This is a genomic window from Gelatiniphilus marinus (genome assembly GCF_042684345.1).
GTDB classification, from domain to species: Bacteria; Bacteroidota; Bacteroidia; order Flavobacteriales; family Flavobacteriaceae; genus Gelatiniphilus; species Gelatiniphilus marinus.
Genome location: NZ_JBHULK010000005.1, coordinates 1 through 115,343 on the forward strand (window position 1 = coordinate 1; position 115,343 = coordinate 115,343).

Here is a 115,343-nt window from a genome sequence, read left to right on the forward strand (position 1 = left end):
TAATGTTAGAAATAAACTAATAGCAAGAGCATTTGCAGTAGTTAAAAGAGGAACGCCATATGTTGTTCTCCAACAACATGCCGCATAAAAAAACTATATTTCGTTAGGATTTGACCTTGGAATACGTATATGGTTTGTTGCGTGGTTTAAGTACGTAATTTAGCAAATAAAAACCGAATAGAAAATCCGCAAGGATTTTCGTAAGTAGGCTAGAACCAGCAATAAATTATATACGGTGTTGTAGCCAGTGTTTTATTCAGTCGTTTTTTTCTTTTTATTTGCGTTAATCAAAAAATAAATCATTGGAATAAAAATCATTGCCATAGTTAAAGGTAAAAACCAAATTCCAAGTCCATCTGCATTTCCGTTTACATTTTGAATTGTTCTATAAACTATTAATCCGAAAATTAATACAATAACTAATTTTAAAACTCTTATCATACGAGTTGCATTTGTATATTGATGTAAAGCGTTTTCCTCTGTTATTTCACTCGGATAATTAAATACGTGTGGATTTTTATTCAGAATTGTTAAACCAATAAATAAGATTGTCGAAATTATCGGTAATGCAAATATATTTGTCTTATTACCAAATCCATCAGCTTCTCCAATTCCATTGTAATGTGTTGGGATTATTTCGGGTAATTCAAAATAGTTTGTTAATGTCAAAGTCCATATTCCAAAAATCGCAATCCAACCAAATATCTCAAGAATCTTGTCGGTTTGAGTTAATTTTAATTCTATTCTCGGTCTTTTATTCATATTTTATTCTTTTCCGAAATGTTGCTCTCACATTGGCTACAATGGCTTTTGGATATCGATTGTTATAAATTATCGATATCCAATCGTTAAACGAAGTTATCTTTTTTTTCTCACAAAGTCAAGCCATAGGCTTAACTAATATTTCAATTTGTATTAAAAAAATAAAATGAACAATGGGTTAATACCTAAATAAATTCAACACAGGTAATTTATTTTAAAGCTACATCGTTTTCGTAAAAAAACACATTTTAATTGGCTGTATAATTAGTTACATTTGTGTTTCAAATAACTAAAAAACAAAACCATATATACAATGAAAACGCTTAACGATTTTAATTTTGAAAACAAAAAAGCATTAATTCGAGTAGATTTTAACGTACCGCTAAACGATAATTTCGAGGTTACCGATGCTACAAGAATTGTATCTGCAAAACCAACCATCATTAAAATTTTAGAAGATGGCGGAAGCTGTATATTAATGTCGCATTTAGGGCGCCCAAAAGGGTTTCAAGATAAATTTTCATTAAAGCACATAGCGGCAAAAGTTGAAGATATTTTAGGTGTCGATGTTAAATTTGTAGCAGATTGCATCGGAGCAGACGTAGAAGCTGCAGCAGCAAAATTAGAGCCAGGACAAATTTTATTATTAGAAAACCTACGGTATTACAAAGAAGAAACCACTGGCGATGTAGAGTTTGCCGAAAAACTATCAAAATTAGGCGATATTTATGTAAACGATGCCTTTGGTACGGCACACAGAGCGCACGCATCAACAACCATTATAGCACAGTTTTTTGAAGGAAAAAAATGCTTCGGCAATTTATTAGCCCAAGAAATAGAGAGCATTAAAAAAGTAATGGAAACTGGCGAAAAACCGGTTTTGGCAATTCTTGGCGGAGCAAAAGTATCTTCAAAAATTACCATTATCGAGAATATTCTTGATAAAGTAGATCACTTAATTATTGGTGGCGGTATGGCGTTTACCTTTGTAAAAGCACAAGGTGGAAACATTGGAAATTCAATTTGCGAAGACGATAAAATGCCTTTGGCTTTAGATATTTTAAAACAGGCCAAAGCCAAAAATGTTCAAATTCATATTCCTGTAGATACTATTGCCGCAGACGATTTTAGTAACCATGCCAACACACAAATTGTAGACATTAATGCCATTCCCGATGGATGGGAAGGCGTAGATGCCGGACCAAAATCCAGAGCACTGTTCCATAAGGTTGTAATGGACTCTAAAACCATACTTTGGAACGGGCCTTTGGGTGTTTTCGAAATGGAAAGCTTTGCAAACGGCACGATTGAATTAGGAAACTCGATTGCAGAAGCCACTAAAAACGGTGCGTTTTCGTTAGTTGGTGGTGGCGACTCGGTAGCCGCAGTAAAACAATTTGGTTTTCAAGATAAAGTAAGTTACGTAAGTACTGGCGGTGGTGCTATGCTTGAAAGTTTAGAAGGTAAAACGCTTCCTGGAATTGCTGCTATTTTAGAATAAACTAAATTAAGTTTTCAAATTACAGCAAAAAATACGAATTTAGCCATAACATCGTTCAATAAAAAAAGAACAGATTTTATGGCTTTTCGATTGTTTATTCTATGCTTGCTTTTTAACCTTGGTGTTTGTTTCTCGCAAACACAAGACTCTATTATACCTAAAAAAGAAATCATCAAAGATTCTATAATTGATGGAAAAGATCTTACTGAAAAAAAGATTGAAGCTGAAAAAGATAGTGCTTCAATTAAAAAATTAGAAGATTTAGAACTTGCCGCAAAATTTGACGAAAAATGGTTTGAAGAATTGTACAACAACAATCTGTTCGATACCATTTACAAATCGGTAACAGAGCTTACTTACCAACCTGTTGATTACCCAGAATTACCAACAGATACCCTAAAAAAACGTTTAAAAGAACTCGATGCCAGAACCCCTTTTAATGTGGAGTACAATCCGTCGTTGGAAAGTGTTATAAAATCATATTTAAAGCATCGTAGAAAACATTTGCAAAAGTTAATCACTTTAAGTTCGTTTTATTTCCCGATGTTCGAAGAAGAGCTAGATAGGCATAACATCCCGTTAGAAATAAAATATTTAGCCATTGTAGAGTCGGCTTTAAAACCACGAGCCAAATCTAGAGTGGGTGCAACAGGTTTGTGGCAGTTTATGTTTGGCACCGGAAAAGAGCACGGATTGGATGTAAGCAGTTATGTAGATGAGCGCAGCGATCCCATAAAATCTACCAAAGCCGCTGCAGAATACTTAACCCGATTATATAAAATTTTTGGCGACTGGGATCTTGCTTTGGCCGCTTACAACTCTGGCCCAGGCAACGTTAGCAAAGCCATTAGGCGTTCTGGCGGTTATAAAAACTATTGGAACATTAGGCACAATTTACCACGCGAAACCGCAGGCTATTTACCAGCATTTTTAGCCAATATGTATATTTTTGAATATGCCGAAGCGCACGGATTTAAAAAACTTAAACCCCAATTGGCTTTATTTGAAACCGATACTGTAAGAGTAAAACAGATGATAACCCTCGATCAGGTTTCAGAAGTTACGGGCACACCCATTGAGCAACTTCAGTTTTTAAATCCTTCATATAAATTAGATATTATTCCTTTTATTGAAAAAGAAAATTATGTACTGCGTTTACCACGCGATGTGGTGGGCACTTTTGTAAATAACGAAGAAAAAATATACGCCTTTGCCAAAGCAGAGCTCGATAAACGCGAAAAACCATTGCCACAGTTTTTTAATGCAAACGATAAAATACGTTATCGTGTTAGGTCTGGAGATTATTTGGGAAAGATAGCTAGAAAATATGGCGTTCGAGTAAGCCAAATAAAACAATGGAACGGACTGAGGAGCAACAATTTAAAAATAGGGCAGCGCTTAACAATTTACCCCAGAAAACCTAATGTATCGGGCACTTCTTCAGCTAAAAAAAACACCAAAACAAAGCCTGTTTCTGGCAATGTAACAACTTATATCGTTAAAAGTGGCGACTCGCTTTGGAGCATCTCACAAAAATTTCCTGGAGTTTCTGTTCAAAATATTAAAGATTGGAACGGTATTAGTGGTAGTAAATTAAAACCAGGAATGAAACTTAAAATAGCAAAAGGATAAGTTCCTAAAAAAAACCATAACTTAAATGATGCGTAATTTTATTTTAAAAACATTAACCATTGTGCTAATAGCCTTCGCTACGGTCTCTTGCGAAGACAAAAAATCTTCGAACGACAGAATACTTTTCGATTCGTCTGGTAACGTTAATCACATATCGGTCGTAGTAAGCAACGAACTCTGGAAAGGTAGTGTTGGCGAAGCTATTAGAGACGTACTTGCAGCCCCAATTTACGGTTTGCCACAAGATAACGAGCCCACCTTTAATATAAACCAAATACCAACCAAGGTGTTTTCAGATTTTATTACTAGAAACCGGTCTATTTTAATAATAGAAATGGGCAAAACCCCAGGATTTAAAATAGCCAGAAACGTATATGCAAAACCTCAAAAGGTAATTGTAGTCTCAGGAAAAACAAAAACCGAAGTTATTGGATTGCTTAAAGAAAATTCTGAAAAAATAATAGAGGAATTTAAAAAAGAAGAACTAAAAGAGCAACAACGCCGCATAGCAAAATCGCTTCATCGTACCAAAAACATTGAAGAAAAACTAGGTTTAAGCATACAGTTTCAAACCGCGTACCGTATTGCAAAAGAAACCGATGATTTCTTTTGGATTAGAAAAGATATTTCAACCGGAACCACCAATTTATTAATTTACGAGTTGCCCACAGATGCTATTAAAAGAAATGATAGTGTGGTAAACCAAATTATTAAAATAAGAGATTCCATAGGAAAAACCTATATTCCGGGACCTGTTGAAGGCTCTTTTATGGTAACCGAAAACGCCTACACGCCTTTTCATTCTGAAACTATTTTAGATAATAAACCAACCTTGGAAACTAAAGGCCTTTGGGATTTAAAAGGGGCTTTTATGTCTGGACCTTATATTAATTATGCTATTGAAGATAAAATTAATAACCGTTGGGTCGTGGTTGAAGGATTTGCCTTTGCGCCATCGGTAAAGAAAAGAGACCACATGTTCGATTTAGAGGCTATTATAAAATCCATTAAAATAAATTAATAAGATTTTATAATTTCCGCTCAAACAAAAAAACCAGCATTTACGCTGGTTTTTCTGTTTAATTTAAAATAAGAAAAAATGATGTTATTCTGGTTTCTCTTCTTTTTTTGGACTTTCTTCTTTACTAGCGTCTTTAAATTCTTTAATCCCACTACCAAGACCACGCATTAATTCAGGTATTTTTTTTCCACCAAACAACAACAAAACAACCACAACAATTAATGCTATCTGCCAAGGGCCAATAGCTAATATATATAAACTCATAACTTATAATTTTAAACACAAAGTTAATAATTAAAGTTTAATAATAACGTTTAAAAACTAACTTTAGCACAAACAGAAACGCCATGTGCCGTAATTTTATATATTTTTGCCTATACGATGAAAGACAAAAAAAAGAAAACCAAAAAAATAAAACGCAAGCTGCTCGACAAGTACCGCTTGGTTATTTTAAACGAAAACACATTCGAGGAGCGTTTATCTTTTAAACTAACACGTTTAAACGTTTTTGTTTTGGCATCTGTAACTGCAATTGCCCTAATAAGTGCCACCTACGCATTAATAGCATTTACGCCGCTAAGAGAATACATTCCGGGTTACTCCTCAACAGCGCTAAAAAAGAAAGCAATAGAACTAAATTATAAAACCGATTCGTTACAGCAAGCACTTGCCATGAACGAAAGGTATTTTGCATCTATAAAAAAAGTGCTTCGAGGCGATGTAAGTGCCATAGATTTTAACAAAGACTCTATAATTGAAGCGGTAAAACTTGAAAACGGCGAAATAGACCTAAGCCCAAGTATTGAAGATTCGCTATTGCGCGAAAAAGTGGCTAAAGAAGATAAATACAACCTGTTTGAATCGGCAACATCGGCTTCAAATTTTGTATTGTTCCCTCCGGTAAACGGTACCATAAGCGAACCCTACAACCTAAAGGAAAAACATTATGCGGTAGATATTGTGGTGGCTAAAGATGCACCCATTAAAGCCACTGCCGACGGCATTGTTATTTTTGCAGAATGGACACCAACCACAGGCCATGTAATAATTATTGAGCATAGTTATGGTTTAATTTCTGTTTATAAACACAACGGGTCTTTAACAAAAGCGCAAGGCGATTTGGTAAAAGCCGGCGAAGTTATAGCCACAGCTGGAGATTCTGGAGAGTTTTCTACTGGGCCTCATTTGCATTTCGAACTCTGGAACGATGGTTACTCCATCAATCCTTCTAACTTTATAGATTTTCAATAAATGTTTTCAATAAAATCGGCTTTAGCAAAACCCTTTGCAAAACGCGTGTTTAAGCGTGTACAAAAATGGGCGAATAATCCTGTAAAAACACAGGAAAAAGTGTTTCAAGATTTAATAAGTACAGCTGCCCAAACCCAGTTTGGCAGAGACCACGACTTTATAAGCATAAACAACTACCACGACTTTGTAAAACGCGTTCCTGTTAGAGATTACGAAGCACTTAAACCCTATGTTGAAAAAGTAGTTGCTGGCGAAGAAAATATACTATGGAAAGGCAAACCCATTTATTTTGCCAAAACCTCGGGCACCACCTCGGGCTCTAAATACATTCCTATTACAAAAGAAAGTATGCCCACGCATGTTGAAGCGGCACGAAATGCCATTTTAATGTACATTCACGAAACCGGAAATGCTAAATTTGTTGATGGAAAAATGATTTTTCTTCAAGGAAGCCCCATTTTAGAAGAGCAAAATGGTATTCAATTAGGAAGGCTCTCGGGCATTGTAGCCCACTATGTGCCTAAATATCTTCAAAAAAACAGATTGCCATCTTGGGAAACCAATTGCATTGAAGATTGGGAAACCAAAGTAGATGCTATTGTTGAAGAAACCTTGCCTGAAAACATGACTGTTATTTCTGGCATACCCTCGTGGGTACAAATGTATTTTGAAAAACTACAGGAAAAAACAGGCAAAAAAATAGGCGATATTTTTAAAAATTTCAACCTCTTTATTTTTGGAGGTGTTAATTACGAACCTTATCGCGCAAAGTTTGAAAACCTTATTGGCCGAAAAGTAGATAGTATAGAATTGTACCCAGCTAGTGAGGGCTTTTTTGCGTATCAAGACAAACAGAACCAAAAAGGCATGCTTTTGCAATTAAACTCCGGTATTTTTTATGAGTTTATTAAAGCCGACGAGTTTTTTAACGATAACCCCAAACGAATACCAATAGCCGAGGTAGAAATAGGTGTAAATTATGTTATGATAATTTCTACCAATGCCGGACTTTGGGCTTATAATATTGGCGACACGGTCGAGTTTACATCAACAAAACCGTACCGTGTAATAGTTTCGGGCAGGATAAAACATTTTATTTCGGCTTTTGGAGAGCACGTAATTGGAAAAGAAGTTGAACAAGCCATGCAGGAAGCCACTTTAAATACAGTGGTTAGGGTTTCAGAATTTACGGTAGCCCCACAAATTAACCCAACTAAGGGTTTGCCCTACCATGAATGGTTTATAGAGTTTGAAAACGAACCGGAAAACCTTTCCGCGTTAGCGCAAAAAATAGATCAATCGCTACAAAAGCAAAACAGTTATTATTTTGATTTGATAGCGGGTAAAGTGCTGCAGCCACTTAAAATAACCACAGTTAAAAAAGGTGGTTTTCAAGACTATATGAAATCTGTTGGGAAATTGGGCGGCCAAAATAAAATACCACGTTTAGCAAACGATAGGATAATTGCTGAGCATCTTTCAGCAGAATAAAAAAATAAAATGCTGTTTTTTTAGCCGATAGATACCATTGCAGCATTCATGGTTAAAGTAATACAAATAATATTATCTTTGCACGAATTAACAATAGTATGGGTAAAAACAAACATCAGGGAAGAACGCGGGCACAAGAAAGCTCGAATGCCATAGAAAAGATGTACATTACCATGCGCCACTTGTTTAACCGTGGTTTTTATAAGCCCATGGGCGTATCTGGAGAAACATTAAGGCAATCCTTATTGCTTTTGCGGCCAGAAATATACGGCTCCATTGGTGATGAAAAAGCAGAATTAGAAGGCCTTCTTTATGTAATTGATAGGTTGCCCATTGGTATTGAAGAGTGCACCTTTATAAATTTAACAAGCGATGAGGGCTATGCCAATTCGCATTTTAAGCCCATAATCCCACCAAAAAGACGAAGAAATTGTTACAGGATTGATGCCGAACAAATGAATATTGAGATTACCAGAGGACGCTCTGAAATTTACGATATTTTAACCCATTTAACCTTTCTTTTTGTTGAGTCTCATAAAATAAGTAATCGTGTACTAATAGACGAGGCAGGAAACACCACCAGAGATTGGATAAAACTTGAAAAAGCGGTGTTATCCTCCAAAAAACTAACCCAACAAGAACGCGAAATTGCCATTACCCACACTGCTAACATTTTAGGGCGTACCTTTAAAGAGCTAACCAACGTATATTCTAAATTTGCAACGTCCAAACAACCCGAGCGCCTGCTGCATATTGTATATTGGTTGGGTAAATTGGCCATAGAAGAGCAAATAAACAACAACAAACGCACGGTTACTTTTAGTCCGGTGCTTAGAGAGCGCCTGGGGCACCATATACACGGTGAGGTTTGGGCAAATACCATAAAGGAAACCTTGCACAAAAACGATTTGTTAGGTCGGCCTATTCATATTATCAGTGCCAATATGCATAGCGTAATGAATACGCTTTTTGCGCCAAATGCCTTGAAATCTAAAAAAGATATATTTGAGGTTTACGAGTCTTTAAGCGAAAAAGAAAGTGAACCCCTTAGAAATAAAGTTACCAAAGAAGCCTTGCTTAATGGCATGATTTATATTAAGGACAGCTCTGGCACCAATATAGACGTCCAGATTTTCGATACCGAAAAAATAGATGTTTCTAAAATAGATATTAAAACCAACGAAAAGGTTTTAAAAACTGAAAAACCGGTGGTGTTGGTAATGGATTATGCCTTTGGCGAGCAAGCCTACGAAACTATTGATGAATTATTGAAACCTTGTAAAGTTAAAAATAAGGAAGTACATTTAAATGTAGAATCGATTTCCATAATGGGAAAAGCAGGTATTTTAGAGGGCGGAAAAGGCGACATAATGATTCCTACAGCACATATTTTTGAAGGTACCGCAGATAATTATCCGTTTACAAACGAACTGAAAAAAGAGCATTTTAAAGGCCATGGCATAAATGTCTGTGAAGGCTCCATGGTTACGGTTTTGGGTACCTCGCTGCAAAACAAAGATATTTTAAGGTTTTTCCACGATTCCACATGGCGTGTTATAGGTCTGGAAATGGAAGGTGCCCATTATCAAAAAGCCATTCAAGCAGCATCAAAAGTAAGAAACAGTATAAATCCAAATGTAAAAGTGCGTTATGCCTATTATGCCAGCGATAACCCTTTAGAGACAGGAAGCACATTGGCATCTGGCGGATTGGGCACATCGGGCGTTAAGCCTACCTATTTAATTACAAGAAAAATATTAGAACAATTATTTAACTAACACATAACATTAATTATGAGTAAAGATTTACCACAACCAAAACAGTCAGACGAAGTCGATTTAGGCCAACTCTTCAAGCTTATTGGAAACGCTTTCGAGCGCTTTTTTAAGTTTATAGGTAGCATATTAAACAGTCTTTTTTTAGCTTTTGTTTGGATTGTGTTTTTCTTAAAAAAACACTTTATAAAATTTGTAATTGCAGGAATTGTTGGGGTTGCTTTGGGTATATTATTGGAAAAAACCTCCGAACCCATTTATAAATCCTATATAACGGTTAAGCAAAATTACAATACCGGGGAAAACTTGTACAATGCCATTAGTTATTATAACGACTTGGTTGAACAGCACGATATTAGTACTTTAGAAAGTGTATTGGGCATAAAGCAAGAAGAACTGTCTTCAATTATAGATTTTGAAATAGAATCAATAATAAGCGAAAACCAAAAAATCAAAGAATATGATGCTTATCTAAAAACCCTCGATTCTACCGTTGCTGCAACAGTTGACTACGAATCGTTTTTAAACAACGATAAAGATTACAACCATCAATATCAGCAAATAACCATAAAGGCAAAAGAAAGAAATAGCTTTAGCCCCGTTTTTAATAAAATTATTGAAAATATAAACTCTAACCCCTATTTTAAAAGAGAGCAAGATAAAGACATAAATGAATTAAAAGCCCAAGCATTAGCCATAAATACCTCATTGATTAAATCTGATACCTTACTTACGGTTTACCAAAAAGCGATTATAAAAGCCGCCGAAAACAACAACAACTCACAAGCCAGAATTACAATTGACAATCAAGATACCGGAAGTTCTACAAAAGAGTTCGAGTTGTATTCAAAAGATTTGGGACTAAGAGAAAAACTAGTAGAAATAGAAAGGCAAATTGCCGATAAACAAAATATTATCGAAATTACATCGAGCAAACAAGATAGCGGTTCTATTGATAACAGAAAGGAAATTTTAGGACAGCTTGTAGGCTTAAAAACGTATTATGCACTTATTTTGTTAATTGTTACTTTTTTAATATTGATAAGCTTTGATTTTATTAAATTTTTAGGACGATATAAAGATAAAATATAGGGTATGACTATTTTAATAACAGGCGGTGCTGGATTTATAGGGTCTAATTTTATTCCCTATTACTTAAAAAGCCATCGGCATGTTAAAATAGTAAATGTAGATAAGCTAACTTATGCTGCAAACATATCTAATCTGGCAGAAGTAGAAAACAACTCTAGATACACTTTTGTTAAAGGCGATATTTGTGATAGGACCCTGGTAGAAAGCTTATTTACTAAATACAATTTTGATGGTGTCATCCATTTTGCAGCAGAATCTCATGTCGATAATTCCATCAATAGCCCAACAGCTTTTATTAACACCAATATTTTAGGGACATTTAATTTAATTAATGTAGCCAAAAACCATTGGATGGAAGCTCCAAATTTACCAAAAGAGCAACATAAAAACTCAAGATTTCACCACATTTCAACCGATGAGGTTTATGGAAGCTTGGGAGCACAAGGCTTGTTTACTGAACAAACGCCATACGCGCCAAACAGCCCATATAGTGCATCAAAAGCATCATCTGATTTTATAGTTCGAAGCTATTTCCATACTTATGGCTTAAATGTGGTTACTACCAATTGCTCAAACAATTACGGCCCCAATCAGCACGACGAAAAACTGATTCCAACCATAATTAGAAAAGCACTTTTAGGAGAAAACATACCAATTTATGGCGACGGAAAAAACATTCGTGATTGGTTATATGTAAAAGACCATTGTATGGGCATAGAATTGGTTTTTAATAAAGGCATATCTGGAGAAACTTATAATATTGGAGGCAAAAACGAACGCAATAATTTATATATTGCAAAAAGAATTTGTGAAATTTTAGACGATATAAAACCAAAAAACGAATCCTACAAAAAACAAATTAACTTTGTGGCAGACAGACCGGGGCATGACTACAGATATGCCATTGATGCCACAAAAATTAAAACCAAACTTGGTTGGCAAGCACAAGAGAGTTTTGAAACAGGCATACTTAAAACCGTAGATTGGTACGTTAAGAAATATAACGTTTAATTTAAAGAGATTTCCATTGGAGTTTATCTTGAGCGAAAACAAAAGGTGGAAATGAAAAAAATAATTGATGAAGGGTATCATTTTAGCAGGAGGCTCGGGCACGCGTTTGCACCCACTAACCAAAGTGGTTAGCAAACAACTTATGCCCATTTACGATAAACCCATGATTTATTATCCGCTTACCACCTTAATGTCTGCGGGAATACAAGAAATATTAATCATTTCCACCTCAAAAGACACCCCAAAATTTAAAGAACTTTTAGGTGATGGAATCGATTACGGATGCCATTTTACATACGCCATTCAAGAGCAACCAAACGGATTAGCCGAAGCTTTTATTATTGGAGAAGATTTTATTGGAAACGATAGCGTAGCACTTATTTTAGGCGACAACATTTTTTATGGGTCGGGTTTAAACGAAACCTTACAAGCTAATATTAACCCTAAAGGAGGTGTTATTTTTGCATACCATGTTAACGACCCACAACGTTATGGCGTGGTAGAATTTGATGCCCAAAACAAAGCCATTTCTATTGAAGAAAAGCCAAAACAGCCAAAATCTAATTTCGCGGTTCCGGGCATATATTTTTATGACAACAATGTTGTTGAAATTGCAAAAAACATAAAACCGAGCCCCAGAGGCGAATTGGAAATAACAGACATAAACAAAGCTTATTTAAACAAAGGCGCACTCAAGGTACAAATATTAGATAAAGGCACCGCTTGGTTAGACACCGGTACATTTGCATCGCTCATGCAAGCCTCTCAATTTGTACAAGTAATTGAAGAACGGCAAGGACAAAAAATAGGATGTATTGAAGAAGTAGCTTATAAAATGGGATATATTGACAGCGTTCAACTAAATAAACTAGCACAGCCATTGCTTAAAAGCGGCTACGGCGAATACCTTCAACAATTAATAGAAAAAAAATGACAGTTGAAGAAACCTACCTAAAAGGATGTTTTACAATTACACCAAAAGTAATTAAAGACGAAAGAGGCTATTTTTTTGAAAGCTTTAACAAAGCCCAATTTGAAGCCCAAACAGGCATTTTTGCTAACTTTGTTCAAGACAATCAATCGCAATCCTCAAAAGGAGTATTAAGAGGATTACATTTTCAAACAGGTAAGTATTCTCAAGCAAAATTAGTTCGGGTTATTACGGGAAGTGTACTAGATGTTTGTGTAGATTTAAGACAAGAATCACTTACATTCGGCAAACATTTTTCAATAGTATTAGACGCTAAAGTGAACAAACAACTTTATATTCCTAAAGGATTCGCCCACGGGTTTTTAGTTTTAGAAGACCACACTATTTTTTCTTATAAATGCGATAATTATTACAACAAAGCTTCAGAAAAAGGCATCATTTATAACGATAAAACATTAAATATTGATTGGAATTTTCCAACGGAAAATCTAATACTTTCAAAAAAAGACAAAGCACTACCAACTTTGGAAACGTATTTAAATGAATAAACAAGTTTTAGTAACAGGAGCGAATGGGCAATTAGGAAAAACCATTAACGAGTTATTCGCTAAAAACGAAGACAAGCTAGAATTTACCTTTATTTCTAAAGCCGGATTAGATATTACCAAAGCATCAGATTTAAAACTGTTTTTTAAAAACAACAATTTTGATTATTGTATAAATTGTGCCGCTTACACCAATGTTGAGCAAGCTGAAAAAACACCAGAAATAGCCTATAAAGTAAATGCCGAAGGGGTAAAGTATTTAGCTGAGGCTTGCAAAGAAACCGATACAGTATTAATACATATTTCAACCGATTATGTTTTTGATGGCGAGAAAACTGAGCCTTATACAACTGAAGATAAACCAAACCCCATTAACGAATACGGCAAATCCAAACTATTGGGCGAGCAACATGTTCAAGATATTTTAGAGCGATATTTTATAATAAGAACCTCGTGGTTGTATAGCAAAAAACACGGGCACAACTTTTATAAAACCATTTTAAAAAAGGCTAAATTGGGCGAAGACCTCTATATTACCGACACACAAAAGGGATGCCCCACAAATACCGAAAATTTAGCAAAATACATACTTAGGTTAATTGTATCTAAATCAAAAGATTACGGGATGAAGCATTTTTGTGATGAAAAAGCAATGACTTGGTATGATTTTGCCAACAATATACTTAAAGAACATTTATATGAGCACATAAAACTTGTTAAGGCAAAGAATTATCGTACTTTTGCACAGCGACCAAAACAAACAATTTTAAAAATATAAAAATAATAGAAATGCAAAAAAAAGTAGCATTAATAACTGGCGTTACAGGACAAGATGGCGCTTATTTAAGTGAGTTTCTACTTAAAAAAGGCTATGAAGTCCATGGGCTTAAAAGACGTTCTTCATTATTTAATACTGATAGAATAGACCATCTTTATCAAGATCCCCATGTTGAAAATAGAAACTTCTTTTTGCACTATGGTGATTTGACCGATAGCACGAATTTAACTCGTATTATTCAGGAGGTTCAACCCGATGAAATCTATAATTTGGCAGCAATGAGCCATGTACACGTATCTTTTGAAATGCCAGAATACACTGGAAATGCTGATGGTTTAGGAACATTAAGATTGTTAGAAGCTATTCGCTTATTGGGCATGGAAAAAAAGACTAGAATTTATCAAGCTTCTACTTCAGAGCTATATGGTAAAGTACAAGAGGTTCCTCAAACTGAGAAAACGCCTTTTTACCCAAGAAGCCCTTACGCTGTTGCTAAAATGTATGCCTACTGGATTACGGTAAATTATCGTGAGGCTTATGGTATTTATGCCTGTAATGGTGTTTTATTTAACCATGAATCTCCTATAAGAGGAGAAACCTTTGTAACAAGAAAAATAACCAGAGCAACATCTAGAATAGCTTTAGGGTTACAAGATAAATTTTATTTAGGTAATTTAGATGCACAACGCGACTGGGGCCATGCAAAAGATTATGTGCGCATGATGTGGATGATACTTCAAGCCGATGAAGCTGAAGATTGGGTAATTGCAACCAATAAAACAACCACAGTTCGTGATTTTGTGAGAATGAGTTTTGCAGAAGCAGGAATAGAGTTAGAATTTAAAGGCGAAGGCGTAGGCGAGAGAGCTTTTGTAAAAGCCTGTACTAATCCAGAATATCAGTTGCCAATAGGTAAAGAAGTGTTATCAGTAGATCCTAAATACTTTAGACCAACAGAAGTAGATTTGTTAATTGGAGATGCAACAAAGGCTAAAGAAAAATTAGGTTGGATTCCAGAATATGATTTACCAGCCTTAGTTAATGATATGATGCAGAGCGATTTGAAATTAATGAAAAAAGAGCAATATCTCAAGGATGGTGGATATTCAATCATGAACTACTTTGAATAAATTTAATGAATACAGACGCTAAAATATATATAGCAGGTCATCGTGGATTAGTTGGCAGTGCTATTTTAAAAAATCTTAAAGAAAAAGGATATACTAATCTAGTTACACGAACACACAAAGAATTAGATTTAACAAACCAGGTAGCCGTAAAAGATTTTTTTAAACAAGAAAAACCCGAGTATGTATTTTTGGCAGCGGCTAAAGTTGGCGGTATAGTAGCTAATAATACATATCGTGCGGACTTTATTTATGAGAACATAATGATTCAAAATAATGCGATTCATCAAAGTTATGTTCATGGTGTAAAAAAATTATTGTTTTTAGGAAGTACTTGTATTTATCCTAAAAATGCGCCACAACCCATGAAAGAAGAGTATCTATTAACAGATACTTTAGAATATACCAATGAGCCTTACGCTATAGCTAAAATAGCAGGGATCAAAATGTGCGAAAGTTATAATTTGCAATTTGGCACGAATTTTATATCGGTAATGCCAACCAATTTATATGGGCCAAATGATAATTTCGATTTAGAAAAATCACATGTTCTTCCAGCTTTAATCAGGAAAATCCATTTAGCAAAACTATTATCAGAAGGAAAGGATAGTGAGGTTATTAAGGATTTAGGTGTAAGCACTATTGAAGAGGCTAAAACCTATTTAAACAATTTTGGAGTAAATTCAAACAGTGTAGAAATTTGGGGTTCAGGTAAACCAAAACGAGAATTTTTATGGAGCGAAGATATGGCAGATGCATGCGTCTTTTTAATGGAAAACAGAGACTTTAAGGACACTTACAATAAAGAAGATAAAGAAATAAGAAATACACATATTAATATTGGCACAGGAAAAGATGTTTCTATAAAAGAGTTAGCCGAAACTATTAAAAACACAATCGGATTTAATGGAAATTTAATTTTTAACACCGATAAGCCAGACGGAACCATGCGAAAGCTAACCGATGTTTCTAAACTAACCGGTTTGGGATGGAAACACAAAGTAGAATTGGAAATGGGTATTAAGAAAATGTATAAATGGTATTTAAATCATTGATTAATAAATTTAAAGAACTCAGAAAAAACGAAGGGTTTAACAAATACTTAAAGAATACTTTTTGGCTTTTCTTAGAAAAATTCTTAAAATTTTTTTCAACAATAATTATTGGAGGTTTCGTGGCGAGGTATTTAGGTCCCGCAGACTTTGGGGCTCTAAATTATTGTATAAGTTTTGTTTTAATTTTCGCGCCCTTTTCTGTTTTAGGTCTTGATGGCATAATAGTAAAGGCTCTTGTTGATGATAGATATGAATCAAAAATAATATTAGGAACTGCTTTTAGACTTAAACTTGCAGGCGCACTGATTTTAATATCAATTATATTATTAATTTCACTTTGTTTTTTTGATAATGATGCTCTGGGATTATATATAATTATAATATCACTTACTTCGATTTTTCAAAGCTTTAACGTTATAGATTTTTTCTTTCAAAGCAAAGTTAAAAGCAAATATGTTGTTTATTCTAACATAATAATGTTAATTATTAGTACTATAATTAAACTTTATTTAATATATAGCAAAGGCTCACTCCTTAGCTTTGTTTTGCTAATTCTGTTCGATTCTTTTTTGTTAGCTTCTTCGCTTTTATATTTTTATTATAATGAAGGTAAAACCCTATCAAACTGGAGGTTTGATTTCAAAATTGCAAAGCGGCTACTATCCAGCAGTTGGCCACTTATGTTTAGTGGGATATTTATAATGCTCTACATGCGCATAGACCAGATAATGATTCAATATTTAATTGGAAACCAAGCCGTGGGTAAATATGCAGCGGCTGTTAGGTTGGGTGAAGCTTCTTATTTTATCCCCATGGTTTTGTCTAGCTCTTTATTTCCCGCAATTATAAATTCCAGGAAAAAGGATATTAATTTATATTATGACCGGATTCAAAAGTTTTTTAATTTAGTCTCTAAGATTTCAATAATTAGCGCAGTATGTATTACAATACTAGCAGATTGGTTAATTGAGATACTATATGGAATTGAATATACAGAGTCCAGCCAAGTATTAAAAATACATATATGGGCAAGTGTTTTTGTTTTTTTAGGAGTAGCAAGTAGCAAATGGTTTATAACAGAAGGATTGCAGAGAATTTCCTTCTGGCGCACCTTAGCAGGTCTTGTAATAAATATAGTAGGTAATTTACTGTTTATTGAGAGGTATGGGATTATTGGAGCAGCAGTTTCCACATTGCTTAGTCAAATAATGGCTACATTTCTTTTCGATTTTTTTCATCCAAAGACAAAGAGAATTTTTTTTATGAAGTTAAAGTCTCTTCTAATATATAAATTATGATTTTTTTTCTCAAGATATTTAGTACACAATGAATTTAGCTCCAATAACAATTTTTGTTTATAATCGTTTAAAAAACACTAAAGCTACAATAGAGGCCCTTCAAAGAAATCCATTATCTAAAAGCAGTATCTTATACATATATAGTGATGGCCCAAAAAACGAGTCAGACCAAGTAAAAGTTTCTGAGGTAAGGAATTATATAAAAAAAACAACAGGTTTTAAGACAATAAATATATACAACCGAAACGAAAACTATGGTTTAAAGAGAAATATAATTGAAGGCGTTAGCCATGTTATTAGCATGCATGGAAAAGTAATAGTTTTAGAAGACGACTTGGTTACATCTCCATATTTTTTAGACTTTATGAACCAAGGTTTAATTTACTACAATAAAAATGAACGAATTCAGTCCATTTCAGGATATACAATGCCTCTTAAGGTATTAGAAAACACAAATAAAGATTTCTATTTGGGTTTAAGAGCGTCAAGCTGGGGCTGGGCAACATGGGACCATGTATGGAATGGTATAGATTGGGAAGTTAAAGATTTCGATTCCTTCTATTCTAACGCTAAACTTAGAAACAGTTTTAATGCTGGAGGCTCAGACATGAGCTCAATGTTAAAAAATAACATGTCCAAGAAAATTAGCTCTTGGGCCATAGTGTTTTGCTACGATCAATGGAAAAAAAACAGATTAACAGTTTTTCCCACAAAATCAAAAATTATAAATTTTGGTTTTGCCAAAGAAGCCTCTAATACAAAACATATAATACCAGAGTATCAAACAAATTTAGACAATTCAAATAAAAAAAAATTTCAGTTTGACGATAATCTCATAGTTGACCCTCAAATTACAAAATCCTTTGCCTATAATTTTTCGTACTATGTGCGTATTAAAAACAAACTTTTAAACATATTTAGAAATTAAAAATGAAAATATTGATAATTCACAATAAATATGGAAAGCATAGTGGCGAAGAAACCGTTGTTTATTTTCAAATTAAATTGTTAGAGGAGGCTGGGCATAAAGTTGTTACTTATTTTAGAAGTAGTGAGGAGTTGGAAACCATGTTTTTAGGAAAATTAAAAGCACTAATATTTTCGATATTTAACCCTAAGTCATTTCGTGATTTAAAAAAAATCATAAAGGCAGAGCAACCCGATTTGATCCATATTCACAACCTATATCCGCTAATATCCCCAAGTGTGCTACCTTATTTAAAAACTTTTAAGCTTCCAATAATAATGACTGTTCACAATTATAGGTTGCTTTGTCCAAACGGTCTTTTTTTTACAAAAAATAAAATTTGTGAAAAATGTACTGGCAAGGGAAAAGAGTTGAATGCCATTATTAATAATTGTGAAAAATCCATATTTAAAAGTTTTGGCTATGCAGCAAGAAATTTTACTGCTCGCCTATTTAAGTTTTACACAAAAAATGTAGATTATTTTCTATGTTTAACCGAATTTCAAAAAATAAAGTTAATAAAAAACGGTTTTGATGAAAGTAAAGTATTGGTTATTAATAATGTTTGCGAACAAGTTGAAGTTACTGCAAACACACAGATAGGCAATCAGTATATAGGTTATGTTGGCCGCATTTCAGAAGAAAAAGGGATTTCAACTATTTTAAGTGTGGCAAAACAAATGCCAAACGTTAATTTTAAATTAGCAGGATCGGTACATCCAAAATATAAGCACATAAAAGATAAATATAAAAATGTTCAATTGCTTGGGTTTTTAAGCAATGATGAATTGTTGAGTTTTTATAAAAACTCTAAATTTATCATTTTCCCTAGCATTTGTTATGAAACATTTGGCTTATCGTTAGTTGAAGCGATGTCTCAAAAATGTGCTATTATTGCATCAGATATCGCAGGGGTTCCTGAAATAGTAGAACATGATAAAACAGGTTTATTGTTCAAACCGGGCAATACAGAGGACCTGCGAAAAAAAATACTATACCTACTGGAACATCCTCAAATAGCCGATAAGATGGGAAAAAAAGGTTACAAAAAACTAAATGATAAATTTAGAAGCCAACATTATTATAAAAATTTAATAGAGGCTTACAATAAAGCAATGTTATGAAAAGATCAGTACTAGATTATAATATTTTCGAGGATAACATAAATACTATTTCAATAAAAGGAAAAAGCATAATTAACACGATTAACCCACACAGTTATGTAATTGCCAAGCAGGATAGGGTTTTTAACGAAGCATTATTGAAATCTGATGTTTTGTTACCCGATGGTATAGGCATTGTTTATGCTTTAAAACTTTTGAAATCAAAAAAAATAAAAAAAATTGCCGGACACGATATATTTTTATACCTATTAAACAAGTTGAATAGTGAAGGAGGAACATGCTTTTTTTTGGGCTCAACAAATACAACGCTATCAAGAATAGAGAAAAAAATTAAAGAGGAGTACCCCAAAATTACGGTTGGTACTTACTCACCGCCTTTTAAAGCTGAATTTACAAAAGAAGACAATTCTGATATGATTAGTAAAATAAATGCGGTTAATCCAGATATCTTATTTGTTGGAATGACAGCGCCAAAACAGGAGAAGTGGTCTTTTCAAAACAAGGGCTTTATCAATGCTTCTGTAATATGCTCTATTGGTGCCGTGTTCGATTTTTATGCAGAGACCGTAAAGAGACCAAGTGGTTTTTGGGTATATTTAGGGTTAGAATGGTTGGTTAGGCTAGTAAAAAACCCAAGTAGGCTCTGGAGAAGAACCTTTGTTTCTACGCCAATTTTCATTAAAGACGTACTTGTATTATATTTTAAAAAAGGTTTTTAATGCAGTATAAAAAGATTTCTGAAACTACAAATGTTATTTACCAGACTAAATTATTTTTATATGTTGGTTTTTTTCTTTTTTTACCTATTAGCCAGAAAATTTCAACCATAATTATTCTTTTATTAACCTTGGCAACATTGCTAAGTTATAATAAAACAAGAGTTTACCTAAAAAAAGAACTGTTACTTTTAATTTTATTTTATTCCATTTACTCAGTTTCATTACTATATTCTTCAAATTTTCAAATATCTGTTCTTGAAAAAAAAGCCTCTTTTTTAGCATTTCCACTTATTTTCATTTTAGATAAAGATTTAAAGTTTTATACCCATTATGTTTTAAGATATTATATATATGGATGTTTGGTAGCCATACTTTTATGCGAATTTAATTCAATATTTAACTCATTCAATTTTGTTGGTTTTTCATTTGATTCCCGAGCAAATTTGAATTTCACTTTTTTTGATTCAATCAAGAATAACGAAAATTATTTATTTTCAGAACACTTTTCATTTTTACACCAAACAGTATATTTTTCAATGTACTTAACATTGGGGATAGTAATAATGTCTTGGTTTAAAGTTTTTAAAAAAAAAACCCAGTATCTTGTAATTTTTCTGTTTGCAATAGTAATTGTACAAATCTTGAATAAAGCAGGTATAATAGTTTTGTTTCTTGTGTTTGGTTTAAAACTATACTATGCCATAAATGGCATTAAAAATAAAGTTATTTCCTTATTAGCTCTTTTATCTATTGCAATAGCTGTTTTTTTATTAAACCCGAGAATAAAAGCTTTCAATACCATCTTTAACTACGAAAAGCCAGAAATGGTAGTAAGGGATTTGAATGCAATGCCGAATACAGAAAGATCAGGTACAAATACAAGAATTATAATTTGGCTTTCAGCTTTAGAATTGATAAAAGAGAACACAATGCTTGGCATTGGCGCTGGAGGTTCACATAAAAAATTATACGAAAGAGTAGCTTTAAACCAACAGCATTACGACAAGAGGCACCAATTACATGCACACAACCAATATTTACAAGTACTACTAGATATTGGAATAGTTGGTTTTTTAATCTTTATAATGATTTTTGCATCTCTTGTGGGCATTGTACTGAAAAAAATAGAATGTAATAATGAAAAATTATTTGTTCTTGGTTTTTTGCTAATTGTTGCAGTTAATTCTTTATTTGAATCTATATTTGAAAGGTATTCAGGAATATCTTTATTTTGTGGTTTTTATTGTTTAATAATTTGTCTATTTAATTCAAGAGCACCTTCATGCCAAAAATCATGAGAGTTTTAGGTATAAAAAATAGGATTGGGGTTTTTGTTATACTTGGTTTGCTATTTGTAATTTCACCAATTACAGGAGCTATACTAAGTTTTTTGGCGTTGTTCTATTTTAGTAACAATAAAGGATTAACTAGGATATGTTTTTTCTATATAGCCCTTTTTTTAGCAATTATTAATACACTAAAGGTTCCAGAAAATGATTTAAAAATGTACCTATGGCAGTACAATTTAGTAGAAACGAATACCTTTTTTGATTATATTTTCCTTTTTAAAAAGGAGCAGTTTTTTTACTTTTTCAATTATGTTACATACAAATTAACTTCTGGATCGTTTATATGGTATGTTGCTATATTTACAGTAATTTCTTATTACCTGATTTTTACATCTATATGGAAAGTCCATAAAAGCCTTAAGGGTAGTGTGTACTCTTTTTTGCTTTGTATTGGCATATCAGTTCTTTTTCCAATGCTATTTTCTTTATCTGCTCATTTAATGAGGCAATTTTTGGCATCTAGCTTAATTATGTACGTATTAGTTAGCAAAATATTTTATAAAGAGAACAAGTATTTATATTATATTTTGGCTGTTTTAACACATAGCACGTCGTTAATATTCTTAATGATTTTTTTACCGATAAACAAAAAAGTTAAATTATTAAGAATTTTTGTAATTTCTATATTGTTTCTAGCTATTGTTTTTTCTTTATTTTACTATGCAGAAACATTACATTCAATTTTTGATTCTGTGCCCGTTGTATCCTATGTTTTAGAAAGATTATCTAATCCTGACGGAATTTTTAAAACCGATAATTTAGGATTGGTTAATTATGCATTACAACTTTTTGTAGTTGTTCTTTTTTACCTACAGAGCATATCTGATAATTTTAAAAATATTGTATACGAAAGATATAAATTATTTTTTATCAGCTTACTGTTGTTCTTATTTATAATTTCAAATTACTATAATACCGAAATTGCATTGCGCTTTTCTTTCTACATATATTTTCTTTTTCCGTTGAGTTTCTATTTTTACGGAGAGCTCTTTAGCTCCAGATTTTCTAAAGCAATAAACCAAATTTCTTTTGTGCCAATTATATTAGTATTTTTGCTTTGGTTTATTGTTAAACTAAAAAATGGAAGTTGGACATACAATAATCTAGATACACTTCTCTTTTCGTTTTTATAACAAAGCCAGTTTATGTAATTAATTGCATTTTCCTGCATTATAGCAAAATTATTTACTAATTTTGGTTAATTAAAATTATTATATTGCCACTATATTTTCCGATATTATATTTTGTAGGCTCGTACATACTTACGTTTTTAACCATACCAAAAATTATTGGCTTAGTTGAGTATAAAAACCTAATGGATAGCCCTAACAGTAGGAGTTCTCATTTAAAGAAAACTCCAACTTTAGGTGGTGTGTCGTTCTTTTATGCCTTAATTTTCGCTCTTTTTTTTCTTAAAAAATGGAGCGAGTTTGATGAGCCAATCTATATTATACCAGGTTTAACAATCCTTTTTATTGTAGGGCTAAAAGACGACTTGGTAGTGCTATCTCCCTACGCTAAGTTAATTGCACAGGTTTTAGCAATAACATTTGTTATTAGTAATGAGAGTTTTACCATTCACACATTAAATGGTTTTTTAGGTATTAATGAAATACCAATCTATATTTATTATGTAATAGCAGGCTTTATAATGTTAACCATTATCAATGCCTACAACCTAATTGATGGTATTGATGGTCTCGCTGCAATTGTAGGCATTGTAATATTAATAATTTATGCCACCATATTTTACATGACAAAAGAATACTTTTTTCTTTTGCTAAGCTTAACATTAAACGGCTGCTTAATCGCTTTTTTAAAGTATAACCTATCTACAACCAATGAAAAAATATTTATGGGAGATACAGGATCGCTCATAGTTGGTTTTATTATTAGTATTTTAACATTGAAATTTTTAGCCTTAACCCCTGAAAAATACGACAGTTTACCTTTTTTAATAGAAAACATACCATTAATCGCAATTAGTATTTTAATTGTTCCCTTATTTGATACCGCTAGGGTCTTTACCATTAGATTGGCAAATAAGAAAAGCCCTTTCTCTGCTGATAGAAACCATACGCACCATATTTTGATTGATTACTTTAAAATTTCACACAGAAAAGCAAGCCTAATAATAGGCGGGTTTAACCTGCTTTTTGTATATCTATTTATAATATTAGGAAGTGCTTCCTATAATTTATGGTTAGTAACAATTCTTGTTATAACCGTAATTATTTTAGGCTATCTCTTTTATCGTTTTGATTATAGCTTTAGTAATATTAGAAGAAAAATACGTTTCAAAAAGAAAGTTAATAATGCCAAAAAAAGAGGGATGAAAATTATAAAAAAGAATGAAAATGAAAATTAAAACCATTTGCTGCATAGGCGCTGGCTACGTAGGCGGGCCAACCATGGCGGTAATAGCTAAACAATGCCCACATATTAAAGTTACTGTTGTAGATATCAATGAAGCTAGAATAGCCGCATGGAACTCCAAAAACCTTGACCATTTACCTATATTCGAACCCGGTCTTGCAGATATTGTTAAACAAACCCGAGATAAAAACCTGTTCTTTTCCACAGATATAGATAAAGCAATAGATGAAGCCCAAATGATTTTTATGTCGGTAAACACGCCAACCAAAACCTACGGAAAAGGCAAAGGAATGGCTGCCGATTTAAAATACATCGAGCTCTGCGCCAGACAGATAGCCAGAGTCTCAAAGCAAAATAAAATTGTTGTAGAAAAATCTACACTTCCCGTAAGAACTGCATCTGCCATAAAAAGTATTTTAGATAATGTTGGCAATGACGTAAATTTCCAGATATTATCAAACCCTGAGTTTTTAGCAGAAGGCACCGCAGTACAAGACTTGCTTAATCCAGACCGTGTACTCATTGGCGGAGACCAGTCAACCGAAAAAGGACATGAAGCCGTTCAGGCATTGGTAGATATTTATGCCAATTGGGTCCCCAAAGCACAAATTTTAACCACTAACGTTTGGTCTTCAGAACTTTCAAAACTTACGGCAAACGCATTTTTGGCACAGCGGGTATCTTCAATAAATGCCATGTCCGAAATATGCGAAAAAACAGGAGCAGATGTTAAAGAGGTATCAAAAGCTATTGGAATGGATAGCAGAATTGGCCCCAAGTTCTTAAACGCCTCGGTTGGCTTTGGCGGTTCTTGTTTTCAAAAAGATATTTTAAACTTGGTTTACATCGCTAAAACTTACGGATTAAACGAAGTTGCAGACTACTGGGAGCAGGTAATTATTATGAACGACCACCAAAAAAATCGCTTTTCAGACAACATAGTTAGCACCTTGTACAACACCGTTTCTGGTAAAAAAATAGCATTTTTAGGTTGGGCATTTAAAAAAGACACCAATGATACTCGCGAGTCTGCCGCCATAAAAGTTGCAGACAACCTTTTAAGCGAACAAGCAGAAATAGAAGTTTACGACCCCAAAGTTTCTAAAGAACGAATTTACGCAGATTTAGACTATTTAAAAACAAGACCTTCAGAAGAAAACAAAACCTTGTTAACCGTAAAAACAGACCCCTATCAAGCCTGTAAAAACGCTCATGCCATAGCTGTTTTAACCGAGTGGGACGAGTTTAAAGATTACAATTGGGAAAGCATTTACAATAGTATGCAAAAACCAGCTTTTATATTTGATGGAAGAGGCATCTTAGATAAACAACAGCTTGAAAAAATTGGTTTTGCTTATTATAAAATAGGAAGTAGCAATTAATTTTTTATGAAACATGACCTAATTACAGATTTCGCACGATTTCTTGTCTTGCATTTGTGCCAGCGTTTTTTAGATTAAGGGCATATGGTTATTGTAATAGTTAGTTTTATAACTGGAGATAAAAAAAACTATAGTACCTGGAGCCTCATCGAAACTTTCTTTTATTGAAAACAATCTAAGAAATTCATTACAACCAAAGCCCCTCTATCTAAACTATATTTTAAAATTTCTTCACCTACAAGACCTACACTATCAATTAATTAAATTCTTTGTTCAAATCCAAAAAATAAGCACTTTAGGTACAAACAATCTGTTCCCTTTAGTAAAAGTGAAAAATCTAGCATACTTTTAGCATCAATATTTTAGGTATATGGCATTATAAATACCTGGTCTGTGAAGTGGTGAGTTTACAATCAGGCAAAAGGCTTAAAAAAATCTATAACCATGGTATAACATAGGTTTCTTTGATTGAAAACCCGAATTGTTCGTATATTTATTACCTACGGTTCAAAACTGCGGTTTCAAAATGGCATTACAACTTCAGTATTTATTGGATAAGTTTTAAGAGTATTTAACTAATTTTGGAGATGGCATGCAAACCCGACCTTTTTGTTATATTGGCAATCAAATAGAAGGTATTTACAAATTACTGTTAAGTGATTATCTGTTTCCTGTTAATATTGTAAAACGAAACAATAATATAATATTTTACTATAGAAATAATAAATCTAACAGGCACAAAACAACCCCATGAAACACAAACCAGATATTACCTTAGTCAAGAAATTATTTGGTTGGTAGCCAAAAACGGGAAAGCAAAAGCATAAAAAAACTTTAAGGACTTTAAATCTCTACCTAAAGAAGAGTTGTTTAAAGCGAGCATAAAAAAACAAGCTTAATTAACAAATAATTATTAATGCATTATAAACGAGGTAGATACTCTTGGTTGTTAAGACCAATTTTAATGGTGTACGACCTTTTCGTGATTAATTTTTTAGCGTTTTATTTATTTAGTTTTAACACTAAAAATTTATATTTTTTTTCGGTTGGGTTACTTAACAATAAACATCTACTTTTTATAATTTACTCTATATTTTTTTGGCTTTTGTTAGCGTTTTTATTAAAATTTTATGAGGTTTACCGGTTTACTTCAATTCTCAAAATTATATCGCTTTTAATAAAGCAGTTTTTAGCTTACTTACTAGTTGTTTTTGCATTCATTGGTGTTTTTAGAAGTATTGATATCGAAGCTTTTAATGTTTTGAAATATATATTTTATTCTTTAACAGCAATAGGTGCAATTAAAATTCTTAGCTATTTTATATTAAAAAAGGTTCGTTCGTATTTAAAGGGTAACCTGAGAAATGTTATTATTATTGGAAGCGGTCCTGCAATAGAAGAACTTAAAAACTTCTTTACTAATAAAAAAGAATTGGGATATAATTTGAAGGCTGTTTTTAGCGATTTTGATAATAATGCAACAGGAAAGATAAAAGACAGTTTTAGTTATTTAGCAAGAAATAACATTGACGAAATTTATTGTGAAATAGATGGATTGAAAGAAAAACAAGTAAATAAAGTTGTTAATCATGCAAACCTTAACCATTGTAATATTAAATTTATTCCCAACAAACTAAACCTTTTTAATAAGCGCCTTAAAGCAGACTTTTATGGTAATATGCCTGTTCTATACATTCCAAAAGTTACTTTAAACAATGATATAAACAAATTTATTAAGCGAGGTTTTGATATTTTGTTTTCTTTAATTGTTATTGTTTTTATTCTTTCTTGGCTGTCTGTTATTCTATTTGTTGTTATTAAGCTAGAATCAAAAGGTCCATTGTTTTACAGGCACAAAAGAAACGGTATAAACTACAAAGAGTTCGTATGTTTTAAATATAGATCGCTAAAGGTTGTCGAGGAGGAAAAAGGCACTTACGTAAAACGAGACGATAAGCGTGTTACAAAAACTGGACGGATATTGCGTAGAACAAGTATAGATGAGTTGCCACAATTTATAAATGTTTTTTTAGGAGATATGAGCGTAGTAGGGCCTCGCCCCCATATGATTTCTTATACAGATGATTATTCAAAGAAAATAGATAAATATAACTTTATTTTTAGGCATCGTGTAAAACCGGGAATCACAGGATTAGCTCAAGTAAGTGGCTTTAGAGGCGAAATAGAAGAGGATAAAGATATTATTAACCGTGTTAAATACGATATTTTTTATATTGAAAACTGGTCGTTGCTTTTAGATTTAAAAATTATTATTCAAACCTTTTTAAATGCCGTAAAAGGCGAAGAAAAAGCATATTAAACAGACATTTACCTAAAAAGTATCTAGGTTTAAAAATTGTAGGGCCACATTATTAATGGTTTAATCCTGTTTTTATATATTTAAAAGCAAAAGCCCTATTTTAAGATAGGAATATTGGCTTGCTTGCATTTTTCAATCATTTCTTCGGGCCAAATGCTGGTTTGTATTTCGCCTATATGCGCTTTTTTCAAGAAAAACATACATAAACGCGATTGCCCAATGCCACCACCAATAGAAAGTGGTAATTCGTCATTAAGTAGCATTTTATGCCACATCAATTCTTTCCTGTCTTCTGCACCTTCAATTGCTAGTTGCTTATTTAAAGCGTCTTTATCAACACGAATCCCCATCGACGAAATTTCAAAAGCACGTTCAAGAACAGGGTTCCAAAGCAGGATATCGCCATTTAAGCCTTTATTTCCATCTCCGGTTTCTGTACTCCAGTCATCATAATCCGGGGCTCTTCCATCATGCTTTCGCCCTTCCGCAAGCTGTGCTCCAATTCCAATTATAAAAAGGGCGCCGTATTTTTTTGTAGCTTCGGTTTCTCTTTCATTAGGTGTAAGATCTGGATATTGTTCTGCCAATTCTTGCGTATGTATAAAAGTAATTTTTTTAGGGAGAACGGGTTTTAATTGCGGGTAATGTTCATATACAATGTATTCAACCCTTCTTAAAACGCTATAAATTTTGGTAACAACATATTTAAGAAAATCAATAGTTCTTTCTTCTTTGGAGACCACGCGCTCCCAGTCCCACTGATCTACATAAATAGAATGAATATTGGTAAATACTTCGTCGGGGCGAATGGCATTCATATCGGTATATACGCCATAACCGGTCTCTATGCTTAATTCGGCCAAAGCCAGTCTTTTCCATTTTGCAAGCGAATGCACAATTTCTGCTTCAGCATCATTCATCGATTTTATAGGAAAGCTAACAGGGCGCTCTATACCGCTTAAATCATCGTTAATTCCAGAGCCTTTTTTTACGAACAGAGGTGCTGTTATTCTTCTTAATCGTAATTCTGAAGATAAGCTAAGCTCAAAAAAGTCCTTTATCAATTTAATGGCTTGCTCTGTTTCTTGTATATTTAATTGCGGATAGTACCCTTTTGGGGTTTGTAATTTATAACCCATTGCGTTAACATTTAATTAGTTAATTAGCGATTTGCTGCTCGAATTTATATTTTGAGCAAAAATGCAATAAATAGAATCAATATCAAAACTGTGATGCGTGATAAATAAGCAAAAAAAATATCAGAATTTTGAGAATTAATCAAAATTGAAAAATTAAGTAAAGTTAAATTAGGCTAAATTTTAAAACAAAACCACAGCTCCTAAAACCAACGTGGTTTGGTTTACTTTAAATTTAAAAGTATTGAAAAAGCAAAATAATGCTTTTAAGTAAATTATAAAAACATTATTGAAGCGCTTTATTTCACTATATAAATTGCCACTTTTTTGTGCTTTCTAATTATTTAATTAATTTAGTGAAAACCAATATTCTTAACAGAATTGGTAACAATATTAAAAGTAAATGGAAAAAGACATCAAAAAAATTTTATTGATTGGACTAGGGCTTACTTTACTTTTTTTGACAATAGCTTTTTTGTTTTTTCAGAATTTGAATTTAAAACCAGAGCAGCTATTCCAATCCTACAAGTTTCAATTCGATGTATTGCAAACAATAATCGTTGGTTTTTTAATTGCAATAATCGGGCTTATTGTACCGCAATTACTCGCACGGGCCAAATATAATTTTGAGTTTTTAAAAGAAGGAAAAAAACTATTCAGCGAAGTAAAAACAGGAATTGATTATTTGCCTTACAAAATTCCTTTTTTAAATTTTAATGAGGCACTAACTTTAATAGAAAATCTGCATCAAAAAAAACATCTTGTCGATTTGTATGAAGATGATAAAGGAAGAAAATACAAAGATTACTTCAATCAATATAAGGCTTACGAAAAATTAACAGAAATTAGAGAATTGATAAAAACTGAAGAATTCAATAATGAAGAAAGTCAAATCGAAAAAATGGTAAAAATTGAGGGAATTTTAAAAAAACATACTTACAAAAAAAGCTAAAACAAAACCGCAGCTCCTAAAACCAGCATGGTCTGGTTTCCTTTAAATTTAAAAGTGTTGTCTGGAGCCTGCAAGTTTTCAGAATTTAATTTCTTTAAAATATTGGTAAACCCGTAAATATATTGAGCTTTCAGCTTAAAGTTTTTAATCCCAACTGTTGCACCAATAGCGCCATTAATATTAAATTGCGAAATATTGCTAATATCTTCGGCATTAAAATTAACATAATTATCAACAATATAGCCTTTTTTAGAGTTCTCCTTTAGTTCTAATTTTCCGTTGTATTGCAACATAGGCCCCAATTCTATAGTAAAATAATCAGGAATCACTTTTATGTGCATTAACATTGCCACTTGAGCGGCAAACATTTTATACGCAATAAATTCTTTAAACGAACTTACCAAGCTTGAACTGCCCATTATTTCTATGTTGTTCTCAGAGAGTTGCATGCCAAAACTAATATCGTACCATTGTAAAGGGATGTTAACGGTTGACGATAAGCCTCCCAAAAACCCGTTGGACGATTTGGTTGTAAAATTATCGGTAACAATATTAAACTGGGTAAGGCCGCCACCAATTCCAAAGCCATTTTGTATGGCGTAATTTCCTTTTTGCGAAAAACTATTTGTAACAAAACCTAGCGTTAGCACTACTAATAATGTAAGTTGTAGTTTTTTCATGGCTTATTTAGGGTTAAATGCCAAATATAGCTTAAATTAGTAATTCATTTTCTTAACAGTTAAAAAGATTTCCATGAACAATTTATTTTTTATTCCCATTATTCTTTTCGGATTAATCATATTAATCTCTGCATTTTTTATTGTTAAACAGCAAACCGCCGTAATTATTGAGCGCTTTGGTAAATTTCAAAGTATTCGCCAATCGGGTTTACAGCTAAAAATACCGTTAGTCGATAGAATTGCCGGCCGTTTAAGCCTAAAAATCCAGCAGCTCGATGTTATAATAGAAACCAAAACTTTGGACGATGTTTTTGTGCGCCTTAAAGTATCGGTACAATACAAAGTGATAAAAGACAAAGTTTATGATGCATTTTATAAACTCGATTATCCGCACGACCAAATAACAAGTTATGTATTTGACGTGGTGCGTGCCGAAGTGCCAAAAATGAAATTGGATGATGTGTTTGTTAAAAAAGACGATATCGCCTTAGCTGTAAAAGCCGAATTAAACGATGCTATGGTAGATTATGGTTTCGATATTATTAAAACATTGGTAACCGATATAGATCCGGATGCCCAAGTAAAAGAAGCGATGAATAGAATTAACGCTTCAGAGCGCGAAAAAATAGCAGCCCAGTTTGAAGGCGATGCAGCCCGTATTTTAATAGTTGAAAAAGCAAAAGCAGAAGCCGAAAGCAAACGTTTGCAGGGTCAAGGTATTGCAGATCAACGGCGCGAGATTGCCCGTGGTTTAGAAGAATCGGTAGAGGTTTTAAACCGTGTGGGCATTAACAGCCAAGAAGCATCGGCATTAATTGTGGTTACGCAGCACTACGATACTCTGCAATCCCTAGGCGAAGAAACCAACAGTAATTTAATTCTTTTACCCAATGCACCGCAGGCCGGTAGCAATATGCTTAATGATATGGTGGCTAGTTTTGCAGCGAGCAACCAAATTGGTGAAGCCATGAAAAATGCTAAAAAGAAAAACGAATAACATTTTTATAAAAACCAAGAGGCTGTCTTAAAAAAGAGTAATTTAATTATAATGTTGGCAAGACATTTATATTAATAACGATAATTACCTTATAAGAGAGCCTCTTTTCTGTTTGTTTAACTTATGAAAAAAAACGTTTTAATTGTTTTAGGTGCTCCAAATTCTCCTGATGGTAAGTTAAGTGTAATTTCTAAAAGCAGGTTAAACCATTGTGCAAGTATCTTTGCAAAAGAAAACCTTGTGCTTTGTACTGGCGGTTGGGGCGATCAATTTAACACATCCAATAAACCCCATGCTCAATATTGTAAAGCTTATTTAATTAAAAACGGGGTTTTGCGGCATGCGTTTTTAGATTTCGCGTTATCATCAAACACGGTTGATGATGCCGTTAAAATAAAGCCTATTGTTAAAGCATTAAACCAGGTGCGTTTAACCGTTATCACATCAGATTACCACCTAGAAAGAGTGAAGTTAATTTTTAATGAAATTTTAAAATCTTTTGAATTGAAGTATGTTGGGGTTAAATCTAATCTTAGTGAAGAGGCTTACAATAAATTAGTTTCACACGAAAAAAAAGCGGTAAAGTCTATTTTAGAAAATGGGCTGTACTACTAGGTCGAGTCTGGTTTAAACGGATGCCGTTCCTCCCATTTTCTTATCGGGTTCATGTATTTTACAATACATTTTAAAACGGTGTTGGCTATAAAACTATTGGTGTGCTTTAAATACACATACATGGTTTTGGGTTTTGCGCCAATGGAGCTTTTAATTTCCATGGCGGTTCTGGCATAAACAATGGTTTTAAAGCTATTTTCAATACCATAAAAAGCCATATTGTACAGCATGTTTAAATACATTTGATGCTTGCGCTGTAGGCTTTTATTATAGCCTAAAAAGTAGGTTTCTAAAATGTCGTTATTTAAAATCAAGGTGTAAAAACCAACTAATTGTTCGTTTAAAAAGAAACCAAAAACCTTAAATTTTTCGCCTAAACTAAGTTTTAAATTATAAAAATGGCTTTTGTGAAGTTTAAACGAATTAACGCCCGCATGGTCCGAAACTGTTTCGTATAACTCAAAAAGAGTTTCAGAATGTGCTTTAATATAAGCTTCGTTCAGTGCTTTGCACTTTAAACTTGATGCCTTTTTCCGGGCTGTTTTGTAACGTCTTTTGTATTTTTTGTTAAAAGACAATACGTAATCTTCTGGGGTTTTCCAACCGTCTAAAACCGAAAGCACCATATTGGGCTGTACCTGTACTTTATATAAATTGTTGGTTTTAAAAAACTCTGCGCTATTATGTATGGCATCGTTTTCAAAATAATCCTTAAAGGCTATAATGCGTATTTTTTTATTGAAATCAGATTTAATTTTAGCCCTTAAATGTTGTAGTGCTTTTTTTAGTTGGTTTAAAAATTCGCTTTGCGATATCTCAAGTGCATTAAAATAAATTCCGTGTTGCCCCGTATGCATTAAACTACCAACAATTAGTGCATTTCCCCTAATAATTTTAGAAACCAATTGTTTGGCTAATTGCTTAATTATGCTGTTTTTGTGGTTTCTAAAAATATCGTCGGCATACATTTCCACACGTTTTATAATGGCAATGCCAACTAATTTTTCGGCTTTAAAAACACCCAAATAGTACGATGTAATATTGCTTGGTAAAGATCGCTCTAGCCCTTTTAAAAATGCGGTATTTAAAAATATATCGTGTTCTGCAAGGGCATCCCAAGAGTTTGGCAGCTTATTAACGGTGTTATAAATGTTATAGTGTATCAAATATGAGAACTCCTAAAATAAGTTTATAGAATAGATCAAAGGTAATAATTTTATATGGTTACCTTATGCGGCAAAAACCGCTGGTTTTTAATTAAAACAAGCATTGGTTTTTGGCATTTGCTTTGTGTTTAACAAGCCATTTCGTTTCGCTAATAAGACGTTAAGTCCAAAAAGATGTTTATTTTTGCGACTGTTAGTGATAAGATTAAAGAACAAGTGCATTTATTTTTTCTTTTGTTTTGAACTTTCTAAATAATAATAACCGTACTTTTCAGTTATCTAATAGACTAAAAACCTGCCTTTTGAAAACGCCAATTAAAGCCATATTAGCTATAACATGTTCTGTTGTTTTAATAACGGGTTGCTCAAGAAAAAAAGACAACTTTGTTAGCCGAAACTACCACGCCGTTACTGCCGAATTTAATGCGCTTTACAACGGTTATCTGGCTTTAGAAGCGGGCAGAAATACTTTAAACGAAAGCTACGCCGATAATTATTGGGATATTCTGCCCATAGAGCGCATGCAAATTCAAGAAGAAGTTGTGTTGCCAGGGCAATTTAAAAACGAGAACTTTAATAGAGCCGAAGAAAAAGCGGTAAAAGCCATTCAAAAACACAGCATTAATATTAAGGGCAAAGAAAAAAATCCGCAAATAGACGAAGCATATTTGCTGCTGGGAAAAGCACGGTATTTCGATCAGCGTTTTGTGCCGGCACTTGCTGCTTTCAACAATATTCTCAATAAATACCCAACCAGCGATAAAATAAATCAAGTTAAAATTTGGCGCGAAAAAGCAAATATCCGCTTAGAAAACAATGAAGTTGCCATAAAAAAACTAAAGCGATTATTATACGAAGAAGAGCTTGAAGACCAAGACTTGGCCGATGCCACTTCTATTTTGGCCCAGGCCTATTTAAACACCAAATCTGTTGATAGCGCCATTACACAATTAACAATTGCCGCAAATGCTACAAAAAGCAACGACGAGCGCGGGCGATACCGCTTTATACAAGGGCAACTCTATAACAAATTGGGTTTTAAAGACAGCGCAAATATAGCTTTCGATAAAGTAATCGAGCTTAATAGAAAAACACCTCGAATTTATTTGATAAGCGCCCATATTGAAAAAATAAAAAATTTCGATTACGAAAATGGCGATAAACGGGCACTTTTAGAACACCTCACAGCACTTGAAGAAAACCGAGAAAACAGACCTTATTTAGATAAGATTTACCATCAAATTGCCGAGTATCATTTAATTAATGAATCCGATTCTTTGGCAGTGAACTATTACAACAAATCGCTGCGCACAAACTCGCAAGACAAGCTTTTAAGAGCAAAAAACTACCAAACCCTTGGCGACATGAATTTTGATACATCCATGTACGAAACCGCAGGTAGTTATTACGATAGCACCATGGCCAATTTGGTGTTAAACTCTAAACCATACCGTGTTACAAAACGAAAACGCGATAATTTAGACGACGTTATCTATTACGAAAACATAGCCCGTGTAAACGACAGTGTTTTGCAATTGGTAAACTTCTCTGAAACCGAACGATTGGAATATTTCGAGTCTTTTGTAGAAACTTTAAAAGCTAAAGACGAAGAAGAAAAAGAAAAAGCCGGTACCGCAGCGCGCAACACCGGATTGGCAATGGTAAACAATAAAATTGGTGGGCAAATACAAAATAGCGCAAAACCAAACCAAGCAACTTTGTTTTATTTTTACAATCCAACCACGGTAGCTTATGGTAAAAACGAGTTTATTAAAATATGGGGCGACAGGGTTTTAGAAGATAACTGGCGATGGTCCAACAAAACAACTTCAAAATCAGGTAACAAGGGGCCAGATATTAATATTGCAGATTTAGCTTCAGATGAAGAACGCTTTAATCCGCAGTATTATATATCTAAAATTCCTTCCGAAGAAAAAGTGATCGACAGCATTTCAAAAGAACGCAATTTCGCCTATTATCAATTAGGACTTATTTACAAAGAAAAATTTGCTGCATATAATTTATCAAAAAACAAGTTCCAAAGTTTATTAAATAGCAATCCGGAGCAACGATTAATATTGCCAACAAAATATAATTTATATAAGATTTATGAATTATTAGGCGAAAACGACGAAGCATCAATCGCTAAAAACGAGATTATTACCCAGTACCCAGAATCGCGTTACGCGTCTATCTTGAACAACCCCGACCTAGCCGATTTAAAAGACAAAAATAGCCCTGAGTTTATATATGAAACCTTATATGCACAACACGAAAATCAAGAATATTCAGACGTTATATCAAAATGCGAAACCTATATCAATGCTTTTGATGGCGACCCCATTGTGCCTAAATTAGAACTTTTAAAAGCCACTGCAACAGGTAGGTTATTAGGCTTTAACGCTTATAAAAAAGCCATTAATTACGTAGCCATAACCTTTGCAAATACAGACCAGGGCAAGCAGGCGCAAAAGATAGAATCTGAGATTTTACCAAAATTGGCTAGTACAGATTTTGTTGAAGCAACAAACGATAGCTCAACCCATTTTAAGGTTGTTTATAAATTTGAAAAAGCCGAATTAGAACAGGTTAGCGGTTTTAAAAAAAACTTGGACACCATTATAAAAAACATAAAATATCATAAACTAAAAACATCGGTTGATGTTTACAGCCCAAGCGTAAAGCTTGTTATAGTGCATGGTTTAAAAAATGCTCAACTTGCAAAAACATTCGATCAATTATTAACCAAAGCAGACCAAAAACAAATTAACAAGCCCTATTTTGCAATATCATCGGCAAACTATCAAATCGTTCAAATTCATAAAAATCTAGACACATATTTAAGCCTCAATAATAACTAAATTTAAACATTATGTTCTCTGATAATAAAAAAGATAAAAATATGGTAGAAGGAACATCCAATCAAAACATTATATCTCAAGGCACTAAAATTGTTGGCGACTTTAATAGCGAAGGCGATTTTAGAGTAGATGGGATTATAGAAGGCAACATAAAAACCACAGGAAAAGTAGTTGTGGGAAAAGCTGGTTTTATAAAAGGCACCCTGCAAGGCACCGATGCTTATTTTGAAGGGAAGTTCTCAGGAAAACTAGCCTTATCAGGTACACTTACATTAAAAACCGCCGCCCACATAGAAGGCGAGGTAATTGTAGGCAAACTAGCGGTTGAGCCCGGGGCAACATTTAATGTAACCTGTGCTATGAAAGGCACTGTAAAAGAAACCAGCAAAAGTGGCCCACAAGAACAAAAACAGCCCGAAACCAAAAAAAACGCCTAATAAGTACATCCGTTTTACATCTATGGCCATTCAAATGGGTTTAACCATATATTTAGGTAGTAAATTAGGCGAGTGGCTAGATGTAAAATTTAACAATAGCAATCAATTATACTTCAAAATAGTATCTCTAATAGCGGTTTTCATGGCTATATTTTCGGTGATATATCAAGTATTAAAACTAACAAATAAAGATTCTGATGACTAAACGTATTTTAATAATGCTCGCAGTGCTATTGTTGCTGTTTGTGTTAAGCTACTCCATACATAATACCCTTATAAGTACAGATTTAAGCTTTTCATTATTTCATGTGTATCTGTTTCATGTTATTGCGGTTGCTATAATTTATGCAACAGTAGAATTTGTTGCCGAAAACCTGCCCACCCAAGCGGGAAACGCCTATTTGGTGCTTATGTGTTTTAAAATAGGGATATTCTTGTTAATATTTAAAACCGCTGTTTTTGAAAACGATGCATTAACTATGCCAGAGCGCATAGCACTGGTGGTGCCTTTGTTTGTTTTTTTAATTACCGAAGCTATTGCAGTAGCAAAGTTGTTAAATAGCAAATAGTTAATATATTGTTCTAATCTTTTCTCGAATTTGCCAAAAACTAAAAAAGTTAAATAAAAAAGGGGTTTGGTTTTTTAAATTATTGCTTACATTTGCACAAAATTTTTGGATAGCATAATTATTATTAGTTAGAAAAGATATGGTGGTAGCAAAAAAATCTATCAAGTTTTTAGTAGCATTCGTTTTGGCATTAACATCTTTTACAGCACTAGCTCAAGATGAAACTGTTGAAAATAATTTAATAGATTCGCCAGACGAGATAGGAGCATATATAGCACATCACCTTAAAGATGCACACGACTTTCATTTGTTTACCAATAATAAAACCGGTGTTCATTACGGTTTCCCACTGCCAGTTATTGTCTGGACCAGCAATGGGTTGAAAACATTTATGTCTTCAGCTTTTCATCATGACGATTACGGAAAAGTAATTGTCGAAGCTGGCGATACAAAACTGGTAAAATACCATTCTAAAATTTACGAATTGGACGATGCTGCAACAGCGCTTAATTTTGATGCAGACAAGCACCCAACAAATGCTAAAAAAGTAATCGATTTTTCTATTACAAAAAGTGTTTTTGGTATGTTGTTAACAGGCTTGCTTATGCTATTGGGCTTCGGAGCGCTAGCGCGCGGATATAAAAAAGGAAAAACCATCCCAAAAGGGTTCTCAAGAGTATTAGAGCCTTTGGTTATTTATGTTCGCGACGAAATTGCACGTCCAAATATTGGCGAGAAAAAGTACCGTAAATTTATGGGCTTTTTGTTAACCGTGTTTTTCTTTATCTGGATTTTAAATATGTTAGGGTTAACGCCACTAGGTTTTAACGTAACCGGCCAAATAGCCGTAACAGCTTGTCTAGCCATTTTTACTATGGTTATATATTTGGTAAGCGGCACAAAATATTTTTGGGCGCACACCTTATGGATGCCTGGTGTACCGCATGTTTTAAGGCCCATTTTAGCAGTTATAGAGTTGGTAGGCTTTGTTTTGATCAAGCCGTTTTCGTTATTGTTGCGTTTATTTGCGAACATAACCGCAGGTCACTTTATAGTAATGAGCTTAATAGCGTTAATGGTTACCCTTAAAGCCTCTTTTGGGCCGGTGGTGTCCACGGGAATGTCGTTAGTGTTGGCGTTATTTATTATGCTTATCGAGATTTTGGTAGCCTTTTTACAGGCCTTTATCTTTACAATGCTATCGTCTCTGTTTATTGGCATGGCTGTTGAAGAGCACCACGAAGCACACTAAATAAAATTAATACCATAGGACGTAAAAAATCCTGCAGGTACAACAAAGAAGAATTTGTTTAATTAATATTTATAAAACCAAATTAGTATGTACAATTTAATTGGAGCAGGATTAATCGTAATCGGTGGAGGTTATGGTCTAGGTCAAATTGGATCAAAAGCAATGGAAAGTATTGCTCGCCAACCAGAAGCAGCTGGAAAAATTCAAACAGCGATGATTATCATCGGAGCCTTATTGGAAGGTTTGGCATTCGGTGCGTTAATCTTAGGGAAATAAGAATTTCCTAGAAAAAATGAAGCAGTTTTCTGCAACGGTTGGTTGCAGAAACTGTTTTAAATTAAACAAAAAAAGAATTTTAGTAATCTATATAGTATGGAAACTTTATTAAACGATTTTTCGGTAGGATTATTTGCTATGCAAGCTGCTATCTTAGTAATATTAATAGTATTAATGAGAAAATTTGCATGGAAACCAATTTTAGATGCTCTACAATCTAGAGAAGAAGGCATACAAAACGCCTTAGATTCTGCAGAGAAAGCAAAATTAGAGATGGAGAATCTTACTGCATCAAACGAGAAACTACTTCAAGAAGCCCGCATAGAAAGAGATGGCATATTAAAAGAAGCCCGCGAAATGAAAGACAACATGATCGCAACAGCAAAAGAAGAGGCTCAGGCACAAGTAGATTCCATGATCGCGCAAGCTCAAGAAGCAATTGTAATTGAGAAAAAAGCAGCCTTGGCCGAATTAAAGAGCCATGTGGCCAGTATTTCTATAGAAATGTCTGAAAAAGTAATGCAGCAAGAATTGTCTAACAAAGACAAGCAACTAGCATTAGTGAACACCATGTTGAGCGAAGCGAAATTTAATTAAGTATATAACCAAAAAACATAGCCTTTTAACGTTTTAACCATTTAAAACAACTTAAAGATTATTAATAGCACAGGAAACTATGGCAGGAGCAAGAGCAGCAATACGCTATGCAAAAGCGGTTTTAAGTTTAGCAAACGATTCGAATACAGCAGAAACTGTATGTAAAGACATGAAGCTCTTTGCTAAAACCATCGCACAAAACAAAGACTTAAGCAATATGCTTAAAAGTCCCGTTGTTGGTGCAGCTATAAAGAAATCGGCTTTATTGGAAATTTTTAAAAAGGCTAATGCACTATCGGTTAATTTAATAGATATCTTAACGGCCAATAAGCGCTTAGCTTTATTAGAGTCTGTAGCCTTAGAATACATAAAGTTATACGACGCACAAAGAGGAATGCAGTTGGCAACGGTTACTACTGCGGTCGCTTTAACCGATCAATTAAAAACCAAAGTACTGGCTAAAGTAAAAGAACTAACCGGAAAAAGTGCAGAAATAGAAAATATTGTAGATCAAAGCATTATAGGTGGTTTTGTGTTAAGGGTAGGAGATGTTCAGTACGATGCGAGCATTTCAAATAAACTCAACCAACTAAAAAGAGAATTTACGTTAAATTAAAATAATTCAGGATACTGAGTTCTGAATTCCAAATTAATAAAGATGGCAGAAGTAAAACCAGCTGAAATATCAGCAATCTTAAAACAACAACTTTCAGGTTTTGAAGCAGGCGCTTCACTAGACGAAGTAGGAACCGTATTAACAGTAGGTGATGGTATTGTACGTGCTTACGGATTATCTAACGCCCAATACGGTGAGTTAGCAGAATTTGAAGGCGGTCTTGAAGGCATTATCCTTAATCTAGAAGAAGATAACGTAGGTATTGTATTACTAGGGCACTCTAAAGCCGTTGTAGAAGGATCCACGGTTAAGCGTACAGGACGTATCGCATCTATTAATGTAGGCGAAGGTATTGTTGGTCGTGTTGTAGATACACTTGGTTTACCAATAGACGGTAAAGGCCCAATAACTGGCGAAACATACCAAATGCCATTAGAGCGTAAAGCCCCTGGCGTTATCTATCGTGAGCCAGTTACCGAACCATTGCAAACAGGTATAAAATCCATCGACGCCATGATACCCGTAGGTAGAGGGCAGCGTGAGTTGGTTATTGGCGATAGGCAAACAGGTAAAACAACCGTTTGTATCGATACCATTTTAAATCAAAAAGAATTTTACGATGCAGGCGAGCCTGTATATTGTATATATGTTGCAGTAGGCCAAAAAGCATCTACGGTAGCAAACATTGCCAAGGTTCTGGAAGAAAGAGGAGCATTGGCTTACACAACAATAGTGGCAGCAAACGCATCAGATCCTGCACCAATGCAAGTATATGCACCTATGGCAGGAGCTGCAATTGGAGAGTATTTTAGAGATACGGGGCGTCCAGCCTTAATTATTTATGATGATTTATCTAAACAAGCAGTAGCTTACCGCGAGGTGTCTTTATTATTACGTCGCCCACCAGGACGTGAGGCGTATCCAGGAGACGTTTTCTATCTGCACTCGCGTTTACTAGAGCGTTCTGCAAAAATAATTAATGATGATGCTATTGCTAAAGAAATGAACGATTTACCAGATAGCTTAAAGCCCATGGTAAAAGGTGGAGGTTCGTTAACAGCATTACCAATTATTGAAACACAGGCAGGAGACGTATCGGCATATATTCCAACAAACGTAATTTCTATTACCGATGGGCAGATTTTCTTGGATGGAGATTTATTTAACTCTGGTGTTCGTCCGGCAATTAACGTAGGTATATCGGTATCGCGTGTTGGTGGTAACGCACAGATAAAATCCATGAAAAAGGTATCTGGTACACTAAAATTAGATCAAGCGCAATTCCGCGAGTTAGAAGCTTTCGCTAAGTTTGGGTCTGATTTAGATGCCGTTACTTTAAACGTAATCGAAAAAGGTAAGCGTAACGTTGAGATTTTAAAACAAGCACAAAACGATCCGTTCACAGTTGAAGACCAAGTAGCCATTATTTACGCGGGGTCTAAAAACTTATTGAAAGATGTTCCTGTTGAAAAAGTAAAAGAATTCGAGCGCGATTATATTGAATTCTTAAACGCAAAACACAGAGATGTTTTAGATACTTTAAAGGCAGGTAAATTAACTGATGAAGTTACAGATACATTAACCGCTGTAGCTAAAGATTTATCAGGGAAGTATAGAGCATAGTTGTCATTCCTGCGAAGGCAGGAATCTCATGTTTTGAAGTTCAATTAAAATAGATTCCTGCCTTCGCAGGAATGACAAAAATAGAATGGCAAATCTAAAAGAAATACGTAACAGAATATCATCGGTATCTTCAACCATGCAGATTACCAGTGCCATGAAAATGGTATCGGCTGCAAAGTTAAAGAAAGCGCAAGATGCTATTACCGCAATGCGTCCGTATGCAGATAAATTAACCGAGCTTTTACAAACTCTAAGTGCGACTTTAGATGCAAATTCCGGAAGTAAATTTTCAACCCAGCGCGATGTCAATAAAGTATTGGTTGTTGCCATTACTTCAAACAGAGGACTGTGCGGAGCGTTTAACTCTAACATTATAAAACAAACCCAAAACCTAATAACTAATGTTTATGCAGATAAAAGCGTATCTGTATTCGCTATAGGTAAAAAGGCCAATGATGCCTTTACAAAGCAAAACCTGGTTATTGCTAATAAAAGCGAGGTTTTTGATGATTTAACTTTCAATAATGTTTCAGAAATAGCTGAAACTTTGATGGATAAATTTGTTTCGGGTGAGTTCGATAAAATCGAAATTGTTTACAATAAATTTAAAAATGCGGCGACTCAAATTGTAATAACCGAGCAATTTTTGCCAATACTCCCCATTGAAGGCGATGTAAATACCAGTACCGATTATATTTTTGAGCCCTCAAAAGCCGAAATTGTAGAACAGCTTATCCCTAAGTCATTAAAAACACAATTGTATAAAGGTATTAGAGACTCTTTTGCTTCTGAGCACGGTGCAAGAATGACGGCAATGCACAAAGCAACAGATAATGCCACAGAGTTAAGAGACCAGCTTAAATTAACTTACAACAAAGCACGACAAGCAGCAATTACCAACGAAATCCTAGAAATTGTTGGTGGTGCAGAGGCTTTGAATAATTAAAGCACGATTTTTTAAATTACAATATTATAAACCTTTCATTAACATTTAATGAGAGGTTTTTTATTGCTGTTTGGTTTTTATCAACACTTATCGCTTGCCAGTGTGCAACGTTTAAGCCCGTGTTTTTTTACAAGGCTACACCATTTTCCAGTCTTGCTCTTACAGTAATCATTCTTCAGCACATCATCTACCTCGTGGCAGCATTTGTCATTGCTTAAAGCGAGAAACCCTATTTCTTTTGCTAGTGCTATTGCATTTGCTGCTTTATGCCCAACATCTTCTACGGTACAGGCAAACAATTCCCGTATTGTAACTTCTCCTGCATCAATCACCAAGTTTTTTAGAATCTCGAATACCTTGCTATTTGGTGCGGCATCTTCAAGGCTTTCATAAAGTTCGCTATCCGATACTCCCCTACACTTGCATCCAGAATTAGTAGTATTACCCGATTGCACATTGTTTGCTGTGTAAGCTACTTTTTCCTCTACCTGTTGAAGGCGCACCGTCAATTTTCCAATGTCTTTCCCTATTTTGTACTTTCCCATAATTATAAATTTGTTTAAATAAAAAGTGTTACCATATTTTTTGAAGAGGAAGCCAAGGCTAGATTATGAGGAATTTAGTAACTCTTAAAAATACTAAAAATATATTAATAAATAAAATAACTATTTGATTATTAAGTGTTTAAAAACCGTTATTTAGTTTCGCACATTTTTGGTTTACACATTTATATTTTTCAAAAATCTAGTATTTGCAGTAGTTTTAAGCTTTTTTTAAATACTTGTAAGTGCTTGTAAACAAGTATTGTTTTAAAAAAAATTCAGTAAATTTGTAATAAACATTAAGACCACCTTTGGGAAAAGCTACAATTATAGAGCGCCAAATGCGTTTTCAGGAATTATTAATTCAAATTTCTACAACGTATATTAATTCCGATTTATCAGACATAGACCATTTAATTAACACCTCTTTAAAGCAAATTGGCCAGTTTGTAGGGGCAGATCGCAGTTACATATTTTCTTATAATTTTAACAATAACACAACATCAAACTCTTACGAGTGGTGCGCCAATGGTATAAAGCCCGAAATACATAACCTACAAGATGTTCCTTTAAGCCATATACCACAATGGTTGGATGCCCATAAAAAAAACGAACCCTTTTATGTAGAAAATGTAAGCCTATTACCTAGAGATGGTGAGTTTGGTTTGCGTGCTATATTAGAGCCTCAAGGCGTTAAAAGCTTAATTACCATACCAAAAATTAATAATAACGAACTTATTGGTTTTATTGGTTTTGATTCGGTTAAAAAGTTAAATACTTATACTAATAACGAAAAAGAAATATTGTTTGTTTACGCCAACATGTTGGTTAATGTAATTAAGCGCAAAGAAAACGAAGAACATATTCAAGAACAAGAAAGGAAGAAAGAAGAATTGCTTTTGGACTTGTCTGAAAAAAACAAGCAACTTAATGAGTATGCCCATGCAGTTTCGCACGATTTAAAAGCACCATTAACCAATGTACATACCTTAGTGAGTTGGTTTTTAGACGAAAATAAAGAACAATTATCGCCAAAAGTGCTAGATAACTTTAAAATGGTACTTTCTAATGTAGAAAAAATGGACTTATTAATTAAAGGCATTTTAGATTACTCTACTATTGATAGGTTAGAATCTCAGGAAATTAAGGTAAATTTAAACCAGCTTGTTAACGAGGTTATAAAAACCATTTTTGTACCAGATCATATTACCATAAATATACAAAACACTTTACCCAATTTAATAGGAAACAACTGGCGTTTTAGGCAAGTGTTTCAAAACTTAATAACTAACGCTATTAATTACAACAATAAACCCAAAGGAGTAATTAATATAGGCTGTACCAACAAAGACAACCATTATAAGTTTTATGTACAAGATAACGGTGCTGGTATTAAAGCCGAATACTTTGAGCGTATTTTTAAAGCATTTAATAAGTTACATAACACCGGCTCCAACTCGGGTATTGGATTATCTATAGTTAAAAAAATTATTAGCCATTATAAAGGTGAAATTTGGGTTGAAAGTGAAGTTGGAAAAGGCAGTACATTTTATTTTACCTTGTTAAAAAAGTAAAAAGCTTAAAACTATAATTAAACCTACGTGGTCTTACCCAAGTGCAACACCGCAATAATATATCTTTGGTTTACGTTAGCTAAAAACGTATTTTTAGCCCTTAAATAATCCATAGTTGAGCGCACTCAAATCACTTTTTAAACAAACATTTATTTACGGATTAGCCACAGTGCTACCCAGAATGTTAAGCTTTTTGTTGGTGCCTCTTTACACTACAGATGGCGTGCTATCTTCGGTAGCAGAATACGGTAGAGTCAATATTATTTTTTCATACTTTGTTATTTTCAATGTTATTTTAGCCTACGGAATGGAAACCGCTTTTTTTAGATTCTTTAACAAAGAAGAAGATAAAAACAGTGTTATCGGTACATCTGCAATGTCTTTAATAATATCGTCAATAGGGTTTTTTATATTGGCATTATTGTTACAAAACCAAATCGCTTCATTTATTGACATAGATGCAAAATACATCAATCTGGTTATTTGGATTTTATTATTAGACGCCTTGGTAATTATCCCTTTTGCTTGGTTAAGGGCAACACAGCAACCCATGCGTTATGCCATTATTAAAATACTTAATGTTACTATTAATTTAGTATTAAACCTGTTCTTTTTACTAGCTTTAAAAAATTTGGCAACAAATGGATCTTTATTTGAAAGTATATATAAACCAAATTTCGAAATCAGTTATATATTTATAGCAAACTTGGTTGCCAGTGCAGTAACCCTAATACTAATGCTCTCGTTTTATGCCAAAGTTAAATACGTGTTTAATGCTGCGTTGTGGAAAAAAATGTTTCGCTATGCGTACCCCGTTTTAATTGCGGGCGTTGCATTTTCTATAAATGAAACTTTTGATAGAATTTTATTGAAAGAATTATTACCACCCGATATTGCTGAAACCAAAATAGGCATGTATTCGGCTTGCTACAAAATTGCGTTGTTTATGACATTATTTGCAACCGCATACAGATTAGGGATTGAACCCTTCTTTTTTAGCCATGCCAAAAGCGAAAACCCTCAAAAAAATTACGCCAGAATACTAGAGTTTTTTGTGGCCATTGGCTCGGTTATTTTATTAACAGTAGTTGTTTTTTCAGATATTTTGAAAATTTTTATCGTTCGAAGCGAAGCGTATTGGGAAGCCATGTGGGTGGTGCCTATTATATTAATTGCAAACTTTTGCTTAGGTATATATCATAACCTATCGGTTTGGTATAAAATAACCGATAAAACCAAATTTGGAGCTTACATATCCATTGTTGGCGCCGTTGTAACCCTTATTATTAACATGGTTTTTATTAAAGAATATAACTATAAAGCTTCTGCAATTGCAACCTTGGTGGCTTATGCGTTAATGATTCTCCTATCTTATTATTATGGCAGAAAATATTATCCAATTCCATATAATCTAAAAAAAATAGGGCTGTATTTGGTGCTTTCAATTGGCTTCTCTTTAGTTTCATTTTATCAATTTAGAGAAAATTATAGTGTCGGAATAGCATTGTTAATCGTATTTTTGACAATCATATACATATCAGAAAAAAATCAAATCAAACAATTATTAAAACTAAAATAGCTTCTTCCCTTTGGGAAGACGGAATATGGGAATGAAAATTAAAATAACAAACAAATCCAGTCACAATTTACCGCACTACCAAACCATAGCCTCGGCAGGCATGGATTTACGTGCAAATATTTCAGAATCCAGAACCTTAAAACCCTTAGAGCGCAGTATTGTTGGCACGGGTTTATTTGTAGAACTGCCTATTGGTTTTGAAGCACAAGTACGGCCGCGTAGCGGATTGGCAGCAAAAAAAGGCATTACTGTTTTAAATGCCCCAGGTACCATTGATGCCGATTACAGAGGCGAAATTGGCGTGATTCTTGTAAATTTATCAAATGAAGATTTTGTAATAAATAACGGCGAGCGCATTGCACAATTAGTAATAGCAAAACACGAACGCGCTGAATGGGAACAGGTAGAAATACTTTCTGATACCGATAGAGGTTCAGGAGGTTTTGGAAGCACAGGAACAAAGTAATACGTTCTTGCAAAAGCAGGAATCTTATAAATTATACTTTGGTACGCAATTTGAAACACCATAATATGCTAAGCGAAGTCTAAGCATCTTTCTTATGAAAAAACAAATTTACATATTGGTTTTCTTTTTCGGACTGTTTCTCTTTCCGCAGGTAAATTATGCCCAAGTCGATTTTAACACAAAACCAGATGACGATTTAGGCAATGTAGATGATGAATTCCAGGAATTGTTCTACGAAGCTTTAAAACAAAAAGGTATCGAGAATTACGACCGCTCGGTCGAAGCGCTCTTAAAATGCATCGAAATAGATAATTCCGTACCCGTTTTATACTTCGAATTGGGTAAAAACTACAACAAGCTTAAAAACTTTGGAGCCGCCGAAGACGCGTTTAAAAAAGCTGTAAAAATAGAACCCGCAAACGAGTGGTTTTTAGACGAGCTTTATGGTTTTTATGCACAACAGAATGATTATGATAAAGCTATAAAAACAGTAAGGCAACTGGTAAAATACCACCCCGATTATAAAGAAGATTTGGCATCGCTTTACCTACGTACAAAAAAGTACAACGACGCTCTAAAAATTTTAGACGAATTGGATGCTGAGTTTGGCATATCAGTATCCAGAGACCTTATGCGCAATAAAATTTACCAAGCAACCGGACGCAAAAAAGACCAGATTAAAAACTTAGAATCGCGCGTAGAGAACAACCCGGAAAAAGAATCGAACTATTTAGCGCTTATTTTCCGCTACAGCGAAAACAACAACAAAGAAAAAGCGTTTGAAACTGCCAAGGAACTGCTTAAAATAAATCCGAATTCGCAACTCGTGCATTTAGCTTTATACAAGTTTTATTTAGATGATAACGATACTGAAAAAGCTATTGAATCTATGAAAATAGTTTTAAAAAGCAGTCAAATAAAACCAGATGCAAAACTAAAAGTGTTATCAGATTTTGTGAATTTTGTTCGGCATAATCCTGAATATGAAGCAGATTTAGTTGAGGCAACTACGCTTGTTGGCGATAAGCAAAATGCGAAAACCTTGGTTGAATTGGCACAGTATTATTTAAAAAAAGGCGATAAAACAAAAGCCTTAAGATATTATGAAGACGCTTTAGCTTTAGAGGCTAATAACTTTCAAATTTTACGTAATGTGCTGTTGCTTTATATCGATTTAAAACAATTTAATTTAGCTTCAGAAAAAAGCAGTAAAGCCCTAGAAAAATATCCGTCGCAACCCATATTTTATTTAATAAACGGCGTGGCTTTTAACGGCCTTAATCAACCCAAAAAAGCCGCCGAAATCTTAGAATCAGGAATCGATTATATTATTGAAGACACTAAAATGGAAGCCGACTTTTACAAACAGTTAAGTAAAGCTTATTCGGCCTTAAACAATACAGAAAAAGCCAAAACGTTTAGTGATAAGGCAAAACAATTAGAAACCCCAAATTAATGCAAAAACAAACTTATATTATTTTTACGCTTCTTACCTTGTTTGCTTTTAGCTGTAAACCTGGTAAAGCAATTAGTGCCGGCAACGCAAACTACAGCTTATCTACAAGGCAGCTAATAAAGGAAAACGCAAAACAAGCAGCTAACTTTAAAACGCTACAAGCAAAACTAAAAATAAGCTATTATAAAAACCAAAAAGAGCAAACCCATACGGTTTCTTTTAGAGCGAAAAAGGATGAGGTCTTATGGATAAGTGCCACTTTTTCGGTTATTAGAGCCAAAGTTACACCAGAAAAAGTTAGTTTTTATAACAAGCTGGATAATACCTATTTTGAAGGCGATTACGAATATTTAAGTGAATTGTTGGGTACAGAATTAGATTATCAAAAAGTTCAAAATTTATTATTTGGCGAGGCATTGTTTAGCTTAAAAAATGATGCTTACAAATCCAGTATTGATGATAATGTTTATATACTTCAGCCAAAAAAGCAACGCGAGCTTTTTGAGATTTTCTTTCTGTTGGACCCATCGCATTTTAAATTAACATCGCAACAAATATGGCAGCCAAAAGAGCGCAGAATGCTTCAAATAGATTATGTATCGTATCAAAAAGTTGGAAGCCAAAAATTGCCTCAGTACGTAAAAATTAATGCAGCCGAAGCGACTCAAGAAACTATTATACAACTAGAATTTAAAAATGTATCGTTAAACGAAGACCTGCGTTTTCCGTTTAAAATACCATCTGGATTTAAAGAAATTAAGATTTAATTTTGAATACTAAACAAATATATAAAGTTATAGTGCTTCTTGTTTTTGGGTTTAGCAGCACCTTGGGGCTTTCTCAAAACAACAAGCAAAAAGAGCTGGAAACACGCCGGCAGGAATTGCGTCGCGAAATTCAGAAATTTAACGAATTACGTTTAGAAAATAAGTCTAAAGAAAAATCTCAATTATCATTAATTGAAGATTTTAATTATAAAATTAGCATACTAAATAACCTTATTAAAGTTACTAACCAACAAGCCAATTTAATTACCCGGGAAATTAATTCGAATCAAAGAAAAATCAGCAAACTTAGAGACGAATTAAAGCAATTAAAAGAAGATTATGCGGCAATGATTGTGAAGTCTTACAAAAGTAAAAACCAACAAAGCAGGATTATGTTTTTACTGTCTTCAAACGATTTTAAACAAGCCTACAAACGGTTGCAATACATTAAGCAATATAGCGAACACCAAAAGCAACAAGGCGAAACTATTAAAGCTAAAACCACAGAATTGCAAAATATTAATGCCAATTTATTAAAGCAAAAAGAAGCCAAACAGAATTTAATTGCCGAAAATAAAGTAACTCAAAAATCATTAGAAGCCGAGCGGAAACAGCACCAAGTTTTAATGCAGTCTATTAAAAAGAACATTAATCTTTATACCTCTCAAATTAATATAAGAGAACGAGAGGCTAGAAAAATAGATGCCGAAATAAATAAAATCATAAAAGCGGCCATTGCAAGATCGAATAAAAAAGCGGGCAAATCTTCAAGCTCTAATACCTTTGCGTTAACGCCTGCAGGCAGAGCTTTGGCAAAAGATTTCGAGTCGAATAAAGGTAAATTGGGTTGGCCTGTAGAAAAAGGCATTGTAAAAGTACGCTACGGCACACAGCGGCACCCCATTAACAGATCGTTAACCATTAAAAGCAATGGGGTTAGGATTGCCACCGAAAAAAACGCTAAAGTGAGAGCGGTTTTTAACGGTGAGGTTATTGGTGTTGTGGCCATGAAAAACATAAATCCGTTGGTTATGATACGCCATGGAAACTATATTACCACCTACAAAAACCTATCTAAAGTTTATGTAAAAGAAGGCGATAAGGTAACCACCAAACAAGAAATAGGAGAGGTTTTTACCAACAGAAGAACCGGCGAAACCATATTGAGTTTTAGTATATCAAAAGAAAGCAACACTCAAAATCCAGCGTCTTGGATTTACAAAATGTGATAATATTTTGAAATACTTTTTTAGAGGGTTTACAAAATGTGATAATATTTTGAAATACTTTTTTAGAGGGTTTACAAAATGTGATAATATTTTGAAATACTTTTTTAGAGGGTTTACAAAATGTGATAATATTTTGAAATACTTTTTAGAGGATTTACAAAATGTGATAATATTTTGAGCTATGCTTAACCTATTTCAGAATCTCATAAAAACAAGTTTAAACCCTCACTAAAACATAACCTCGTGTTGTTTTTCTGTAATGTTTCCCATTCCAAAAGTAGTAGCGTTTGCCTTTAACCCTCACAATTTTGTAATGTTTAGGTGCGGTTTTAATAACAGTAACTTTTGTTGGGGCTGTTTTTACATAAGTTGCACAAGATGTTGCGCTTAACATAAATAAAACTGAAAAGAAAATAGCTGAAGTTCTCATGGCAATATAGATTTTGGACTTGTATTGCTAATAAGACTTGCTAAAAGTTAAATGGTTTAATTGGATAGAGTTTTTGCAATTAAGCTTAGCATTAGCCATTGCAAGCAGGTACGTTAGGGGTTGATGTCCCGACCCTACGGGAGAGTAAGCGACTGCCCAAAGCCGGACCTCCCGAAACTTTGGGAGTGGTAACACCATAAAAATTAAAAAATCTAAATTCAAATATGTTGGTTTTGGAATTTAGTATTTGAAAATTGAATTTTGCCTTTTAAGCTTCCGGATTCTTTTCTCTAATGTTTTTGTAAAGTTTAAACCCTAGCATAATCAATACCGCCAAAACTACAATACCTACAACACCAAACACCCAATTTATGGCGCTTTTTAATAGGGCTAAAAAGATGACCGCAAAAAGAATAAAGGTGGCGCCTTCGTTCCAGATACGCATAAAGCTTGATGATTTTTTTACCACACCATTTTGTAATTGTTTAAAATACTGATGGGTTTTTAGGTGGTAAATAATAAGTAGCAAAACAAAAGCGAGCTTAACATGCATCCAGGGCAGTTGTAATAAAGCTGGATTTATTATAAATAAAACAATGCCAAAAAATGTTGCTAAAATGGCCGATGGCCACGTAATAATATGCCACAACCGTTTCGCCATGAGTTTTAGCTGTTTGCCCAAAATGTCTTTGTCTGGCGATGGTTTTTGTGAAGCTTCTATTTGATAAACAAACAAGCGCGGAATATAAAATAAACCAGCAAACCAAGTAATTATAAAAATAAGGTGAAGTGCTTTTATATACAGGTAATAGTCTAAAAAAACATCCATAAATTATACGGTTTCAAGTTTTTTATCTGCCCATTGGTTAATCCAATTTGAAAGTAAATCAACAAACTCTTGGTCGTCGTTTAAACACGGGATTGTGGTAAAATCTTGCCCGCCCATTTCATGAAAAATCTCTTGTCCTTCCATGGCTATTTCTTCTAAGGTTTCTAAGCAATCGCTAACAAATGCTGGTGTTACAATAGCCATGTTTTTTAGCCCCTGTTTTCCTAAGCGCTCAATGGTTCTATCGGTATAGGGCTGCAACCAAGGGTCGAATCCCAATCGCGATTGAAAGGATGTAGAATAGGTGTTTGCTTTTAACTGTAGTTTTTCGGCAACCAATCGGGTTACTTCCAAACATTGGTGCCTATAGCAAAACTCATGGGCTTTACTTGGTGTTATGCAACAGCTTCCATCTATTTTACAATGCGATTTTGTAATATCGCTTTTACGAATATGACGTTCGGGAACGCCGTGATACGAAAATAACAAATGCTCGTAATTCTTGCCTTTTAAATGTTTTTTTATGGAGTTTGAAAGTACTTCGATATAATCGGGTTTATTGTAAAATGCAGGAACAGACTCAATAGTAATATTAGGGAAATGTTGTTGGCGAAGTTCTTCGGCCAATACTGTAATGGTTTGGGTTGTTGCCATAGCAAATTGCGGATATAACGGAAAAAGCAACACCTCGTCAATCCCTTTATCAACCAATTCTTGAAGACCTTTTTTAATAGTCATACTGCCATAACGCATCGCTAAAGCCACGGGCATACTAATCTGTTTTTGTATTTTTTTCTGTAATCGTTCAGATAAAACGATTAGCGGAGAGCCTTCGTTCCACCATATTTTTTTGTAGGCTGCAGCCGATTGTTTGGGGCGGGTTTTTAAAATAATGCCTTTTACTAAAGCGGCTCGCGCTATGTACGGAATGTCTATAACGCGCTCGTCCATTAAAAATTCGCCCAAATATTTTTTTACATCTTTTGGCGTAGGGCTATCTGGAGACCCAAGGTTTACTAGTAAAATTCCTTTTTTCATTTTCATTTTTTGCTAAGCTCTCGTTTAAATACAAAAACTTTAAACGAGCATTTTACAAAAATACGACACTAATTTGTAATACGCATTAAAATACCGCGCTCACCCATTAAAAAGTCCTTTTAGCTAAATTGTGTTTATCATCTTACATTAAAATACATATATTTATATATTCGTTTTAGTCATTACACTTTGCGAAATAAAGACATTTCTTTTTTATGAATAAAATACTGTACCTAGCCATATTACTTATTTCTTGCCACCTTTCTGCGCAGCAAAAATACCAAAGTTTGCTTTGGGAAATTTCTGGAAACGGACTGGAAAAATCGTCATACCTATACGGCACCATGCACGTTAGCAAAAAAGTAGCTTTTAGATTAGACGATGTTTTTTTTGAGACATTAAATAAAAGTGAGTGTGTTGCTTTAGAATCGGACCCGTCAACTTGGTTGGCTTTTAGTTATAATAGCACAACAACTAATTCTGGATATCGTTATTACGGTAACAATTTTTACTCCAATCTATTTCGATTAAAAGCACCAACTCAATTAGCCGTTAGAAATAGTATTAGAATAGACAACCGGTTAATTAGCGGCTATTTATACAGAAAAAGTTACGGCTTTGATAATTTTGAAGAAGAAACCTATTTGGATATGTTTATTTATCAAGCAGGCAAAAAGCAAAACAAACCTATTGTTGGTTTAGAAGATTTGGCTGAATCTAGATATTTAACCACTAAAGCCCGTTATAACTCCAATAAGAAAAAACCAGATGCTTGGTTACAAAAACGGTTTAAAAAAGAGAATGCCTTTTTAATTCAAGAAAACACCTATCGAGAGCGCAATTTAGATTTATTAGACTCTATTGGTGTTGCAGTAAATACTCCATTTTTTAGAGAGTATATGCTATATAAACGCAACGAAAATATGGTTGATGTTTTAGATTCTTTAATGCATAAAAAATCTGTTTTTTCGGGTGTTGGTGCTGCACATTTACCCGGAGAAAAGGGTATGATAAATATGCTTATTGAAAAAGGCTACACTGTTAAGCCATTAGTTTCTAAGCAAACTAATTTTGGGAAATCTGAAAAAAATAAACTTGAGAATTTATTTATTAAACCCAAGCTGTCTTTACAAACTACGCCCGATAAACTCTTAAGCATCAAAAGCTTCGATTCGCTTCGCGAATTTTCAAACGGAACGCAAAAATTTTACCTAGCGCCAGATATGACAAACGGTGCTTTTTTAGCCATAAAAAGAATTAGTACTTTTGAGTATTTACCTCACCACAAACCTATTGCATTAGAAAAAATTAACGACTTACTTTACGAGGATATTCCTGGAACTATTTTAGAAAAAAAAGAAATTAAATGGCCTTTCCCAGGCCTTAGCATTTTAAACAAAACTAAAAAAGGCGATTACCAAAAATATCATATTTACAAAACCCCTTTAGAGGTTATTATTATTAAGTTTGGAGGTAAAAAAGACTTTGTTAAAAATTATGAAGCTGATATTTTTAACTCAATCACTTTTAAACCTCTCAATAAGGAATTCACAACTTTTAACGATGCTTTTAAAAAATACAGCTTTACATTTCCCAACAATTACATTACCAATAATATTGATAAATCGGGCAAAAAACTAATACAAGCTAATTTGGATGACGATTATTATTTCTTTCAAGAATCGCCACACCACGATGTTAATTATATTGAAGAAGATGCTTTTGAAGCAAAGTATATCCATACTGCTTTCTATAAAGATTTTGAAATTGAAGAAACCAATGGCAGTTTTGAAAATGGCGACTATAAAAGCTATGTGTCGTCAGCAATTATCGATACTTTAAACAACAGAAAGCTCTGGTTAAAATCTGTAGTTAAAGATAATAGTTATTACCTTTTAGGTTATTCGGGCAAAAATGAAGCTAAAGCCAAGGCTTATTTTAATTCGCTAAAATTTAAAGCGTCTTTTTATGAGTCGTTAAAACAAGTAAAAGACACATCGCTTTATTTCACTACAAATTCACCTGTAAAAGCGTTGCCTCCCTATATTTCCTTTAAGGATAAAAACAAAAAGCCGTATCAAGAAATTATAAAAAAAACAACCTACACATCAAAAACCAATCAGCAAATATCGGTTACTAGAACAAAGTTTCACGACTTTAAAATGTATGCGAATATTGATAGTTTATGGAATAGTGTTAACCGAAAAACAAAGTTTTCATCAATACACACAAATCATAAAAAACTTGAAATTTTTGATGAAAACAGATTTACCGAAAATGGACTTAACATTTTTACGCACAAGTTAAAAGACACTGCCAGCAACAAAATAATTCTTGTAAAATACATTCAAAAGCAAGGTGTGCTCTACAAACTCTCTGCATTAAGCGATTCCATAAGTAAACCATCAGCGTTTATTACCCGATTTTATAATGATTTTAAACCCATGGACACATTGATGGGTAATGATATTTTAGAAGACAAAACGCAACAGTTTTTTGATGCTTTAAAAAATAATGACAGTATAGTTTTAGATGGTTACAGACAGCTTAAATTTTCTAAAAAACATACGCCATTACTTATTGATGCTTTAGAGAATTACACTTTTTCAGAAGATAAATTATTGATTAAAAACTATTTGTTGCAAGAACTTATTGAAAACGATAAAAGCGAAACGGTTAACAAATTTATTGAAAACCTATACTTAAAATCATATTCCGATCCAAACACGCAAAGGCTTATTCTTAATGGCCTTTTCCGAAGAAAAAATAAAGAATCTTATACCATGTTTTTAAAGTTGATGCACAAAGATTTACCATTAGGTTCTAAAACACCAAGTTTAGGTTTGTATGATTTTAAATCAGATTCTTTAAAAACCGCAAAATTTCTGTTTCCGGAATTGTTGAATTTTTCAACTGTTGAAGAATATAAAGCACCAATTTATGGATTATTAACTAAGCTTATTGATAGCCATATTGTTAAACCAAAAATTTACAAACCCTTTAAAAAACAAATTATAAACGATGCTAAAATTCAAATAAAACGAAGCTTAGGAAACCAAAAAAAGTACACATACAACTATAAAAGAAATTTAACTTTAGATAATTACACCAAACTTTTATTTCCTTTTAGAGAAGAAAAAAGCGTTAAAGCATTTTATTTAAGATTGTTAGATAGCAAAGATTGGGAAGCCTTAACAACCTATTATACGCTTTTAAAACAAAATAACGAGTTGATTACAAATCAACTAAAATCTAAGACCCTTTATAAAAAACCAGCACAACATTTACTGTTTACTAAATTGAAAACTCATAACATTTTAACCCAAGAAGAAACACAAGTTATCGACTTAAAAACCTTTGCCGAATCAAAGTTATTTGCGCAATCAAACTATAAAATGCCAAAAGATTCTATTTGCTTTCTGGAAGAAAAAACCTTTAAAACCGATACCAATGAAGACATTCGTCTTTTTATTTTTAAACGGATAAACAAACGCTTAAATGATGATAATGAATACTTACATTATATAGCTTTTGAAAATAATAATACTATAAAACCGTATTACACGAGTCGAAAAAATGGCGTTTCAGTATCTGGAATTAAAACGGATAATGAAGTTATTGAAAACACCATTACTTTAATAAAGCATAAAACAAGAAAGCGTATTAACCGCGGATATTAAAGTGGTTTTTATGCCTGCGACATTAAATATTTTTTGGGCGTTGTACCGTATTTCTTTTTAAAAGCTGCAATAAAATGGCTGGATGTGCTATAGCCTACTTTGTGCCCAACTTCGGTTACATTGTGATCGCCGGTTTCTAATAATTTTCTGGCAAACTCCATTTTGTAATCAAACAAAAAACTAAAAACCGAATCGCCATAAATTTGCTTAAAACCTTCTTTTAGTTTTTTTAAATTCAATCCTATTTCGTCTGCAAGTTCTTGTAAGCTAGGTGGTTCTGCCATTCTGGAAATAACAATGTCTTTGGCTTGCCGTATTTTAATAACGTTGGTTTCATCTACTAAAAATGGGCAGTGCTCAATATTTGCATCTTCACTTCTGTTAAAGTACAAGCTTAATAGCTCTAAGGCCTTTCCTTTAAAATAAAGTGTTTTTATAGATTGGTTAAGGTTGTAGCTAATCAATTGGTTTAAAACAATGGCCATAGATGGCGAAATTACCCCATCTTTATAATATTTTTTGTCTTTGTTGTCTTCATTTAAAAATGAAATATAATCGGCTTCTTGAGAAAACAGACCGTGAAATTTTTTAATTGAAATAAGTAAAGAAACCATCCAAGAATTTGGATTTACTTCTAAATTAATGGGCAAATCGCGCTGCGGATTATAGAGCAGTAACGAGTTTTCTTCTTGGATGTTTAAAGCATATCGGCCTTCGTTAAAAAGAAATTTGCTTAACCCTTTAAGGCAAAAATGAAACTGAATATAATCGCTATCTATGCTTTTTTCAACTTTTTCAACCAGATTGCCATCGTTTTTATTAGTAAAAATCCAAAAGCCATCATCAACTTGGGTTTCGTTAAAAGTCCCTCTAGCGATATTTTTTTTTGAGATTTCTTCGTTGGTCATTTCAATTTATTTAGATTGGTTCTAAACTAAGAAGTCAGAACCCGTTGGTTTCACTGCTAAAATATGACATTTCCCCTACTTTTATTAAAAAAACGGTTAAAAAACCACAAACGACACTAAAAGTTCTTTTAGCGTTGTTTTTTTTCTAATCATAAATATACATTTGTTAGAGAAATTACAGAACACTAATGCAGAAATACAATATATCTAGATGCAACTCCTTTTTCGCCATTGGTTTAAGTTACAAAAAAGCAGATGCTTGCACTAGAGGGGACTTTAGTTTAAGCGAAGAGGCAAAGTTAGCATTGATGGAGCAGGCCAAAGCCAACGATATTGAGAGCCTGCTTGTAACTTCTACCTGTAACCGAACAGAAATCTATGGTTTTGCACAGCATCCTTACCAGCTAATCCAATTGCTATGCGATAATACCAGAGGTACGGTTGAAGCGTTTAAAAAAGTAGCATATACTTATAAAAACAAAGAAGCCATTGCGCACATGTTTCGTGTGGGCTCTGGTTTAGATAGCCAGATTTTAGGCGATTTCGAAATTATCAGCCAGCTTAAAAAAAGCGCTAAGCTTTCCAGAAAATTCGGTTTGTTCAACCATTTTACAGAACGTTTGGTAAATGCCGTTATTCAGGCCAGCAAGCGCATTAAAACCGAAACCAACATTTCTTCTGGTGCCACATCGGTATCGTTTGCCTCGGTGCAGTATATTTTAAACACGATTGAAAATGTTTCAAATAAAAACATTTTGCTTTTTGGAACCGGAAAAATAGGTAGAAATACCTGCGAAAATTTAGTTAAACATACCAAAAACGAGCAAATCACACTAATCAACAGAACGAAGGATAAGGCCGAAAAAATAGCCGGAAAATTTAATTTAGTGGTTAAGGATTATGCCAACTTACAAGAAGAGATTAACAACTCAGAGATACTAATTGTTGCCACTGGTGCACAGCGTCCAACCATTGATAAACACTTGATAAATACCAATAAGCCGCTTTTAATTTTAGATTTGTCGATCCCTAAAAATGTGGATGATAACGTAACCGAATTGCAAAATGTATCGTTGGTGCATTTAGATCACTTATCAAAATTAACAGATCAAACCTTAGAGGAACGGAAAAAACATATTCCTTTGGCAGAAACTATAATTGATGAGGTAAACGCCGAATTTAACGACTGGCTGGAAACCCGAAAATTTGCCCCAACCATTAAAGCCTTAAAACATAAGCTACATGATTTTAAAGTAGCTGAGTTGGATGCCCAACGCAAAAAACTATCGGACTTTAACGAAAAGCAAGCGGAGATTATCAGCAATAACATCATTCAAAAAATCACCAATCATTTTGCGCATCATTTAAAAGATGATAGCATCTCTACCGGCGACAGCCTCGAACTTATCAAAAAAGTATTTCAGCTAGAAGAATCTCCGAAAACAAATGTCTAAAATTATAAGAATCGGTACGCGCGATAGCGAATTGGCGCTATGGCAAGCTAAAACCGTACAACAACAACTTGAAAGTTTAGGTTATAAAACACAACTGGTCCCAGTAAAATCTACCGGCGATATTGTTTTGGACCGCCCCCTGTATCAATTGGGAATAACAGGCATTTTTACCAGGACACTGGATATTGCGATGCTAAACAACGATATCGATATTGCGGTACATTCCTCAAAAGACGTGCCCACATTATTACCAAAAGGCATTGTGCAAGCAGCCGTAATAAAACGTGGCAACGTAAACGATACACTGGTTTTTAAAAACAACGAGGAGTTTTTAAGCGCCAAAAACGCCACCATTGCCACCGGTAGCCTACGCCGAAAAGCACAATGGCTAAACCGCTACCCAACGCATACCATAGTAGATATTCGCGGCAATGTAAACTCTCGTTTGCAAAAACTTAAAGATAACGACCATTGGAACGGCACTATTTTCGCTGCCGCGGGCATTGGGCGCATTGGCCTAAGGCCCGAAGAAGCTGTTAATTTAGATTGGATGATTCCAGCACCGGCACAAGGTGCCATAATGATTACGGCTTTAGATGAAGATGAAGAAACTAAGGCCATTTGCGCAGAACTCAACCATAAGGAAACCGAAACCTGCATCAACATCGAACGCGAATTCTTAAACCGATTAGAAGGCGGTTGTACCGCCCCCATTGGCGCCTTAGCTTATATTAAAAATGAAGAAGTACATTTTAAAGGTGTTTTATTAAGTGAAGACGGCAGCAAAAGAATCGACGTTACACGCGTTAAAAAACTGGGCGAACACAAGGATATGGCTAGATTTTGTGCCGATTTTGTTATCGAGCGCGGTGGCAAACGCTTAATGGACACGATTAAAAATTCAACAAAAAAAACTAACGTTTATTCCACCAAGTCACTTACCGAGAGCCAGCGTCTTTTGTTTCATCAAAAGGTAAAGGCCGAAAGTTTCGATTTTATCAAAATAAACCTCAACAGAATCCATCCAAGAATTTTCAAAAACGAAATAAAAAATGTTATCATTACCAGTAAAAATGCGGTAGAATCGTTAATAACAAACTATTCGGCAGCAGAATTACAGTTTAAAAACATTTATTGTGTGGGCAGGCGCACCAAAAGACTTATCGAGCAAAAAATAGGGCCTGTTAAACATTCTGAAAAGAATGCCAAAAAATTAGCCGAATATTTGGTTGACTATATTGAAGGTACCGAAGTCACTTATTTCTGCAGCAATTTAAGGCTGGACGATTTGCCAACCATCCTGGAGGAAAACCATATAAAAGTAAACGAAGTGGAAGCCTACCAAACCAAGTACGACGGTGTAAAGGTTAACGATTCTATTGAAGCTGTTATGTTTTATAGCCCCTCGACCGTACAGAGTTTTGTTAAAGCGAACAACACCGAGGTTATTGCGTTTTGCATTGGCGAAAGCACCGCAAAAGAAGCCAAAAAGCACTTCAGCGATGTTAGGGTCGCCAAAGTACCAACTGTGGAGAGTGTTATTGAGTTGGTGAATATGCACTTTGTTTGATTGCTGTTAGCTATTGGGAGTTAGCTACTAGCTTCACTGTTGCGCTAAAACCAAAAGACTAAAGCTAAAACATGAGGAATTATAAAAATTTAAAGATTTGGGAGCAAGGGATTGAGCTAGTAAAACAGATATATGTTTTAGTAGAACAGTTACCTTCATCCGAAAAATTTGGGTTAAAATCTCAGATTACCAGAGCAGCAGTTTCAATTCCTTCAAATATTGCTGAAGGTTGTAGCAGAAATAGTGAAATCGAGTTTAAACGTTTTTTAGAAATAGCAATGGGTTCACTTTTTGAAGTTCATACTCAATTAATCATTATACAAGAATTAAATTTTATTAAGTCAGAAGATTTAGTTCCAATTATTGAACTTTTAGAGACTGAAGGGAAAATGATAAACGGATTATAAATACAATTAAAAACAGCTTATAAACCTTAGCTAAAAGCAAAAGGCCAACAGCCAAAAGTCAGATATGAAAAACGATTTATTTTTAAGAGCATTAAAAGGAGAAACGGTTAATCGTCCACCCGTTTGGATGATGCGTCAAGCAGGTCGATACTTGCCGGAATTTATCGCCATCCGAGAGAAATACGATTTCTTTACCCGGTGCCGAACGCCAGAACTGGCCAGCGAAATTACGGTACAACCCATACGCCGTTACGGTATGGATGCCGCTATTTTGTTTAGCGACATTTTGGTGATTCCGCAAGCGATGAATATCGTGGTACAAATGAAGCCCAATTTTGGCCCGTATTTACCAAATCCGGTACGCACTCAAAAAGATGTCGATAACGTTATTGTGCCCGATGTAACGGTAGAGCTGGACTATGTATATCAAGCCATAAAAGCCACTAAAGAATTGCTTAATAATGAGATTCCGCTAATAGGTTTTGCAGGCTCGCCATGGACCATTTTGTGCTATTGCGTACAAGGTCAAGGCAGTAAAAATTTCGATAAAGCCAAAGAATTCTGTTTTACAAACCCCGTGGCGGCACATCAATTATTGCAAAAAATTACCGATACCACCATTGCTTATTTAAAAGAAAAAGTAAAAGCAGGTGTTAATGCGGTTCAGGTTTTCGATTCTTGGGGCGGCATGCTATCGCCAACCGATTATCAAGAATTTTCGTGGCAATATATCAATCAAATTATTGAAGCCTTAAAAGACGATGCGCCGGTTATAGCCTTTGGTAAAGGCTGTTGGTTCGCACTTGGCGAGATGGCAAAATCCAACGCTTCGGCTTTGGGTATCGACTGGACCTGCTCGCCACAAAACGCCCGTTATTTAACTGGTGGCAACATAACGCTACAAGGTAATTTCGACCCGTCGCGTTTACTTTCGCCGCCGGCGGAAATCAAGAAAATGGTGCATCAAATGATAACCGATTTTGGCAAAGACAAATACATTGTAAACCTGGGCCACGGTATTTTACCACACATTCCGTTAGATAACGCAAAAGCGTTTATAGATGCCGTAAAAGAGTATAAAAGCCCCTCTTAATCTCCCCAAAGGGGGAGAGACCACAAGATCTGGGTGTAACGTCAATTAATTGGTTTTTATTATTTTAACAGCTTTAAACGTAATTAATTCCCTCTCCTTTGGAGAGGGCTAGAGAGAGGCCTATGATAAAAAATATTATTTCAAGCATTAAAGCATATTTTGGTGCGTTTAGTTTAATATCAAAGTTAAAACTCTGGAAATATTTTGCAATACCAATATTAATTAGCATTGTAACCGCTATTAGTATCGGTGTTTCAGCCTATGGCCTCTCCGATAATATTGGGCATTACATCTCTAAAATCTGGATTTGGGATTGGGGCAAAACCACCTTTACCACCATTGGTAATGTTATTGGCGGTTTAGTTATTATTGTAATCGGGCTTATCCTGTTCAAGCATATTATCATGGCGCTTTCGGCACCTTTTATGAGTCCCGTGTCCGAAAAAATCGAAGCCCATTTAACGGGAACTAAAAACCATTCGTACCGGGACACCTCGTTTTTACAACAACTTTGGCGCGGTGTTCGCATTAACGGCAGAAATTTATTGATGGAACTATTTTTAACCATACCCATTCTGCTGTTAAAATTCATCCCGGTGGTTAATATATTTTCAACGGTGTTACTCTTTGCCGTTCAAGCATACTATGCCGGATTTGGTAATATGGATTATACATTAGAGCGGCATTTTAAATATGCCAAAAGCGTCCAGTTTGTACGCAAACATCGCGGATTGGCCATAGGCAACGGTTTGGTTTTTATATTGTTCCTGTTTATCCCGGTAATTGGCGTTATTTTGGTGTTGCCTTTATCGGTAACCGCGGCCTCTGTAAAAACGGTTGAAGCTTTGCAATTAAAAAACACAGAATCACTTGCTAATTAGATAGCATAGATAATGATTAAACAAAATCCGATAGGCTTAAAAAAACAACAATGCATTGAAAAACAAATTCTACCAATACATACAAGGTTTACAAAACACCATCACGTCAAAGCTAGAAGCCATTGACGGCAAAGCCAAATTTAAAGAAGACATTTGGAAACGGCCCGAAGGCGGTGGCGGACGAACACGCGTTATAGAAAACGGCAATGTTTTCGAAAAAGGCGGTGTAAACATTTCGGGTGTTCATGGTAAGCTACCAAAATCTATGCAAGCCTATTTTAAGGTGGGCGATGTCGATTTTTTTGCCTGCGGATTGAGTTTGGTATTGCACCCTAAAAATCCCATGGTGCCAACCGTACACGCCAATTGGCGATATTTTGAGATGTATGATAGCTCTTCCCCTTCGGGGAAGTTGGTTGGGGCTTGGTTTGGTGGCGGACAAGATTTAACGCCGTATTATCTGTTTGAAGAAGACGCAAAACACTTTCATAAAACCTGTAAAACAGCATGCGATAAGCACAATCCAGAATTTTATCCAAAGTACAAAAAACGCTGTGATGAATATTTTTACAACACGCACCGAAACGAAGGCAGAGGCATTGGCGGTTTGTTTTTCGATTATTGCAAAGCATCAGAAACCATGACCATGGAAAATTGGTATAACTTTGTAACAGATGTTGGCAATAGTTTTTTGGAAGCCTATATTCCCATCGTTGAAAAACGAAAAGATTTACCCTATACCAAAGAACAACGCAGTTGGCAAGAAATTCGCCGCGGGCGTTATGTAGAATTTAATTTAGTACACGATAAAGGCACACTTTTCGGATTGAAAACCAACGGGCGCATAGAAAGTATTTTAATGAGTTTACCGCCGCATGTGCAATGGGTTTACGACCATCATCCGCAAGCCGGTAGCGACGAGGAAAAATTAATTGAGGTATTAAAAAAACCTAAAGATTGGATAGCCTCTTAACTACAAAAAAGAACTCAATAATTGAAGAGTATTAAAATAAAAAATAATAACCACATTTCTGTTTATCCTATAAAAACAGGAGTCTTAAACCCTATTCACCCCTAATAGGAATTTCCCCTTTGTGGGATAGGGGGTTTATATGTACCCACTTAAAAGAAACCGAAGATTAAGATCAAACGAAGCTATTCGTTCATTAGTTCGTGAAACCATAATAACGCCAAACGATTTTTTAGTCCCATTATTTGTGGTTGAAGGCAAAGGCATTAAAGAAGAAATCGCATCAATGCCTAATTACTATCGTTTCAGTTTAGATGTATTGGAAAACGAAGTGAAAGCACTTTGGAAACTAGGATTAAAATCGGTGCTGCTTTTTGTGAAAGTGCCCGATAATTTAAAAGATAATAAAGGAAAGGAAGCTTTAAACCCAAACGGATTGATGCAACGCGCCATTGAAACCGTAAAAAACACCTGCCCCGATATGTTGGTGATGACCGATGTGGCACTCGACCCCTATTCCATGTACGGGCACGATGGCATTATTGAAAACGGTGTAATTGTTAACGACGATACCGCAGAATTTCTTGCAGAAATGAGCATTTCACACGCCAAAGCCGGTGCCAATTTTGTAGCGCCAAGCGATATGATGGACGGACGCATTTTAACCATTCGCGAAGCTTTGGAGGACGAAGGCTTTACAGATACCGGTATTATGAGTTACTCCGCAAAATACGCCTCGGCATTTTATGGCCCGTTTCGGGATGCTTTAGATTCGGCGCCGGTGGATTTAAAAAACATCCCGAAAGACAAAAAAACCTATCAAATGGATGTTGCCAACAGGCACGAAGCACTTAGGGAAACCGAAATGGATATTGATGAAGGTGCCGATATCGTGATGGTAAAACCAGGGATGAGCTATTTAGATATTTTACGCGACATTAAAAATGAATTTGATGTGCCAGTAGCCGTATATCAAGTTTCGGGCGAATATGCCATGATTAAAGCTGCCGCCGAAAAAGGCTGGTTAAACCACGACCAAATTATGATGGAAACCACAACCGCTTTTAAACGCGCTGGCGCCGATGTGATTGCGAGTTACTTTGCAAAAGATATTGTGAAATTGATTTCTTAGTACATTAACAGATAAACAAGCCCTGTAAGGTTTTAAAAACCTAACAAGGCTAAATCAAATTTAAAAACTGTATTTTTATCTCATATTAACCCATATTCATGTTTAAGAATATCATTTTATGTATTTTATTTTGTCTGCTGATAAAATATCCTTTGAGCGCCCAACTAAGCTACGATACGCCAGAATCTGTTGGGCTCGATTCAACTTACATAAAAACCAATGTCGATTCTATAATGCGCGACGCCATTTTTCAGAAAGCATTTCCGGGCGCGCAACTGCTGGTTGCCAAACAAGGTAAAATCATTTTCCATGAGGCTTACGGGTTTCATGGCTACGACAGCATTCAAAAAGTAAATTTAAACGATATTTACGATTTGGCATCGGTAACCAAAATAGCGGGACCATTGCCGGCTTTAATGAAACTTTACGAAGAAAATAAGTTAAAGTTAGATATTCCTTTTAGCACCTATTGGAAAGATTGGAAACACCAAAAAGACAAAAAAAACATTACGCTCAGGGAACTGCTGGCGCATCAATCGGGGATAAAACCATACATTGTTTTTTTAGCTGAGGTTTTTAAAAAGAACGGAAAAATTAAAAAACGATTCATTAAAACCGAAAAAAGCAAAGGGTTTTCAAATGAATATTACCAAGACATTTATGTTAAGAACCGATTTAAGAATAAAATCTATCGCAAAATCAAACGGGTAAAAGCCGATGGTAAAAAAGAGTATTTATACTCAGGGATCGCTTCTTTGATTTATCCGCAGATTATCGAAGATATTACGGGCGTACCCTACCGCATCTATCTTCAAAACAATTTTTACAAACCCTTGGGTTGCATCACACTTGGGTATCTTCCAAAAGAGAAAAACTTTAAAAATGCCATTGTTCCCACAGAAATCGATACCGTGTTTAGAAAAACATTGGTAAACGGTTGGGTACACGACGATAATGCGGCGCTTTTAGGTGGTATTTCGGGCAATGCGGGTTTGTTTGGTAGTGCAACAGATTTGGCAAAATTTATGCAAATGCTGGTGCAAAATGGCAATTATGCGGGCAGGCAATATTTTAAGCCCGAAACGGTAATGGAATTTACCAGAATACAATACCCGGAAAACAACAACCGCCGAGGTCTTGGATTCGATAAACCATTAATTGGCAACGACACGTTAAGCATAAAAGAGGCTTATCCGGCGCCAGAGGTCAGTCCGGAAAGTTTTGGGCATGCTGGGTTTACAGGCACTTTTGTTTGGGCAGACCCTAAAAACGAGTTGGTGTTTATCTTTCTTTCCAATCGGGTGTACCCAACAAGAACGCATCGCAATATTTATAATTTGAACATCAGGCCCAAATTGCAACAATTATTTTATACCGCTTTAAAAGATTAATATCGATTGAAATTAGTATTTTAGACCTTTAAATTTTCTTATGGGATTACTTCTGTTTTACGCTTTTGTTTCAGTGTTTTTTTCGTTTTTATGCTCTATTTTAGAAGCTGTACTACTTAGCGTTACGCCAACATTTATAAATGTAAAAAAGCAAGAAGGCAAAGACTATGCATCAGCTTTGGAAGCCTTAAAAAAAGATGTGGATAGGCCGTTAATAGCTATCCTAACTTTAAACACTATTGCACACACCGTTGGTGCTATTTTGGTTGGAGTACAGGCAAAAGTGGCTTACGTAGAATTATACGGTTCGCAAACAAGAACTATTTTTGGACTTAGGTTTACCGAAGATTTAATGGTTGGTGTGGTTTCTACAATTATGACTATTTTAATACTGGTTGCCTCAGAAATCATCCCGAAAACCATTGGCGCTACCTATTGGAAATCGTTAGCGAATTTTACAAGCAAAGCCCTAAAGGTTTTAATTTTTCCTTTAAAATGGACGGGTTTGCTATGGTTGCTTCAGCTCACTACTAAGCTTATTGGAGGTAAAGGACATGGCAGTATTTTAAGTCGAGAAGATTTTCATGCCATGGCAGATATAGCTCACGAAGAAGGTGTTTTCCAGGAATCTGAAAGTAAGGTCATTAAAAATCTTTTAACCTTTAAGGAAATTAAAGCCAAAGATGTGATGACACCGCGAACCGTTATAAAAACAGAAAGCGGAGATACCACCGTTGAAGATTTTTTCAATCAAAATCTAAACCTTCGCTTTTCTAGGGTTCCTATTTATTTAGATTCCGAAGACAATATAAAAGGACTGGTTTTAAAAGACGATGTATTTAAGGAAATGGCACTTGGTAACGGCAGCAAAAAACTTTCGGAATTGAAACGGGACATCATCATCGTAACCCGAAACATGGCCATTCCAACACTGTTTGAAGAGCTTGTAGAAACCCGAAACCACATGGCTTTGGTGGTTGATGAATACGGTACCGTAAGCGGATTGGTAACCATGGAAGACGTTATTGAAACCTTGCTCGGTTTAGAGATTATGGATGAAAGCGACAACGTATCAGATTTACAGGTGCAGGCTAGAAAAAACTGGGAGGCCCGAGCCAAAAGACTGGGGATTCTAGACGACACTATTACCGAGGATTAATGGAAACTTGCATCATCAAAACGCCTTTGGGGTTCACTAAAATTATTGGTGATGAAGTTGGTATTGCTTCAATTACAGTTTTAAATACTTTAGACACCTCCGAAGGAGAAACAACTGATTTTTCTTTCCCACGAAAGTGGCAATCAGAAGAAAAAACCACCGATATTATCCCTATTGAATTAGAAGATTGCGCTATTCAGCTTAACGAATATTTTGAAGGCACTCGCAAACAATTCAACTTAAACCTCAACCCCAAAGGCACCGATTTTCAACAAAAAGTTTGGAAAGCGCTTCAGCAAATCCCTTATGGTAAAACCCTTTCATATTTAGAATTATCCAAACAATTGGGCCATGCAAAAGCCATTCGCGCCGTTGCCAATGCCAATGGCAAAAACCCACTTTGGATTATTGTTCCGTGTCATCGTGTTATTGGTAGCGACGGTAGTTTAACCGGTTACGCTGGCGGATTGCACCGAAAAAAATGGCTGTTAGAGCACGAAAGCCCTTATAAACAACAATCGCTGTTTTAGTTGTCTGAAAACATAAAATTTTTCCTATATTTATTTCAACTAAAATTCTTAAAATGAAATTCCTGAAAAAATTCTTAAAATGGATAATCATCCTATTCGGTTTGTTGGTCGTTGTACTTTACGCCACCGATACCGATTATTTGCTTAAAGCGGTTAGAACCATTTATCTTACCGGACATTCTACGGCATATTTAGAAGATTACAAAAAATTTGACAACCAAGTGGTTGAAAACGGCACGCCCCAGCCCTGGCCAAATCATAAAAACTACAATACCGTTCAAGAATCAAAAGGCTTAAAACAAATCAATAAAACGAATGGCACCATTGCTTATGTGATTATAAAAAACGATAGTATATGGTTTGAAAATTATTACGACGCTTTTAACGAAAACTCTAAAACCAACTCGTTTTCCATGGCCAAAAGCTATGTGTCCGGGCTTATGGGAAAAGCCATTCAAGAGGGTTATATTAAAAGTTTAGACCAACCGGTTAGCGATTTTATCCCGGAATTTGGAGAAGGATTGGCCGCTAAAATGACGGTTGGCGATTTATCGTCTATGGCATCTGGCACCAATTGGGACGAAAAATACTATTCGCCTTTGTCCATTACAACACGCGCCTATTTTGATGACGATTTGGAAAAAGTGATGTTGGGTTTAAAAGTGGTTGAAGAACCAGGAATAGCTTTTAAATACTCAAGTGGAGACACCCAAATGTTGGCTATGGTTATTGAAAAAGCCACAGGTAAGAAACTATACGATTACCTAACCGAAAGTTTCTGGAAACCTTTGAATTGCGAAAACCCAACCCTTTGGCAAGTGGATAGCGAAGATCACGATCTGGTAAAGGCCTATTGCTGTATTGCCAGTAACGCCAAGGATTTTGCGCGTTTTGGAAAACTTTACAAAGACCACGGCAAATGGAACGGCAAACAGCTACTGGATTCTGCTTTTGTGGCAAAATCCTTAAAACCGCGTTTTCCCGAAAGTCCACAATACGGTTATGGCTGGTGGCTAAAAAGCATTGGCGATAAGCATTTTTTTATGATGCGCGGGCACCTCGGGCAATATGTAATTGTTGAGCCTAGCGACAATATTATCATCGTTAGACTTGGGCATTCCAAAGGAAACAACAACAAAGTTGGGCAATTTACGGGGGATATTTTTACTTATATTGAAGAAGCTTATAATATGTTGGGTTACAATTTATAAACCCTAATGTTTTGTTATTTAACGTTTTATTAAGTTGTAAGAAAATATTTTTAATTTTCTTTAGTTGAAATATTCAATTATGAAAACAATAATTCTTTTTTTAAGCATATTTTTTTTAACGTTTCAGTCGTGTTCGCAAAATCAAAACACAAAAAAGTTCAATTTAGATTTTGAGGAATATAACAGGCTATTGGGTCTCCCCAATAAATGGTTTAAATGGGGCAAATATAATTTAGAAGCCGATACATTACATGTGCGTTCTGGAAAATTTTCAGCTAAAATCAATTCAGGAGAAAAAGAAGGTTCTTTTGGCAGTATAGCCTATGCTATTCCTGCAAACTACGAAGGGGAATCCATTCAGCTTGAAGGCTATATGAAAATTAAAAATATTGAAAATGGCTTTGCAGGTTTACTTTTAAGAATTGATGGGGAAAGCGAAATTTTGGGCTTCGATAATATGAAAGACCAAAACATAAACGGCACCAAAGATTGGCAAAAATACAAAATCACACTTCCTTACCCCGACGGTGCAAAAACCATTTATGTCGCGGGTTTATTGGATGGTACAGGCGAAGCGTGGTTTGACGATTTTGTTTTAACTATTGACGGCAAAAACATTCAAACCTTAAAAGAAATTGAAAAACCCATTTTAAAAGCAGAACTCGATAAAGCTTTCGATTTGGGCTCAAACATTACTTTCCCAAAACTTGATGATAAACGTATTACAAATTTAGACGTGTTGGGTAGAGTTTGGGGCTTTTTAAAATACCATCATCCAGAGATTGCCAAAGGAAACTATAATTGGGATTACGAATTGTTTAGGATTTTACCAAAATACAATCAAGTTAAATCCAATGCTGAAAGAGATGCGTTGTTGGTTAATTGGATAGATAATTTAGGCAAAGTTGAACCCTGTAAATCCTGCAAAGACACTTCGGAAAACGCTTTTGTAAAACCAGACCACGCGTGGATAAACGCTTTTGGTTTAAGTGCTGAATTAAAAGATAAATTAAATCATATCTATAAAAACAGGCATCAAGGAAATGGTTTTTATATTAATGCTGTTGCAGATCGTATTAAATTTTTGAATGAGAATAAGTATTACAACATGTCTTATAAAGACGCTGGATTTAAACTATTAGCGTTGTATAGGTATTGGAATATGATGCAATATTTCTTCCCGTATAAATATGTAACGGATAAAGATTGGAATACTATTTTAAAGGAGTACATTCCAAAATTCATTAATTCTAAAAATAAATTAGAATATGAATTAATCACCATTTTATTAATAAGCGAAATAAACGATACGCATGCAACTACTTCTGTGGGGTTTAATAATGTACAAAATCGAAGAGGCGAATATTATCCGTCGTTTAAATTACAGTTTATCCAAAATAAATTTGTGGTAACCGATTATTATAATCCCGAATTTAAAGACGCTTCAAAAGTTAAAGCTGGGGATATTATTACACACATCAATGAAAAACCAATCGAATCCATAGTCGATAGCATCAGTCCGTATTACCCCGCTTCAAATAAAACATCAAAACTAAGGGATATTTCCAGAGATCTTTTGCGTTCAAATAAAAAGGAAATCAGCATTAAATTCATATCAAATAATCAAAACAAACAACATCGTTTACCACTTTATGAAAAAAGTGACTTAAATTTAGACTGGTACAAATGGGAAGGTAAATGTTATAAAATATTAGATGGAAACATTGGATATATTACTTTGCAATTCATTAAAAAAGAAGATATTCCAGTAATTAAAGAAGCGTTTAAAGATACCAAAGGTATTATAATCGATATTCGTAATTACCCTTCAACCTTCGTTCCGTTTATGTTGGGCACTTATTTTGTTTCAGAAAACACACAATTTGCTAAATTTACTATTGGCAATATCAATAATCCCGGAGAATTCGTTTTAAAGCGAGGTGATGAAATTCCAAAACCAAGCGAAACCTATAAAAATAAATTGGTTGTTTTGGTCAATGAAGATTCTCAAAGTCAATCGGAATATACCGCTATGGCATTTAGAGCAGCCGATAACACTACCATAGTTGGCAGTACAACGGCTGGAGCGGACGGCAATGTTGTTTCAATGTATTTACCTGGTGGTTTGTTGACTAGATTTTCTGGAATTGGCGTATATTATCCAGACGGCACCGAAACCCAACGGATTGGCATTATACCCGATGTTGAGGTAAAACCAACTATTGAGGGTATTAAAAATGGTATTGACGAACCATTGGAAAAGGCTATCGGAATTATTAAAAAAGAGTAAATGATTAGCAAACTAAACCTAGAAAACATCCTATTCCTGGACATTGAAACCGTTCCGGAAACCCAGCGTTTCTCTGATTTAGACGACACCAAACAAGCGCTTTGGGAACAAAAATCGCAGTACCAACGCAAAGACGATTTTACTGCAGAAGAGTTTTACGAACGTGCCGGAATTTGGGCGGAATTTGGGAAAATAATCTGTATTTCGGTGGGCTATTTTACACATCAAGGCGATAGCAGAACGTTTCGGGTCACGTCTTTTTATGGTGATGAAATTAAAATTCTTAAAGATTTTAAAAACCTTTTAATCGCTCATTTTAGTGAAACCAAACATTTGCTTTGTGCCCATAATGGTAAAGAATTCGACTTTCCGTACATTGCGCGACGCATGATAATCCACAATATCGAATTGCCGTACAAACTCAATCTGTTCGGGAAAAAACCATGGGAAGTTCCGCATTTAGATACGCTGGAACTTTGGAAATTCGGCGATTACAAAACCTATACCTCTTTAAAATTACTCACCAATGTTTTGGGCATTCCTTCACCAAAAGACGATATTGACGGTAGCGAAGTCTATAAGGTGTATTATGAGGAAAACGACATAGATCGCATCATTATATACTGCGAAAAAGATACCATTGCCGTGGCCCAGATATTTTTAAGGTTGCGTGGCGATGCGCTTTTGAGCGATGATGAAATTATACACGTATAATAAACCGTTTTGGGTTACAAAACCTCAATAAAATGAATGAAAAAAGTCCAGATAAAACTATTAACTGGACTTTTTTCAAGGTTAAAAAAGGGAATGTTAGTTCGCTTTTATAAACTTCTTTGTCATGGTTGCAGTACCATTATTAACTTCAATGTAATACATTCCAGCTTCAAGGTTATTTACCATAACTTCTTTTGTGGTTTTTCCTGTATTTACAACTTGCCCCAACATATTTATTATTTTATAAGACATGTTTGTGCCTTTGGATAGTTGGATGTTTAAAACATCGCCCTTAACGGGGTTTGGATACAGTTTAAATGTATTTAAAGTATTTGTGTTTACATCTAACAATTTGTTTGAATTGTTTTTAGCTAAGGCTGACGATGTTGTTAAATTAATATTATCGATAGCTATATCGGCTTGCCAAGTACTACCTGTTATTCTATTGAATCGTAACTGGACACTACTGCCAACATAGGCTGATAGATTTACATTTGCCGTTTGCCACGAGTTGCCCTTGTTACCGGATTCATTCCAAATGTTTGTCCAACTTATACCATTATCGTTACTAGCTTCTAAAGCAATGGTGCCCATATCTGAAGCTCCATACATGTGATAATTGAAGCTGAATGTTGCTGAAGATTCGCCACTTAAATCATAACAAGGTGAATTAATAATGGCTTGTTTGTTAGGGTATCTTGTACCATTACCTGATGCCTCAACGAAAATATAATAACTGCCTTGAACAGCACTAGATGGCCCTGTATTGTTTGAAGGTGTGCCGTTGGCATCAACGGTCCAGTTTATATCGTCTTCGGTTGATTGTGTCCATCCGCCTAAAGTGTTTTCAAAACCTTCCGTATAAGGAAATGCTGTAATACCACCAGAGCATGGGGTAACCACAACGCCTCCTTCAACCAAACTAACATCGTCAATAGCTATGTCTGCTTGCCAAGTACCACCAACAAATCTGTTAAATCGTAATTGAATACCGCCACCTGTATAAGCCGACACATCAACATTTGCAGTTTGCCATGAATTTCCTTTGTTACCAGATTGGCTCCAAATACTTGTCCACGTAGTGCCTTCATCAGTACTAATTTCCAAATCTATGGTCCCCATATCTGAAGAACCGTACATATGATATTTAAAGCTGAATGTGGCTTCCGCTAATCCACTTAAATCAAAACAAGGCGAGTTTAAAATAGCTCCTTTACTTGGATAATTGGGTGTTGAAGCTTCAACAAAAACATAATAACTGCCTTGAGTAGCACTAGATGGCCCCGTATTATTTGAAGGTGTGCCATTGGCATCAACTGTCCAATTTATATCATCTGATGCAGATTGTGTCCATGCGCCCAAAGTATTCTCAAAACCTTCGGCATAAGGAAATGAAGAAATGCCTCCAGTACATCCATTTGGAACCTCGGCTACGTTTACCGTTCGTGTAACCTCAGTTGCAGGATTGCCAGCCGCATCGCTTACATTATAGGTGATTATGTAAGCACCTGCTACGTTGGTATCAACCGCATCGCCTGCAGTAATTATGCTTGCTGTGATGTCGCCATCTTTATTATCAGTTGCCGTTGCACCTTGTTCGGTATAAACATCGCCCACGTTCAGGTTGATGGTTGATGCGCCGTTGAGGGTGATTACGGGTGCTGTTGTATCTGGAATTACGTTTACCGTTCGTGTAACCTCAGTTGCAGGATTGCCAGCCGCATCGCTTACATTATAGGTGATTATGTAAGCACCTGCTACGTTGGTATCAACCGCATCGCCTGCAGTAATTATGCTTGCTGTGATGTCGCCATCTTTATTATCAGTTGCCGTTGCACCTTGTTCGGTATAAACATCGCCCACGTTCAGGTTGATGGTTGATGCGCCGTTGAGGGTGATTACGGGTGCTGTTGTATCTGGAATTACGTTTACCGTTCGTGTAACCTCAGTTGCAGGATTGCCAGCCGCATCGCTTACATTATAAGTGATTATGTAAGCACCTGCTACGTTGGTATCAACCGCATCGCCTGCAGTAATTATGCTTGCTGTTATGTCGCCATCTTTATTATCAGTTGCCGTTGCACCTTGTTCGGTATAAACATCACCCACGTTCAGGTTGATGGTTGATGCGCCGTTGAGGGTGATTACGGGTGCTGTTGTATCTGGAATTACGTTTACCGTTCGTGTAACCTCAGTTGCAGGATTGCCAGCCGCATCGCTTACATTATAGGTGATTATGTAAGCACCTGCTACGTTGGTATCAACCGCATCGCCTGCAGTAATTATGCTTGCTGTTATGTCGCCATCTTTATTATCAGTTGCCGTTGCACCTTGTTCGGTATAAACATCGCCCACGTTCAGGTTGATGGTTGATGCGCCGTTGAGGGTGATTACGGGTGCTGTTGTATCAATCAGTCCTTGAATGATTACGGTATAATCTTCAACTTCGCCATATTGAAAAGTTTCACAAGATGTTGGAATTGCATTATATTTCATAGAAACACGCATTCTTGTAGAGCCTTCAACTGCTCCGGACGGTATGGTAAAGTTTCCGCTAACTGGTGTTGAATTGGTTCGGGCATTAGTCCAAACTTGTTCACCCGCATCATCAAAATCACCATCAATATTATAATCAATCCAAACAGAATATGCTTCATTATAAATCGTTCCTGTCCATATTGGGGTAACTGTAATCGTAAATTGCGTATCTTTAGTTAATGTAGTTGAAATACTTGTAAAATCAGTATAAAACTGAGCTCCAGAACTATTATCAATAGTATTCAATTGTACTCTTCCTATATATTCGTCATTTACATTTGTGCTTGCTGAATTACAGTAATTTAACTGAACATTTGTGGTGGTAAAGTTTACAGAACTACTATAAGGCGAACTACTTCCGCCATTACAATTACTTCTAACTTGAGCTTCGTATTGTGTTAAAGCGGTTAAACCTGTTAAATTAGTTGAGGCACTAGATAATCCATTTACGTTAGTCCATGTTGAAGCCCAAACTTCTCTATACCTTAAATCGTAAGTTGCACCAGAGGTGGTGTCCCAGTTTAAAGACGCTGTGTTTGCCCCTAAATTAAAGGTGGATAGACCTGTAGGAGCTACAGATCCAATTGGTGTAAATAAAACATCAGGCAATGTAAGTGATTGGTAATCTGATATGGTTTGCCCAGATAAAGTTTCAGACTGGTAACAAGGTGCCTCAAACAGAATGTCGTAAGTACCACCTTTTATTGGTCTGTAGTAATCGCCATGTGAAATGTCGGTTACCGTGTGCGAGCCATAAGCATCATGCCCAACAATGGTTACAGTAGCTTCTATAGGAGTGTTTGTATTTGCATCTTTAACTGTGCCTCTAAAACCATAAGTGCCTTGGGTTAAGTAATCTAACAACGCATCGCGGTTGTAAAGCCAGTAATTTACCAATTGGCTTTCGGGCAAAATTTTGGTATCAGATAATTCAACTGTTATTTCTCTACATTGATGGTAAAAGTTCATAAAATCTTGTCTGCCACCGTAAACACGGTACCATTCTGCACCATGGGTTACTCCTAGACTTGGATATACATTGCTGTCTTCATCAATAGTCATATAAGTAGTGTCGCCAAGAGCATCGCTATCATTCTGAGCGTTTGTCGCATATTCAACTCCCGTAAATTCAAACCAATTGCCGTCTGGATGCGTATATTGGCTTGAATAGGCATTATCGAACGGATAATTTACCAATTCTGTACCGCCATGAAAATTGGCAGAAATAACAAAGTGATTAGCATCTGCTAAAGCCATAAACGCAAGGGTTTCAGTTTGATAGGCATTGCCATCGGTATGTGCTCCTTGTACATTATCTGGATAATTCCTGTTTAAATCTACATTATTGGCATTGCCTCTTCTGGCGTTAACTACTGAGGTATTAGATGGGCTATTATGATATGTGCCATCTGGATTGGCATTTGGGTTTATCCAGATTTCAGAATTTTCCACCAAGTTTTTTACTCTGGCATGATCGCTGTGCATAGGATTTGAGTACACAGTCAATATATAATCTATCAAGCTCAACATCATCGGATATCCTGCAATTTCATCGCCGTGCATTGAAGAGGTAAATAAGAGTTTTGGTTCTTGCTCATCGATTGTAACATTATCCGATATTTTTACAAATAATAATTCTTTATCGCCCTGAGTGGTTGTGCCAATGCTAAATTTATCTACTAGGTTTGGGTAGTCGTTTTCAAAATCCTGCATTTGTTGGGCATATTGGGCATAGGTTGGGTAATTAGCCACAGGAAAATTAAGCGTGTTGGCAAGTCCTTTTGCAGATTGGTTTTTTGAAGCTTTAGATGGATTGTCATAAATTAAATCTGCATCTACTTCATTTTCGCTTACAGGAACTTGGTATGGAATATTTTTTGCTTGAAAGACTCTAAATTGGTTTTTGTTAGCCCATGCTTTAACCGTTTTAGTTTTTGGGTTGTAATGTACTATTGAAAGATCTTTTGTGAAATTATCAATTTCATTTTTACTGTTAACTTTAAAGGTAAAAGTTAACTCTCCTTTACTGGATAAGTATTTTTCTGCTTTTTGGGCATCTTTGCTCTGCGAAAAACTAAAAGCAAAAGTAAACATTAAGGTAAATAGTAATAATTTTTTCATTTGGGTTGGTTGTTAGTTAAAAAATTACGTTGAAAATAAAAGTTTTTTTTAGATTAAAAACATATATTATAGACAATCTTCAAATTATGTAGTTTTTTACGGGTTATCCGCAGTGTTTTTGAAGAAATAACTTATTTTTATACTTAACAAACTGATAGATTTCAGGTTAAGCCAGAAGTAATTTTTTTATTGCCCTGCGTTTTGGCCGTTAAAAGCCAATGAGATTAAATAAAGGTAATTGGCAAGAAAGCCCTAAAGATTTTTAGGCAGCGAAAAGCCGAATGTAATAAAGACTACAGAATTGTTTTCTTAGGCTTATGCTATCTGAAGGGAAATGCAGAGAGCAGCAATTTTTACTAATCTAGTTTTTTAACCAACAACCATGCGTTTTTGTTGTGTGTTTTTCTAATCTCGCGAATGGCTTTAAGGGCTTCTTTACCGGTTTGGTAACTTGCGTAAACTACTTCGTGCAAACCGTATTTGTTTACACCAATGGTTCTGGCATTGAAACCTTCTTTTTTTAGTTGCGCAATAATTTTATTGCAGTTTTCTTCAACTCTAAAAGCCCCTGCAACAATATGGTAATTACCTGTTTGTTTGGTTACATTTAAGGTAATTGCTGGCAACGGATTTAAGCTAAAAGTAGCTTGCTGTATTTTGGTATCGAGTTGTTTTGAGGCTGCTTCTTGTGCTAGCTGGTTGTGCGTTTCAATTTGATTCACATAAAAATTTGAAGCGGCAAAACCACCAAGCGTTAAGGCTACTAAGGCTACGGCGGCATATTTTAAATACGGCCTTTTTGTGGTTGCTGAGCCTGCAGAAGTACTCTTTTTGGGTGTAACGGTAAGCGGAATTACATTTTCTATTTGATCGACTTCTTTTTTATATACTTCGCGAGTTACAGATGGCGATATAAATTGAGATAATCCAAACGAATCGGTTAAATAGTTTAGTTTGTAAGTTGGTTCAAATAAAATTTTACCCTCATTGTTAAACACCAATTCGCCAATATTATTAAACGTAAGTGTTTCGCCTTCAGTTAAATACGATTTAAGTATTTTAACGCGTTTTGCAATTTTTTTGGTGGCAATCTCAAAAGGTATTTTCTCAACATCGGCAATATAATGTGCCAACAAACCATCGTTTTGTTGAATTTGCTCGTTAAACGACACCGCTTTTTTTGGCGGATTAAACATGTTGTTGGAATCGTTAATGCTTGCCGATACCCGATGCGTTAAAAAAGATCCAAATTCTGGAATGGTAACGCACTCGTATCTGTAAAGTAAATCGCTTATGTAGGTTTCTAATTGCATAAAAACAAAGTTAAAAAAATATGCTTTTACATAAAATTTATGCCGAAGTATTTATTAACACTCTAAAAATTCTTTTATTGTAGCTTTAAAACCAAACGCTTATCATGACAGAAAATAATTTGCTTTACACTTTGGCTTTGCAGCATGTACCAAATATTGGCGATATTATGGCAAAACGACTTATAGCGCACTGTGGTTCTGCCGAAGCGGTTTTAAAGGAAAAAAAGCAAAATTTGCTAAAAATAGATGGAATCGGCACTGTTACTTTAAGCGATTTGTATAAACCCCATCATTTAAAAGAAGCCGAAAAAGAGATAAGATTTATAAACGAAAACAAACTCAGGCTTTTATATTTTAAAGACGATAACTACCCAGAAAAGCTAAAGCATTGCATTGATGGGCCTATTTTAATTTTTCAATCGGGCAACATCAATTTGCGGCAAAAACGTATTATTAGCATTGTTGGTACAAGAAAAATTACAACAAACGGTATTGCTTTTTGCGAAAACCTGATTGAAACCCTTTCGGTTTACAACCCAGTTATTGTTTCTGGCTTTGCTTACGGCACTGATATTACCGCGCATAAATCGGCATTAAAAAACAACTTACAAACCATTGGTTGTTTGGCGCATGGGCTGCACACCATTTACCCCAAAGTGCATAAAAAATATATGGCTGAGGTTGAAAAAAACGGTGGGTTTTTTACCGATTTTTGGAGTAGCGATACCTTTAACAAAAACAATTTTTTAAAACGAAATAGAATTATTGCTGGCTTAAGCGAAGCTACCATTGTTATAGAATCTGCCCAAAAAGGCGGAAGCTTGGTTACTGCCGATATTGCAAATTCCTATAACCGCGATGTTTTTGCGGTTCCGGGGCGCACAACAGATTCGCAAAGTGTGGGTTGTAATAATTTAATTAAACACCAAAAAGCCCACATGCTTACCAACCCGTTGGATGTGCCTTATATGTTGAATTGGCAATTAGACGATATTTCGACAGGCTCAATAACCAAACCAGCTATACAAAAGCAACTATTTGTTGAGTTGGATACAACCGAAAAAATCATTTATAATTATCTAAAAGCCAACAATAAACAACTACTTGATGTGATCGCCATTAATTGCGAAATGCCCATATTTAAAGTCGCGAGTATTTTGTTGACCATGGAACTTAAAGGTGTAATAAGGCCGCTACCCGGGAAATTGTTTGAGGTTGTTTAATTTATATATAGATGCAAACTATATATGCGCTAGTTAAAATAGATAATTAGTATCAACAACAACAACAATAATGTACATAATAATGTACATTTGGTATGCCTTTTGTATTTAATGAATTAAACCTAAATTATAAAATGAAAACAATAACATCTACATCTTTACGAAACAGAATGAAATACTTTTTAGATCTGGTTTCTGAATCTTGCGAAACACTTTTAATTCCTAGAAATTCTGAGAATGACGATGCTGTTGTAATTATGCCTTTAAGCGAATATAACTCTTTAATTGAAACTAATTACTTAACAGCAACTGAAGCAAACAGAAAACGCTTAGAAGAATCTATTGCGGAGGTTGAAAAAAATGATTTGAAAAAAGTTGAAGTTTAATGGATGTCTATTTTTCAAGTCATGCATTTGAGGATTTTTGCTATTGGCAGAGTACTGATAAAAAAATATTTAATAAATTAACCAGATTAATTAAAAACACGCAAAGAACCCCTTTTGACGGAATAGGAACTCCAGAACCTTTAAAAGAAAACTTAAGTGGTTATTGGTCTAGACGAATTACACATGAACACAGGTTAGTGTACAAAGTCTCTGGAAATAAAGGAGAACAAATACTTACAATTATTCAATGTAGATACCATTACTGATTTGTTAATACCCAACCTTTTCCCTAACTCGATTCAAAACTTCATCGGCAACTACTTTCGCTTTTTCAGCACCAATAGCTAAGGCTTTATCAACTTCCTCAAGGTTATTCATATAATAATTATAACGTTCGCGTTGTGTTGCAAATTTTTCAACAATCAATTCAAATAAAGCTTGTTTTGCGTGCCCATAGCCATAATTGCCATTTTCGTAATTGGCTTTCATGGCAGCAATTTGTTCGTCGGAAGCCAATAAAATATAAAGCGCAAAGCAATTGCAGGTGTTCCAATCTTTTGGTTCTTCAAGTGGCGTGCTATCGGTTTGAATACCCATAATTTGTTTGCGCAGTTTTTTATCATCTAAAAATATATTGATGATGTTATTTCTGCTCTTGCTCATTTTCTCGCCATCAGTCCCCGGAATAAGCATGGTGTTTTCTTGTATTTTTCCTTCGGGTAACACAAAAGTGTCTCCCATTTTAGCATGAAAACGCGATGCTACGTCGCGTGTCATTTCAATATGCTGTAATTGGTCTTTCCCAACAGGGATAATATTGGCATCGTACAATAAAATATCGGCCGCCATAAGCATAGGGTAGTAAAATAGTCCAGAATTTACATCCTCTAACCTATCGGCTTTATCTTTAAAACTATGCGCTAAGGTTAAACGTTGGTAGGGAAAAAAGCAACTTAAATACCACGATAATTCGGTTACTTGTGGCACATCACTTTGTCTGTAAAACACGGTTTTTTCAATATCTAATCCAAAAGCTAACCATGTGGCAGCGGTAGAATAGGTGTTGTTCCGCAATGTTTCAGCATCTTTAATCTGAGTTAATGTGTGCAGATTTGCAATAAACAAAAACGAATCGTTTTCAGGGTTGTTTGCCATATTTATTGCTGGCATAATAGCGCCTAAAATGTTTCCTAAATGTGGTGTTCCGGTACTTTGTATGCCTGTAAGTATTCTTGCCATGTTTTCATTTCCACGAAAGTGGAAATCTTTTTAAATTAAAACTCAGATTTTATTCTTCGGACAAAGGTAATTTTTTTAATAGAATTGCTCAATACAATTACGTATTTTTGGGCTCCATGAGCATTTTTAAATATATTTTTTGGGTATTGTACCGCATTTGGTTTTATATACTTGTTGCCTTACCCATACTTATTATGTTTCCCATTCTTTTAATATCTATTTTAAAAGAATCTTGGTATCCGTTCTTTTTTAAATTAGCGCGTTTTTGGGCTCGATTTATTTTAATGGGCATGGGCTTTAGGCCTCTAATTGAGCGCGAACAAACACCGGAAAAAGGCAAAAGCTACATGTTTATTGCCAACCACACATCGATGACCGATATTATGCTAATGTTGGTTTCGGTTAAAAACCCGTTTGTTTTTGTTGGAAAAAAGGAGCTGGCTAAAATTCCGCTTTTCGGATTTTTCTATAAACGCACCTGTATTTTAGTTGATAGAAGCTCTGCTAAAAGCAGGCAAGCCGTTTTTTTAAGAGCGCAACGCCGATTGAAAACTGGTGTAAGCATTTGCATTTTTCCTGAAGGTGGTGTGCCAGAAGAGCATATAGAGCTCGATAGCTTTAAAGATGGTGCTTTTCGGTTGGCCATTAACCACAAAATACCCGTTGTGCCCTTAACATTTGCCGATAATAAAAAACGCTTTTCGTATATATTTTTTAGCGGAAGCCCTGGAAAGATGCGCGTTAAAGTCCATAAGTTTTTATATACTGAAAATTTAACGGTTGAAGACACCAAAGCTTTAAACCAAGCGGCCAGACAGGTAATTTTAAGGCAATTGCAAGATTATAATAAATAAGAACTGCTCTGGGGCGAGCAGTTCTTTTTCGATATGGGTTTCCGAGCTTAAAAGGAAACCCATACCTAGATCTAACCAAAAACCTAAAACTTAATAGCAAACCCGGTGTAAACCCCAATAAAATAAGGTTTAAAATTACCGGACGTGTTATTAAACGTATTGATTTGATATTTGAACATCGGCTCAAAATTCAAATCTATTTTTTTTGAAACTTTATAATTTAATCCCACGCCAAAATTGGCACTGTAACTTACGTTGTTAATATTATTCGCTTCGCCCAAAAGGGTTCGAGAGCCCGAAATTTCTGAGAAAACTTCATTTTTATTTAAAAAGAACGAGCTAAAGCCTCCAATAAGGTTAACACCCAATTTTTTATTTGTAAGTGCATACTGAACTTCCAAAGGCACTTCAATGTAACCCATAGCCTGATTAATGGAGGTAGTTGAGCTTTTTGCAAAAGCTTCCGGACTTTTTGCAGAGCTTAAATTATTACCGCTAATAATTGAAACGGCATCAGATATGTTGCTGTTTGAATTTACATTTTGCAACGCGCTCGAACTTGAACTTATAGATTGAAACACCACAACATTATTGGTGTTGTAACCCAAATTAACTTTGTTAATGCCCGTGCGGATACTTAGTTTTTTATTAACCGCATAACTGGCTTTTATACCGTAGCTCATGTTAAGTTCGCCACTTTTAGCGTTATTGTTAAACTGCGGATCTATGGATGAGCCCTCGCCTAAACTACTAAAATAAACAGGGGCAGCATTTGGGGCAATACGCCACCTGTTTAATTTTTCGTACTCTTCTTCTTCAATAATATCTTTGTTTTTTTCTAATGCTTCCTCAATACTATGGGTGTTGTCTTTAGCATTTTTATTGGCCATACTTTTGGTTATTGTATCTGCCAAAATATCGTTGGGTTTTGCATTGGCAATAGCGGTATTGTTTTTTGTTGAATTGTTAATTATTTCGGAAGCTTTTTTAATGTCGATTTGAGGGCTTTCATTTGTTTTTTTAATGACCTCTTTATTTTTTTCTTTTGAATTTTGGGCAACTGCGGTAGTGTTATCCGTTTTTAAGATAGCTTCAGAATTAATTGTTTTTTTATTTGATGGCTGCAGCGTTTTTTGTGTGCCTTCGTTTTTGTGTTTTGAACTTGCGTTTTCGGCAACCGATGTTTTGTTTGAAGGCACGGTGCCATCTGAAGCTTTTTCAATATTATTTTTAATTTGAGTAGCTTCTTTTAATGAATCTTTTTCTGTATTCGTGGTTGCAACTGCTTCTTTTTCGTCAATAATTTTATCCTCATTTATATTGGAATCAATTAAAGTGTTATTGTCGCCTTTGTTCGAATCTCCTTTTAAGTCTTCTAAAAATCCATCTTTTGTATCTACAACCTGCGGAGGTACAATATTGTGGTTATCAGCATCATTAAAAACCAATCTGCCAACGGTTAACAAAAGCACAAGTAAAGCTGCAACGCCAGCGTAGCGCCACCAAACAGGGATAATACGTTGTTTTTTCTTTTTCTTGTTAAGTTGGGTTTCAATATGTTTCCAAACAGCATCATTGGGCGTGGCTTCAAAATCTTTAAAGCGCTCCTGGAACAGTCTGTCTATATGTTTTTTATCGTTCATTTATAAGGATTGTAAACGTTGTGTTGCTTTGTGATTCTCAATATTTTCCTTTAAAATCTGGCGTGCACGTGCCAGATTGGATTTTGATGTGCCTAAGTTTATATCTAGCATTATCGCTATTTCTTTATGCGAATACCCGTCTAAAACATAAAGGTTAAACACCAAACGGTAGCGGTCTGGCAATTCTTGAATTATTTTTAAGAGGTATTCTATGGGAACCTGGTGCTCGTCGATCTCTAATTCAACCTCATCGGCTGCATGTTCACTTACAATATCAAAAACCTTTTCGTTTCGGTAACGTTGTAAAACGGTGTTTACCGTTATTCGCCTTAGCCAACCCTCAAAAGAGCCTTTGCCTTTATACTGCTTTATGTTATCGAAAATCGTTAAAAAGGCGTCTTGTAAATTATCTTCGGCTTCGGCATAATTCCTCGAATACTTTAAGCACACAGAGAATAGTTTACTCGAAAAGAGCTTGTATAATTCTCCTTGGGCTTTAGTATCATTACTTCTACAATTTTCTATGAGTTGACTTAAACTCAAATTAAAACATGTATTTGTTAATGGGTTAAACTCAATTTGTAACGGGCACTTCTATAATTAGGTATTTATCTTCCCCGTTGGTGTCTTCGCCTTGCCAAAACTTAAATATATAAGAGCCGTTGCTGGTAACAATAAAATTGAATGTGGCCTCTACCAATTCGTCTGTTAGGGTATCGCAACTGTTCTTTTCAAGTACATAATTAATGGCTGCAACCGTTCGTTCGTTATTTTCTTTTAAATAATAAAACTCTTTAAAAGCATGACAGGTTGATGGCTTAAAATAGGAAACCGTTATCGGGTAGGTTTCGCCTAAAGTAAATGCATCGGGGATATCAACGCTTTCTATGGGTAAAATTTCAAAGCTATAGTTTTGGCTATCATCATCTAGACTGCATGATGCAAATAAAAACACTGCTAAGCTTAGGGCGACAAACTTTTTCATTGCAATTAATTTTTTTGTTTTTCTTTTTTTAATACATGTTTTTGTCTTTAATAGATGCGAAATATGCAAAAAGGTTGCGTGTAAAATTATATTAATTGTAAAAAAAATCCCGATAAGTCGGGATTTTTAAATTATTCTGTTGCTTTTAAAGCGGTTCTAATTTTTTCTTCGAGCTCGTCCATGAGCTCCGGGTTGTCTTTAATAATGGCTTTTACAGCATCTCGACCTTGACCCAGTTTGGTGTCTTGGTAGCTAAACCAAGAGCCGCTTTTTTTAACGATTTCGTGCTCTACGGCGACGTCTAAAATTTCTCCCACTTTGCTTACGCCTTCACCGTACATAATGTCAAATTCGGCCAATTTAAAAGGTGGTGCCACTTTGTTTTTAACTACTTTTACACGGGTTTTGTTGCCTAAAACATCGCCGTTACTGTCTTTTATTTGAGTAGAACGACGAATATCCAACCTTACCGATGCATAGAATTTTAGGGCATTACCACCAGTTGTGGTTTCAGGATTACCAAACATAACGCCTATTTTTTCACGTAACTGATTAATAAAAATTACGGTACAATTGGTTTTGCTTATCGAGGCGGTTAGTTTTCTTAAGGCCTGAGACATTAAACGTGCGTGCAGACCCATTTTCGAGTCGCCCATCTCTCCCTCAATCTCGCTTTTTGGCGTTAAGGCAGCAACAGAATCTATAACCACAATATCTATAGCGCCAGAGCGAATTAAATTATCGGCAATCTCTAAAGCTTGCTCGCCATTATCGGGTTGCGAGATAATTAAATTATCGATATCGATACCAAGTTTTTCGGCGTAAAACCTATCAAAAGCATGTTCGGCATCAATAAAAGCCGCAATACCACCTGCTTTTTGGGCTTCGGCAATAGCGTGTAAAGTTAGCGTGGTTTTACCCGACGATTCCGGGCCGTAAATTTCTATAACACGCCCACGTGGGTAACCGCCAACGCCCAAGGCAATATCCAGCCCTAACGATCCTGATGGAATGGCCTCTACATCTACAACGGCGGCATCGCTCATTTTCATTACGGTGCCTTTACCATAGGCTTTATCTAACTTATCTAAAGTAAGTTTTAGTGCTTTTAATTTAGCTTCTTTTTCTTTTTCGTTGCTCATTTTCTGTTTTTCTGAAATTTATTTAGGCTAAAATACTACATCTTTTTTCATGTTACAATAATAGTTTTCAACATTAAAATATTAAGCGAATAAATTAATTTTTTTTTGATGATTTTTAAAATGAATACCAAACACCGCGCAACCTTTTTACATATTTTGCATCTCTATAATATGCTGGCTATTTTTAAACATTTCTAAAATTTTAGTTGCTTTTTTGTGCATGATATTGGTTTCTTGTGATTCTCAAAATGAAGACGCGTTAAATCAAACCGGAACTGTATTAAACCAAACCTCATGTCGCGGTGGCCCTGAGCCTGTTTTTATCATTAAGATTAATGAAAACAATTCTATAATAACGGCTACACTTCCTAAAGCATTTCAAAAGCCCAACTTGAAAATTCAATTTAAAACAAAAGAAAAATCCTCGATATTGTATTGTACCCAGAATAAAATCTACCCTGAACATTTTGATGTTTATGATGTTATTTCAATATAAAATCGAAATTACCACGCAACCTTTTTGCATATTTTGCATCTATATAACAAACGCAGGAAATTTTTTGCTATGAAATTTACCTAATGATGGTTTGAACATAGACTAACTCGAACTGTTTGTTAAGCACCTTTAATTTAAAAAAGGTGCTTTTTTATGCATTAATATTAAAGTCGTACTTTTGCGCATCAAAAATAGTCTTTAAACTTAAATATTAGTATAGCATGCAACTGTACAATACGTTAAGCGCAAGAGAAAGGGCAGCATTAATCGAAAAAGCAGGAAAAGATCGGTTAACGCTTTCTTTCTACAAATACGCTAAAATTGCCAATCCTCAAGAATTTAGAGATCAACTATTCATTACTTGCAATGCTTTAGATGTTCTGGGCAGAATATACGTTGCGCACGAAGGTGTTAACGGGCAATTATCGCTTCCGGCAGATCGTTTTAACGCCTTTAAAACCCATTTAGATACTATCGATTTTTTAAAAGGCATTCGATTGAATATTGCCATCGAGCAAGACAACATGTCTTTTTTAAAATTAAAAATAAAGGTGCGCCACAAAATTGTTGCCGATGGGTTAAACGATGATACTTTTGATGTTACAAATAAAGGCATTCATGTAGATGCCGAAACCTTTAACAATTTTATTGAAGACAAAAAAACGGTTTTGGTAGATATGCGCAACCATTACGAAAGCGAAATAGGCCATTTTAAAAATGCCGTAACGCCAGATGTGGATACGTTTCGAGAATCGTTGGATATTATTGAAGACGATTTAAAAAACCATAAAGAAGATAAAAACCTAGTTATGTATTGTACTGGTGGCATTCGCTGCGAAAAAGCCAGTGCCTATTTTAAACACAAAGGTTTTAAAAATGTTTACCAATTAGAAGGCGGTATTATAGAATATACACGACAAGTAAAAGACAAACAGCTAGAAAATAAATTTATTGGAAAGAATTTTGTTTTTGATGAGCGCAGAGCCGAAAAAATTACAAACGATGTAATAGCACAATGCCACCAATGCGGCAACCCTTTTGATGTGCATACCAATTGCGCCAACAATGCTTGCCATTTATTGTTTATTCAGTGCGAAACCTGCAAAACAGAAATGAATAATTGTTGCTCTGCAGCTTGTAAACACATTCATGCTCTACCATTCGAAGAACAAAAAGCAATCCGCAAAGGACAAGGCAATAGCAACGATATTTTTAAAAAAGGACGTGCAGACCATTTGCCCTATAAAAAAGATTTAAGAAATATTTTCGAAACTTTAAAAACCGATAAAAATAAAAAGTGATGATGCAGAAAATAGAATTAATGGCACCCGCGGGAAATTTCGAATCCCTCCAAGCCGCTTTAGATAATGGTGCAGACTCGGTGTATTTTGGCGTAGAGCAATTAAACATGCGCGCCAGGGCATCTATTAATTTTACTTTAGATGATTTGCCCGAAATAGCCAAACGCTGCCAAGCTAAAAACGTACGAACATACCTTACCTTAAACACCATTATCTACGATCACGATTTATCCATTATTAAAACCTTGCTTAATAAAGCTAAACAATGTAACATTACAGCGGTTATAGCCATGGATCAAGCGGTAATAATGGCCGCGAGAGAAGCCGGAATGGAAGTGCATATCTCAACTCAAATAAACATTACAAACATAGAAACGGTTAAGTTTTATGCCATGTTTGCCGATACTATGGTGTTAAGTAGAGAACTTAGTTTACGCCAAGTAAAAAAAATCACAGAACAAATTGAAAAAGAGCAGATAAAAGGCCCTTCGGGGAAGCTTGTTGAAATCGAGATTTTTGGACATGGCGCTTTATGTATGGCGGTTTCTGGTAAATGTTATATGAGTTTGCACGCTTATAACTCATCAGCAAATAGAGGGGCTTGCAAACAAAACTGTCGAAAAAAATACACGGTTATCGACCAAGAAACCGGCTTTGAAATGGAGCTGGATAACGAATATATTATGTCGCCAAAGGATTTGTGCACCATCGATTTTTTAGATCAAGTTGCCGATGCAGGCATTAAGGTTTTAAAAATAGAAGGGCGTGGTCGTGCTCCAGAGTATGTAGCCAAAGTTATTAAATGCTATCGCGAAGCTATTGATAGTGTTGCAAACGGCAGTTACAATAAACAAGAAGTTATTGTTTGGATGCAAGAATTGGAAAAAGTTTACAATCGTGGGTTTTGGAATGGTTATTATTTAGGTCAAAAACTAGGCGAATGGAGTAAAGGTTCTGGGTCTCATGCTACACAAAAAAAGGTTTATATTGGCAAAGGCGTGCATTTTTTCACAAAAGCCAAAATTGGAGAGTTTAAAATTGAAGCGTTCAATTTAAACATTGGCGATACCATTTTAATCACAGGGCCAACAACCGGAGCCAAAGAATTTGAGGTAAAAGAAATGCTGGTAAATGATGAAACATTAAGTAAAGCCACAAAAGGCGATTCTGTAACTATTCCGTTGGATTTTAGAATCAGGCCTTCAGATAAACTATACAAAATCGTTGAAAACAAAGTAGAAGCCTAATGGTAGTAGTAACGCTGCAACGCAACAAGTGCATAGGGTGTAATTATTGTGTAGAATTGGCCCCAAATCAATTTAGAATGTCTAAAAAAGATGGCAAATCCGTACTGCTTCACTCCAAGGAAAAAAAAGGGTTTTCCACCTTAAAATCCAACGACCATATCATTTTTGAAGATTGCTACAAATCCGCCAAGGCCTGTCCCGTAAAAATCATTACCGTTAAGACTATTTAAATGTAAGATGCTTTTTAAAAGTCGCTATAATAATCTTATATTTACCTTTTTAAAAACAATTATCAACATTCTTTCGGGAAAACCCTGGTTTTCAGCCGAAATCAATATATAAAACTTATGGCTTGTAACAGTTGCTCAACTGGAAAAAACGGACAGCCCAAAGGGTGCAAAAACAATGGCACTTGCGGTACAGACAGTTGCAACAAACTAACCGTTTTCGATTGGTTGGCAAACATGTCGCTCCCCAATGGCGAAAAACCGTTTAACTGGGTCGAGGTTAGATTTAAAAACGGACGAAAAAACTATTATAAAAACACCGAAAACTTAACGCTAAGCATTGGCGATGTAGTAGCCACCCAAGCCAAAGCAGGACACGATATAGGTATGGTTACCCTTACGGGGGAGCTGGTGCGCGTACAAATGAAACGTAAAAATGTTTCTGCCCAAGACAACGATGTATTAAAAATATACCGTAAAGCAAGCCAGAAAGATATAGATATTTGGCAAAAAGCACGAGACAGAGAAGAACCCATGAAGGTTAAAGCCCGCCAATTTGCCATCGATTTGAAATTGCAAATGAAGATTTCAGATATCGAATTTCAGGGCGATGCCAGCAAAGCCACTTTTTATTACACCGCCGAAGAACGCGTAGATTTCAGGGAACTTATAAAAGTTTTCGCCCGCGAGTTTAGAACACGTATAGAAATGAAACAGGTAGGCTTCCGTCAAGAAGCCGCAAGACTTGGTGGCATAGGTTCGTGCGGGCGCGAGTTGTGCTGCTCTACTTGGTTAACAGATTTTAGGTCGGTAAGCACATCGGCGGCCCGCTATCAGCAGCTTTCGTTAAACCCGCAAAAACTGGCTGGCCAATGCGGCAAACTTAAATGCTGTTTAAATTACGAGCTAGACACCTACTTAGATGCCCTAAAAGACTTTCCAAAAACCGAAATAAAGCTCAAAACAGAAAAAGGAACGGCCGTTTGCCAAAAAACCGATATTTTTAAAGGACATTTATGGTATGCCTACGAAGGCGAATGGATGAATTGGCACAAGATAACCACGGCACAAGCCAACCAAATAATTCAGGCCAACCAGGAAAACAAAAAAGTAGCCAGTCTTGAAGAGTACGCCTCAGATCTTGTAGAAGATACTAAAAACGAATTTGAAAACGTTGTAGGTCAAGACAGTTTAACACGTTTCGATAATCCAAAACGCCGCAAGAAACGTAAAAACAATAGTAAAAACGACAATCAGGCAAATAAAAGCACTAGGCAGAACAGGAACAAGAGAAATAAAAACAACAGAAGAAAACCTCAAAAAAGTAAAAATGAAACCAAGTAGTGCCGTATTGTTTTCCATAGTGTTTTCTTTAGTGTTAGCTTCATGCGATTCCAATCGCGTATTCGATAGCTACAAATCTGTGCCCCAAAGCTGGCATAAAGATAGTGTGGTTAGCTTTAAGGTAAATCCGCCAGATTCAACCAAAGCCTATAATTTGTTTGTTAATTTAAGAAACACCAACCAATATAAATACAACAACCTGTTTTTAATTGTCGAAATGGTCTTTCCGCATGGCAAAACCATAAAAGACACCTTAGAGTACAGAATGGCAGACCCAAGCGGTAAACTTTTAGGTGAAGGCATAACAGGTGTTAAAGAAAATAAACTGTGGTATAAAGAGCAGGTTGTGTTTAACGAAACTGGAGAATACAAAGTAAATATACAACATGCCATGAGAGAAAACGGAAAAGTTAATGGTGTAGTCGAATTAGAAGGCATTACAGATGTTGGCTTTAGAATAGAAAAACCACAAAATAAATAATGTCACTTCAAGTGATTCCAAAGCATGAGGAATTGTATCGAGAAGTATTTAACATTCAAAAAATTAAATGGCAAAAGCAAAAAAGAAACAAGCAAAGACAAGATCAGATTTCTCAAAATATATCCGATGGTTTTGGATATTGTTTTCAGCCGGTGTTCTTTCTGTGGCACTAATTTTTTTATTGGCCGCTTGGGGCGTTTTTGGAGACATGCCAGACCACACACAGTTAGAGAACCCCAAAACCCATTTAGCAACCGAAATTATATCGTCCGATGGCGTAACCCTAGGGAAATATTACTTTAACGATAACCGAACACCAGTATCCTATGATGATTTATCGCCCCATTTGGTAGATGCATTAATTGCAACAGAAGATGAGCGCTATCACAAACATGCTGGAATTGATGCCAGAGGCACCTTAAGAGCCTTTGTTTTTTTAGGCAAAAAAGGAGGGGCCAGTACAATTTCTCAACAATTATCAAGACAATTGTTTGTTGGTGTTGCTTCAAGAAGTACAATTGGCAGGATTACTCAAAAAGTTAAAGAGTGGGTAATAGCTACACGTTTGGAGCGCCAATACACTAAAGAAGAAATTATCGCTCAATATTTTAATATCTATGATTTTGGTAATAATGGAGATGGTATTCGTAGTGCATCTCGTATTTATTTTGATAAAGAACCTATTGATTTAGATATAAAAGAAGCGGCTATGTTGGTTGGTATGTTTGTTAACTCATCTTTATACAATCCAAGAAGAAATCCAGAAGGGGTGAAAAACAGGCGCAATGTGGTATTATATCAAATGTATAGGAATGGATATATTACAGAAAACGTTAAGGACTCACTTCAAAAAACAGAGTTAGATTTAAATTATACACCTCAATCGCATCGTGATGGGATTGCTACTTATTTTAGAGGATACCTCGCCGGTTTTATGAAAGACTGGATAAAAAACAATCCAAAACCAGATGGCACAAAATGGAACTTATACAACGATGGCTTAAAAATTTATACCACCATAGATTCGCGCATGCAAAAACATGCTGAAGATGCCGTACAACAGCACATGCCTAGGTTACAAGCTGAATTCTTCCATCAAAACACACCAGGCAGGAATCCTACTGCACCGTTTTTAGATTTAACCAAAGGAGCCATAGATACTTTAATGCGTCGCTCCATGAGGCAATCTGAACGTTGGCGACACCTGAAATACGACCTTAAAAAATCTGACAAAGAAATAGAGGCTTCATTTTACAAGCCAATTAAAATGGCTGTTTTCGAATGGAAAGACGGTAAGCCCTCAGAGCGCGATACCATCATGAAACCTATCGATTCCATGCGTTACTACAAATCGTTTTTAAGACCAGGTATGATGTCCATGAATCCCCAAACAGGACACGTAAAAGCATGGGTTGGCGGCATGAATTACAGGCACTTTCAATACGATATGGTAAAACAAGGCAAGCGCCAAATAGGATCAACCTTTAAACCTTTAGTATATGCTACTGCCATAGATCAGTTACATTTATCGCCTTGCGACGAATTTCCAGACACACCGTTTTGTATCGAAGCCAACAAACACGGAAACCCAGAAGAATGGTGCCCGAAAAACTCTGGAGGCGATAATGATTATGGCGGAAACAGAACCTTAAAAAACGCATTGGCAAATTCTGTTAATACCATTACAGCAAGATTAATTGATAAAGTAGGCCCACAGACCGTTATAGATTTAGCAAGGAAACTGGGTATAAAATCAGATATCCCACCAGTACCATCAATAGCTTTGGGCACCCCAGATATAAGCGTTTACGAAATGGTTGCCGCTTACGCTACTTTTGCAAACAAGGGCGTTTATACCAAACCCGTTATGGTAACCACTATCGAAGATAAAAACGGCACCGTTTTATATCAATTTACACCAGAAGCCAACGATGTGCTTAGTGCAGAAACCGCTTATGTAACCGTTAAACTTATGGAAGGTGTTACTCAATCGGGTTCTGGGGCACGTTTAAGATCTAAAGGCGTAGATGCTTATAGAGCAGATTACAGAGAAATTGTTACAGGATACCCCTACCAATTTACAAATCCCATAGCCGGAAAAACAGGTACTACACAAAACCAGAGCGATGGATGGTTTATGGGCATGGTGCCTAATTTGGTTACTGGCGTTTGGGTAGGTGGCGAAGAACGATCGGTACATTTTAAAAGCATTACCTACGGACAAGGAGCCGCAATGGCATTGCCAATTTGGGGCATTTATATGAAGAATTGCTACGCCGATGAAAGCTTGAACATTTCTAAAGCAGAATTTGAAGCACCTGCTAGCCTTTCCATTCAAGTAGATTGCTCTAAGGTTAAACCTAAAACCCCTGTTGATGATGAAAACGACCAGCTTCCCGATGATTTGGATTTTAATTAAAAAGTGCTGTAACAATCTCAATAAAATAATTCAATGGCATTGCTGAAATTTTGAAGCTGTTCAAAAAAAAATCAGGTTGAATGCATACTGTAGCTGTACAATAGTTTGGCTTTTTTTTTTGATATCCAAGATGGGTTTCAACCAGCAAAGGCTAACAAACCTAATCGATAAGAATTCCTCGATGTACCGCTATCGCGATTTGCTTTTAAATCGTTATTCGCAAGAACACCCAGTTATCGGGACTGCCCAGGGCATAGTTAGTTTCCAATAATTTTTATTACAAAAGCACTTTTTTGTACAGCCTCTTTTATTTAATGATAATACAATGTTTTTATTCAATAATTCGTAATTTTATACAACATAAAACGAAACGTTATGATTAATAAAAAAGTGGCTAACGTTAAAGAAGCACTTCGTGGCGTAAAGGATAACATGACCTTTATGCTTGGTGGTTTTGGCCTAAGCGGAATACCTGAAAATGCCATAGCAGAATTGGTAAAACTCGGTGTAAAAGGATTAACCTGTATCTCCAACAACGCAGGCGTCGATGATTTTGGATTAGGGTTACTGCTTCAAAAACATCAAATAAAAAAAATGGTGTCATCTTATGTGGGCGAAAACGATGAGTTTGAAAGGCAAATGCTTTCGGGCGAGTTAGATGTAGAGCTTATCCCGCAAGGTACACTGGCTGAACGTTGTAGAGCAGCACAAGCTGGTTTTCCCGCAATTTATACACCAGCAGGTTTTGGAACAGAAGTCGCCATAGGAAAAGAAACACGCGAGTTTAACGGGAAAATGTACGTTTTAGAACATGCATTTGATGCCGATTTTGCCTTTGTAAAAGCTTGGAAAGGCGATGCAGCAGGCAATTTAATTTTTAATGGAACTGCCAGAAATTTTAATCCTAATATGTGCGGCGCAGCAAAAATAACTGTCGCTGAGGTAGAAGAATTAGTACCGCTTGGTACATTAGACCCGAACCAAATACATATTCCGGGAATCTTTGTGCAACGCATCTTTCAGGGGGAAGCCTACGAAAAACGGATTGAACAACGCACGGTAAGACAGAAAGGTTAAAGGTTTGTTATTCCTGCGCAGGCAGGAATCTACTTTTTAAAATTTAGGTTCAATTAAAACGATTCCCATTTTCATGGGAATGACAAAATAAAATATTTATGTTAGATAAAACAGGAATTGCAAAACGCATAGCCAAAGAGGTTAAAGATGGTTATTATGTTAATCTGGGAATTGGCATTCCTACCTTGGTGGCAAACTACGTAAGAAACGATATTCAAGTAGAATTTCAAAGCGAAAACGGTGTACTTGGTATGGGGCCATTCCCTTTTGAGGGCGAAGAAGATGCCGATGTTATTAATGCAGGAAAACAGACCATAACAACCTTACCAGGAGCCAGTTTTTTTGATTCGGCCATGAGTTTTTCCATGATAAGGGGACAGCACGTAGATTTAACCATTTTAGGCGCTATGGAAGTTGCTGAAAACGGCGATATTGCCAATTGGAAAATTCCAGGACGCATGGTAAAAGGCATGGGAGGTGCCATGGATTTGGTGGCTAGCGCAGAAAATATAATCGTGGCGATGATGCATACCAATAAAAAAGGAGAGTCTAAACTATTAAAAAAATGTACCTTACCGTTAACGGGTGTGGGATGTGTAAAAAAGATAGTAACCAATTTAGCGGTACTGGAAGTTACAAAATCAGGCTTCAAGCTTTTAGAGCGTGCCCCGGGAGTAACTGTAGAAACAATTAAAAACGCTACCCAAGGAAATTTAATCATTAAAGGCGATATACCAGAAATGAATTTGTAAGCCTAAAAATCGACAAAAAACACACTAAATGTTAAAATAAAATGCACTTCATCGAATTAATATGTTTTTAATCTGATTTTTTAAAAAATAGTTTCATATTTACAGTCCCAAATCAACCTAATCAAATTATATGGATTTGCCCCAAATCTACCATAAATTTAACCTACTTAACTATGGAAACAAATCTACCTAAACCATCTGCTTTTAAAGACAGTAAATTAAAAGAAACCATTGAAGAAAATTTAAGGTTTTTTAAAAGTTTGCTCTATTTAACAAAAAAAATATTTATGCTTTAGCATAAATATTTTTTTTATGTAGGCTTTGGATAGCCTTGTTGTTGTTGTTCAATTACCAATAATTTACAAGCAGTATCTGGAATTGTAATACTTAAAATAAACAGCTCTTTGTGTGTTATTAAATAGCTTTGGTCAATTCACATTAAAAAGCTTTTCAACCTTTTAAAAAAACTTGCCTATAAACCCCAGAATCATTTTACCTTTGCAGCATTATTAAACCAAATATAATGCAATCTAAAACGCCAGAGCAATCTAAAACAACCCTTACAGATATGGTTTTACCTGGTGAAACCAATCCGCTAAACAATCTTTTTGGAGGTGAATTATTAGCCCGAATGGATCGGGCGGCTAGTATAGCGGCAAGACGCCACAGCAGGCGTATTGTGGTTACCGCATCTGTTAACCATGTAGCGTTTAACAAAGCGGTGCCCCTAGGTAGTGTAGTTACGGTAGAGGCCAAAGTGTCTCGTGCTTTTAAAACCTCGATGGAAGTATTTATTGATGTATGGATTGAAGACCGCGAATCTGGAGAAAAAACCAAAGCCAACGAAGCTATTTATACTTTTGTAGCCGTTGACGATACGGGAAGGCCAATTTCTGTCCCCGAAGTGCATCCGCAAACAGATTTAGAAAAAGCACGCTTTGATGCTGCTTTACGCCGAAAACAATTAAGCCTACTTTTGGCGGGTAAAATCTCGCCCAATGAAGCAACCGAGTTAAAAGCGCTGTTTGATAAATAAATTTAGCAACAACCAATTTTTACATTTTTTTTAATTTCCGCCTCTTGTTTGTAAGTAAAGGGGATATATGTTGTATATATTAAGCAAACATTGTGAGGTGTTGATTTTTTTTTGGCTTGTTGTAAACAACTTATAATTTCTTTGTAATTAAAAAAAGAAATTAAAATGAAAAAGGTGAACAGATGTCCACCTTTTTGCCCCAAATCTACCATAAACTTAACCTACTTATGTTATGGTGGTACAAATATATAACGCTTCTGCAGCGCGCTAAAATATTTTAGTTAAACGGCGCAAATATTGGCTTAAAAGAGCATAATATAACTTGGTATGCATTTTGGCAAAATTCTGTCAATTCTAGTAAATTTTACGATTGAAATAAATAATCCTTAAGTTTGGGGAGTAAGGTGAGTAAGAATTTTTAGCCATAAATGGGTTTTCGATACTCCCGAAATTACGCGATTCGTTCCCCAAAATCTACTGAACCGATATGTCTGGAATTTTTTTCAATCAAGATGCACAACGGGCTAATATATTTTATTGTAGGCGATGGTTGTAGGAAACAAAATTGAGAGAACTGTTGCTTTAGGTGGATGTTTTATTATGCAGTATTACTGGGGCATGTATTCACTATGGTAATTTTTTAGCGCTAAATGCATAAAAAAAGGCGAACAGATGTTCACCTTTTTTTGCCCCAAATCTACCATGAACTTAACCTACTTATGTTATGGTAGAGCCAATTTATGTGTATTTAATTTATAATCGATTATTTTTTAGACAAACGGTATAATTTTATAGATAAAGTGTTTTTTTAAGAAAAAACCTCTACTTGTTTAGGTGTAATTAAATTAATAAGCACGTTCGTTATTGCCTTCGAAAAAGTTAATAAAAGCCCTGTTTACTACCCTATTGCCTCCAACTGTTGGGTAGTTTCCGGTAAAGTACCAATCGCCTAAATGTTCTGGACAGGCTTGATGTAAATTTTCTACAGTTTGGAAAATTATTTTCACTTCTGCTTTTATGCTTTCGTCACTTAATAAAACAGCGGCTTTATCAGATATTTCCTCTTCGGTAAAAGGCTCGTATATTTCCTTAACAAAATTTTTCACGTCTTTATCGTCTAATTCGGTTTGGCTCAGGCACTTGTTGTAAACCTCTTCTACAATATGGTACATGTTTCTGTCTTTTAGCAAGGCTAAGGCAGATTTAAAGGCGATTAAGGTCTCAAGATTAGCCATATCTATCCCGTAGCAATCTGGATAGCGTATTTGTGGCGCCGAAGAAACCACTACAATTTTTTTAGGATGTAACCTGTCCAGCATTTTAAGGATGCTCTTTTTTAGGGTTGTGCCCCTTACTATGCTGTCGTCTATAATTACTAAGTTATCGGTTGGTTTTATTACGCCATAAGTTACATCGTAAACGTGTGCGACCAAATCGTCTCGACTGCTGTCTTCTGTAATGAATGTGCGAAGTTTTACATCTTTTATGGCTATTTTTTCTATTCGTGGTCTTTCTTCTAAAATCTCGGTAACTTTTTCAGCAGACATTTTTCCACCTCCGCTTAAAATAGCCTCTGTTTTCTTTTCGTTTAAATAATCTTCTACGGTTTCAATCATACCAAAAAATGATGTTTCGGCAGTATTTGGTATGTATGAGAACACGGTGTTTTTTGTGTCCTTGTTTATAGCTTCAAGCACTTTGGGTATTAATAGCTTGCCCAACATTTTACGTTCTTTATAGATTTGGGCATCGCTTCCGCGGGAAAAATATATGCGCTCGAACGAGCAGGATTTTCTTTCTAAAGGTTCTAATATTTTTTTGATGCTAACCTTACCTGATTTTTTTGTAATTATGGCATGACCGGGTTCTAGCTCTTTAACGTCTTCGAAGTTTACATTAAAAACCGTTTGAATTACTGGGCGCTCTGAGGCGACAACAACAACCTCGTCGTCTTTATAGTAGTAGGTGGGGCGAATACCTGCAGGATCCCTTAATACAAAGGCGTCGCCATGGCCAATGAGACCTGCCATAGCATAGCCTCCATCCCAGTTTTTTGCCGCACGACGTAATATTTTGCTTACCTTTAAGCGTTTTGCAATAAGTGGTGAGGCTTCTTTTTTATTGTAGCCTTCTTTTTTTAGGTCTTTATATATTTTGCTTACGGCATCATCTAGAAAATGACCGATTTTTTCCATAACCGTTATGGTATCGGTATATTCTTTTGGATGCTGTCCTAATTCTATCAAATTGCTGAAAAGTTCTTTAACATTAGTCATGTTAAAGTTTCCTGCCATGATTAGATTTCTGTGCATCCAATTATTTTGTCTTAAAAATGGGTGTACGCTCTCAACACTGTTTTTTCCAAAAGTACCGTATCTTACGTGCCCCAATAATACCTCGCCAATGTAGGGGATGTTTTTTTTTTGTGCGGCTACATCGTTGGCATATTCTGGGTGTTTGTTAAATTCTTTGTTTATGCGGTCGTTAATTTGGGAAAAAATATCCTGTATAGGTTGTTGTGCTATGGAGCGCACGCGGCTTATGTAGCGTTCTCCGGGTTTGGTATTTAATTTAATGCTTGCAAAACCAGCACCGTCTTGACCTCGGTTATGCTGTTTTTCCATCATTAAATACATTTTGTTTACGCCATAAAATGCGCTTCCGTATTTTTCTTTATAATATTCCAGTGGTTTTAAAAGTCTAATTACTGCTATTCCACATTCGTGCTTTATTGCATCACTCATAATTATATAAAGGTTTTTATTTTCCTGTCTGCCCAAAGGCTGTAGCGGAAAAAATAAATTATTAAGATTCCTGCCTTGGCAGAAACTACGAATTTTTTTATGCCAAAACGAAAACTCATTTTGGAGGTTTTGTAAAAATAAAAACGCGCTCTATTTTTAAAGCGCGTTGGTTTGTGTTAACTGTATGTCGAATTGTGTTAATTGTTTAAATTGCATAAGGCGTTTGTGCACCTCGTTGTTGGTTAGGTTTACCATGCGCTCTGTTCCAAATTTTTCTACACAAAACGAGGCTAGTGTAGAGCCGTATATTACGGCGTTTTTCATGTTTTCGAACGAGGTGTCTCCAGTTTTGGCAATGTAACCGGCAAATCCTCCTGCAAAGGTGTCTCCAGCTCCGGTAGGATCGAAAACTTCTTTTAGTGGTAGAGCAGGTGCATAAAATACATTGTCGTGGTGGAAGAGCAGCGCGCCATGTTCGCCTTTTTTAATGACTACATATTCAGGCCCCATTTTATGTATTTTTTTAGCAGCAACAACCAACGAATACTCGCCGGTTAATTGTCTAGCTTCTTCATCATTTATGGTAATTACATCAACTCGTTTTATAACGTTGTGCAAATCATCTAAAGCTGAATCCATCCAAAAATTCATCGTATCTAGAATCACCATTTTTGGTTTGGTCGTCATTTGGTCTAACACACCAGATTGGACGATAGGATGTAAATTTCCTAACATAACCACTTCAGCATCACGATAATTTTCTGGAACAACCGGATTAAAATCAGCCAGTGTATTTAGCTCGGTAACTAAGGTGTCTCTGGAATTCATGTCGTTATGGTAGCGTCCGCTCCAAAAAAATGTTTTGCCTTCTTTTACAATTTCTACTCCAGAGAGATTAATGTTTTTGTTTGATAATAGATCTAAGTAATCTTGGGGAAAATCACCGCCAACAACTGAAACCGCTGTGGCATCCACATTAAAATGGGACGCTGCAAGCCCAATAAAAGTGGCAGCGCCACCAAGAATTTTATCGGTTTTTCCGAAAGGTGTTTCAATAGCATCAAAAGCCATTGTACCTACTATCACTAATTTACCCATACTGGTGTTCTAATTTTTGCAAATATAAGTGTTTTAAAAACGAAGACAATAATATTTTTTTATGACTATATGATAACTATCATATTATTAATTATTATAAAATATAGCAAAAGAAAAAAAGCGTTTTCCTCAAAATTTAATCAATTTACTATTTTTAAATAAGTAGCTAATAGGATTTAAAAACAAACCTTTATGTATGAAGAGAATAACGTACCAATGCCCTCTTTGTATTTCTAAAACAACACGAGTTTTAAGGCTCAATTCTATTTTAGAAAGATGCCATACGTTATTTTCTTCCAAAATCCGCAGGAATTTCTCCCCAAGCTTTGGTTTCCCATTTTACAATAACGGTTTGGTACGTGTTATTTTTTAACCAATCAACAGCTCTTTCAACAAGGTCAAATAGTGTTTTGTTCTTTTGGTTACGCGCTAACTTTGTGTTGCAATTTTTCTTTTTAACCCAACTTATGGCAGTTTTAGAGTCGGTATATAAAATGCGATCGCTATTGTTTTTTTTAAGCAATGCCAAGCCATGTACAATAGCTAGAAATTCACCTATGTTATTTGTGCCTTCATCAAAAGGGCCTTGAATAAAGAGTTGTTTTTTGGTTTTAGTGTCAACGCCACGATACTCCATTACCCCAGGGTTTCCGCTAGATGCGGCATCAACCGAAATGGAATTATAATTAGGCTGCCCAATTTTTTTTAGTTGCGCATCAGAAAGTTCGCTTTTAAACTTTTGGGTTTTGCCAATATAGTCTTTATAGTTGCCTTTTAAAGCTTTTTTTGCAGCATTAAAGGTTGAAAACGATTTGTAAACAGCGCCTTGGTAGTCTTTTATTTGGGCTTTACAATCGTCCCAAGACTCAAAAACGCCAGTTTTATTGCCTTTCCAAACGGTGTAGTATTTTTTCTTTTTAGATTTTCCCATTTTTTTCATTTCCGCGAAAGCGGAAATCTTTTGAATATAAATTCTAAATTTCTTTAAGGATTAGCTTCTCAACCACCTTCGGAAAATGCTCCATCTCCAACAAATGTATTTTTGCAGCAACATCTTCGGCCGAATCATTTGGAGCCACATCGCATTTCGCCTGAAAAATAATAGCGCCTTCGTCATAATGCTCGTTTACATAATGTATGGTTATTCCTGTTTCGGTTTCGTTATTCGCAACAACGGCTTGGTGTACATGCATACCGTACATCCCTTTTCCGCCATATTTGGGCAATAAGGCCGGATGTACATTAATTACTTTATTAGGAAATGCCTGCAAAATATTTTCGGGAAATTTCCATAAAAAACCCGCTAAAACTATTAAATCTGGCTTAGAGGCTTTTAATATGTTTAAAACATCGTCTGTTTCTGTTAATGCTGTTTTGTTAAACGATAAAGCGCTCACTTTCAGTTTCTTGCAGCGTTCTAAGACTTTGGCACGCGGATTGTTAGTAAGTACCTGAATAACAGACGCATTATGGCTGTTTTGAAAAAATTTAATTAAATTTTCAGCATTAGTACCACTTCCGGACGCAAAAATTACAATACGTTTCATCTTGTTGGTTTTTATTTTAAAATTAATAAGCGAGCTATTCGTAAAACGAAATTACAAGAATGTTCAGCAAAATTATCAAGCACATTTCATTTAAAAGCCTGTAATGATAATATTATTCAAACAAAAAAAAATAAATTATTAACAATTAGGAAGCGAAAATATAAATACTTAAAAGTAATTTTAGTAAATTACCAACACATTTTTAAACTAAAGGTGTGATTTAAAATAAAGTTTTTTATTTTTGCCACTTAATTAAAACTTAAAATTAAAAAATTATGTCAGACATTGCATCAAGAGTAAAAGCGATTATCGTTGATAAATTAGGAGTTGATGAGAACGAGGTTGTAACAGAAGCAAGCTTCACAAACGATTTAGGAGCAGACTCATTAGACACTGTAGAACTAATTATGGAGTTCGAAAAAGAATTCGATATCCAAATTCCAGACGACCAAGCTGAAAACATTGCTACAGTAGGTCAAGCTATATCTTATATAGAAGCTGCAAAATAAGCCCAAAAAATTTATGGAAATAAAGCGAGTTGTAGTCACAGGATTAGGGGCTTTAACACCAATAGGCAACACCAAAGACGAGTTTTGGGATGGCCTTGTAAGTGGTAAAAGTGGTGCTGCGCCTATAACATATTATGACACCGAAAAGTTTAAGACAAAATTCGCCTGCGAATTAAAAAACTTTGTCGCCACCGATTTTCTCGATAGAAAAGAGGCTCGTAAAATGGATAAGTTTGCACAATATGCCATGATCGCAGCAGACGAGGCCATTGAAGATGCCAAATTAAATCTGGAGAAAGTCGATAAAATGCGTGTTGGTGTTATTTGGGGCGCAGGTATTGGTGGACTGGAAACCTTTCAGCAAGAAGTATTAAACTTTGCTGAAGGCGACGGCACACCAAGATTTAACCCATTCTTTATTCCTAAGATGATAGCAGATATTGCGCCAGCAAACATCTCTATAAAACACGGTTTTATGGGGCCTAACTACACAACGGTTTCTGCATGCGCATCTTCGGCCAACGCTATATTCGATGCTTTAAACACAATACGTTTAGGCTATTGCGATGTGGTAGTAACAGGAGGTAGTGAGGCTGCAGTAACCATTGCAGGTATGGGCGGCTTTAATGCCATGCATGCCCTATCTACTAGAAATGAAACCCCAGAGACTGCCTCGAGACCTTTTGATGGCACCCGAGATGGTTTTGTTTTAGGAGAAGGCGGTGGTGCTTTAATTTTAGAAGATTACGAGCATGCCAAAGCAAGAGGCGCAAAAATATATGCCGAGGTTTTAGGTGGTGGTTTGTCTTCTGATGCTTATCACATGACGGCGCCGCATCCTGAAGGTGTTGGTGTAGTTGCGGTAATGGAAAATTGTTTGAAGGATGCAGGACTAAAACCAGAAGATGTGGATCACATAAACACCCACGGTACATCTACGCCTTTAGGAGATGTAGCTGAGTTAAAAGCCATATCTAAGGTGTTTGGTAGTCATGCAAAAAACATTAATATTAATTCTACAAAATCGATGACAGGGCACTTGTTAGGTGCTGCAGGTGCTATTGAAGCCATATCGGTTATATTGGCCATGGAGCACGGTATTGTGCCACCAACAATTAACCATTCATCTGCAGATGAAAACATCGATCCTGAATTAAATTTAACTTTAAACAAGGCACAAAAACGCGATGTTAAGGTTGCCATGAGCAATACCTTTGGATTTGGTGGGCATAACGCTTGTGTGTTATTCAAGAAAATAGATTGAATCCCGAATGAAATAAACCATAATAAAAACAATACAATTACTGTAAAATGAAACATGGTTTATCACATCTGACAATAAAATAATTGCATTAATACTCAGATGAAAAACATTCGAAACATATTAAATTCCCGTTTTAAAGGCAACGGGAATTTTTTTATGCAATTAACAAAAATCCTCGGGTTCAAACCCAAAACACTAAAGTTTTACAATACAGCATTTACCCACCGCTCTATGAACATTAAAGACGGCAAAGGCAACGCCGTTAATTACGAACGCTTAGAGTTTTTGGGCGACGCCATGTTAAGTTCAGTCATCGCATCACATTTGTATCTTGAAGTTCCAAGTGGTGATGAGGGCTATCTTACTAAGATGCGCTCTAAAATAGTAAGTCGAGAACATTTAAACGAGCTGGGGAGGGAATTGCACCTAATAGATTTAGTAGAGAGCAAAATACCGCCAGGACATTTTGGAGACAATATCCATGGCAATTTATTCGAAGCTTTGGTAGGTGCTATATTTCTTGACAAAGGTTATAAATACTGCGAAAAATTCATCTACAAACGCGTTATAACGCCATATGTAGATATACAAAAGCTTGAAGGCAAAGTAATTAGCTACAAAAGTTTGTTGATTGAGTGGTGCCAAAAAGAAAAGAAAACCTTTACCTATAATGTATATGAAGATACAGGGAACGACGATGTAAGGCACTTTTCGGTAAAACTATCAATAAGCGATAAGGTAATTGCCAAAGCCAGAGCAACCTCTAAGAAAAAAGCCGAAGAAAAAGCCTCAAAACGAGCCTTTTTTGCATTCCAGAACAGGATGTCTAAAATGATTTAAATCGCCTTTTTTAAATTAAAACCCACTACAACGTTTTAGTAGCGTTTATCGTTAAGATTAATACAAACATATTAAAACTAACTATTTAAAATACTATATTTACCGTTATTAACCATAAGTTATGGCTGTTCACAAACTTGTTTTAGATGATGTTTTTGAAGAAGCGCTTTTTACCTTAATAGCAATTCATTGCACTATTGAAGATTACAGGTTAGCCTACCTTCTTAACAAACATCTAGGGATAAACCTTGTTAGAAAACCATTGGATTTAGATTACAACAACGGCAAATCTACCTATTCTATTTTTGAATGGGAAGACAATAAACTGCTTACCAAATGGAACTTAGTGTCTAATATCTGTAAAACTCAGGAAACACCCAAAAGCAATCAACAATCACTATTTAGTACACAACAGCAAATTACAAAAACATTTAATTTAATACCAGAACACAAAGGTGTAAACTATTTTTTAAAAATAGATAACGACAACAATTTTAGAAAAGAGGCCTATATTTTAAGTGCTATCTTAAATATTCCGCAAGTTGTAACGGCCTTTAACGTTGATGTAAATCAACTAAAATCAAAAGACAATTTAATTTTTAGCTAATGCCAATCAGAAAAAAAACCAAAATAGTAGCCACTTTAGGGCCCGCAACAAGTACCAAGGAAATTTTAAGAGGAATGCTTGAAGAAGGCGTAGATGTATTTAGAATCAACTTTTCCCATGCCGATTATAACGATGTAGAAGAACGCGTTAAAATGATACGCGAGCTCAACCAAGAATATGGCTTTTCAGCTGCAATTCTTGCCGATTTACAAGGCCCGAAACTACGGGTGGGCACCATGAAAGAAGAGGTTGTTGTAAATGAAGGCGACGAAATAATATTTGCTACCGGCGAGCGTTTTGAAGGCACCAAAGCGCGTGTTTACATGACCTACGATAGGTTTCCGCAAGATGCCAAACCCGGAGAACGCATTTTATTGGATGATGGGAAATTAATTTTCGAAGTAGTCTCGACCAACCAAAAAGATGAAGTTAAAGCTCGGGTTATCCAAGGCGGTCCATTAAAATCTAAAAAGGGCGTAAATTTGCCCAATACCAATATTTCGCAACCAGCATTAACCGAAAAAGATATCGACGATGCTATGTTTGCCATAGGCTTAGACGTTGATTGGATAGCCCTATCGTTTGTTAGGCATGCCGAAGATTTAATGCAGCTACGCGATCTAATCAGTAAACATAAAGACTACAAAATCCCTATTATTGCCAAAATAGAAAAACCAGAAGCCGTAGAAAACATAGATAAAATTGTATCGCATTGCGATGGCTTAATGGTGGCTCGTGGCGATTTGGGCGTAGAGGTACCTGCTGAAGAAGTTCCGCTCATTCAAAAAAAATTAGTATTGCGCGCCAAAAAAGCCAGAATCCCAGTTATTATAGCAACACAAATGATGGAAACCATGATTTCTAGTTTAACACCAACAAGAGCCGAAGTAAACGATGTGGCAAACTCGGTTATGGATGGTGCAGATGCCGTGATGCTTTCTGGAGAAACCTCGGTGGGCAGTTATCCTATACAGGTTATCAAACAAATGGCCGATATTTTAAAAAGTGTCGAAAATTCAGATTTAATACAAGTTCCCCAGTTGCCGCCACACATTCGTACCAAGCGTTATATAACAAAATCTATTTGCTATCATGCTGCAAATATGGCCAACGAAATTAGTGCAAAGGCCATTTCAACCCTAACAAATAGTGGTTATACGGCTTTCCAAATTTCGGCTTGGAGACCATCGTCGCACATTTTGGTGTTCACGTCCAATAAGCGTATTTTAACACGCCTTAGCCTACTTTGGGGCGTAAAAGTTTTTTATTACGATAAGTTTGTAAGTACAGATCAAACAATAGAAGACGTTAATGCCATAGCTTGTAAACAAGGTTATTTAGAAACTGGCGACATGGTTATTAGTTTAGCTGCTATGCCAATAAAAGAAAAAGGCATGGTTAATACATTAAGAGTTACAGAAATTACGAGCTGCAGTTTTTAACCGAAGCTGTTATTACACGATTTTGGGCGTTGCTTTTTTAATTTTATTATTAAGGCAACGCTTTTATATTTTTGGTGTTTAAAAATTAAGCTATACTATTACTAAAAGCGCAAACAAAAACAGATGTTTGCATGTTAAAATAAGTGTTGTGCAAAACAATGTTTATGTTAATAATGTAAATAGTTTTGTTAAACTCTGTACATCCAATCCAACAGATTTTTGTAATTCATTGATACTGCCGTGTTCAACAAAAACATCGGGGATTCCTAAAACCTTTACATTGTTTTTATAGTTGTTAGCCGCGGCAAATTCTAAAATAGCAGAACCAAAACCGCCAATAGCCGAAGCGTCTTCAATGGTTATTAGCGTGCTATAGGTTTTAAAAATTGTGTGTAACAGTTGTTGGTCTAGAGGTTTTAAAAAGCGCATGTCATAATGGGAGATGGCGGCATTATTACAGCATAGATCAATAGCTTCGGATGCGTTTTTAGCCATATTTCCTATGCTTAAAACGGCGAGTTTATTTCCTTTTTTAAGTTGTATGCCTTTACCAATTTCAATTTTAAAAAAAGGTTGTTTCCAATCCATTGTAACGCCGCGTCCGCGAGGATAACGAATTGCAATAGGCTGCTGTAAACCCAATTGGGCGGTGTACATAATGTTTCGTAAGTCAACTTCGTTTCTTGGTGCAAAAATAACTAGGTTGGGAATGCATCTTAAATACGATAAATCGAAAACCCCATGATGCGTAGCGCCATCTTCTCCAACCAAGCCCGCCCGATCTAAACAAAAAACAACAGGTAATTTTTGTAAGGCCACATCGTGTATTATTTGGTCGTAAGCTCGCTGTAAAAAAGTAGAGTAAATATTGCAAAACGGAATTAACCCTTGTGTTGCCATACCTGCTGCAAGTGTTACGGCATGTTGTTCGGCAATACCAACATCGAAAGCGCGGTCCGGAATTTCGTTCATCATATATTTTAAAGAGCTTCCTGTAGGCATAGCGGGTGTAATGCCCACAATGTTTTTATTTGTTTTTGCAAGTTCCACAATGGTGTGCCCAAAAACATCTTGGTATTTTGGTGCTTGTCCTGTAGAGGCTGGTTTGGTAATTAATTCTCCGGTGGTGGCATTAAACTTTCCGGGAGCATGGTATTTTACTTGATCTTCTTCGGCTTGTTTTAAGCCTTTGCCTTTAGTGGTAATTACATGTAAAAACTTGGGGCCTTTTACGGTTTTTAATCGTTTTAATTCTAAGATAATCGCATTAATATCATGGCCATTTATGGGGCCTGAATAATCAAAATTTAAGGCTTCAAAAATATTGTCTTGTTTTTGTGTGCCTTTTTTAACGTTTGTTAAATACATTTTTAAAGCCCCAACGCTCGGGTCTATTCCAATGGCGTTATCATTTAAAATAACGAGTAAGTTGGCATTGGTAACTCCGGCGTGGTTTAAACCTTCAAAAGCCATTCCGCTGGCAATACTAGCATCGCCAATAATTGCGATATGGTGTTTGTTTTCGCCTTTTAGTTGCGAGGCAATAGCCATACCCAAAGCTGCCGAAATAGATGTTGAGGCATGCCCAACACCAAAGGTATCGAATTCGCTTTCGTCGCGATTAGGGAAACCGCTAATGCCTCCAAACTGCCGGTTGGAATTAAAAACAGCTTTTCTACCCGTTAGTATTTTATGGCCGTAAGCTTGATGGCCAACATCCCAAATAAGTTGATCTTCGGGCGTGTTAAACACATAATGCAATGCTATGGTAAGCTCTACTACGCCTAAACTTGCCCCTAGGTGACCTTCTTTGGTAGCAACAATATTAATGATAAACTCGCGTAATTCTCGGGCAAGTTGAGGTAAGTCTTTTTGTTTTAAAAGACGGAGTTCTTTTGGGGAGTTTATACTATTTAAAAAGCTGTTCATTGTTATACAAATGTAGTATTTGAAATTGATATTGGTATCATTTGAAATTGTATTTTTGCTTTTATGTTACAACCGTTTGACGATACCTATTTTATGAAAAAAGCACTCCACGAAGCCGAAGCTGCTTTTCAAAAAGGCGAAATTCCTGTGGGTGCAGTAATTGTTATTGACAATAAAATTATTGCCCGCGGGCACAATCTTACCGAAACTTTAAACGATGTTACGGCCCATGCCGAAATGCAGGCCATAACCGCCGCCGCTAATTTTTTAGGTGGCAAATATTTACAGAAATGTATCTTGTACGTAACCTTAGAGCCTTGCCAAATGTGTGCCGGGGCTTTGTATTGGAGCCAGATTTCTAATATTGTTTATGGAGCCAGAGATAACGAGCGTGGTTGTATTAATTTAAAAACCAAATTGCACCCAAAAACCACTATTAAAGGCGGTATTTTAGCAGATGAAGCTTCAGCGCTTTTAAAACGGTTTTTTATTGAAAAACGGAATTTGAACTGACTTTCCCCACCCTCTAACGATAGTTATCGGGGCAGAAGGAAACAAGTAGTGAAATATTTATATTCATGAGTTCAATATTTTAAAATAGGAAAAGCGAATAAGTACGACAGCCCGTGCTGAGTGAATTTAATGGTTGTGGCAAAACCTAAATAAAAATATTTTTTATAAGATTTTTGCTCCTTTACTTTACAACAATGATATCGTTAATATTGGTGGTGTACCGTGGCGATAAACGTTCTTGGCGCATTTTCCAGGTGCGTTTTAAATCTTGGTTTGCTATTTTAATTTTGTAATCGCCGTACTTGGTGTTAAGTCCGTCTATAGCCTGCATTAAATATTTATGTTTTGGGTTTTCGTGCTCGAACATATTTAGCTGGAAATTATTGGTTGGCACCAAGCCAGATACAATAACGCCGGCGCGTTTGTATTTAATGCCTTTTTTAAAAATGGAGGCTACCGCTTTTACGGCGTGGTTACTAATAATTAACGAGGAGTTTGTGGGGTATGGCAAATTGATTGCAATGCTACCTCTGTGCTGCTCTAGGTTTTTTTTATGCCTGTCGCTACTTAATAAAACGATAATAACGTGGCAGCTGGAACCTTGTTTGCGCAATTTTTCGGCACAACTTGTGGCAAAGGTTGAGGTGCGTTCTTTTATATAATTGAGGTCGCTGTACGTATAATCGAAACTACGTGTGGTTGCTATGGCGCGTTTGGTTTTAATTTCGTCCAATTGCAGTGTGGGAATACCTTGTAAATCGCGTTTTAAACGAGACTCGGTTACCGAGAAATTTTTACGCACCCAAGCATCTGAAAGTTGCGTGAAATCGAAAGCTGTTTTACAGTTTTTAAGTTTTAGGCGTTTGGTTAAACCGCGACCTATGCCCCAGACATCTTCAATTTTTATCCATTTTAGGGCTTTTATGCGTTTTTCTTCGGTATCAATAACATAAACACCGTTTGTTTGTTTCGGGAATTTACGCGCTACTTTATTGGCCACCTTACTTAGTGCTTTGGTTGGGGCAATGCCTACGCAGGTTGGAATGCCGGTCCATTTTAGAATCCGATTTCTGATTTTATTTCCGTAGTCATCGTAATTATAATCGGCTTTAAAATTTTTAAATTCTAAAAACGATTCGTCTATGCTGTACAATTCTACATCGGGTGTAAATTGGTTTAAAATAGACATAACACGACTACTCATATCGCCGTACAGCGGGTAGTTTGATGATAGCACAGTTATGCCATTGGTTTTACAAAAGGCGTCCCATTTAAAAATAGGTGCGCCCATGGGCAAACCAATAGCTTTAGCTTCGTCGCTTCGTGAGATAACACAACCATCGTTATTGGAGAGAATAGCGACTGGTTTTCCTTGTAAATTAGGGTTAAAAACACGTTCGCAAGAGGCATAGAAATTATTACAATCTACGAGTGCAAACATAATTGCAAAGATAAAGGAAAAGTAGTTTTTGGGTTTAGGTTTTTTAGTTAAAGTTGAGACCTGTCAGGTTTTTAAAACCTGACAGGTCTTCGTATCTTTGGCAAATGCTACCCAAAAAACTACAAGAAAAATTAGAAGAACGCAAAGCGAATAATGCCTTACGTAAACTTGATTTGCAAAATGGTTTAATAGATTTTTCATCAAACGATTATTTAGGGTTTGCCAAATCTGAATCTATTTTTAACACCACGCACGAGTTTTTAATCGGGCATAATATTAAACAAAACGGATCGACAGGTTCACGTTTACTTTCTGGAAATCATACATTTTATAACATTATAGAAACCATTATAGCCGATTTTCATAATAACGAATCGGCACTAATTTTTAACTCGGGTTACGATGCCAATATAGGCTTTTTTAGCTGTGTGCCGCAACGTGATGATATTATTTTGTACGACGAATATATACATGCTTCAATTCGCGATGGCATTAAACTTTCCAATGCAAAAGCTTATAAGTTTATGCATAATAATTTAGAAGCGTTAGATGAGATGCTGAAACGAATTCAACATAAAGGCGACACTTATATTGTTACAGAATCTGTATTCTCCATGGATGGCGACTCGCCAGATTTGGCTACAATATGCCAAATAAGCAAAAAACACAATGCCTTTTTAGTGGTTGATGAAGCGCATGCTATTGGTGTTTTTGGGGCATACGGAACTGGTTTAATTCAGCAATTAAATCTAGAAAAATACGTTTTTGCGCGTTTAGTTACTTTTGGGAAAGCCATGGGTTGCCACGGCGCCGCTATTTTAGGAAACGCTGTTTTAAAACAATATTTAGTAAATTTTGCACGCAGTTTTATTTATACAACCGCATTATCGCCGCATAGTTTAGCGACTATTCATTCAGCTTATAGTGAGTTAATTGCAACAGAAAACATAAAAAAATTACATCAAAATATTCAATATTTTAAAGCTGAAATCATTGAAAAAAATCTTCAAAAGCATTTTATTAAAAGTGATTCTGCTATACATTGCTGCATCGTTTCTGGTAACGAAAAAGTAAAATTAATGGCTAAAAAACTTCAAGAAAACGGCTTTAATGTAAAACCCATTTTATCGCCAACAGTTGCAAAAGGCGAAGAGCGTTTGCGCTTTTGTTTGCATAGTGATAATTCAGAAAGCGATATATCGAAAGTATTACAACTCTTAACTACATTTGTAAATATATGAGCGACACCTTTAAAACCATAGCCAGATTTCAGTATTCGGCTGAAGCCCAAATTATAAAAGGGCGATTAGAGGCCGAAGGTATTCAAGTTTTTCTATCGGATAATTTAACAATAGATACCGACCCTCTGGTAAGTAATGCCATTGGTGGCGTTAAATTAAAAGTATTATCAAATGATGTTTTAGAAGCAGAAGATATTTTAAAATCTATTAAAAAATATTCTACTGATGATGATGGAGATGCCATAAACTGCCCGAATTGTAAAAGTGAAAAAATAGAACTGTTTTCTACAATAAAAGACTTCAAATCCTTTTTTGCTTTTATCTTTGGATTCCTTTTCGGAACGCTGCCTTTGCATGCAAAACATAAATATAAATGTGAAGATTGTAAAACAGAATTCGATTTAAAATGAAAACATATTTTATCACAGGAATTTCAACCGATGTTGGCAAAACCATAGCATCGGCCATAATTACCGAAGCTTTACAAGCCGATTACTGGAAACCTGTGCAAGCAGGCGAATTAGATAATTGCGATACCAAAAAAGTAGAACGATTGGTTTCAAATTCTAAATCAAAATTTCATCCAAACAGTTATGCATTGCAAACGCCCATGAGTCCGCATGCCGCAGCAGAGATTGATGATATTACCATTGATATTAAAAAAATTAAAGCACCGCAAACAAACAACCATTTAGTTATTGAAGGTGCCGGCGGATTGTTTGTGCCATTAAACGACACACAAACCATTTTCGATTTAATTAAGCCTAATTACAAAGTTATTGTGGTTTCAAGGCATTATTTAGGAAGTATAAATCACACGCTTTTAACCATTAATACTTTAAAAGAAAAAGGCTTTAACGTTTCACTGGTTTTTAGTGGAAACGAACACAAATCAACAGAGAGCATCATTAAAAAAATGACAAACATCCCCATTATTGGGCGTATTGACGAAGAACCTTATTTTGATAAAAATGTGGTAAAAGAATATGCTGAATTGTTTAAAGATAATTTGTAACTGTCATTCCTGCGAAAGCAGGAACCCACAGTGCAACTAAAAGTTTAAAAACAGATTCCCTCCATAGTTTATCTAGAGCGGTAGCCGAAAGGCGAGAATGAAAAAAAATATGACACTCGAAGAACGCGATAAAAAACACCTGTGGCACCCCTTAACACAGCACAAACTACACCCAGAAACCATTGCCATAACCAAAGCAAAAGGCTGTGTTTTAACCGATGAAGATGGTAACGAATACATCGATGCCATTGCCTCGTGGTACACCTGCATGTATGGACATTGCAACGATTATATAACGAGTTGTGTTTCGGCACAAATGCAACAATTAGATCAAGTGGTGTTTAGCGGATTTACGCACGAACCTGCCATAAAACTATCTGAAGCACTTATTAAAATACTTCCAGAAAATCAAAATAAAATTTTTTTTAGCGACAACGGTTCAACTTCCGTTGAAATAGGTATTAAAATGGCATTGCAGTATCATTTTAATAAAGGCGAAAAACGAGATACCTTAATTGCTTTTGAAGACGGCTTCCACGGCGATACCTTTGGCGCGATGAGTGTTTCGGGGCTATCGGTTTACAATGGGCCTTTTGAGGATTTCTCTTTAAACGTAAAACGCATTCCCGTTCCCAACGGTAAAAATCACGATGCCATTTTAAGCACATTACAAGACATCGTTTCAAACAATAAAGTCGCAGGTTTTGTTTACGAGCCTTTGGTACAAGGTGCCGCCGCCATGAAAATGCACAACGCCGAAGGTTTAAATAAAATCCTAAACTTCTGTAAAAATCACAACATCATTACCGTTGCCGACGAAGTGATGACGGGTTTTGGTAAAACAGGTAAACATTTTGCATCGCTTTACATGGCAACCAAACCCGATATTATCTGTTTAAGCAAAGCCTTAACTGGCGGTTTGTTGCCCATGGCACTCACCACATGTTCGCAAAAAATATACGATGCTTTTTATAGCGATGATATTGGCAAAGGCCTGTTCCACGGGCATACCTATTCTGCAAACCCGCTGGCTTGCACCGCAGCTTTGGCGAGTTTAGAATTGTTGCAATCTGATGCTATTCAAAACAATATTAAAACCATTATCGCATCGCATAAAGCATTTGGCAATCGCATAAAAACACATCCTAAAGTAAAATCAACACGACAATTAGGCGTTATTTTTGCGCTCGATTTAGATGTAAAAATGGAGCGCTACGGCAATTTACGAGACAAATTATTTACGTTTTTTATGGATAATGGCGTTTTTCTTCGTCCGTTAGGCAGCACCATTTACATACAAGCACCCTACGTAATCACCCAAAAACAGCTAGAAAAAGTGTATCAAGTTATTGAGGATGCTTTAAAAATTATTTAGGGCGTTACCCAAAAGGGTCGGGCTTTCCGCTATATCTTTTTCTCGTGCCTCAAAAAAGGATGCCGCTGCAATCCCTAACGCATTAATCCGCCAACACCAGTAACAAACCAAAGCATCCACTTATTTGTAAGATTGGTCGTAGCTTTAAATTGTAAACGGTATAAACAAAAAATCAACGGTAACTGTTTTTATAATTCTTATATTCAGATGTTGTTATAAAACACACATAAGTATTACTTTTACCAAAACAAAAAACCTTGCAAAAACCAATCTCCATAACCGCCATAGCGTCCATTTCCCCAATAGGAAAATCGTTAGATGAAACCTGGGAAAACTATCAAAGCAATAGGCATTTTATCACTGAAAAAAATCTAAACAATAAGTCTGTTTTAGTTGCCAAAATATCTGAAGAAGCAAAACAAGACATTGAAGCTTTACGGCTTTCAGATAATAAGTACAAATCGTTGGACAATACCGTTTTATACGCCATTTACGCCTCGCGGAAAGCCTTAAAAAATGCGGGTTGGAAAGCCTCAGACAACTTTGGTGTTAACATGGGGTCGTCGCGTGGCGCCACAAAACTTTTCGAAGATTACCATAAAGATTTCCTAAAAAACAACAACGCAAAAACCTTAAGTTCGCCAACCACAACGCTGGGAAATATATCGTCTTGGGTAGCGCACGATTTGCAAACCAATGGCCCAGAAATAAGCCATTCCATTACCTGTTCCACAGCATTGCACGCCATGTTAAATGGCATGGCTTGGATAAATTCTGGCATGTGCAATAAGTTTTTAGTTGGTGGCAGCGAAGCACCGTTAACGCCGTTTACTGTGGCACAAATGCAGGCTTTAAAAATTTACTCGAAAGCCAAATTGGAAGAAGAATCATTTCCCTGTCAAGCCTTAAATCTTTCCAAAAAACAAAACACCATGGTTTTGGGCGAAGGTGCATCAGTGGCTTGTTTAGAGGCTGGTAAAAAAGAAAATGCTTTGGCATACATTATCGGTGCGGGTTACGCCACCGAAATTTTAAAGCACAACACCTCCATTTCTACCGATGCAAAATGCTTTCAAAAATCGATGAAAATGGCTTTGGGAAACTTAAAACCAAAGGACATAGATATTATCGTAATGCACGCCCCAGGCACGGTAAAAGGCGATCTTTCAGAATACAAGGCCATTGAAACTGTTTTTAAAGATAACATGCCAGCATTAACGAGCAACAAATGGAAAATAGGGCACACTTTTGGTACCTCTGGTGCTTTAAGCATCGAGCTTGCTGTTTTAATGTTACAGCATCAAAAGTTTATTGGTATTCCTTATTTAGAAAATCAAAAACACCCTAAAAACATCAAACATATTTTGGTGAATGCCGTTGGTTTTGGAGGCAATGCGGTTTCAATTCTAATAAAAAAATAAAATGCTATATTTATTGAAACCAATTATTACAATGAGATTTTTTATTCTAATCGCTATTATCGTCTTAACAAGTTGCAAAACCGAAAGTGTAAATCCTATTGAAAAGATTATAGCCTCCAATAACCCAAAAATTAAAACGGTTGTCGATTCGCTTGAAAATCACGAAGTCCAAATTCTATTTACTGAAGTTAAAAGAGAAAATGACTCCGTTTATTTTGAAGACCACAGTTTTCAAGTTAACGACAACACCTATTTTTATCCGGCGAGTACCGTAAAATTTCCTATTGCCATATTGGCTTTGGAAAAGATACGAACAAACAATCTCATCGACAGAAACACCATTTTTAATGTTGAAGGCGATAGCACGAAAACAACCGTATCCAACGCCATTAAAAAAATATTTGCAGTAAGCGATAATGCCGCTTATAACAGATTATTTGAATATTTGGGTAAAGATTACATCAACCAAAAACTTAAAGAAAAAGGTATAAATGCGAGGATTTCTCATCGTTTATCGGTTGGTAATTCTGCCGATTTAAAAACCAAACCGCTTATATTTTACTATCAAAATCAGGTTGTTTTTAAAACCGATTCCGTAATAAATCAACCTATAAAATCGTTGAATCTAAATAAAATCACAAAAGGCAAAGGCTATAAGGTTGGCGATAGTCTGGTTAACAATCCTATGGATTTTTCATTAAAAAATTATTTACCCGTAACGGCTTTGCATCAAATAATGAAACAACTTATGTTTCCTGAATTATATCCAAAAAACAAACAATTTCATTTAACAACAAACGACAGGGAATTTTTAATAAACACCATGAAAATCTTGCCCCACGAAGCTGGTTACACCTCAAACGATTATTACGAAAGCTACGTAAAGTTTTTAGTGTTGGGCGACTCAAAAAAACCCATTCCAAAACACATAAAAATATACAATAAAGTAGGTAATGCTTATGGCTATTTAACAGATTGCGCCTATATTATTAATGAAAAAACC

104 protein-coding genes (1 of these 104 running past the window's edge) are annotated in these 115,343 nt (G+C 35.4%); 81 read left to right on the forward strand and 23 right to left on the reverse strand.

Annotation, left to right across the window (positions count from 1 at the left end):
- Positions 1-252: 252 nt before the first annotated feature.
- Positions 253-762, reverse strand: a complete 510-nt coding sequence (locus ACFSQS_RS12020; RefSeq protein WP_388019098.1) for a DUF1648 domain-containing protein — start codon at positions 760-762, stop codon at positions 253-255.
- Between the two features lie 313 nt (positions 763-1,075).
- On the opposite strand from ACFSQS_RS12020, the gene ACFSQS_RS12025 reads away from it, so the two are divergent.
- From ACFSQS_RS12025 to ACFSQS_RS12035, 3 genes are all read left to right on the forward strand, one after another.
- Positions 1,076-2,263, forward strand: a complete 1,188-nt coding sequence (locus ACFSQS_RS12025; RefSeq protein ID WP_388019101.1) for a phosphoglycerate kinase — start codon at positions 1,076-1,078, stop codon at positions 2,261-2,263.
- A 78-nt stretch (positions 2,264-2,341) separates the two neighbouring features.
- Positions 2,342-3,895, forward strand: coding sequence for a LysM peptidoglycan-binding domain-containing protein (locus ACFSQS_RS12030; RefSeq protein WP_388019104.1), 1,554 nt, complete (start codon positions 2,342-2,344; stop codon positions 3,893-3,895).
- Positions 3,896-3,920: 25 nt separating this feature from the next.
- Positions 3,921-4,916: a DUF4837 family protein gene (locus tag ACFSQS_RS12035; protein WP_388019107.1), complete on the forward strand. Its 996-nt coding sequence runs from the start codon at positions 3,921-3,923 to the stop codon at positions 4,914-4,916.
- 84 nt (positions 4,917-5,000) lie between these two features.
- On the opposite strand, the gene tatA is transcribed toward ACFSQS_RS12035, so the two are convergent.
- The gene (gene tatA / locus ACFSQS_RS12040; protein ID WP_388019110.1) at positions 5,001-5,180 is read right to left on the reverse strand and encodes a twin-arginine translocase TatA/TatE family subunit; all 180 of its coding nucleotides are present in this window, start codon (positions 5,178-5,180) and stop codon (positions 5,001-5,003) included.
- A gap of 117 nt (positions 5,181-5,297) precedes the next feature.
- Here tatA and ACFSQS_RS12045 point away from each other — a divergent pair, with 117 nt between their 5' ends.
- The 19 genes from ACFSQS_RS12045 to ACFSQS_RS12135 all read left to right on the forward strand — a co-directional run bounded on the left by ACFSQS_RS12045 (position 5,298) and on the right by ACFSQS_RS12135 (position 27,507).
- The gene (locus tag ACFSQS_RS12045) at positions 5,298-6,167 is read left to right on the forward strand and encodes a M23 family metallopeptidase (RefSeq protein ID WP_388019113.1); all 870 of its coding nucleotides are present in this window, start codon (positions 5,298-5,300) and stop codon (positions 6,165-6,167) included.
- The gene (locus ACFSQS_RS12050; RefSeq protein WP_388019116.1) at positions 6,168-7,658 is read left to right on the forward strand and encodes a GH3 auxin-responsive promoter family protein; all 1,491 of its coding nucleotides are present in this window, start codon (positions 6,168-6,170) and stop codon (positions 7,656-7,658) included.
- A 98-nt stretch (positions 7,659-7,756) separates the two neighbouring features.
- Entirely contained in the window at positions 7,757-9,436 is a 1,680-nt protein-coding gene (locus ACFSQS_RS12055) for a DUF6909 family protein (RefSeq protein WP_388019119.1), read from the forward strand.
- Positions 9,437-9,451: 15 nt separating this feature from the next.
- Positions 9,452-10,525, forward strand: a complete 1,074-nt coding sequence (locus ACFSQS_RS12060) for a hypothetical protein (RefSeq protein WP_388019122.1) — start codon at positions 9,452-9,454, stop codon at positions 10,523-10,525.
- 3 nt (positions 10,526-10,528) lie between these two features.
- Positions 10,529-11,536 (forward strand): dTDP-glucose 4,6-dehydratase, encoded by a 1,008-nt coding sequence (gene rfbB / locus ACFSQS_RS12065; protein WP_388019125.1) that lies wholly within the window; start codon positions 10,529-10,531, stop codon positions 11,534-11,536.
- Positions 11,537-11,603: 67 nt separating this feature from the next.
- Entirely contained in the window at positions 11,604-12,470 is an 867-nt protein-coding gene (gene rfbA, locus ACFSQS_RS12070) for a glucose-1-phosphate thymidylyltransferase RfbA (protein ID WP_388019128.1), read from the forward strand.
- Positions 12,467-13,015 carry a dTDP-4-dehydrorhamnose 3,5-epimerase gene (gene rfbC, locus ACFSQS_RS12075; protein ID WP_388019131.1) on the forward strand — a complete coding sequence of 183 codons (549 nt, stop codon included), beginning with the start codon at positions 12,467-12,469 and terminating at the stop codon, positions 13,013-13,015. Before rfbA ends, rfbC begins: the two co-directional genes overlap by 4 nt.
- The gene (gene rfbD / locus ACFSQS_RS12080) at positions 13,008-13,790 is read left to right on the forward strand and encodes a dTDP-4-dehydrorhamnose reductase (RefSeq protein WP_388019134.1); all 783 of its coding nucleotides are present in this window, start codon (positions 13,008-13,010) and stop codon (positions 13,788-13,790) included. The genes rfbC and rfbD overlap by 8 nt, the downstream gene beginning before the upstream one ends.
- Before the next feature lie 11 nt (positions 13,791-13,801).
- Positions 13,802-14,920, forward strand: coding sequence for a GDP-mannose 4,6-dehydratase (gene gmd, locus ACFSQS_RS12085; protein ID WP_388019137.1), 1,119 nt, complete (start codon positions 13,802-13,804; stop codon positions 14,918-14,920).
- A gap of 5 nt (positions 14,921-14,925) precedes the next feature.
- Positions 14,926-15,972 (forward strand): GDP-L-fucose synthase family protein, encoded by a 1,047-nt coding sequence (locus ACFSQS_RS12090; RefSeq protein ID WP_388019140.1) that lies wholly within the window; start codon positions 14,926-14,928, stop codon positions 15,970-15,972.
- The gene (locus tag ACFSQS_RS12095) at positions 15,954-17,270 is read left to right on the forward strand and encodes a flippase (protein ID WP_388019143.1); all 1,317 of its coding nucleotides are present in this window, start codon (positions 15,954-15,956) and stop codon (positions 17,268-17,270) included. The genes ACFSQS_RS12090 and ACFSQS_RS12095 overlap by 19 nt, the downstream gene beginning before the upstream one ends.
- 28 nt (positions 17,271-17,298) lie before the next feature.
- Complete coding sequence (locus ACFSQS_RS12100) at positions 17,299-18,198, forward strand: sugar transferase (RefSeq protein WP_388019146.1); 900 nt, start codon at positions 17,299-17,301, stop codon at positions 18,196-18,198.
- 2 nt (positions 18,199-18,200) lie between these two features.
- Positions 18,201-19,361: a glycosyltransferase family 4 protein gene (locus tag ACFSQS_RS12105; RefSeq protein WP_388019149.1), complete on the forward strand. Its 1,161-nt coding sequence runs from the start codon at positions 18,201-18,203 to the stop codon at positions 19,359-19,361.
- Positions 19,358-20,080 carry a WecB/TagA/CpsF family glycosyltransferase gene (locus tag ACFSQS_RS12110; protein WP_388019152.1) on the forward strand — a complete coding sequence of 241 codons (723 nt, stop codon included), beginning with the start codon at positions 19,358-19,360 and terminating at the stop codon, positions 20,078-20,080. The genes ACFSQS_RS12105 and ACFSQS_RS12110 overlap by 4 nt, the downstream gene beginning before the upstream one ends.
- A complete protein-coding gene (locus ACFSQS_RS12115; RefSeq protein WP_388019155.1) occupies positions 20,080-21,378 on the forward strand; it encodes an O-antigen ligase family protein in 1,299 nt (432 codons plus the stop codon). The genes ACFSQS_RS12110 and ACFSQS_RS12115 overlap by 1 nt, the downstream gene beginning before the upstream one ends.
- Positions 21,375-22,562, forward strand: coding sequence for an EpsG family protein (locus ACFSQS_RS12120; protein ID WP_388019158.1), 1,188 nt, complete (start codon positions 21,375-21,377; stop codon positions 22,560-22,562). The genes ACFSQS_RS12115 and ACFSQS_RS12120 overlap by 4 nt, the downstream gene beginning before the upstream one ends.
- An 83-nt stretch (positions 22,563-22,645) precedes the next feature.
- Entirely contained in the window at positions 22,646-23,797 is a 1,152-nt protein-coding gene (locus ACFSQS_RS12125; protein WP_388019161.1) for an MraY family glycosyltransferase, read from the forward strand.
- Positions 23,787-25,187 carry a UDP-glucose 6-dehydrogenase gene (locus ACFSQS_RS12130; protein WP_388019164.1) on the forward strand — a complete coding sequence of 467 codons (1,401 nt, stop codon included), beginning with the start codon at positions 23,787-23,789 and terminating at the stop codon, positions 25,185-25,187. Before ACFSQS_RS12125 ends, ACFSQS_RS12130 begins: the two co-directional genes overlap by 11 nt.
- Positions 25,188-26,151: 964 nt before the next feature.
- A complete protein-coding gene (locus ACFSQS_RS12135) occupies positions 26,152-27,507 on the forward strand; it encodes an exopolysaccharide biosynthesis polyprenyl glycosylphosphotransferase (RefSeq protein WP_388019643.1) in 1,356 nt (451 codons plus the stop codon).
- Positions 27,508-27,602: 95 nt separating this feature from the next.
- On the opposite strand, the gene asnA is transcribed toward ACFSQS_RS12135, so the two are convergent.
- Positions 27,603-28,646: an aspartate--ammonia ligase gene (gene asnA, locus ACFSQS_RS12140; protein ID WP_388019167.1), complete on the reverse strand. Its 1,044-nt coding sequence runs from the start codon at positions 28,644-28,646 to the stop codon at positions 27,603-27,605.
- 400 nt (positions 28,647-29,046) lie between these two features.
- Here asnA and ACFSQS_RS12145 point away from each other — a divergent pair, with 400 nt between their 5' ends.
- Positions 29,047-29,595 (forward strand): hypothetical protein, encoded by a 549-nt coding sequence (locus ACFSQS_RS12145; RefSeq protein ID WP_388019170.1) that lies wholly within the window; start codon positions 29,047-29,049, stop codon positions 29,593-29,595.
- On the opposite strand, the gene ACFSQS_RS12150 is transcribed toward ACFSQS_RS12145, so the two are convergent.
- Positions 29,592-30,275, reverse strand: a complete 684-nt coding sequence (locus ACFSQS_RS12150; protein ID WP_388019173.1) for a hypothetical protein — start codon at positions 30,273-30,275, stop codon at positions 29,592-29,594. The two genes, ACFSQS_RS12145 and ACFSQS_RS12150, sit on opposite strands and share 4 nt — an antisense overlap.
- Before the next feature lie 73 nt (positions 30,276-30,348).
- Here ACFSQS_RS12150 and ACFSQS_RS12155 point away from each other — a divergent pair, with 73 nt between their 5' ends.
- Positions 30,349-31,272 (forward strand): SPFH domain-containing protein, encoded by a 924-nt coding sequence (locus tag ACFSQS_RS12155; RefSeq protein ID WP_388019176.1) that lies wholly within the window; start codon positions 30,349-30,351, stop codon positions 31,270-31,272.
- A gap of 123 nt (positions 31,273-31,395) precedes the next feature.
- Positions 31,396-31,887 carry a YdcF family protein gene (locus tag ACFSQS_RS12160; protein WP_388019179.1) on the forward strand — a complete coding sequence of 164 codons (492 nt, stop codon included), beginning with the start codon at positions 31,396-31,398 and terminating at the stop codon, positions 31,885-31,887.
- On the opposite strand, the gene ACFSQS_RS12165 is transcribed toward ACFSQS_RS12160, so the two are convergent.
- Positions 31,884-33,053: a GNAT family N-acetyltransferase gene (locus ACFSQS_RS12165; protein ID WP_388019182.1), complete on the reverse strand. Its 1,170-nt coding sequence runs from the start codon at positions 33,051-33,053 to the stop codon at positions 31,884-31,886. The genes ACFSQS_RS12160 and ACFSQS_RS12165 overlap by 4 nt on opposite strands.
- Positions 33,054-33,355: 302 nt before the next feature.
- Here ACFSQS_RS12165 and porW point away from each other — a divergent pair, with 302 nt between their 5' ends.
- The 10 genes from porW (at position 33,356) to atpG (ending at position 42,230) form a co-directional block, all read left to right on the forward strand.
- Positions 33,356-35,914 (forward strand): type IX secretion system periplasmic lipoprotein PorW/SprE, encoded by a 2,559-nt coding sequence (gene porW / locus ACFSQS_RS12170; protein WP_388019185.1) that lies wholly within the window; start codon positions 33,356-33,358, stop codon positions 35,912-35,914.
- Between the two features lie 11 nt (positions 35,915-35,925).
- Positions 35,926-36,351, forward strand: a complete 426-nt coding sequence (locus ACFSQS_RS12175) for a bactofilin family protein (protein WP_388019188.1) — start codon at positions 35,926-35,928, stop codon at positions 36,349-36,351.
- On the forward strand, positions 36,305-36,556 hold the full coding sequence (locus tag ACFSQS_RS12180; RefSeq protein WP_388019191.1) for an AtpZ/AtpI family protein: 252 nt from the start codon (positions 36,305-36,307) through the stop codon (positions 36,554-36,556). Before ACFSQS_RS12175 ends, ACFSQS_RS12180 begins: the two co-directional genes overlap by 47 nt.
- Positions 36,549-36,920 carry a DUF6168 family protein gene (locus ACFSQS_RS12185; RefSeq protein ID WP_388019194.1) on the forward strand — a complete coding sequence of 124 codons (372 nt, stop codon included), beginning with the start codon at positions 36,549-36,551 and terminating at the stop codon, positions 36,918-36,920. Before ACFSQS_RS12180 ends, ACFSQS_RS12185 begins: the two co-directional genes overlap by 8 nt.
- A gap of 139 nt (positions 36,921-37,059) precedes the next feature.
- Positions 37,060-38,172 (forward strand): F0F1 ATP synthase subunit A, encoded by a 1,113-nt coding sequence (gene atpB / locus ACFSQS_RS12190; protein WP_388019197.1) that lies wholly within the window; start codon positions 37,060-37,062, stop codon positions 38,170-38,172.
- A gap of 87 nt (positions 38,173-38,259) precedes the next feature.
- Positions 38,260-38,448 carry an ATP synthase F0 subunit C gene (gene atpE, locus ACFSQS_RS12195; protein WP_376892778.1) on the forward strand — a complete coding sequence of 63 codons (189 nt, stop codon included), beginning with the start codon at positions 38,260-38,262 and terminating at the stop codon, positions 38,446-38,448.
- A gap of 96 nt (positions 38,449-38,544) precedes the next feature.
- Positions 38,545-39,045, forward strand: a complete 501-nt coding sequence (locus ACFSQS_RS12200; protein ID WP_388019201.1) for a F0F1 ATP synthase subunit B — start codon at positions 38,545-38,547, stop codon at positions 39,043-39,045.
- 79 nt (positions 39,046-39,124) lie between these two features.
- Entirely contained in the window at positions 39,125-39,661 is a 537-nt protein-coding gene (atpH, locus tag ACFSQS_RS12205; protein WP_388019204.1) for an ATP synthase F1 subunit delta, read from the forward strand.
- Positions 39,662-39,703: 42 nt separating this feature from the next.
- Positions 39,704-41,284, forward strand: a complete 1,581-nt coding sequence (gene atpA, locus ACFSQS_RS12210; RefSeq protein ID WP_388019207.1) for a F0F1 ATP synthase subunit alpha — start codon at positions 39,704-39,706, stop codon at positions 41,282-41,284.
- Positions 41,285-41,369: 85 nt separating this feature from the next.
- Positions 41,370-42,230 (forward strand): ATP synthase F1 subunit gamma, encoded by an 861-nt coding sequence (gene atpG, locus ACFSQS_RS12215; protein WP_388019210.1) that lies wholly within the window; start codon positions 41,370-41,372, stop codon positions 42,228-42,230.
- An 80-nt stretch (positions 42,231-42,310) separates the two neighbouring features.
- On the opposite strand, the gene ACFSQS_RS12220 is transcribed toward atpG, so the two are convergent.
- On the reverse strand, positions 42,311-42,775 hold the full coding sequence (locus ACFSQS_RS12220) for a hypothetical protein (protein ID WP_388019213.1): 465 nt from the start codon (positions 42,773-42,775) through the stop codon (positions 42,311-42,313).
- Positions 42,776-43,083: 308 nt separating this feature from the next.
- Here ACFSQS_RS12220 and ACFSQS_RS12225 point away from each other — a divergent pair, with 308 nt between their 5' ends.
- The 6 genes from ACFSQS_RS12225 (at position 43,084) to ACFSQS_RS12250 (ending at position 49,843) form a co-directional block, all read left to right on the forward strand.
- The gene (locus ACFSQS_RS12225) at positions 43,084-44,346 is read left to right on the forward strand and encodes a GAF domain-containing sensor histidine kinase (RefSeq protein ID WP_388019216.1); all 1,263 of its coding nucleotides are present in this window, start codon (positions 43,084-43,086) and stop codon (positions 44,344-44,346) included.
- Positions 44,347-44,461: 115 nt separating this feature from the next.
- Positions 44,462-45,925, forward strand: a complete 1,464-nt coding sequence (locus tag ACFSQS_RS12230; protein WP_388019219.1) for an oligosaccharide flippase family protein — start codon at positions 44,462-44,464, stop codon at positions 45,923-45,925.
- Positions 45,926-45,956: 31 nt separating this feature from the next.
- Positions 45,957-46,391 (forward strand): dUTP diphosphatase, encoded by a 435-nt coding sequence (gene dut / locus ACFSQS_RS12235; protein WP_388019222.1) that lies wholly within the window; start codon positions 45,957-45,959, stop codon positions 46,389-46,391.
- A gap of 94 nt (positions 46,392-46,485) precedes the next feature.
- Complete coding sequence (locus ACFSQS_RS12240; RefSeq protein WP_388019225.1) at positions 46,486-47,847, forward strand: tetratricopeptide repeat protein; 1,362 nt, start codon at positions 46,486-46,488, stop codon at positions 47,845-47,847.
- Positions 47,847-48,614 carry a DUF4292 domain-containing protein gene (locus ACFSQS_RS12245; protein WP_388019228.1) on the forward strand — a complete coding sequence of 256 codons (768 nt, stop codon included), beginning with the start codon at positions 47,847-47,849 and terminating at the stop codon, positions 48,612-48,614. The genes ACFSQS_RS12240 and ACFSQS_RS12245 overlap by 1 nt, the downstream gene beginning before the upstream one ends.
- Positions 48,615-48,616: 2 nt before the next feature.
- A complete protein-coding gene (locus tag ACFSQS_RS12250; RefSeq protein ID WP_388019231.1) occupies positions 48,617-49,843 on the forward strand; it encodes a murein hydrolase activator EnvC family protein in 1,227 nt (408 codons plus the stop codon).
- Between the two features lie 217 nt (positions 49,844-50,060).
- Here ACFSQS_RS12250 and ACFSQS_RS12255 read toward each other — a convergent pair whose 3' ends face one another.
- The 3 genes from ACFSQS_RS12255 to hemH form a co-directional block, all read right to left on the reverse strand.
- The gene (locus ACFSQS_RS12255) at positions 50,061-50,273 is read right to left on the reverse strand and encodes a DUF6515 family protein (protein WP_388019234.1); all 213 of its coding nucleotides are present in this window, start codon (positions 50,271-50,273) and stop codon (positions 50,061-50,063) included.
- A 268-nt stretch (positions 50,274-50,541) separates the two neighbouring features.
- On the reverse strand, positions 50,542-51,102 hold the full coding sequence (locus tag ACFSQS_RS12260) for a CopD family protein (RefSeq protein WP_388019237.1): 561 nt from the start codon (positions 51,100-51,102) through the stop codon (positions 50,542-50,544).
- A gap of 3 nt (positions 51,103-51,105) precedes the next feature.
- Positions 51,106-52,140, reverse strand: coding sequence for a ferrochelatase (hemH, locus tag ACFSQS_RS12265; protein ID WP_388019240.1), 1,035 nt, complete (start codon positions 52,138-52,140; stop codon positions 51,106-51,108).
- A 215-nt stretch (positions 52,141-52,355) separates the two neighbouring features.
- On the opposite strand from hemH, the gene ACFSQS_RS12270 reads away from it, so the two are divergent.
- Positions 52,356-55,820, forward strand: a complete 3,465-nt coding sequence (locus tag ACFSQS_RS12270; protein WP_388019243.1) for a TraB/GumN family protein — start codon at positions 52,356-52,358, stop codon at positions 55,818-55,820.
- An 8-nt stretch (positions 55,821-55,828) separates the two neighbouring features.
- Here ACFSQS_RS12270 and ACFSQS_RS12275 read toward each other — a convergent pair whose 3' ends face one another.
- Positions 55,829-56,728 carry a helix-turn-helix transcriptional regulator gene (locus tag ACFSQS_RS12275; protein ID WP_388019246.1) on the reverse strand — a complete coding sequence of 300 codons (900 nt, stop codon included), beginning with the start codon at positions 56,726-56,728 and terminating at the stop codon, positions 55,829-55,831.
- A gap of 188 nt (positions 56,729-56,916) precedes the next feature.
- Here ACFSQS_RS12275 and hemA point away from each other — a divergent pair, with 188 nt between their 5' ends.
- The 13 genes from hemA to ACFSQS_RS12340 all read left to right on the forward strand — a co-directional run bounded on the left by hemA (position 56,917) and on the right by ACFSQS_RS12340 (position 71,530).
- Positions 56,917-58,182: a glutamyl-tRNA reductase gene (gene hemA / locus ACFSQS_RS12280; RefSeq protein ID WP_388019249.1), complete on the forward strand. Its 1,266-nt coding sequence runs from the start codon at positions 56,917-56,919 to the stop codon at positions 58,180-58,182.
- Positions 58,175-59,752 carry a hydroxymethylbilane synthase gene (gene hemC, locus ACFSQS_RS12285; RefSeq protein WP_388019252.1) on the forward strand — a complete coding sequence of 526 codons (1,578 nt, stop codon included), beginning with the start codon at positions 58,175-58,177 and terminating at the stop codon, positions 59,750-59,752. Before hemA ends, hemC begins: the two co-directional genes overlap by 8 nt.
- Before the next feature lie 71 nt (positions 59,753-59,823).
- Positions 59,824-60,159, forward strand: coding sequence for a four helix bundle protein (locus tag ACFSQS_RS12290; RefSeq protein ID WP_388019255.1), 336 nt, complete (start codon positions 59,824-59,826; stop codon positions 60,157-60,159).
- 64 nt (positions 60,160-60,223) lie between these two features.
- The gene (gene hemE, locus ACFSQS_RS12295) at positions 60,224-61,252 is read left to right on the forward strand and encodes a uroporphyrinogen decarboxylase (protein WP_388019258.1); all 1,029 of its coding nucleotides are present in this window, start codon (positions 60,224-60,226) and stop codon (positions 61,250-61,252) included.
- Positions 61,253-61,374: 122 nt separating this feature from the next.
- Positions 61,375-62,133: an EI24 domain-containing protein gene (locus tag ACFSQS_RS12300; RefSeq protein WP_388019261.1), complete on the forward strand. Its 759-nt coding sequence runs from the start codon at positions 61,375-61,377 to the stop codon at positions 62,131-62,133.
- 55 nt (positions 62,134-62,188) lie between these two features.
- Positions 62,189-63,106, forward strand: coding sequence for an oxygen-dependent coproporphyrinogen oxidase (gene hemF, locus ACFSQS_RS12305; RefSeq protein WP_388019264.1), 918 nt, complete (start codon positions 62,189-62,191; stop codon positions 63,104-63,106).
- 139 nt (positions 63,107-63,245) lie between these two features.
- Positions 63,246-64,235, forward strand: coding sequence for a porphobilinogen synthase (hemB, locus tag ACFSQS_RS12310; protein ID WP_388019267.1), 990 nt, complete (start codon positions 63,246-63,248; stop codon positions 64,233-64,235).
- A 152-nt stretch (positions 64,236-64,387) separates the two neighbouring features.
- Positions 64,388-65,626: a serine hydrolase domain-containing protein gene (locus tag ACFSQS_RS12315; RefSeq protein WP_388019270.1), complete on the forward strand. Its 1,239-nt coding sequence runs from the start codon at positions 64,388-64,390 to the stop codon at positions 65,624-65,626.
- Positions 65,627-65,666: 40 nt separating this feature from the next.
- The gene (locus ACFSQS_RS12320) at positions 65,667-66,785 is read left to right on the forward strand and encodes a CNNM domain-containing protein (protein WP_388019273.1); all 1,119 of its coding nucleotides are present in this window, start codon (positions 65,667-65,669) and stop codon (positions 66,783-66,785) included.
- Positions 66,785-67,315 carry a methylated-DNA--[protein]-cysteine S-methyltransferase gene (locus tag ACFSQS_RS12325; RefSeq protein WP_388019276.1) on the forward strand — a complete coding sequence of 177 codons (531 nt, stop codon included), beginning with the start codon at positions 66,785-66,787 and terminating at the stop codon, positions 67,313-67,315. The genes ACFSQS_RS12320 and ACFSQS_RS12325 overlap by 1 nt, the downstream gene beginning before the upstream one ends.
- A 53-nt stretch (positions 67,316-67,368) precedes the next feature.
- Positions 67,369-68,526: a serine hydrolase domain-containing protein gene (locus tag ACFSQS_RS12330; protein WP_388019279.1), complete on the forward strand. Its 1,158-nt coding sequence runs from the start codon at positions 67,369-67,371 to the stop codon at positions 68,524-68,526.
- Between the two features lie 79 nt (positions 68,527-68,605).
- On the forward strand, positions 68,606-70,816 hold the full coding sequence (locus tag ACFSQS_RS12335) for a S41 family peptidase (RefSeq protein ID WP_388019282.1): 2,211 nt from the start codon (positions 68,606-68,608) through the stop codon (positions 70,814-70,816).
- Positions 70,817-71,530 carry a 3'-5' exonuclease gene (locus ACFSQS_RS12340; RefSeq protein ID WP_388019285.1) on the forward strand — a complete coding sequence of 238 codons (714 nt, stop codon included), beginning with the start codon at positions 70,817-70,819 and terminating at the stop codon, positions 71,528-71,530.
- A gap of 96 nt (positions 71,531-71,626) precedes the next feature.
- Here ACFSQS_RS12340 and ACFSQS_RS12345 read toward each other — a convergent pair whose 3' ends face one another.
- Both ACFSQS_RS12345 and ACFSQS_RS12350 read right to left on the reverse strand, forming a co-directional pair.
- Positions 71,627-76,189, reverse strand: coding sequence for an immunoglobulin-like domain-containing protein (locus ACFSQS_RS12345; RefSeq protein WP_388019288.1), 4,563 nt, complete (start codon positions 76,187-76,189; stop codon positions 71,627-71,629).
- A 356-nt stretch (positions 76,190-76,545) separates the two neighbouring features.
- A complete protein-coding gene (locus ACFSQS_RS12350; RefSeq protein WP_388019291.1) occupies positions 76,546-77,502 on the reverse strand; it encodes an HU domain-containing protein in 957 nt (318 codons plus the stop codon).
- A gap of 104 nt (positions 77,503-77,606) precedes the next feature.
- Between ACFSQS_RS12350 and dprA the strand changes: the two genes are divergently transcribed.
- The 3 genes from dprA (at position 77,607) to ACFSQS_RS12365 (ending at position 79,377) form a co-directional block, all read left to right on the forward strand.
- Positions 77,607-78,725, forward strand: a complete 1,119-nt coding sequence (gene dprA / locus ACFSQS_RS12355; RefSeq protein WP_388019294.1) for a DNA-processing protein DprA — start codon at positions 77,607-77,609, stop codon at positions 78,723-78,725.
- A gap of 134 nt (positions 78,726-78,859) precedes the next feature.
- Positions 78,860-79,111 carry a type II toxin-antitoxin system Phd/YefM family antitoxin gene (locus ACFSQS_RS12360; protein WP_388019297.1) on the forward strand — a complete coding sequence of 84 codons (252 nt, stop codon included), beginning with the start codon at positions 78,860-78,862 and terminating at the stop codon, positions 79,109-79,111.
- On the forward strand, positions 79,111-79,377 hold the full coding sequence (locus tag ACFSQS_RS12365; protein WP_388019300.1) for a Txe/YoeB family addiction module toxin: 267 nt from the start codon (positions 79,111-79,113) through the stop codon (positions 79,375-79,377). Before ACFSQS_RS12360 ends, ACFSQS_RS12365 begins: the two co-directional genes overlap by 1 nt.
- Before the next feature lie 4 nt (positions 79,378-79,381).
- Here ACFSQS_RS12365 and trpS read toward each other — a convergent pair whose 3' ends face one another.
- Positions 79,382-80,350: a tryptophan--tRNA ligase gene (gene trpS, locus ACFSQS_RS12370; protein ID WP_388019303.1), complete on the reverse strand. Its 969-nt coding sequence runs from the start codon at positions 80,348-80,350 to the stop codon at positions 79,382-79,384.
- 116 nt (positions 80,351-80,466) lie between these two features.
- On the opposite strand from trpS, the gene ACFSQS_RS12375 reads away from it, so the two are divergent.
- Positions 80,467-81,204 (forward strand): lysophospholipid acyltransferase family protein, encoded by a 738-nt coding sequence (locus ACFSQS_RS12375; RefSeq protein ID WP_388019306.1) that lies wholly within the window; start codon positions 80,467-80,469, stop codon positions 81,202-81,204.
- 83 nt (positions 81,205-81,287) lie between these two features.
- Here the strand turns inward: ACFSQS_RS12375 and ACFSQS_RS12380 are convergent, their stop codons facing one another.
- From ACFSQS_RS12380 to recA, 4 genes are all read right to left on the reverse strand, one after another.
- Positions 81,288-82,847 (reverse strand): hypothetical protein, encoded by a 1,560-nt coding sequence (locus ACFSQS_RS12380; RefSeq protein WP_388019309.1) that lies wholly within the window; start codon positions 82,845-82,847, stop codon positions 81,288-81,290.
- On the reverse strand, positions 82,848-83,390 hold the full coding sequence (locus ACFSQS_RS12385) for an RNA polymerase sigma factor (RefSeq protein WP_388019312.1): 543 nt from the start codon (positions 83,388-83,390) through the stop codon (positions 82,848-82,850).
- Positions 83,391-83,421: 31 nt separating this feature from the next.
- The gene (locus ACFSQS_RS12390) at positions 83,422-83,832 is read right to left on the reverse strand and encodes a hypothetical protein (RefSeq protein ID WP_388019315.1); all 411 of its coding nucleotides are present in this window, start codon (positions 83,830-83,832) and stop codon (positions 83,422-83,424) included.
- Positions 83,833-83,963: 131 nt separating this feature from the next.
- Entirely contained in the window at positions 83,964-84,974 is a 1,011-nt protein-coding gene (recA, locus tag ACFSQS_RS12395) for a recombinase RecA (RefSeq protein ID WP_388019318.1), read from the reverse strand.
- Positions 84,975-85,691: 717 nt separating this feature from the next.
- Here recA and trhO point away from each other — a divergent pair.
- The 10 genes from trhO to ACFSQS_RS12445 all read left to right on the forward strand — a co-directional run bounded on the left by trhO (position 85,692) and on the right by ACFSQS_RS12445 (position 95,354).
- Entirely contained in the window at positions 85,692-86,771 is a 1,080-nt protein-coding gene (gene trhO / locus ACFSQS_RS12400; protein ID WP_388019321.1) for an oxygen-dependent tRNA uridine(34) hydroxylase TrhO, read from the forward strand.
- 2 nt (positions 86,772-86,773) lie between these two features.
- Positions 86,774-88,018, forward strand: coding sequence for a peptidase U32 family protein (locus tag ACFSQS_RS12405; RefSeq protein ID WP_388019646.1), 1,245 nt, complete (start codon positions 86,774-86,776; stop codon positions 88,016-88,018).
- Complete coding sequence (locus ACFSQS_RS12410) at positions 88,018-88,248, forward strand: ferredoxin (RefSeq protein ID WP_388019324.1); 231 nt, start codon at positions 88,018-88,020, stop codon at positions 88,246-88,248. Before ACFSQS_RS12405 ends, ACFSQS_RS12410 begins: the two co-directional genes overlap by 1 nt.
- Positions 88,249-88,365: 117 nt before the next feature.
- Positions 88,366-89,589, forward strand: a complete 1,224-nt coding sequence (locus tag ACFSQS_RS12415; protein WP_388019327.1) for a PSP1 domain-containing protein — start codon at positions 88,366-88,368, stop codon at positions 89,587-89,589.
- Positions 89,576-90,070 carry a gliding motility lipoprotein GldH gene (locus tag ACFSQS_RS12420; protein ID WP_388019330.1) on the forward strand — a complete coding sequence of 165 codons (495 nt, stop codon included), beginning with the start codon at positions 89,576-89,578 and terminating at the stop codon, positions 90,068-90,070. The genes ACFSQS_RS12415 and ACFSQS_RS12420 overlap by 14 nt, the downstream gene beginning before the upstream one ends.
- A 67-nt stretch (positions 90,071-90,137) precedes the next feature.
- On the forward strand, positions 90,138-92,489 hold the full coding sequence (locus ACFSQS_RS12425; protein WP_388019333.1) for a penicillin-binding protein 1A: 2,352 nt from the start codon (positions 90,138-90,140) through the stop codon (positions 92,487-92,489).
- A 375-nt stretch (positions 92,490-92,864) separates the two neighbouring features.
- A complete protein-coding gene (locus ACFSQS_RS12430; protein ID WP_388019336.1) occupies positions 92,865-93,566 on the forward strand; it encodes a CoA transferase subunit A in 702 nt (233 codons plus the stop codon).
- A 98-nt stretch (positions 93,567-93,664) separates the two neighbouring features.
- Positions 93,665-94,318, forward strand: coding sequence for a 3-oxoacid CoA-transferase subunit B (locus tag ACFSQS_RS12435; RefSeq protein ID WP_388019339.1), 654 nt, complete (start codon positions 93,665-93,667; stop codon positions 94,316-94,318).
- A 173-nt stretch (positions 94,319-94,491) separates the two neighbouring features.
- Positions 94,492-94,614, forward strand: coding sequence for a hypothetical protein (locus ACFSQS_RS12440; protein ID WP_388019342.1), 123 nt, complete (start codon positions 94,492-94,494; stop codon positions 94,612-94,614).
- A 227-nt stretch (positions 94,615-94,841) separates the two neighbouring features.
- Entirely contained in the window at positions 94,842-95,354 is a 513-nt protein-coding gene (locus ACFSQS_RS12445; protein WP_388019345.1) for an acyl-CoA thioesterase, read from the forward strand.
- Between the two features lie 845 nt (positions 95,355-96,199).
- Here the strand turns inward: ACFSQS_RS12445 and ACFSQS_RS12450 are convergent.
- The 4 genes from ACFSQS_RS12450 to purN all read right to left on the reverse strand — a co-directional run bounded on the left by ACFSQS_RS12450 (position 96,200) and on the right by purN (position 100,743).
- Complete coding sequence (locus ACFSQS_RS12450; protein WP_388019348.1) at positions 96,200-98,098, reverse strand: amidophosphoribosyltransferase; 1,899 nt, start codon at positions 98,096-98,098, stop codon at positions 96,200-96,202.
- A 156-nt stretch (positions 98,099-98,254) separates the two neighbouring features.
- Positions 98,255-99,196: a PfkB family carbohydrate kinase gene (locus ACFSQS_RS12455; protein ID WP_388019351.1), complete on the reverse strand. Its 942-nt coding sequence runs from the start codon at positions 99,194-99,196 to the stop codon at positions 98,255-98,257.
- Positions 99,197-99,482: 286 nt separating this feature from the next.
- The gene (locus tag ACFSQS_RS12460) at positions 99,483-100,127 is read right to left on the reverse strand and encodes a ribonuclease H1 domain-containing protein (RefSeq protein WP_388019354.1); all 645 of its coding nucleotides are present in this window, start codon (positions 100,125-100,127) and stop codon (positions 99,483-99,485) included.
- Positions 100,128-100,170: 43 nt separating this feature from the next.
- A complete protein-coding gene (purN, locus tag ACFSQS_RS12465; RefSeq protein ID WP_388019357.1) occupies positions 100,171-100,743 on the reverse strand; it encodes a phosphoribosylglycinamide formyltransferase in 573 nt (190 codons plus the stop codon).
- Positions 100,744-101,018: 275 nt separating this feature from the next.
- Between purN and ACFSQS_RS12470 the strand changes: the two genes are divergently transcribed.
- The 5 genes from ACFSQS_RS12470 (at position 101,019) to pyk (ending at position 105,405) form a co-directional block, all read left to right on the forward strand.
- A complete protein-coding gene (locus ACFSQS_RS12470; RefSeq protein ID WP_007647141.1) occupies positions 101,019-101,252 on the forward strand; it encodes an acyl carrier protein in 234 nt (77 codons plus the stop codon).
- Between the two features lie 13 nt (positions 101,253-101,265).
- Positions 101,266-102,516, forward strand: a complete 1,251-nt coding sequence (fabF, locus tag ACFSQS_RS12475) for a beta-ketoacyl-ACP synthase II (protein WP_388019360.1) — start codon at positions 101,266-101,268, stop codon at positions 102,514-102,516.
- Between the two features lie 99 nt (positions 102,517-102,615).
- The gene (rnc, locus tag ACFSQS_RS12480; RefSeq protein WP_388019363.1) at positions 102,616-103,356 is read left to right on the forward strand and encodes a ribonuclease III; all 741 of its coding nucleotides are present in this window, start codon (positions 102,616-102,618) and stop codon (positions 103,354-103,356) included.
- A gap of 121 nt (positions 103,357-103,477) precedes the next feature.
- Positions 103,478-103,963, forward strand: coding sequence for an IPExxxVDY family protein (locus tag ACFSQS_RS12485; RefSeq protein WP_388019366.1), 486 nt, complete (start codon positions 103,478-103,480; stop codon positions 103,961-103,963).
- Positions 103,963-105,405 (forward strand): pyruvate kinase, encoded by a 1,443-nt coding sequence (pyk, locus tag ACFSQS_RS12490; protein ID WP_388019369.1) that lies wholly within the window; start codon positions 103,963-103,965, stop codon positions 105,403-105,405. The genes ACFSQS_RS12485 and pyk overlap by 1 nt, the downstream gene beginning before the upstream one ends.
- Before the next feature lie 162 nt (positions 105,406-105,567).
- Here pyk and dxs read toward each other — a convergent pair whose 3' ends face one another.
- Positions 105,568-107,334 (reverse strand): 1-deoxy-D-xylulose-5-phosphate synthase, encoded by a 1,767-nt coding sequence (gene dxs, locus ACFSQS_RS12495; RefSeq protein ID WP_388019372.1) that lies wholly within the window; start codon positions 107,332-107,334, stop codon positions 105,568-105,570.
- Between the two features lie 63 nt (positions 107,335-107,397).
- Here dxs and ACFSQS_RS12500 point away from each other — a divergent pair, with 63 nt between their 5' ends.
- Complete coding sequence (locus ACFSQS_RS12500; protein WP_388019375.1) at positions 107,398-107,847, forward strand: nucleoside deaminase; 450 nt, start codon at positions 107,398-107,400, stop codon at positions 107,845-107,847.
- A 181-nt stretch (positions 107,848-108,028) separates the two neighbouring features.
- Here ACFSQS_RS12500 and ACFSQS_RS12505 read toward each other — a convergent pair whose 3' ends face one another.
- On the reverse strand, positions 108,029-109,288 hold the full coding sequence (locus tag ACFSQS_RS12505; RefSeq protein ID WP_388019378.1) for a Y-family DNA polymerase: 1,260 nt from the start codon (positions 109,286-109,288) through the stop codon (positions 108,029-108,031).
- A 104-nt stretch (positions 109,289-109,392) separates the two neighbouring features.
- On the opposite strand from ACFSQS_RS12505, the gene ACFSQS_RS12510 reads away from it, so the two are divergent.
- The 6 genes from ACFSQS_RS12510 to ACFSQS_RS12535 form a co-directional block, all read left to right on the forward strand.
- Positions 109,393-110,529: an aminotransferase class I/II-fold pyridoxal phosphate-dependent enzyme gene (locus ACFSQS_RS12510; protein ID WP_388019381.1), complete on the forward strand. Its 1,137-nt coding sequence runs from the start codon at positions 109,393-109,395 to the stop codon at positions 110,527-110,529.
- Positions 110,526-110,939, forward strand: a complete 414-nt coding sequence (locus ACFSQS_RS12515) for a putative signal transducing protein (protein ID WP_388019384.1) — start codon at positions 110,526-110,528, stop codon at positions 110,937-110,939. Before ACFSQS_RS12510 ends, ACFSQS_RS12515 begins: the two co-directional genes overlap by 4 nt.
- The gene (bioD, locus tag ACFSQS_RS12520; protein ID WP_388019387.1) at positions 110,936-111,544 is read left to right on the forward strand and encodes a dethiobiotin synthase; all 609 of its coding nucleotides are present in this window, start codon (positions 110,936-110,938) and stop codon (positions 111,542-111,544) included. Before ACFSQS_RS12515 ends, bioD begins: the two co-directional genes overlap by 4 nt.
- A 109-nt stretch (positions 111,545-111,653) precedes the next feature.
- Positions 111,654-112,919 (forward strand): adenosylmethionine--8-amino-7-oxononanoate transaminase, encoded by a 1,266-nt coding sequence (gene bioA, locus ACFSQS_RS12525; protein ID WP_388019390.1) that lies wholly within the window; start codon positions 111,654-111,656, stop codon positions 112,917-112,919.
- Between the two features lie 257 nt (positions 112,920-113,176).
- Entirely contained in the window at positions 113,177-114,340 is a 1,164-nt protein-coding gene (locus tag ACFSQS_RS12530) for a beta-ketoacyl synthase N-terminal-like domain-containing protein (RefSeq protein ID WP_388019393.1), read from the forward strand.
- Between the two features lie 31 nt (positions 114,341-114,371).
- A protein-coding gene (locus tag ACFSQS_RS12535) for a serine hydrolase (RefSeq protein WP_388019396.1) crosses the window boundary here: on the forward strand, positions 114,372-115,343 show its 5' portion. It continues 129 nt past the right edge of the window; the window shows 972 of its 1,101 coding nt (coding positions 1-972); the start codon lies at positions 114,372-114,374; its stop codon lies off the right edge, out of view.

What these genes read in the sequence shown, in the direction of transcription:
- ACFSQS_RS12410 (WP_388019324.1), top strand. Translation starts at nt 88,018, where the DNA reads ATGGTAGTAGTAACGCTGCAACGCAACAAGTGCATAGGGTGTAATTAT.
- ACFSQS_RS12035 (WP_388019107.1), top strand. Translation starts at nt 3,921, where the DNA reads ATGATGCGTAATTTTATTTTAAAAACATTAACCATTGTGCTAATAGCC.
- ACFSQS_RS12420 (WP_388019330.1), top strand. Translation starts at nt 89,576, where the DNA reads ATGAAACCAAGTAGTGCCGTATTGTTTTCCATAGTGTTTTCTTTAGTG.
- ACFSQS_RS12500 (WP_388019375.1), top strand. Translation starts at nt 107,398, where the DNA reads ATGTTACAACCGTTTGACGATACCTATTTTATGAAAAAAGCACTCCAC.
- atpG (WP_388019210.1), top strand. Translation starts at nt 41,370, where the DNA reads ATGGCAAATCTAAAAGAAATACGTAACAGAATATCATCGGTATCTTCA.
- ACFSQS_RS12390 (WP_388019315.1), bottom strand. Translation starts at nt 83,832, where the DNA reads ATGAAAAAGTTTGTCGCCCTAAGCTTAGCAGTGTTTTTATTTGCATCA.
- ACFSQS_RS12515 (WP_388019384.1), top strand. Translation starts at nt 110,526, where the DNA reads ATGAGCGACACCTTTAAAACCATAGCCAGATTTCAGTATTCGGCTGAA.
- ACFSQS_RS12450 (WP_388019348.1), bottom strand. Translation starts at nt 98,098, where the DNA reads ATGAGTGATGCAATAAAGCACGAATGTGGAATAGCAGTAATTAGACTT.
- ACFSQS_RS12020 (WP_388019098.1), bottom strand. Translation starts at nt 762, where the DNA reads ATGAATAAAAGACCGAGAATAGAATTAAAATTAACTCAAACCGACAAG.
- ACFSQS_RS12340 (WP_388019285.1), top strand. Translation starts at nt 70,817, where the DNA reads ATGATTAGCAAACTAAACCTAGAAAACATCCTATTCCTGGACATTGAA.
- ACFSQS_RS12425 (WP_388019333.1), top strand. Translation starts at nt 90,138, where the DNA reads ATGGCAAAAGCAAAAAAGAAACAAGCAAAGACAAGATCAGATTTCTCA.
- hemE (WP_388019258.1), top strand. Translation starts at nt 60,224, where the DNA reads ATGAAAAACGATTTATTTTTAAGAGCATTAAAAGGAGAAACGGTTAAT.
- atpA (WP_388019207.1), top strand. Translation starts at nt 39,704, where the DNA reads ATGGCAGAAGTAAAACCAGCTGAAATATCAGCAATCTTAAAACAACAA.
- rfbC (WP_388019131.1), top strand. Translation starts at nt 12,467, where the DNA reads ATGACAGTTGAAGAAACCTACCTAAAAGGATGTTTTACAATTACACCA.
- ACFSQS_RS12365 (WP_388019300.1), top strand. Translation starts at nt 79,111, where the DNA reads ATGGATGTCTATTTTTCAAGTCATGCATTTGAGGATTTTTGCTATTGG.
- hemH (WP_388019240.1), bottom strand. Translation starts at nt 52,140, where the DNA reads ATGAAAAAAGGAATTTTACTAGTAAACCTTGGGTCTCCAGATAGCCCT.
- ACFSQS_RS12325 (WP_388019276.1), top strand. Translation starts at nt 66,785, where the DNA reads ATGGAAACTTGCATCATCAAAACGCCTTTGGGGTTCACTAAAATTATT.
- ACFSQS_RS12415 (WP_388019327.1), top strand. Translation starts at nt 88,366, where the DNA reads ATGGCTTGTAACAGTTGCTCAACTGGAAAAAACGGACAGCCCAAAGGG.
- dxs (WP_388019372.1), bottom strand. Translation starts at nt 107,334, where the DNA reads ATGAACAGCTTTTTAAATAGTATAAACTCCCCAAAAGAACTCCGTCTT.
- ACFSQS_RS12030 (WP_388019104.1), top strand. Translation starts at nt 2,342, where the DNA reads ATGGCTTTTCGATTGTTTATTCTATGCTTGCTTTTTAACCTTGGTGTT.
- ACFSQS_RS12150 (WP_388019173.1), bottom strand. Translation starts at nt 30,275, where the DNA reads ATGAAAAAACTACAACTTACATTATTAGTAGTGCTAACGCTAGGTTTT.
- hemA (WP_388019249.1), top strand. Translation starts at nt 56,917, where the DNA reads ATGCAGAAATACAATATATCTAGATGCAACTCCTTTTTCGCCATTGGT.
- ACFSQS_RS12270 (WP_388019243.1), top strand. Translation starts at nt 52,356, where the DNA reads ATGAATAAAATACTGTACCTAGCCATATTACTTATTTCTTGCCACCTT.
- ACFSQS_RS12300 (WP_388019261.1), top strand. Translation starts at nt 61,375, where the DNA reads ATGATAAAAAATATTATTTCAAGCATTAAAGCATATTTTGGTGCGTTT.
- ACFSQS_RS12455 (WP_388019351.1), bottom strand. Translation starts at nt 99,196, where the DNA reads ATGGGTAAATTAGTGATAGTAGGTACAATGGCTTTTGATGCTATTGAA.
- ACFSQS_RS12060 (WP_388019122.1), top strand. Translation starts at nt 9,452, where the DNA reads ATGAGTAAAGATTTACCACAACCAAAACAGTCAGACGAAGTCGATTTA.
- ACFSQS_RS12330 (WP_388019279.1), top strand. Translation starts at nt 67,369, where the DNA reads ATGAAATTCCTGAAAAAATTCTTAAAATGGATAATCATCCTATTCGGT.
- pyk (WP_388019369.1), top strand. Translation starts at nt 103,963, where the DNA reads ATGCCAATCAGAAAAAAAACCAAAATAGTAGCCACTTTAGGGCCCGCA.
- fabF (WP_388019360.1), top strand. Translation starts at nt 101,266, where the DNA reads ATGGAAATAAAGCGAGTTGTAGTCACAGGATTAGGGGCTTTAACACCA.
- ACFSQS_RS12245 (WP_388019228.1), top strand. Translation starts at nt 47,847, where the DNA reads ATGCAAAAACAAACTTATATTATTTTTACGCTTCTTACCTTGTTTGCT.
- ACFSQS_RS12260 (WP_388019237.1), bottom strand. Translation starts at nt 51,102, where the DNA reads ATGGATGTTTTTTTAGACTATTACCTGTATATAAAAGCACTTCACCTT.
- gmd (WP_388019137.1), top strand. Translation starts at nt 13,802, where the DNA reads ATGCAAAAAAAAGTAGCATTAATAACTGGCGTTACAGGACAAGATGGC.
- ACFSQS_RS12135 (WP_388019643.1), top strand. Translation starts at nt 26,152, where the DNA reads ATGGTGTACGACCTTTTCGTGATTAATTTTTTAGCGTTTTATTTATTT.
- ACFSQS_RS12345 (WP_388019288.1), bottom strand. Translation starts at nt 76,189, where the DNA reads ATGAAAAAATTATTACTATTTACCTTAATGTTTACTTTTGCTTTTAGT.
- ACFSQS_RS12050 (WP_388019116.1), top strand. Translation starts at nt 6,168, where the DNA reads ATGTTTTCAATAAAATCGGCTTTAGCAAAACCCTTTGCAAAACGCGTG.
- atpH (WP_388019204.1), top strand. Translation starts at nt 39,125, where the DNA reads ATGGCAGGAGCAAGAGCAGCAATACGCTATGCAAAAGCGGTTTTAAGT.
- ACFSQS_RS12090 (WP_388019140.1), top strand. Translation starts at nt 14,926, where the DNA reads ATGAATACAGACGCTAAAATATATATAGCAGGTCATCGTGGATTAGTT.
- dut (WP_388019222.1), top strand. Translation starts at nt 45,957, where the DNA reads ATGAAAATTAAAATAACAAACAAATCCAGTCACAATTTACCGCACTAC.
- hemB (WP_388019267.1), top strand. Translation starts at nt 63,246, where the DNA reads ATGTACCCACTTAAAAGAAACCGAAGATTAAGATCAAACGAAGCTATT.
- ACFSQS_RS12130 (WP_388019164.1), top strand. Translation starts at nt 23,787, where the DNA reads ATGAAAATTAAAACCATTTGCTGCATAGGCGCTGGCTACGTAGGCGGG.
- ACFSQS_RS12440 (WP_388019342.1), top strand. Translation starts at nt 94,492, where the DNA reads ATGGAAACAAATCTACCTAAACCATCTGCTTTTAAAGACAGTAAATTA.
- ACFSQS_RS12380 (WP_388019309.1), bottom strand. Translation starts at nt 82,847, where the DNA reads ATGAACGATAAAAAACATATAGACAGACTGTTCCAGGAGCGCTTTAAA.
- tatA (WP_388019110.1), bottom strand. Translation starts at nt 5,180, where the DNA reads ATGAGTTTATATATATTAGCTATTGGCCCTTGGCAGATAGCATTAATT.
- ACFSQS_RS12430 (WP_388019336.1), top strand. Translation starts at nt 92,865, where the DNA reads ATGATTAATAAAAAAGTGGCTAACGTTAAAGAAGCACTTCGTGGCGTA.
- atpB (WP_388019197.1), top strand. Translation starts at nt 37,060, where the DNA reads ATGGTGGTAGCAAAAAAATCTATCAAGTTTTTAGTAGCATTCGTTTTG.
- rnc (WP_388019363.1), top strand. Translation starts at nt 102,616, where the DNA reads ATGAAAAACATTCGAAACATATTAAATTCCCGTTTTAAAGGCAACGGG.
- recA (WP_388019318.1), bottom strand. Translation starts at nt 84,974, where the DNA reads ATGAGCAACGAAAAAGAAAAAGAAGCTAAATTAAAAGCACTAAAACTT.
- ACFSQS_RS12375 (WP_388019306.1), top strand. Translation starts at nt 80,467, where the DNA reads ATGAGCATTTTTAAATATATTTTTTGGGTATTGTACCGCATTTGGTTT.
- ACFSQS_RS12255 (WP_388019234.1), bottom strand. Translation starts at nt 50,273, where the DNA reads ATGAGAACTTCAGCTATTTTCTTTTCAGTTTTATTTATGTTAAGCGCA.
- ACFSQS_RS12115 (WP_388019155.1), top strand. Translation starts at nt 20,080, where the DNA reads ATGCAGTATAAAAAGATTTCTGAAACTACAAATGTTATTTACCAGACT.
- ACFSQS_RS12145 (WP_388019170.1), top strand. Translation starts at nt 29,047, where the DNA reads ATGGAAAAAGACATCAAAAAAATTTTATTGATTGGACTAGGGCTTACT.
- ACFSQS_RS12445 (WP_388019345.1), top strand. Translation starts at nt 94,842, where the DNA reads ATGCAATCTAAAACGCCAGAGCAATCTAAAACAACCCTTACAGATATG.
- atpE (WP_376892778.1), top strand. Translation starts at nt 38,260, where the DNA reads ATGTACAATTTAATTGGAGCAGGATTAATCGTAATCGGTGGAGGTTAT.
- ACFSQS_RS12290 (WP_388019255.1), top strand. Translation starts at nt 59,824, where the DNA reads ATGAGGAATTATAAAAATTTAAAGATTTGGGAGCAAGGGATTGAGCTA.
- bioD (WP_388019387.1), top strand. Translation starts at nt 110,936, where the DNA reads ATGAAAACATATTTTATCACAGGAATTTCAACCGATGTTGGCAAAACC.
- ACFSQS_RS12055 (WP_388019119.1), top strand. Translation starts at nt 7,757, where the DNA reads ATGGGTAAAAACAAACATCAGGGAAGAACGCGGGCACAAGAAAGCTCG.
- ACFSQS_RS12320 (WP_388019273.1), top strand. Translation starts at nt 65,667, where the DNA reads ATGGGATTACTTCTGTTTTACGCTTTTGTTTCAGTGTTTTTTTCGTTT.
- ACFSQS_RS12360 (WP_388019297.1), top strand. Translation starts at nt 78,860, where the DNA reads ATGAAAACAATAACATCTACATCTTTACGAAACAGAATGAAATACTTT.
- ACFSQS_RS12160 (WP_388019179.1), top strand. Translation starts at nt 31,396, where the DNA reads ATGAAAAAAAACGTTTTAATTGTTTTAGGTGCTCCAAATTCTCCTGAT.
- ACFSQS_RS12470 (WP_007647141.1), top strand. Translation starts at nt 101,019, where the DNA reads ATGTCAGACATTGCATCAAGAGTAAAAGCGATTATCGTTGATAAATTA.
- ACFSQS_RS12175 (WP_388019188.1), top strand. Translation starts at nt 35,926, where the DNA reads ATGTTCTCTGATAATAAAAAAGATAAAAATATGGTAGAAGGAACATCC.
- hemC (WP_388019252.1), top strand. Translation starts at nt 58,175, where the DNA reads ATGTCTAAAATTATAAGAATCGGTACGCGCGATAGCGAATTGGCGCTA.
- ACFSQS_RS12335 (WP_388019282.1), top strand. Translation starts at nt 68,606, where the DNA reads ATGAAAACAATAATTCTTTTTTTAAGCATATTTTTTTTAACGTTTCAG.
- rfbD (WP_388019134.1), top strand. Translation starts at nt 13,008, where the DNA reads ATGAATAAACAAGTTTTAGTAACAGGAGCGAATGGGCAATTAGGAAAA.
- purN (WP_388019357.1), bottom strand. Translation starts at nt 100,743, where the DNA reads ATGAAACGTATTGTAATTTTTGCGTCCGGAAGTGGTACTAATGCTGAA.
- ACFSQS_RS12025 (WP_388019101.1), top strand. Translation starts at nt 1,076, where the DNA reads ATGAAAACGCTTAACGATTTTAATTTTGAAAACAAAAAAGCATTAATT.
- ACFSQS_RS12460 (WP_388019354.1), bottom strand. Translation starts at nt 100,127, where the DNA reads ATGGGAAAATCTAAAAAGAAAAAATACTACACCGTTTGGAAAGGCAAT.
- ACFSQS_RS12185 (WP_388019194.1), top strand. Translation starts at nt 36,549, where the DNA reads ATGACTAAACGTATTTTAATAATGCTCGCAGTGCTATTGTTGCTGTTT.
- ACFSQS_RS12405 (WP_388019646.1), top strand. Translation starts at nt 86,774, where the DNA reads ATGCAGAAAATAGAATTAATGGCACCCGCGGGAAATTTCGAATCCCTC.
- ACFSQS_RS12110 (WP_388019152.1), top strand. Translation starts at nt 19,358, where the DNA reads ATGAAAAGATCAGTACTAGATTATAATATTTTCGAGGATAACATAAAT.
- bioA (WP_388019390.1), top strand. Translation starts at nt 111,654, where the DNA reads ATGACACTCGAAGAACGCGATAAAAAACACCTGTGGCACCCCTTAACA.
- ACFSQS_RS12505 (WP_388019378.1), bottom strand. Translation starts at nt 109,288, where the DNA reads ATGTTTGCACTCGTAGATTGTAATAATTTCTATGCCTCTTGCGAACGT.
- ACFSQS_RS12045 (WP_388019113.1), top strand. Translation starts at nt 5,298, where the DNA reads ATGAAAGACAAAAAAAAGAAAACCAAAAAAATAAAACGCAAGCTGCTC.
- ACFSQS_RS12155 (WP_388019176.1), top strand. Translation starts at nt 30,349, where the DNA reads ATGAACAATTTATTTTTTATTCCCATTATTCTTTTCGGATTAATCATA.
- trhO (WP_388019321.1), top strand. Translation starts at nt 85,692, where the DNA reads ATGCAACTGTACAATACGTTAAGCGCAAGAGAAAGGGCAGCATTAATC.
- dprA (WP_388019294.1), top strand. Translation starts at nt 77,607, where the DNA reads ATGACAGAAAATAATTTGCTTTACACTTTGGCTTTGCAGCATGTACCA.
- ACFSQS_RS12120 (WP_388019158.1), top strand. Translation starts at nt 21,375, where the DNA reads ATGAGAGTTTTAGGTATAAAAAATAGGATTGGGGTTTTTGTTATACTT.
- ACFSQS_RS12275 (WP_388019246.1), bottom strand. Translation starts at nt 56,728, where the DNA reads ATGACCAACGAAGAAATCTCAAAAAAAAATATCGCTAGAGGGACTTTT.
- ACFSQS_RS12485 (WP_388019366.1), top strand. Translation starts at nt 103,478, where the DNA reads ATGGCTGTTCACAAACTTGTTTTAGATGATGTTTTTGAAGAAGCGCTT.
- ACFSQS_RS12100 (WP_388019146.1), top strand. Translation starts at nt 17,299, where the DNA reads ATGAATTTAGCTCCAATAACAATTTTTGTTTATAATCGTTTAAAAAAC.
- ACFSQS_RS12435 (WP_388019339.1), top strand. Translation starts at nt 93,665, where the DNA reads ATGTTAGATAAAACAGGAATTGCAAAACGCATAGCCAAAGAGGTTAAA.
- ACFSQS_RS12350 (WP_388019291.1), bottom strand. Translation starts at nt 77,502, where the DNA reads ATGCAATTAGAAACCTACATAAGCGATTTACTTTACAGATACGAGTGC.
- rfbB (WP_388019125.1), top strand. Translation starts at nt 10,529, where the DNA reads ATGACTATTTTAATAACAGGCGGTGCTGGATTTATAGGGTCTAATTTT.
- trpS (WP_388019303.1), bottom strand. Translation starts at nt 80,350, where the DNA reads ATGGCAAGAATACTTACAGGCATACAAAGTACCGGAACACCACATTTA.
- ACFSQS_RS12510 (WP_388019381.1), top strand. Translation starts at nt 109,393, where the DNA reads ATGCTACCCAAAAAACTACAAGAAAAATTAGAAGAACGCAAAGCGAAT.
- ACFSQS_RS12095 (WP_388019143.1), top strand. Translation starts at nt 15,954, where the DNA reads ATGGTATTTAAATCATTGATTAATAAATTTAAAGAACTCAGAAAAAAC.
- rfbA (WP_388019128.1), top strand. Translation starts at nt 11,604, where the DNA reads ATGAAGGGTATCATTTTAGCAGGAGGCTCGGGCACGCGTTTGCACCCA.
- ACFSQS_RS12105 (WP_388019149.1), top strand. Translation starts at nt 18,201, where the DNA reads ATGAAAATATTGATAATTCACAATAAATATGGAAAGCATAGTGGCGAA.
- ACFSQS_RS12220 (WP_388019213.1), bottom strand. Translation starts at nt 42,775, where the DNA reads ATGGGAAAGTACAAAATAGGGAAAGACATTGGAAAATTGACGGTGCGC.
- asnA (WP_388019167.1), bottom strand. Translation starts at nt 28,646, where the DNA reads ATGGGTTATAAATTACAAACCCCAAAAGGGTACTATCCGCAATTAAAT.
- ACFSQS_RS12200 (WP_388019201.1), top strand. Translation starts at nt 38,545, where the DNA reads ATGGAAACTTTATTAAACGATTTTTCGGTAGGATTATTTGCTATGCAA.
- ACFSQS_RS12240 (WP_388019225.1), top strand. Translation starts at nt 46,486, where the DNA reads ATGAAAAAACAAATTTACATATTGGTTTTCTTTTTCGGACTGTTTCTC.